The sequence below is a fragment of the Paraburkholderia sp. D1E genome (genome assembly GCF_052682275.1).
On the sequence record NZ_JBQYMB010000001.1, the window covers coordinates 1,373,568 to 1,488,910 of the forward strand.

The 115,343-nt window shown below is 61.8% G+C and carries 96 protein-coding genes and 2 pseudogenes (2 of these 98 cut by a window edge); 61 read left to right on the forward strand and 37 right to left on the reverse strand.

All coding sequences use genetic code 11. The features are described from left to right. Positions 1 to 346 carry the 3' end of an SDR family oxidoreductase gene (locus ACUN0E_RS06450; RefSeq protein ID WP_408389665.1) on the forward strand. The gene continues 398 nt to the left of window position 1, outside the view, so only the last 346 of its 744 coding nucleotides appear in the window; its start codon lies beyond the left edge, outside the window; the stop codon is at positions 344 to 346. Positions 347 to 408: 62 nt separating this feature from the next. Further along, entirely contained in the window at positions 409 to 1,257 is an 849-nt protein-coding gene (locus ACUN0E_RS06455) for an ureidoglycolate lyase (RefSeq protein WP_408336769.1), read from the forward strand. Between the two features lie 159 nt (positions 1,258 to 1,416). Here ACUN0E_RS06455 and ACUN0E_RS06460 read toward each other — a convergent pair whose 3' ends face one another. Next, positions 1,417 to 1,851, reverse strand: coding sequence for a PaaI family thioesterase (locus ACUN0E_RS06460; protein WP_408208335.1), 435 nt, complete (start codon positions 1,849 to 1,851; stop codon positions 1,417 to 1,419). Between the two features lie 270 nt (positions 1,852 to 2,121). Between ACUN0E_RS06460 and ACUN0E_RS06465 the strand changes: the two genes are divergently transcribed. After that, a complete protein-coding gene (locus tag ACUN0E_RS06465) occupies positions 2,122 to 3,744 on the forward strand; it encodes a methyl-accepting chemotaxis protein (RefSeq protein ID WP_445566018.1) in 1,623 nt (540 codons plus the stop codon). 112 nt (positions 3,745 to 3,856) lie between these two features. Here the strand turns inward: ACUN0E_RS06465 and ACUN0E_RS06470 are convergent, their stop codons facing one another. Further along, entirely contained in the window at positions 3,857 to 4,060 is a 204-nt protein-coding gene (locus ACUN0E_RS06470) for a cold-shock protein (protein WP_007178724.1), read from the reverse strand. Between the two features lie 218 nt (positions 4,061 to 4,278). Here ACUN0E_RS06470 and ACUN0E_RS06475 point away from each other — a divergent pair, with 218 nt between their 5' ends. Then, entirely contained in the window at positions 4,279 to 4,554 is a 276-nt protein-coding gene (locus ACUN0E_RS06475) for a hypothetical protein (RefSeq protein WP_408239033.1), read from the forward strand. Between the two features lie 54 nt (positions 4,555 to 4,608). Here the strand turns inward: ACUN0E_RS06475 and ACUN0E_RS06480 are convergent, their stop codons facing one another. Then, positions 4,609 to 5,718, reverse strand: coding sequence for an AGE family epimerase/isomerase (locus ACUN0E_RS06480; protein ID WP_445566019.1), 1,110 nt, complete (start codon positions 5,716 to 5,718; stop codon positions 4,609 to 4,611). 267 nt (positions 5,719 to 5,985) lie between these two features. On the opposite strand from ACUN0E_RS06480, the gene ACUN0E_RS06485 reads away from it, so the two are divergent. From ACUN0E_RS06485 to ACUN0E_RS06520, 8 genes are all read left to right on the forward strand, one after another. After that, on the forward strand, positions 5,986 to 6,672 hold the full coding sequence (locus ACUN0E_RS06485) for an MgtC/SapB family protein (RefSeq protein WP_408239039.1): 687 nt from the start codon (positions 5,986 to 5,988) through the stop codon (positions 6,670 to 6,672). 132 nt (positions 6,673 to 6,804) lie between these two features. After that, positions 6,805 to 8,190, forward strand: coding sequence for a hypothetical protein (locus ACUN0E_RS06490; protein WP_445566020.1), 1,386 nt, complete (start codon positions 6,805 to 6,807; stop codon positions 8,188 to 8,190). A gap of 238 nt (positions 8,191 to 8,428) precedes the next feature. Beyond that, entirely contained in the window at positions 8,429 to 8,737 is a 309-nt protein-coding gene (locus ACUN0E_RS06495) for a hypothetical protein (RefSeq protein WP_408239044.1), read from the forward strand. A gap of 192 nt (positions 8,738 to 8,929) precedes the next feature. Further along, entirely contained in the window at positions 8,930 to 9,088 is a 159-nt protein-coding gene (locus ACUN0E_RS06500) for a hypothetical protein (protein ID WP_166618131.1), read from the forward strand. A gap of 437 nt (positions 9,089 to 9,525) precedes the next feature. After that, the gene (locus ACUN0E_RS06505; protein WP_408239047.1) at positions 9,526 to 9,828 is read left to right on the forward strand and encodes a hypothetical protein; all 303 of its coding nucleotides are present in this window, start codon (positions 9,526 to 9,528) and stop codon (positions 9,826 to 9,828) included. A 107-nt stretch (positions 9,829 to 9,935) separates the two neighbouring features. Continuing rightward, positions 9,936 to 10,889 carry a 3-hydroxyacyl-CoA dehydrogenase family protein gene (locus ACUN0E_RS06510; RefSeq protein WP_445566021.1) on the forward strand — a complete coding sequence of 318 codons (954 nt, stop codon included), beginning with the start codon at positions 9,936 to 9,938 and terminating at the stop codon, positions 10,887 to 10,889. A 149-nt stretch (positions 10,890 to 11,038) separates the two neighbouring features. Then, positions 11,039 to 11,650 (forward strand): flavin reductase family protein, encoded by a 612-nt coding sequence (locus tag ACUN0E_RS06515; RefSeq protein WP_408239053.1) that lies wholly within the window; start codon positions 11,039 to 11,041, stop codon positions 11,648 to 11,650. A 121-nt stretch (positions 11,651 to 11,771) separates the two neighbouring features. After that, on the forward strand, positions 11,772 to 12,206 hold the full coding sequence (locus ACUN0E_RS06520; RefSeq protein ID WP_408239056.1) for a cupin domain-containing protein: 435 nt from the start codon (positions 11,772 to 11,774) through the stop codon (positions 12,204 to 12,206). Between the two features lie 93 nt (positions 12,207 to 12,299). Here ACUN0E_RS06520 and ACUN0E_RS06525 read toward each other — a convergent pair whose 3' ends face one another. Beyond that, a complete protein-coding gene (locus tag ACUN0E_RS06525) occupies positions 12,300 to 13,778 on the reverse strand; it encodes a polyhydroxyalkanoate depolymerase (protein WP_445566022.1) in 1,479 nt (492 codons plus the stop codon). 219 nt (positions 13,779 to 13,997) lie between these two features. Between ACUN0E_RS06525 and ACUN0E_RS06530 the strand changes: the two genes are divergently transcribed. Further along, positions 13,998 to 14,651: a glutathione S-transferase family protein gene (locus ACUN0E_RS06530; RefSeq protein WP_408239061.1), complete on the forward strand. Its 654-nt coding sequence runs from the start codon at positions 13,998 to 14,000 to the stop codon at positions 14,649 to 14,651. Between the two features lie 52 nt (positions 14,652 to 14,703). Here the strand turns inward: ACUN0E_RS06530 and ACUN0E_RS06535 are convergent, their stop codons facing one another. The 3 genes from ACUN0E_RS06535 to ACUN0E_RS06545 form a co-directional block, all read right to left on the reverse strand. Continuing rightward, on the reverse strand, positions 14,704 to 16,677 hold the full coding sequence (locus tag ACUN0E_RS06535) for a methyl-accepting chemotaxis protein (protein ID WP_445566023.1): 1,974 nt from the start codon (positions 16,675 to 16,677) through the stop codon (positions 14,704 to 14,706). Positions 16,678 to 16,843: 166 nt separating this feature from the next. Next, entirely contained in the window at positions 16,844 to 19,495 is a 2,652-nt protein-coding gene (locus ACUN0E_RS06540) for a heavy metal translocating P-type ATPase (RefSeq protein ID WP_445566024.1), read from the reverse strand. A 231-nt stretch (positions 19,496 to 19,726) separates the two neighbouring features. Continuing rightward, complete coding sequence (locus tag ACUN0E_RS06545) at positions 19,727 to 20,398, reverse strand: FMN-binding negative transcriptional regulator (RefSeq protein ID WP_408389653.1); 672 nt, start codon at positions 20,396 to 20,398, stop codon at positions 19,727 to 19,729. Between the two features lie 295 nt (positions 20,399 to 20,693). Between ACUN0E_RS06545 and ACUN0E_RS06550 the strand changes: the two genes are divergently transcribed. Further along, positions 20,694 to 22,115: a DUF1254 domain-containing protein gene (locus tag ACUN0E_RS06550; protein ID WP_445566025.1), complete on the forward strand. Its 1,422-nt coding sequence runs from the start codon at positions 20,694 to 20,696 to the stop codon at positions 22,113 to 22,115. Between the two features lie 253 nt (positions 22,116 to 22,368). Next, entirely contained in the window at positions 22,369 to 26,184 is a 3,816-nt protein-coding gene (locus ACUN0E_RS06555; RefSeq protein WP_445566026.1) for a DUF748 domain-containing protein, read from the forward strand. Between the two features lie 99 nt (positions 26,185 to 26,283). On the opposite strand, the gene pdxR is transcribed toward ACUN0E_RS06555, so the two are convergent. After that, a complete protein-coding gene (pdxR, locus tag ACUN0E_RS06560; RefSeq protein ID WP_445566027.1) occupies positions 26,284 to 27,837 on the reverse strand; it encodes a MocR-like pyridoxine biosynthesis transcription factor PdxR in 1,554 nt (517 codons plus the stop codon). A gap of 129 nt (positions 27,838 to 27,966) precedes the next feature. Between pdxR and ACUN0E_RS06565 the strand changes: the two genes are divergently transcribed. From ACUN0E_RS06565 to ACUN0E_RS06600, 8 genes are all read left to right on the forward strand, one after another. Further along, positions 27,967 to 29,064, forward strand: a complete 1,098-nt coding sequence (locus ACUN0E_RS06565; RefSeq protein ID WP_408239080.1) for an ABC transporter ATP-binding protein — start codon at positions 27,967 to 27,969, stop codon at positions 29,062 to 29,064. A 122-nt stretch (positions 29,065 to 29,186) separates the two neighbouring features. Then, positions 29,187 to 30,236 carry an ABC transporter substrate-binding protein gene (locus ACUN0E_RS06570; protein ID WP_408239083.1) on the forward strand — a complete coding sequence of 350 codons (1,050 nt, stop codon included), beginning with the start codon at positions 29,187 to 29,189 and terminating at the stop codon, positions 30,234 to 30,236. Between the two features lie 219 nt (positions 30,237 to 30,455). Continuing rightward, positions 30,456 to 31,724, forward strand: coding sequence for an ABC transporter permease (locus tag ACUN0E_RS06575; protein ID WP_408389789.1), 1,269 nt, complete (start codon positions 30,456 to 30,458; stop codon positions 31,722 to 31,724). A gap of 24 nt (positions 31,725 to 31,748) precedes the next feature. After that, positions 31,749 to 32,588, forward strand: coding sequence for an ABC transporter permease (locus tag ACUN0E_RS06580; protein ID WP_445566028.1), 840 nt, complete (start codon positions 31,749 to 31,751; stop codon positions 32,586 to 32,588). A gap of 147 nt (positions 32,589 to 32,735) precedes the next feature. Continuing rightward, a complete protein-coding gene (locus ACUN0E_RS06585) occupies positions 32,736 to 33,797 on the forward strand; it encodes an OmpA family protein (RefSeq protein ID WP_445566029.1) in 1,062 nt (353 codons plus the stop codon). Positions 33,798 to 34,105: 308 nt separating this feature from the next. Continuing rightward, a complete protein-coding gene (locus ACUN0E_RS06590; RefSeq protein ID WP_445566030.1) occupies positions 34,106 to 34,741 on the forward strand; it encodes a response regulator in 636 nt (211 codons plus the stop codon). A gap of 159 nt (positions 34,742 to 34,900) precedes the next feature. Further along, a complete protein-coding gene (locus tag ACUN0E_RS06595) occupies positions 34,901 to 36,469 on the forward strand; it encodes a sensor histidine kinase (RefSeq protein ID WP_445566031.1) in 1,569 nt (522 codons plus the stop codon). Further along, a complete protein-coding gene (locus ACUN0E_RS06600; RefSeq protein ID WP_445566032.1) occupies positions 36,466 to 37,626 on the forward strand; it encodes a hypothetical protein in 1,161 nt (386 codons plus the stop codon). The genes ACUN0E_RS06595 and ACUN0E_RS06600 overlap by 4 nt, the downstream gene beginning before the upstream one ends. Before the next feature lie 131 nt (positions 37,627 to 37,757). On the opposite strand, the gene acnA is transcribed toward ACUN0E_RS06600, so the two are convergent. The 6 genes from acnA to ACUN0E_RS06630 all read right to left on the reverse strand — a co-directional run bounded on the left by acnA (position 37,758) and on the right by ACUN0E_RS06630 (position 46,064). Beyond that, positions 37,758 to 40,475, reverse strand: a complete 2,718-nt coding sequence (gene acnA / locus ACUN0E_RS06605; RefSeq protein ID WP_445566033.1) for an aconitate hydratase AcnA — start codon at positions 40,473 to 40,475, stop codon at positions 37,758 to 37,760. A 45-nt stretch (positions 40,476 to 40,520) separates the two neighbouring features. Further along, on the reverse strand, positions 40,521 to 41,972 hold the full coding sequence (locus ACUN0E_RS06610; RefSeq protein WP_445566034.1) for a bifunctional 2-methylcitrate dehydratase/aconitate hydratase: 1,452 nt from the start codon (positions 41,970 to 41,972) through the stop codon (positions 40,521 to 40,523). 25 nt (positions 41,973 to 41,997) lie between these two features. After that, positions 41,998 to 42,504, reverse strand: coding sequence for a hypothetical protein (locus ACUN0E_RS06615; protein WP_408239107.1), 507 nt, complete (start codon positions 42,502 to 42,504; stop codon positions 41,998 to 42,000). A 105-nt stretch (positions 42,505 to 42,609) separates the two neighbouring features. Further along, complete coding sequence (prpC, locus tag ACUN0E_RS06620) at positions 42,610 to 43,797, reverse strand: bifunctional 2-methylcitrate synthase/citrate synthase (RefSeq protein ID WP_445566035.1); 1,188 nt, start codon at positions 43,795 to 43,797, stop codon at positions 42,610 to 42,612. Between the two features lie 160 nt (positions 43,798 to 43,957). Then, entirely contained in the window at positions 43,958 to 44,974 is a 1,017-nt protein-coding gene (locus tag ACUN0E_RS06625; RefSeq protein ID WP_445566036.1) for an HpcH/HpaI aldolase/citrate lyase family protein, read from the reverse strand. A 106-nt stretch (positions 44,975 to 45,080) separates the two neighbouring features. Continuing rightward, a complete protein-coding gene (locus tag ACUN0E_RS06630) occupies positions 45,081 to 46,064 on the reverse strand; it encodes a malate dehydrogenase (RefSeq protein WP_074289036.1) in 984 nt (327 codons plus the stop codon). 507 nt (positions 46,065 to 46,571) lie between these two features. On the opposite strand from ACUN0E_RS06630, the gene ACUN0E_RS06635 reads away from it, so the two are divergent. From ACUN0E_RS06635 to gltA, 7 genes are all read left to right on the forward strand, one after another. Beyond that, the gene (locus ACUN0E_RS06635; RefSeq protein WP_408231156.1) at positions 46,572 to 47,372 is read left to right on the forward strand and encodes a GntR family transcriptional regulator; all 801 of its coding nucleotides are present in this window, start codon (positions 46,572 to 46,574) and stop codon (positions 47,370 to 47,372) included. A 157-nt stretch (positions 47,373 to 47,529) separates the two neighbouring features. Beyond that, positions 47,530 to 47,946 carry a succinate dehydrogenase, cytochrome b556 subunit gene (gene sdhC, locus ACUN0E_RS06640; protein WP_408231153.1) on the forward strand — a complete coding sequence of 139 codons (417 nt, stop codon included), beginning with the start codon at positions 47,530 to 47,532 and terminating at the stop codon, positions 47,944 to 47,946. A 4-nt stretch (positions 47,947 to 47,950) separates the two neighbouring features. Continuing rightward, a complete protein-coding gene (gene sdhD, locus ACUN0E_RS06645) occupies positions 47,951 to 48,319 on the forward strand; it encodes a succinate dehydrogenase, hydrophobic membrane anchor protein (RefSeq protein ID WP_063498406.1) in 369 nt (122 codons plus the stop codon). A 4-nt stretch (positions 48,320 to 48,323) separates the two neighbouring features. Beyond that, positions 48,324 to 50,099, forward strand: a complete 1,776-nt coding sequence (sdhA, locus tag ACUN0E_RS06650) for a succinate dehydrogenase flavoprotein subunit (protein WP_408231149.1) — start codon at positions 48,324 to 48,326, stop codon at positions 50,097 to 50,099. 24 nt (positions 50,100 to 50,123) lie between these two features. Beyond that, positions 50,124 to 50,828, forward strand: a complete 705-nt coding sequence (locus ACUN0E_RS06655; protein ID WP_144137785.1) for a succinate dehydrogenase iron-sulfur subunit — start codon at positions 50,124 to 50,126, stop codon at positions 50,826 to 50,828. 85 nt (positions 50,829 to 50,913) lie between these two features. Further along, positions 50,914 to 51,189, forward strand: a complete 276-nt coding sequence (locus ACUN0E_RS06660) for an FAD assembly factor SdhE (protein ID WP_408340100.1) — start codon at positions 50,914 to 50,916, stop codon at positions 51,187 to 51,189. Between the two features lie 83 nt (positions 51,190 to 51,272). Next, on the forward strand, positions 51,273 to 52,574 hold the full coding sequence (gltA, locus tag ACUN0E_RS06665; RefSeq protein ID WP_325045389.1) for a citrate synthase: 1,302 nt from the start codon (positions 51,273 to 51,275) through the stop codon (positions 52,572 to 52,574). Positions 52,575 to 52,670: 96 nt separating this feature from the next. Here gltA and ACUN0E_RS06670 read toward each other — a convergent pair whose 3' ends face one another. Further along, positions 52,671 to 53,747, reverse strand: coding sequence for a helix-turn-helix domain-containing protein (locus ACUN0E_RS06670; RefSeq protein ID WP_445566037.1), 1,077 nt, complete (start codon positions 53,745 to 53,747; stop codon positions 52,671 to 52,673). A 146-nt stretch (positions 53,748 to 53,893) separates the two neighbouring features. Between ACUN0E_RS06670 and ACUN0E_RS06675 the strand changes: the two genes are divergently transcribed. The 5 genes from ACUN0E_RS06675 (at position 53,894) to leuB (ending at position 58,855) form a co-directional block, all read left to right on the forward strand. Continuing rightward, on the forward strand, positions 53,894 to 55,144 hold the full coding sequence (locus ACUN0E_RS06675) for a DUF1479 domain-containing protein (RefSeq protein ID WP_445566038.1): 1,251 nt from the start codon (positions 53,894 to 53,896) through the stop codon (positions 55,142 to 55,144). A gap of 250 nt (positions 55,145 to 55,394) precedes the next feature. Then, positions 55,395 to 56,804, forward strand: a complete 1,410-nt coding sequence (gene leuC / locus ACUN0E_RS06680; RefSeq protein ID WP_445566039.1) for a 3-isopropylmalate dehydratase large subunit — start codon at positions 55,395 to 55,397, stop codon at positions 56,802 to 56,804. Between the two features lie 6 nt (positions 56,805 to 56,810). Next, positions 56,811 to 56,969 (forward strand): entericidin A/B family lipoprotein, encoded by a 159-nt coding sequence (locus ACUN0E_RS06685; protein WP_028196115.1) that lies wholly within the window; start codon positions 56,811 to 56,813, stop codon positions 56,967 to 56,969. 86 nt (positions 56,970 to 57,055) lie between these two features. Continuing rightward, the gene (gene leuD, locus ACUN0E_RS06690) at positions 57,056 to 57,709 is read left to right on the forward strand and encodes a 3-isopropylmalate dehydratase small subunit (RefSeq protein WP_445566040.1); all 654 of its coding nucleotides are present in this window, start codon (positions 57,056 to 57,058) and stop codon (positions 57,707 to 57,709) included. Between the two features lie 78 nt (positions 57,710 to 57,787). Continuing rightward, a complete protein-coding gene (gene leuB, locus ACUN0E_RS06695; protein WP_445566041.1) occupies positions 57,788 to 58,855 on the forward strand; it encodes a 3-isopropylmalate dehydrogenase in 1,068 nt (355 codons plus the stop codon). A 21-nt stretch (positions 58,856 to 58,876) separates the two neighbouring features. Here leuB and ACUN0E_RS06700 read toward each other — a convergent pair whose 3' ends face one another. Continuing rightward, positions 58,877 to 59,161, reverse strand: coding sequence for a hypothetical protein (locus ACUN0E_RS06700; RefSeq protein WP_445566042.1), 285 nt, complete (start codon positions 59,159 to 59,161; stop codon positions 58,877 to 58,879). 63 nt (positions 59,162 to 59,224) lie between these two features. On the opposite strand from ACUN0E_RS06700, the gene asd reads away from it, so the two are divergent. From asd to ACUN0E_RS06765, 13 genes are all read left to right on the forward strand, one after another. Beyond that, entirely contained in the window at positions 59,225 to 60,346 is a 1,122-nt protein-coding gene (asd, locus tag ACUN0E_RS06705) for an aspartate-semialdehyde dehydrogenase (protein ID WP_445566043.1), read from the forward strand. A gap of 139 nt (positions 60,347 to 60,485) precedes the next feature. Continuing rightward, positions 60,486 to 63,035 carry a FimV/HubP family polar landmark protein gene (locus ACUN0E_RS06710; protein ID WP_445566044.1) on the forward strand — a complete coding sequence of 850 codons (2,550 nt, stop codon included), beginning with the start codon at positions 60,486 to 60,488 and terminating at the stop codon, positions 63,033 to 63,035. Further along, positions 63,032 to 63,844 carry a tRNA pseudouridine(38-40) synthase TruA gene (truA, locus tag ACUN0E_RS06715; RefSeq protein ID WP_408231121.1) on the forward strand — a complete coding sequence of 271 codons (813 nt, stop codon included), beginning with the start codon at positions 63,032 to 63,034 and terminating at the stop codon, positions 63,842 to 63,844. Before ACUN0E_RS06710 ends, truA begins: the two co-directional genes overlap by 4 nt. Further along, entirely contained in the window at positions 63,841 to 64,554 is a 714-nt protein-coding gene (locus ACUN0E_RS06720) for a phosphoribosylanthranilate isomerase (protein ID WP_445566045.1), read from the forward strand. Before truA ends, ACUN0E_RS06720 begins: the two co-directional genes overlap by 4 nt. 59 nt (positions 64,555 to 64,613) lie before the next feature. Beyond that, positions 64,614 to 65,807 carry a tryptophan synthase subunit beta gene (gene trpB, locus ACUN0E_RS06725; protein WP_445566046.1) on the forward strand — a complete coding sequence of 398 codons (1,194 nt, stop codon included), beginning with the start codon at positions 64,614 to 64,616 and terminating at the stop codon, positions 65,805 to 65,807. An 11-nt stretch (positions 65,808 to 65,818) separates the two neighbouring features. Continuing rightward, on the forward strand, positions 65,819 to 66,736 hold the full coding sequence (locus ACUN0E_RS06730) for a DNA-methyltransferase (protein WP_445566047.1): 918 nt from the start codon (positions 65,819 to 65,821) through the stop codon (positions 66,734 to 66,736). 32 nt (positions 66,737 to 66,768) lie between these two features. Continuing rightward, positions 66,769 to 67,581, forward strand: coding sequence for a tryptophan synthase subunit alpha (gene trpA / locus ACUN0E_RS06735; RefSeq protein WP_408340114.1), 813 nt, complete (start codon positions 66,769 to 66,771; stop codon positions 67,579 to 67,581). Between the two features lie 80 nt (positions 67,582 to 67,661). Then, on the forward strand, positions 67,662 to 68,534 hold the full coding sequence (accD, locus tag ACUN0E_RS06740; RefSeq protein WP_211611824.1) for an acetyl-CoA carboxylase, carboxyltransferase subunit beta: 873 nt from the start codon (positions 67,662 to 67,664) through the stop codon (positions 68,532 to 68,534). 162 nt (positions 68,535 to 68,696) lie between these two features. Beyond that, entirely contained in the window at positions 68,697 to 70,007 is a 1,311-nt protein-coding gene (folC, locus tag ACUN0E_RS06745; RefSeq protein ID WP_445570390.1) for a bifunctional tetrahydrofolate synthase/dihydrofolate synthase, read from the forward strand. 29 nt (positions 70,008 to 70,036) lie between these two features. After that, positions 70,037 to 70,951 (forward strand): SPOR domain-containing protein, encoded by a 915-nt coding sequence (locus tag ACUN0E_RS06750; protein ID WP_445566048.1) that lies wholly within the window; start codon positions 70,037 to 70,039, stop codon positions 70,949 to 70,951. A gap of 7 nt (positions 70,952 to 70,958) precedes the next feature. Then, on the forward strand, positions 70,959 to 71,453 hold the full coding sequence (locus tag ACUN0E_RS06755; protein ID WP_408340118.1) for a CvpA family protein: 495 nt from the start codon (positions 70,959 to 70,961) through the stop codon (positions 71,451 to 71,453). 136 nt (positions 71,454 to 71,589) lie between these two features. After that, the gene (gene purF, locus ACUN0E_RS06760; RefSeq protein ID WP_408231096.1) at positions 71,590 to 73,137 is read left to right on the forward strand and encodes an amidophosphoribosyltransferase; all 1,548 of its coding nucleotides are present in this window, start codon (positions 71,590 to 71,592) and stop codon (positions 73,135 to 73,137) included. Between the two features lie 305 nt (positions 73,138 to 73,442). Continuing rightward, positions 73,443 to 74,633, forward strand: a complete 1,191-nt coding sequence (locus ACUN0E_RS06765; RefSeq protein WP_408391974.1) for an O-succinylhomoserine sulfhydrylase — start codon at positions 73,443 to 73,445, stop codon at positions 74,631 to 74,633. Between the two features lie 73 nt (positions 74,634 to 74,706). Here ACUN0E_RS06765 and ACUN0E_RS06770 read toward each other — a convergent pair whose 3' ends face one another. Then, complete coding sequence (locus ACUN0E_RS06770) at positions 74,707 to 75,480, reverse strand: helix-turn-helix domain-containing protein (protein ID WP_445566049.1); 774 nt, start codon at positions 75,478 to 75,480, stop codon at positions 74,707 to 74,709. 31 nt (positions 75,481 to 75,511) lie between these two features. Continuing rightward, positions 75,512 to 75,853, reverse strand: coding sequence for an FKBP-type peptidyl-prolyl cis-trans isomerase (locus ACUN0E_RS06775; protein ID WP_408208184.1), 342 nt, complete (start codon positions 75,851 to 75,853; stop codon positions 75,512 to 75,514). Positions 75,854 to 76,041: 188 nt separating this feature from the next. Between ACUN0E_RS06775 and ACUN0E_RS06780 the strand changes: the two genes are divergently transcribed. From ACUN0E_RS06780 to ACUN0E_RS06790, 3 genes are all read left to right on the forward strand, one after another. After that, positions 76,042 to 76,848 carry a sensor histidine kinase gene (locus tag ACUN0E_RS06780; RefSeq protein ID WP_445566050.1) on the forward strand — a complete coding sequence of 269 codons (807 nt, stop codon included), beginning with the start codon at positions 76,042 to 76,044 and terminating at the stop codon, positions 76,846 to 76,848. A 91-nt stretch (positions 76,849 to 76,939) separates the two neighbouring features. Continuing rightward, on the forward strand, positions 76,940 to 78,283 hold the full coding sequence (locus ACUN0E_RS06785; RefSeq protein ID WP_445566051.1) for a hemolysin family protein: 1,344 nt from the start codon (positions 76,940 to 76,942) through the stop codon (positions 78,281 to 78,283). Between the two features lie 80 nt (positions 78,284 to 78,363). Then, complete coding sequence (locus tag ACUN0E_RS06790) at positions 78,364 to 79,086, forward strand: sulfite exporter TauE/SafE family protein (RefSeq protein WP_408231083.1); 723 nt, start codon at positions 78,364 to 78,366, stop codon at positions 79,084 to 79,086. 27 nt (positions 79,087 to 79,113) lie between these two features. Here ACUN0E_RS06790 and ACUN0E_RS06795 read toward each other — a convergent pair whose 3' ends face one another. Beyond that, positions 79,114 to 79,248: a hypothetical protein gene (locus ACUN0E_RS06795; protein ID WP_408231080.1), complete on the reverse strand. Its 135-nt coding sequence runs from the start codon at positions 79,246 to 79,248 to the stop codon at positions 79,114 to 79,116. A gap of 55 nt (positions 79,249 to 79,303) precedes the next feature. Beyond that, a complete protein-coding gene (locus ACUN0E_RS06800) occupies positions 79,304 to 80,038 on the reverse strand; it encodes a TetR/AcrR family transcriptional regulator (RefSeq protein ID WP_408231077.1) in 735 nt (244 codons plus the stop codon). 57 nt (positions 80,039 to 80,095) lie between these two features. On the opposite strand from ACUN0E_RS06800, the gene ACUN0E_RS06805 reads away from it, so the two are divergent. Then, complete coding sequence (locus ACUN0E_RS06805) at positions 80,096 to 80,545, forward strand: nuclear transport factor 2 family protein (RefSeq protein WP_445566052.1); 450 nt, start codon at positions 80,096 to 80,098, stop codon at positions 80,543 to 80,545. Positions 80,546 to 80,627: 82 nt separating this feature from the next. On the opposite strand, the gene treY is transcribed toward ACUN0E_RS06805, so the two are convergent. From treY to ACUN0E_RS06845, 8 genes are all read right to left on the reverse strand, one after another. Beyond that, positions 80,628 to 83,489 (reverse strand): malto-oligosyltrehalose synthase, encoded by a 2,862-nt coding sequence (gene treY, locus ACUN0E_RS06810; RefSeq protein WP_445566053.1) that lies wholly within the window; start codon positions 83,487 to 83,489, stop codon positions 80,628 to 80,630. Beyond that, positions 83,486 to 85,690: a 4-alpha-glucanotransferase gene (malQ, locus tag ACUN0E_RS06815; protein WP_445566054.1), complete on the reverse strand. Its 2,205-nt coding sequence runs from the start codon at positions 85,688 to 85,690 to the stop codon at positions 83,486 to 83,488. Before malQ ends, treY begins: the two co-directional genes overlap by 4 nt. Next, positions 85,687 to 87,606 (reverse strand): malto-oligosyltrehalose trehalohydrolase, encoded by a 1,920-nt coding sequence (gene treZ, locus ACUN0E_RS06820; protein WP_445566055.1) that lies wholly within the window; start codon positions 87,604 to 87,606, stop codon positions 85,687 to 85,689. The genes malQ and treZ overlap by 4 nt, the downstream gene beginning before the upstream one ends. Positions 87,607 to 87,636: 30 nt before the next feature. Beyond that, the gene (gene glgX, locus ACUN0E_RS06825) at positions 87,637 to 89,856 is read right to left on the reverse strand and encodes a glycogen debranching protein GlgX (protein WP_408231066.1); all 2,220 of its coding nucleotides are present in this window, start codon (positions 89,854 to 89,856) and stop codon (positions 87,637 to 87,639) included. Positions 89,857 to 89,954: 98 nt separating this feature from the next. Then, positions 89,955 to 92,165 (reverse strand): 1,4-alpha-glucan branching protein GlgB, encoded by a 2,211-nt coding sequence (glgB, locus tag ACUN0E_RS06830; protein ID WP_408231063.1) that lies wholly within the window; start codon positions 92,163 to 92,165, stop codon positions 89,955 to 89,957. Beyond that, the gene (treS, locus tag ACUN0E_RS06835; protein WP_408231060.1) at positions 92,158 to 95,622 is read right to left on the reverse strand and encodes a maltose alpha-D-glucosyltransferase; all 3,465 of its coding nucleotides are present in this window, start codon (positions 95,620 to 95,622) and stop codon (positions 92,158 to 92,160) included. The genes glgB and treS overlap by 8 nt, the downstream gene beginning before the upstream one ends. Beyond that, positions 95,619 to 99,071 carry a maltotransferase domain-containing protein gene (locus tag ACUN0E_RS06840; RefSeq protein WP_445566056.1) on the reverse strand — a complete coding sequence of 1,151 codons (3,453 nt, stop codon included), beginning with the start codon at positions 99,069 to 99,071 and terminating at the stop codon, positions 95,619 to 95,621. The genes treS and ACUN0E_RS06840 overlap by 4 nt, the downstream gene beginning before the upstream one ends. A 467-nt stretch (positions 99,072 to 99,538) precedes the next feature. Further along, a complete protein-coding gene (locus tag ACUN0E_RS06845) occupies positions 99,539 to 100,201 on the reverse strand; it encodes a DUF1345 domain-containing protein (RefSeq protein ID WP_445566057.1) in 663 nt (220 codons plus the stop codon). Between the two features lie 367 nt (positions 100,202 to 100,568). On the opposite strand from ACUN0E_RS06845, the gene ACUN0E_RS06850 reads away from it, so the two are divergent. The 4 genes from ACUN0E_RS06850 (at position 100,569) to ACUN0E_RS06865 (ending at position 105,258) form a co-directional block, all read left to right on the forward strand. Further along, complete coding sequence (locus ACUN0E_RS06850; protein WP_445566058.1) at positions 100,569 to 101,210, forward strand: sugar dehydrogenase complex small subunit; 642 nt, start codon at positions 100,569 to 100,571, stop codon at positions 101,208 to 101,210. Between the two features lie 112 nt (positions 101,211 to 101,322). Beyond that, complete coding sequence (locus ACUN0E_RS06855; protein ID WP_445566059.1) at positions 101,323 to 102,924, forward strand: GMC family oxidoreductase; 1,602 nt, start codon at positions 101,323 to 101,325, stop codon at positions 102,922 to 102,924. 20 nt (positions 102,925 to 102,944) lie between these two features. Beyond that, complete coding sequence (locus ACUN0E_RS06860; protein ID WP_445566060.1) at positions 102,945 to 104,372, forward strand: c-type cytochrome; 1,428 nt, start codon at positions 102,945 to 102,947, stop codon at positions 104,370 to 104,372. A gap of 148 nt (positions 104,373 to 104,520) precedes the next feature. Next, positions 104,521 to 105,258, forward strand: a complete 738-nt coding sequence (locus ACUN0E_RS06865; RefSeq protein WP_408231042.1) for a metallophosphoesterase — start codon at positions 104,521 to 104,523, stop codon at positions 105,256 to 105,258. Between the two features lie 152 nt (positions 105,259 to 105,410). On the opposite strand, the gene ACUN0E_RS06870 is transcribed toward ACUN0E_RS06865, so the two are convergent. Together ACUN0E_RS06870 and ACUN0E_RS06875 are read right to left on the reverse strand one after the other, a co-directional pair. Next, positions 105,411 to 106,112: an RES family NAD+ phosphorylase gene (locus ACUN0E_RS06870; RefSeq protein WP_408231039.1), complete on the reverse strand. Its 702-nt coding sequence runs from the start codon at positions 106,110 to 106,112 to the stop codon at positions 105,411 to 105,413. After that, positions 106,109 to 106,546 (reverse strand): MbcA/ParS/Xre antitoxin family protein, encoded by a 438-nt coding sequence (locus ACUN0E_RS06875; protein WP_408231036.1) that lies wholly within the window; start codon positions 106,544 to 106,546, stop codon positions 106,109 to 106,111. The genes ACUN0E_RS06870 and ACUN0E_RS06875 overlap by 4 nt, the downstream gene beginning before the upstream one ends. A gap of 112 nt (positions 106,547 to 106,658) precedes the next feature. Between ACUN0E_RS06875 and ACUN0E_RS06880 the strand changes: the two genes are divergently transcribed. Next, positions 106,659 to 107,264, forward strand: a complete 606-nt coding sequence (locus ACUN0E_RS06880) for a hypothetical protein (protein ID WP_445566061.1) — start codon at positions 106,659 to 106,661, stop codon at positions 107,262 to 107,264. 99 nt (positions 107,265 to 107,363) lie between these two features. Here the strand turns inward: ACUN0E_RS06880 and ACUN0E_RS06885 are convergent, their stop codons facing one another. Continuing rightward, on the reverse strand, positions 107,364 to 108,215 hold the full coding sequence (locus ACUN0E_RS06885; protein ID WP_445566062.1) for a LysR family transcriptional regulator: 852 nt from the start codon (positions 108,213 to 108,215) through the stop codon (positions 107,364 to 107,366). A 100-nt stretch (positions 108,216 to 108,315) separates the two neighbouring features. Between ACUN0E_RS06885 and ACUN0E_RS06890 the strand changes: the two genes are divergently transcribed. Together ACUN0E_RS06890 and ACUN0E_RS06895 are read left to right on the forward strand one after the other, a co-directional pair. Further along, complete coding sequence (locus tag ACUN0E_RS06890) at positions 108,316 to 108,699, forward strand: tautomerase family protein (protein ID WP_408231027.1); 384 nt, start codon at positions 108,316 to 108,318, stop codon at positions 108,697 to 108,699. A gap of 93 nt (positions 108,700 to 108,792) precedes the next feature. Next, the gene (locus tag ACUN0E_RS06895) at positions 108,793 to 109,629 is read left to right on the forward strand and encodes a TOBE domain-containing protein (RefSeq protein ID WP_445566063.1); all 837 of its coding nucleotides are present in this window, start codon (positions 108,793 to 108,795) and stop codon (positions 109,627 to 109,629) included. 116 nt (positions 109,630 to 109,745) lie between these two features. Here ACUN0E_RS06895 and ACUN0E_RS06900 read toward each other — a convergent pair whose 3' ends face one another. The 4 genes and pseudogenes from ACUN0E_RS06900 to ACUN0E_RS06915 form a co-directional block, all read right to left on the reverse strand. Next, on the reverse strand, positions 109,746 to 110,447 hold the full coding sequence (locus ACUN0E_RS06900) for a sulfate/molybdate ABC transporter ATP-binding protein (RefSeq protein ID WP_445566064.1): 702 nt from the start codon (positions 110,445 to 110,447) through the stop codon (positions 109,746 to 109,748). Position 110,448: 1 nt separating this feature from the next. Then, positions 110,449 to 111,123 carry a molybdate ABC transporter permease subunit gene (gene modB, locus ACUN0E_RS06905; protein ID WP_445566065.1) on the reverse strand — a complete coding sequence of 225 codons (675 nt, stop codon included), beginning with the start codon at positions 111,121 to 111,123 and terminating at the stop codon, positions 110,449 to 110,451. Between the two features lie 18 nt (positions 111,124 to 111,141). Continuing rightward, positions 111,142 to 111,913, reverse strand: a pseudogene (modA, locus tag ACUN0E_RS06910) (molybdate ABC transporter substrate-binding protein). Positions 111,914 to 112,078: 165 nt separating this feature from the next. Beyond that, on the reverse strand, positions 112,079 to 112,780 hold the full coding sequence (locus ACUN0E_RS06915) for a phosphatase PAP2 family protein (RefSeq protein WP_445566066.1): 702 nt from the start codon (positions 112,778 to 112,780) through the stop codon (positions 112,079 to 112,081). Between the two features lie 357 nt (positions 112,781 to 113,137). Between ACUN0E_RS06915 and ACUN0E_RS06920 the strand changes: the two genes are divergently transcribed. Both ACUN0E_RS06920 and ACUN0E_RS06925 read left to right on the forward strand, forming a co-directional pair. Continuing rightward, complete coding sequence (locus tag ACUN0E_RS06920) at positions 113,138 to 114,331, forward strand: extracellular catalytic domain type 1 short-chain-length polyhydroxyalkanoate depolymerase (protein ID WP_408231009.1); 1,194 nt, start codon at positions 113,138 to 113,140, stop codon at positions 114,329 to 114,331. 107 nt (positions 114,332 to 114,438) lie between these two features. Continuing rightward, positions 114,439 to 114,615 carry a DUF3563 family protein gene (locus ACUN0E_RS06925; protein WP_120306126.1) on the forward strand — a complete coding sequence of 59 codons (177 nt, stop codon included), beginning with the start codon at positions 114,439 to 114,441 and terminating at the stop codon, positions 114,613 to 114,615. A 121-nt stretch (positions 114,616 to 114,736) separates the two neighbouring features. Here ACUN0E_RS06925 and ACUN0E_RS06930 read toward each other — a convergent pair. Together ACUN0E_RS06930 and ACUN0E_RS06935 are read right to left on the reverse strand one after the other, a co-directional pair. Then, positions 114,737 to 114,826, reverse strand: a pseudogene (locus ACUN0E_RS06930) (tryptophan-rich sensory protein); the annotation flags it as partial. Between the two features lie 84 nt (positions 114,827 to 114,910). Continuing rightward, on the reverse strand, positions 114,911 to 115,343 hold the 3' end of the coding sequence (locus ACUN0E_RS06935; RefSeq protein ID WP_445566067.1) for a cryptochrome/photolyase family protein. Its footprint extends 1,067 nt past the window's final position; 433 of the gene's 1,500 nt are visible here — the last part of the coding sequence; its start codon lies beyond the right edge, outside the window; the stop codon is at positions 114,911 to 114,913.

Genomic DNA, 115,343 nt, shown 5'->3' on the forward strand with positions numbered 1-115,343 from the left:
GAGCGTAAAGGGCGTGCCCAACCGCTTTGCATATAGCGCGTCGAAAGCCGCGGTGATCGGATTGACGAAGTCCGTTGCTGCAGACTTCATCACGCGTGGTGTACGCTGTAACGCGATTTGCCCGGGCACGGTGGCTTCGCCGTCGCTCGAACAGCGGATCGTAGAGCAGGCCAAGGCGCAAGGCGCGACGCTCGACGCCGTGCAAGCGGCTTTTGTCGCACGTCAGCCGATGGGCCGCATCGGCAAGCCGGAAGAGATCGCCGCGTTGGCGCTGTATCTCGCGTCTGACGAATCGTCGTTCACCACCGGTCATGCGCATGTGATCGACGGCGGCTGGTCAAACTGACGCGCACAGATCAACGCTGAAACACGAACCGAATATCACTGAACGTAAAGGGAAGTGCAACGATGAAACTGCTTCGTTATGGGCCGAAAGGCCAGGAAAAGCCAGGCCTGCTCGACGCGCAAGGGAAGATTCGCGATCTGTCGAAGGTCGTTGGCGATATCGACGGCGCCGCGCTGAGCGACGAAAGTCTCGCCAAACTGCGCGCGCTCGATCCGGCTTCGCTGCCGTTGGTCGAAGGCAATCCGCGCATGGGCCCATGCGTCGGCAAGATCGGCAAGTTCATTTGCATCGGGCTCAACTATGCAGATCACGCGGCTGAATCGAATCTGCCGGTGCCGTCGGAACCGGTGATTTTCAACAAGTGGACGAGCGCGATCTGCGGCCCGAACGACGACGTCGAAATCCCGCGTGGATCGAAGAAGTGCGACTGGGAAGTCGAACTCGGTGTGGTGATCGGCAAGCCGGCGAAATATATCGACGAAGCCAATGCTCTCGACTACGTCGCCGGTTACTGCGTGATCAACGACGTGTCGGAACGCGAATGGCAGATCGAACGCGGCGGTACGTGGGACAAGGGCAAGGGCTTCGATACGTTCGGCCCGATCGGCCCCTGGGTCGTGACGCGCGATGAAGTTGCCGATCCGCAGAACCTGGGCCTGTGGCTCGAAGTGGATGGCCACCGCTACCAGAACGGCAGCACAAAGACGATGGTGTTCGGCGTTGCGAAGCTGGTGTCGTATGTGTCGCAGTGCATGAGCCTGCAGCCAGGTGATGTGATTTCAACCGGCACGCCGCCGGGCGTCGGCATGGGTGTGAAGCCGAATCCAGTGTTCCTGAAGCCGGGCCAGACGATACGTCTCGGCATTGAAGGTTTAGGAGAGCAGAAGCAGACGACTTACGCGGCGGAGTGATTCGCTTGCTGCTGAGTTGAAATGCGTTGCTGATAAAAGGGTCGTTCCCGCATCGAGCAGGAACGGCCTTTTTTATGGATCCGCGCGCGAACATCCCGTCGCGTTCACGCGTGTTGAGTTGACACGGCCTCGCAGGCAGCGCGACCGATCGATCGACGTTCACCCCGCCGGTTCGTGCTCGCCGTTCTCGCTGATGCGATTGATCGTGCCTTGTGCAACAGCGACGAGCTTCTCGCGGCCACCGTCCATCACATACACGTTGCACTGGCAGGTTGCCTGAAGCCGGCCCGCGTAGACAACCTTCGCCCGCGCGATCAGCGTGCCGTTCACCACCGGCCGCAGATAGTTGATCTTGTACTCCCCGGTCACGACCTTCGGGCCCAGCGACAGCGCGCCGGCGAACGTCAGCGCATTGTCCGCGAGATAGCTGATGACGCCGCCATGCACGAAGCCATGTTGTTGCCGCAGCTCGTCGCGGATCGGCAGGCATAGTGTCAATTCGTCAGTGCCTGTGTGCATCAGCTCGGCGCCTAGCAGCATGCTGAACGGCTGGGCATGCAGTGCGCCGCGCGCCCGGTCGAGGAGGTCGGTCATCGTGAGTCCTTCGGGCGTGGCCCGCAGTGGCATCTGCACCGGCGTGCGTTGTGCAGTCCCTACCCACTCTAGGAAGCGCCGGCGCACGGCGTCAAGGTGAATCGGAAATATCTGCTCGGCATTGTTGTGCGAAATGACTTGAATTGCGGAGTTGGCCGATGAAAAGGGGATGTAAGACGATTTTTGACGACATTGATCTCAAGCAAAGTTCGGCCTTGCCGTTAACCCTGACGTAGATCTCCCGTCATTCTTTGTTTTCAGGTGTTCACGATGTTCAGCAAGATCAAGGTCGCATCCGGCCTGTTGTGTGTTCTGGCCGCGTTCTGCGTTTTCCAGCTTGTCACGGTGGGTTTGGGGTTCTGGTCACTCACGCGCACTCACGACGACGTGGGTGATCTGTCGAGCATCGCCTTGAAGCAGGTGGACGCGGTCAATGAAACGACCCAGCGCCTGATGGATGCGCGCATCAACCTGTCACGCGCCGGTACGCGCATGGTGCGCGGCGGCGCCGAGCCGACCGACATCGTGCAGCACGCTCGCGAACAGCTGACAGCCGCGGATCAATCGTTCAGCGCCTTCATGAGCGTGCAGAAGACCAGCGACGAAAACAGTGCGCGCGCCGCCGCACTCGCCGAGCGCTATAAAAAGCTGCACGACGCGCTCTCGGAACTGGCGCAGTTTCTCGATTCGAACAATATTCAGGCCTTTCTCGACCAGCCGACCCAGTCGTTCCAGGACGCCTACCTGGCCGAGTCGCACAAGTTCGTGCAATTCGGCGACGCCGCGAGCCGTGCGTCGCTCGATTCGATCGATGCCCGTATGGCCATGTTCCGCGGCGTCAGTATTGCGATCCTGCTGGTATTGGTGGTGGGCACCGTTGGGGTGTACGCCGCCCTACGCCGGGGCGTGGTGGCGCCGCTGGAAGAAGCCGGCCGTCACTTCGATCGCATTGCGCAGGGGCGCCTCGACCAGCCGATCGCCGCGCGCGGCACGAATGAAATCGGCCGCCTGTTCTCGGGCCTGGCGAAGATGCAGGCCAGTGTGGCGCGCACCGTGCAAACCGTGCGCGAATCCGCCGACTCGATTCACCTCGGTGCCAATGAAATCGCCACCGGCAACGCCGATCTGTCGGCTCGCACCGAAAACCAGGCGGCATCGCTTGAAGAAACCGCATCGAGCATGGAGGAATTGACCGCCACGGTGCGCCAGAACGCCGATCACGCCCGCGAAGCCAATGCACTCGCGGAGTCCGCCCTTGAGGCGACTTCGCGCGGCAGCGAAGTGGTCAACGAGGTGGTCGACAAGATGCGTGGCATCGCGCAAAGCTCGGACAAGATCGCCGAGATCATCTCGGTGATCGACGGCATCGCGTTCCAGACCAATATCCTCGCGCTGAACGCGGCCGTCGAAGCGGCGCGTGCGGGCGAACAGGGCCGCGGTTTCGCCGTGGTGGCGGGCGAGGTCCGCGGGCTTGCTCAGCGCAGCGCGCAGTCGGCGAAGGAAATCAAGACGTTGATCAGCGAGTCGGTTGCCGAGATTCAGGGCGGCTCGACGCTGGTCGAGCATGCCGGCGAGGCGATGAGAAACGTTTCCGCATCGATCTCGCGGGTCACCCAGATGATGGCGGAAATCAGCGCGTCGTCGCTCGAGCAGAGCACGGGTATCGAGCAGGTCAATCAGGCGGTGGTGCAGATGGACGAGATGACGCAGCAGAACGCGGCGCTCGTCGAAGAAGCAGCCGCAGCGGCAGCCTCACTGCATCAGCAGACGCAGCAATTGAAGGAGGCCGTCTCGGTCTTCGAAATTTCGGAAACTGTGTTGCGGACGCAACAAATGGACGAGATGCGCGGGCAAGCAGCGGGGTTTGCGCTGTCGGGGATGCGGGCAATTTAGGCCGCGCACGCGCCCCAAAAGAGGGCATCTGCAAAAGAAAATGGCCCGCCGAAGCGGGCCATTTTGCATCAGACGCAAGCGCCTAAGCGTGCCTCAAAGTACCTGAAGGTACTTAGGCCGGCTGGATGTTCGCAGCTTGCTTGCCCTTCGGGCCTTGCTTGACTTCGAACGTCACTTTCTGGTTTTCCTGCAGGGACTTGAAGCCGCTGCCTTGAACTTCCGAAAAGTGTGCAAACAGGTCTTCGCCGCCGTCGTCCGGGGTGATGAAGCCAAAGCCCTTTGCATCGTTAAACCACTTCACAGTACCTGTTGCCATTTTTAATCCAGTAAATGTTGTGTGTTGCATTCGCGACCGCTATTTCTCAACACGAGATCGAGCGCGAAGTACGAGTTGTATCACGTCTTTATGATGGACGCCAATCAACAAGTATTCGGGTATTCCCCTGATTGGGCCCTTTTGGGGCTTGGAAGCATTTTGCAGGGGTGTCCCAGCCGGTAGGGTAAACTGGTTGTATTACTCTTCCAGGAAAAACATTGACACATTATTTGCAAGAAGAACTCACCTCGTTCTGGAGTCGTTTGACCCCTTATCTCGCGATATTGGAGTCGAAATCACCTCAAGAAGGCGCTCCGGATCCGGTTGGCCGTATCACGGTCGATACCGAAGACCACCAGGCTTTTGCCCTTCACACGACCGACAAAAAGCCGCACGGCGACACATCGGATACCCCCACCGGACAAAGCGCGACCTACACGCGATTTAAGACTGCCGACGCCGATTGGGGACCTTGGCAACGCGAAGAATATTGATTGACCGGTCAGTCGGCTTTTAACGCCGATGCCCGGCAAGACGGCGGCCGGCGCTTAGCCCGGCAACGCGTCATAGGCGGTTGCGAGATGATAGGGTGTGGTCGACGGCATGTCGGCACGCGCCACTTCACCGGCCGCCGTTTTGCATTCGAACCAGCCTTGTGGACGCAGAAAGCGTTGCTGGAAAAGCTCGATTTGCCGCGGCAGCGCGGCAAGCACAGCCGGGTCGTCATGGCTCGCCAGTGCGCGCAGATATTCCGTCTGAGCCCATATCCGCTGGGTGGCGTCCTTGATTCCTCCGGTTTCGTCGAGCGAGGCGCACACGCCGCCCGTTTGCGGATCGACACCATATTGCTGCGCGAAGCTGAACGCGCGCGTCAGCGATTCGTCGAGACCCGTGGCTTCGAACAACGCGCCTGCCTGTTTGACCAGCCAGAACCATTCGAACTGGTGTCCCGGTTCCAGACGGTTGTCGTCCGCGCCAATCGGCAATTCAGCGATGCAGCCGGTCGGCGCATGCACGAAGTGATGCGCGACGGCGCCGGCAAGGCGGCGCAGTGCGGCGTCGAAGGCATTGTCGCGCGTGGCGTCGCGGGCGGCCAGCCAGGCTTCCGTCAGGTGCATCAGGGGATTCTGGATCGGCGTGCCGGTCACGCCGGCGAAGTCCGCGGTGAGCGCGGCGTTGAACAGATCGTCACTAGCCGCGAAGTGCGACTGAATCAGCGCCGACGTGCGATGCACGACTTCCAGCGCGTCGCGGTTGCCGGAACGGCCGCCGTATTCCGCACAAGCGAATACCACGAACGCATGCGTGTACAGGTCTTTGGTGGTGTCGAGCGGCGCGCCCTGTGCATCGACGCTATAGAACCATCCGCCGTGGCGCGTGTCCTGAAAGGTGTGCATCAGCGAATCGAACAGCACCTGGGCGTGCGCCGCATCGCCTGCTTGCGAGAACACGAACAATTGTCGCGCGCACGCCATGGCCCGGTAGCGCTCCGCAGGCAACGGCTCGGGACCCTCGGCACTGACCGCTTCGTACGGCAGCTTTAGCGCGGTGTTGAAACCCGGCCCGCGCCACAGCGGCAGCACCACGCGAGTGAAATGATCGCGCAGTGTGGTGGCGAGCGCGATCGTCGAAGCGGGGGAAGGGGTCATGCTCTGCATAGTTCGGTTGGTCAAACGGGTCATTCGAAGCGACGGCGGAATTTTTGGCTCTCGCGGCGGCGCGGTTGTTGGCGTTCGTGCTGTGCTGGTGATCGTGGATACTGATTACTGATTGGCCTGCAATGAGATGGCCCGGAAGCAGCATGACGACTGTCCCAGCAATCCGCGCGACGGCGTGCGGCCAAGCATAAAGCAAACGGCTGCCGTTGGCACTCCACTACAGGTGCGGGACACGCTTCAAATAATTTCAGATAAGGAGGAAAAACAATGTTGGGGAACCTCGAACTCATTTCCCGTCTGGTGCTGGCCGCTGCGCTCGGCAGCGTCATCGGCTTCGAGCGCGAACGGCTTTCGTGGGCCGCGGGCTTACGCACGCACATGCTGGTTTGTGTCGGTTCCACGCTCATCATGATCGTATCGGCCTATGGTTTTGCTGAAGTACTGACAGGCGATCACGTTGTGCTCGACCCGTCGCGGATGGCCGCACAGGTGGTCTCCGGCATCGGCTTTCTCGGCGCGGGCTCGATTCTGCTGCGCGGCGAAATCGTCCGCGGGCTGACGACGGCGGCGAGTCTCTGGTCGGTCGCGGCCATCGGGCTGGCGGTTGGCGGTGGGCTGTACACGGCATCGATCGCTGCGACGATCATCATTCTGATTATCCTCGCCGGGATCAAGCCGCTCGAGCGCCGTTTCATCACTGTGAAGCAACGGCGTCAGCTGACAATGATCGTCGAGCGCGGCACCATGACGTTCCATTCGCTGCACGACGAACTCGGCGCTGCGAGCCCGCGCGTCAAGCAATTCGTGATGCAGCAGAGCGACGACGCGCCGGAGTGCGATGAAGTGGTGATCACGTTGCACCGCGTGTCGAATACCGAATATGAGGCGATCTGCGCACGCTTGCGTCAGTTGCATGGCGTCAAGCAGTTCCGGCAGGACGAGACGTCGTCTTAAAAACGGAAAAACGTCGGCGAATGGCTTCGGCAGGGGCGGGCGGCCATGCGACAATGCGGTCTCGAAAAATTCCAATGGCATTGACGAGCGGTGCTCGGCGCCCGCTTTCCGGCGACGACCGCTTTTTTCTCTATGGCAGATTCCGCAGCATCCACGCAGTCCAGGCCTCAGCGCGCCGCTTCGAAGAAGCGGCGTCAGGCCACCGTCTCGACCGAAACTGAAAACAAGCTGGCGCGCGCCGCGCGCTCGGCACAACGTCTCGCGCAACTGAGCGATGCCTCACGCGACGACAGCACGCTCGACCTGTTCCCCGACGATCCCACCCGCGCCACGCTGGAAGCGATGAATATCGACGTCCGGCAAGGCACGCTGCATGGCTTTGAATTACCCGATGTCGTGCTGGCAGCGGTTGGCGCGATTGACGCCGACGGCGCGACGCTAGACACGAAGGCGGCGCGGCGCATGCCTCGCGCCGGGAAATCCGACGAGCCGGCGCCGATGAATGCGCAATTGAGCGGCCTGGAGCCGGACGTTACGACTGCGACGGGATCGCTTGTTGGCGAGCTGGCTTTCGGGGATGTGACGGCGGCAGCAGAGGCGCCGGCCGAAGAGAAGCCGGCGGCATCGGCACGTGACGCGGCCACAGCCCTCACGCCGGCGATGGCGGCGGCTACCGTGGCGCGCAGCGTGACCGCGCTGCGCCAGGCGGCTGAGCCGGGCGTCACGACGACCGATACAGCGGCTGCATCAACCTCGGGTGCTGCCACGCCCCCTACACCACCGCAGCGCTTTGCGGCGACCTTTGCCAAGGCGGCGACGGCTTCGCGAGAAGCGGCTGGCGTTGAAGCCGAGAATGCGGGAGCGGAGCGCGCTTTCTCTTTGCTTCCGCCTGAATCCGAGCCTATGTCCGAGCAGGAGTCCGAGTCCGGTACGGCGGGCGCTGCGCCGAAGCCGGCCGTCAAGGCGTCGGACAACGCATCTGCATCTGCGCCCGGATTCGCATCCGGGCACGCAAACGTCGCATTCGCTGCACCCTCATTCCGGGAAGCCCAACGCGCCGAAGCTGCCGCGGCAGCGCTGCGTGCCGCGCCTGAACTTGACCGTGCCCGCGCGACGGCCTTCGCCGACACCGTCGACGCCCTGTATGCTGTGATCGCCGATCAACGCCTCGCCGCGACCGACCATTCACGCCGCATGAAATGGATGCTGTCGATCGTGGTAGGCGCGTTGCTGGTGACGGTCGCGATCGGCATCACACAGACTGTGCTTCTGATGCGCCTGACGCGTGAAACCACCGCCCAGCAGCACCGCATCGAACAGTTGATGCAGAACCAGCAGGCCGCCATGGCCAGCTTGCTCGACACCCACATGGCGATGGCCAATGTTGCGGCGGCTACCGCTGCTTCTGACGCAGCGGCAACCGCGGTGCCCCCACCAGCCGCAGCCACGCCCGCTCATAGCAAGCGCGGTGCGCGAGTACAGCACGCGCACAAGCCGAAAGCAGCCAACTCGCATTGATCTTCAGCGATCACCGCGCCGGCGTTAGCTGGCCGCGGCGGCTCGCTGCGCCGGCGCAACCAGCACCGCGCGTACTTCCGTTTCCCCTAGCCACGCTTCCATTTCCGCTTCACAGGATAGGTGCCGTAAGGCATCGTCCGCCGCGGATCCGTCGCAAGCCAAACCTTGCGTTTTACACTCTCGTTGCTGTTGCGAAGCCGGACCGGATACGCCAGCGCATCTTCTGACGGGGGCCACCATGCCGACTAGCGAGCACAAATATTCGATCGAGGAGCTGCTAGCCGCGCTTCTGCGCGATCAGGGCATACACGAAGGGCACTGGGCGTTGAACGTGGAGTTTTCAGCGACGGGCGCCTCCGTCAAGCCGCAAGACAATCCCAACCGGACGCTGCCGGGCCTGATCGTGTCCGTCAACAACGCGACGCTGGTGCGCGCGGAGAGCACCGCGGCAGGCGCCATTGATGCCGCCGCGGTCAATCCGGGCAAAAGTACAACGAGCGCAAAACCCACGCGCAGCAGGAAGCCGCAATCAACCACGCTCCAGTAGACGGAAGCTTCTGGCCCTGAAATATGAAAAACAGGGACGTTGTCATGGTGCGACGCATCATGAATAAAAACCCCGTGGCAATACACCACACCCGAGAAATTGCTGCGTTGCACTAGCTTTTGCCTAGGGAAAACCCTATAATCATTCTTAAGGGAAAACCCTAGCTAATGCAGTAACCAACCGGGAGTCGCCATGAGCTTCATTTTTGCATTGTTCCAAAAGGTCAGCGACCTCTTTGCGTCGCCCCATCTGCCGCTGGATTCGGACTACTCGTACGCAGCGCGTAGCCGCGAAGCAGAGCGCATGCGCAAAGCGCAATCCACGTTGTTCGGCATCAAGCTGAGCGACTAAAAAAGCAAAGTCGTATGGCCTGAGCGCGGACCACCGCGCATAGGCGCGCACCTCGAGTGCGCGAGCATCATTGAAAGCCACAGCCCGCGAAACGCGTGCCGTGGCTTTTGTTTTTTTGTGCGGCTGTCGCCCACTTCCAGTCTTTCCAAATATTTCCTGGTCGAAATGAATGTAACGGCGCCTGACAAGGCGCTGCCCGACCATCCGGTTGATCCACCGCGCATGCGCTGCAGACGGGCGGCGAACGCGAAAAAGGCCACCCTTCATCCGTCCCTTTCTATGAAATGTGCGCTTACAAGTGCTCACTTCTTCATGCGGTTTGCCCCGCTAAAGTTGGTCTCAAGCGTACGGCGTCTGGTCCGAACCCGAAATCATGGTTCGATGTCGACTGAACACGGGCGCTGGCTTGATACAAAAACTTTGTATGGGAGGTCACTATGAAAACTTTTAACAAAACATCGCGTTCGATTATTGCAACCTTGCTGGCGGGCGGCGCGTTGCTCGCGGCCGGCAGCGCTTTCGCCCAGGAACGGGTGATCGTTGAGAACGGTCCGGGGCCGGTGGTTTACGGTCAGCCGCACATGATGCCGGTGGGCGTGTCGATCAACATCGGCTGGCATGGCGATCGTTACTATGACGGCCATCGCTACTGGGCTCATGACGACTGGATGCACCGTCATCCGCACGACTACGATCCGCATCACCACGACGATCGTCGCCCGCCGCCCCCGCGTTATTAATGCGCATGACGGCGCCGCTTGACGCGGCGTGAAGTCCCCAAAGCCGGTCCTTCTTCACGGAAGACCGGCTTTGTCACGTTCGGCCTTGGAAAGCGGCGCGCTGCGCTATGCTTGAACGCTTTCATCGACGGCAGCAGGAGAGCAGCGTGAGCAAGGCAGTCATAGGCGTAGTGGGCACGGGGTTGATGGGCGTCGGCATTGCGACGCAAAGCGCATTGCACGGGCACCGGACGATCGTTCACGACGTCGACCTGGCGCGCCTCGCGAGCGTTGCGCCGAAGGCGGAAGCGGTGCTCGACGAACTGATCGACGCTGGACGCATCGACCCGGCTGCCAAACAGGCGGCGCTCTCGCGCATCGAGACGTATGCACAGCTCGACGTCATGGCGTCGGCGCAATTCGTGATCGAGGCGATTCCCGAGGTGCTCGAACTGAAGCATCGCCTGTATGCGTCGCTGGCCAGTTTGATGGCTGACGATGCAATTCTCGCGAGCAACACCAGTGGTTTTCCGCCCGATCAACTGGTTGCGCCGTTGCGCGCGAAGGAGCGTTTCCTGATCGCGCATTTCTGGAATCCGCCGCACATGATCCCGCTCGTCGAAGTTGTGCCGGGTACCGCGACCGCGCCAGAGGTCACTGAGCAAACCGCTGCTTTGATGAGCGCGATCGGCATGGAGCCGGTCGTGCTGGCGAAGGCGATTCCGGGTTTTGTCGGCAACCGGCTGCAGTTCGCGGTGCTGCGTGAGGCATTGAACATTGTGCGTTCAGGCGCTGCGACGCCTGATGTGGTCGATCGGGTCATGAAGGCCTCGCTCGGGCGCCGATGGGGGATTGTCGGTCCGATCGAGGGCGCGGACATGGGTGGCCTGGACACCTTTCTCGACATCTCCACGCATCTGATGCCGGAACTCGCCAAGGACGAAGACGTGCTCGATCTGCTGCGTGCGCAGGTGAACGCGGGGCGCGTCGGCGTGCGTAGCGGCGCTGGATTCTATGAATGGGACGACGCCCATTTGGCGCGAATCAAGGAAGGCCGCAAGCGGGTGATCAGTCGCGGTTAAACCATCGGTTGTGGGGCGGCCGGGCACCTTCCCTGAGTGTCGCCGCCGCTGGATCTCGTCGATCAGATCGGCTCGTGCCGCCCTCAGCAGCTCCCAGCACTCTGCGGTATAAATACCCTCCACCTCACCCGCGAACGCGAGCACAACCCATGTCCCATTACTTCTACGACCCTGCCGCCGGTCATGGCCTCCCGCACGACCCGTTCAAGGCCATCGTCGCCCCGCGTTTGATCGGCTGGATTTCCTCTCGCGATAGCGAAGGCACGCTGAATCTCGCGCCGTATAGCTTCTTCGGCGCGTTCGCCAGCTTCCCGCCGATCGTCGGTTTCTGCAGTGAAGGCCGTAAAGACAGCATCGCCAACATCGAAGCGACCGGCGAGTTCGTCTGGAATCTCGCCAGCAAGCCGCTCGCCAAACACATGAACCGTTCGTCAGCGCCGGTTCCACCGCACGTCGACGAATTCGAACTTGCCGGTCTCACGCCGGCACCCGGCCGCAACGTCGCCGTGCCGCACGTCGCCGAATCGCCGGCCGCGCTCGAATGCAAGTTGCTGCAAGTGGTGCGTTTGCATACCCTCGACGGCAAGCCGATGGACAACTACCTGTCGCTCGGGCAAGTGGTCGGCGTTCACATCAACGAGGCCTATCTGAAAGACGGCCTGTTCGATACGCATGCTGCGCAACCGATCATGCGCGCCGGCTATCGTGCCGACTACGCGGAAATCGGCGAGATGTTCCAGATGTTCCGGCCCACCGCATAACAGTCCTCATTAGCCGAAGTGGTTGAAGCAAGCCGCTCCGCAAACTGGCCCGCTTGATGCTTGCAACCGACGCTCCAACGCGTCGTTTTCAACTGCCGGCTCACTCAAGAGGAGCGCGATCATGTCCACCGAATTCGCCACGCAATTCAGCCATGTCCGTCCGCAGGACACGTCCTACGTAGATCAGGGCCTACGCGACTTTTTTCTTTACCGGGATTTAGGCATCGCGCAGGCAACCGGCGGCAAGGTGCTCGCGCAACTCGTCAAGGCGAATCACGCACCAGAGCAAGGCACCGGTTGGCACCGTCATGAGGCCGATTTCCACATTGTGATCATGTTGAAGGGCTGGGCGCGCTTCATGTACGGCGACAAGGAGACGCTCGTCGCCGCCGGAGATTGCGTGCATCAGGCGCCGGGCATCGTCCACTATCTGTTCGACTACTCTGAAGATATGGAGTACATCGAAATCGTGTCGCCGGCGGACTTCAAGTCGATTGAAGTCGATGGCCCGTGCGAAGTACCGGCGGTACAGCCGTGGAAGAGTGTCGCAGCTTGATCGCGACTTGAGGAGAGGAGAGCCGCGGCGGCATATCGCGGCCGCTCGAGGCCTTCTGAAGGAATAACCGCGCCGTCTCCGTTTGCAACGCCCTCACCCGGAGCACCACTTCACGGCGTCGCGGGTGGCCTCCGTCGCGTTGACCGTGAGGCCTGTTGTGGCTTGACGGCGGAGCCGGGAGCTCGCACCAGGCCCGTTCGGCGCGGCAGTCATCGTGGCCGCTGGCTCCACCGCTACATCGACCATCGCCGCTGCAGCCGGCGCTGCCGCCATCACCTCAGAAGCCGCAGCCACCGACACCGGTTGAATCGTACGTGCCCGTGAACTCACCAGCACCGCGCGCGGCTCGTTGTCGTAAATCACGGCCCGCACACGTGGATAAATCTGCCGCTCCCACCGATGCCCATTGAACACGCCATAGTGCCCCACGCCGGTCTGCACATGGTGCGTCTTCAGATACGGCCGCAATTTGTCGCACATGTCCTGCGCGGCGAGCGTCTGCCCAACCGCGCAGATATCGTCCTTTTCGCCTTCAACAGTGAGCAACGCGGTACGCCGAATCTTCGAAGGGTCCACAAGCTGCCCCTCCACCTCGAGCTCATGCAGCGGCAGCGCATGCCGCTGAAAAACCGTGTCGACGGTCTCCAGATAGAAATCGGCCGTCAGGTCCATCGTCGCGAAGTATTCTTCGTAGAAGGTATGGATCGTGTCGGCCTTCGCCGGATCGCCTTTGGCACGCTCGTAATGCATGGTCTCGAACGAGTCGAGATGGCGGCCGAGATTCATCGACATGAATGCGGTGAGTTGCACAAAGCCCGGATACACACGCCGGTGCGCGCCTGCAAAACCAAACGGCACCGCGCTGATCAGGTTCTGCTCGAACCACGCGAGCGGCTTGCTTTTGGCCAGTTCGTTGACGCGCGTCGGGTTGATGCGCGTGTCGAGCGGGCCCGCCATCAGCGTCATGCTGGCGGGTTGCGCGGGGTTGTCGTCGGCGGCCATGAGCGCGACCGCGGCCAACGCGGCGACAGTCGGCTGACACACCGCCAGCAGGTGCGTACCCGGTCCGATCGTCTCGGTGAAGTCGATCACGTGCCTTACATATTCGTTGAAGCCGAAACGGCCCTGGCTCAGCGGCACGTCGCGCGGATTGTGCCAATCGGTGATATAGACGTCGTGCTCGGCCAGCATCGTGCGAACGGTGCCGCGCAGCAGCGTCGCGAAGTGGCCGGACATCGGCGCGATCACGAGCACGCGCGGCTGCGGATGGGAAAGCGTGGCGTCCTTACGGAAATGCAACAGCGAGCAGAACGGCGTGTGCGCCGCCACTTCCTCGACGATCTTCACCGCTTTGCCTTCGGTCACCACGCTATCGATGCCGAACGGCGGCCTGACAGGCGTGAGTCCGGCGAGCGTCAAAAGCTCGCAGGCCGCGCGTATCGAACGACCATGCGACGTGTCACCAAACCCGGGCCAGGCGTCGAGCGAATGATTCACCAGCGCAGCGCCGTGCCGCATCGGCAGCATCATGTCGGCGAAAGCCTGGTATGTGGGATATGCGAACAGGTTCATAACCTTCGCACGAGTGCAGGAAAGGAAGGAGCCCGAATAGAGGCAAGTCATGTGCCAATCAAGCAGTCGCACTGGCGCAGCCGTCCCTCTACGTTGGCATAGCATTTGCGCGGGTCATGGGAGCGGGCTGAAATTGCCGCGCTTTGGTGCGTCCGCGCACGGCAACGTGCATGCGCATCGTCAGGCGTCGGCTGAACGCCTCATCTGGAGGAGAAACGTATGGCGAATACCACGCTCACCATCAGCAGCAAGAATTATTCGTCGTGGTCGCTGCGCGGCTGGCTGTTGACCAGGTTCAGCGGCCTGCCTTTCGAAGAGATCGTGATGCCGATCGACGATCCGGCCGCACGCGCCGAATTGCTGCTGCTCTCGCCGTCGATTCTGGTGCCGTGTCTCTTTCACGACGGTATCAAGATCTGGGACACCCTGGCGATTGCCGAATATCTGAACGAGCTGAAACCGGACGCGATGTTATTGCCCAGGGACATCCGCGCACGAGCGCATTGCCGCTCGATTTGCGGTGAAATGCACTCGGGTTTTGGTTCGCTACGCTCGGCGTTGCCGATGAACCTGAAAGCGCATTTTCCGGGCTTCAAGGTGTGGGCGCGGGCGCAATCGGATATCGACCGCATCGTGACAATCTGGAGCGATTGCCTGAAGCAGTACGGCGGGCCGTTTCTATTCGGCGAGCGCAGCGCGGCGGATGCGATGTACGCGCCGGTCGTGACACGTTTCGTCACCTACGACGTGAAGCTCGATCCGGAGATCGTCGAATACGGGCAGCGCATCATGGCGCTGCCCGAAATGCAGGAGTGGATCGCGGACGCGCAGCAGGAAGTGGAGGAAATCGACGAACTGGATGTGGAGTTTTGACGATGGCGGCGCGGCAACTAGCGCCGCGCCCTCGCCAGGCTAAAGCAACGCCTTAATCCCGCCCGGCTTCCAGCTTGAACACACTAACCACCTGCGCAAGCCGCGCGGCCTGAGCGCGCAACTCAGCCGCCGCGAGTTCCGCCTCGCCGACGAGCGTCGCATTCTGCTGGGTCGCCTCACCGATCTGCGTGACAGCAAGGTTGACCTGTTCGATGCCGCCCGATTGCTCGCGCGACGCGACGCTGATTTCCGCCATGATTGCGCGCACCTGGCCCACCTGATGAACGATGCCCTGCATCGTCGAGCTCGCTTCCTCGGCGATCCGGAAGCCGCTTTGAACGGTCGCGGAGGAGGCGGCGATCAGGCCTTCGATCTCCTTCACCGAAGCTGCGCTGCGTTGTGCGAGCGCGCGCACTTCCGACGCGACCACTGCAAAGCCCTTGCCGTGCTCGCCGGCGCGCGCTGCTTCCACGGCCGCGTTCAACGCGAGGATATTGGTCTGGAACGCGATGCCTTCGATCACGCTGGTGATCTCGGCGATCTTTTGCGACGAGCGGCTGATCTCGCCCATGGTCGAGACCACGCGTTCGACGGCACGGCCGCCTTCGAGCGCGGCATCGGCAGCATGGGTGACAAGGGTGTTGGCTTGTGCGGCATGATCGGCGTTCTGCTGCACGGTCGACGTGATCTGTTCCATGCTGGCCGCCGTTTCTTCCAGGCTGCTCGCCTGCGTGGCAATACGCGCCGCGATATTGCCGCTGCCGGTGGCGATCTTTTCGGTGCCATCCGACATATCCGTCGACGCATTGCGCACTTGCGAGACGATACGCGCGAGGCCTTCGCCGATGCCGTCGATCGACTGCATCAGGCGGCCGATTTCGTCGGCACGTGTATTCGCCCCTTTGGCCACGCGCACGCTCAGATCGCCCGAGGCGAAGCGCTCGGAGGCCTTCGCGGCTTCATCGAGCGGACGGCTCACGAGACGGCGCACGGCGATCAGGAACACGATCGCGAATGCGCCGACTAGCGCGAAACCGATCAGCAGGAATTGATCACGCGTGGAGATGACGTCCGCCATCACCTCGTCGCGCGGCGCAACGCCGCCCACTAGCCATTGCCATTCCGGCACAGTGACGAACGACACGAATTTGTCGCGCGCGTTGCGCTCGCCGAGCGTCGCGTCGGCGGAGCTGAATTCGAGCTGGCCTTCGTTCATATCGAGCATCTGCTGATAGGGCGCGTTCGCGTTGTCCGTGTTCTGGCCGGCTGCGGCCGGATGCACGATCAGCTTGCCGCGATCCGCACCCTTCGAGGCGTTGACCACGAAGTAGTAGCCGCTGTCGCCGATTTTCAGTTTGCTGATGCCGTCTTCGACCGACTGGATCTCCTTGTCCACGTTCACGCCAACGAACAGTGCGCCGATCACGCGACCGCTTGCATCGGTAATCGGCCGATATTGGGTAATCAAACGTTTGCCAAAGAGCGCGGCAAGTCCCGTATAGGATTGGTTCGCCATGATCAGTGCGTACGCGGGTCCCTTGCGGTCGAGCAGTGTGCCGATCGCGCGTGAGCCGTCCTGTTTCTTCAGAGAAGTCGTCACGCGGACGAAGTCGTCGCCGCTGCGTGCGAACACGGTGGCTACCGCGCCGCTGCGCTCGAGAAACTGATCGGGAATCGAGAAGTCCATATTCAGGACTTTGTCGCCGGCCTTGATGGTTGGGGTGGCGACGCCGTTGATGTCGACTTTCTGGGTGTCGTCGAGCGTATAGCCGGTGGGCAGGAAGCTCGCGAACAGCGACATCGAGCGATCGACTTCGGACGACAGCGCCTTGTCGAACAGCGTGATCATGGCGGCGATCGAGCGATCCTTATCGGCGATACGTTCGAGTACCTGATCGCTGACCTGCTTGCCTGCGGTGCGCGTGAGAGCCCACGTAAAGGCCGCGAAAATCAACGCTACCAGCACGCACGACAGTACGGCAAGCCGGGCGCCAACACTGGCGCGGCGCAAAGAGAGAAATTCCATGGGCATTCGGAGTAAAGGGAGACATGTGACGTGTAAACCATGCGAACGCATGGTTTACACCTATGTCAGGATTACGGCCGATTTGCCCAATTCTTTAGTGCATTCGAAAGCGATTCGTAATATATGGGCATATATAGCCCGTCTGCGCCATCGATGCGTGAACGCATCATCGTCCCGACGCGCCGCGCCAGGTGCGCAGCAGCAGCGCATTGGTGACGACGCTTACGCTCGAAAACGCCATTGCCGCGCCGGCCAGCATCGGGTTCAGCAAGCCGAGAGCGGCTAGCGGAATGCCGATCAGGTTGTAGACGAAGGCCCAGAACAGGTTCTGCTGGATCTTGCGCCAGGTCCTGCGCGAAATGTCGATGGCGTCGGCCACCAGCGCCGGGTCGCCGCGCATCAGCGTGATGCCGGCCGCCTGCATTGCGACGTCGGTGCCGGTCGCCATTGCAATGCCGATGTCGGCGGCAGCGAGCGCGGGGGCGTCGTTGATGCCGTCGCCTACCATCGCGACGATACCGGCGCTGCGGATCTTCAGGTCGCGGATCACGCGGGCTTTGTCGTCAGGCAGGACTTCGGCGTGGACTTCGGCGATGCCGAGGGCCTGGGCGACGCTCGCCGCGCTGCCGGCGTTGTCGCCCGTGACGAGCACGCTTTTGATGCCCATCTGGGTGAGCCGTTCGATGGCCGCACGAGCAGTCGGCTTGACGGTGTCGCCGAAGGCGATCAATGCGAGCGCGGTGGGCGCCAGCGGCGCGCGCTGCATTAGCCAGGAGACGGTGTTGCCTGTGGCTTCGAGTTGTTTTGCGCGTTCGGCAAGTTGCGGCGGTAACGGGATGCCGAGTTCGTTGAGCCAGCGCGTGCTACCGAGCGCCAGGGTGCGGCCATCGATGTCGGCTTCCACACCGCGGCCGGGCACCGCGCGGGCGTCGCTTGCCGTGCGCAATGCAACCGGCAGCTCCGCCGCGCCTTTCGCTACCGCCGCGGATGCTGAAGCGCCCGGCGCGTTATCGCCCAGTGCCTCAACGCCGCCATTCGCCAGCGAGACCTCAACCGCATTGTCGTCTTGTAGATTGCCGGCCTGTGCTGCTTCATACGCCTTCACCACTGCCCGCGCCAGCGGATGATCGCTTTGCCGCTGCACGGCTGCGGCGAGCGCCAGCGCCTCGTCGCGTTCAATGCCGCCGATTGCCTCGAACGCCGTCACCGACGGTTGCCCGAGCGTCAGCGTGCCGGTTTTATCGAATGCGATGATATTCACCCGATGCGCGGTTTCCAACGCCTCGGCGTCCTTGATCAGCACGCCATGCCGCGCAGCAACGCCAGTGCCGGCCATGATGGCCGCGGGCGTTGCCAGTCCGAGGGCGCAGGGGCAGGCGATCACCAGCACGGCAACGGCATTCAGAATTGCGGTTTCGCCGCCCGCACCGGCAATCAGCCAACCCACCAGCGTGAGCGCCGCAATCGCCAGAATCGCCGGCACGAAGATCTCGCTGACACGGTCGACCAGTCGTTGGATCGGCGCCTTCTCGGCCTGCGCGCTTTCCACGAGGCGGATGATGCGTGCGAGAGTCGTTTCCGCGCCGATCGCGGTGGTTGTCACCGCAATCGCGCCTTCGCCGTTGATCGAGCCGGCGGTGACCCGGTCGGTTGCCTGCTTCGGTACCGGCAGGCTTTCGCCGGTAATCAGCGATTCGTCGATATGGGTACGGCCTTCGAGCACGGCGCCGTCGACTGGCACGCGTTCACCGGGACGCACGACCACCACCGTCCCGACCCGCACCTGCGCGAGCGGTACTTCGCGTTCGTCCGCGCCGACGCGGATTCGCGCGCGGTCGGGGCGCAGCGCGTTGAGCGCGCGGATCGCATCCGTGGTCTGGCGCTTGGCGCGCGCTTCGAGCCACTTGCCGAAGCGCACCAGCGTAATCACCACCGCCGACGCTTCGAAATACAGATGCGTCATGTCGCCCGGATGAGTGGCCAGTTCGTAGACGCTGATCCCATAAGCCGCCGACGTGCCGAGCGCCACCAGCAAGTCCATGTTCCCGGCACCGGCCCGCACGGCACGGTAGGCCGCCCGATAGAAGCGCGCGCCGAACACGAACTGCACGATCGAGGCGAGGGCGAATTGCAGCCAGGGGGACAGCATCGCGTGCAAGCCGAACCATTCGCCGACCATCGGCAGGACGAGCGGCAGCGTCAGCACGGCGGAGGCGAGCACGGCCGTCAGTTCGCGGCGCGTCTGATTGCGCTTGCTTGCTGTGGCGGTAAGGGCAGGAGTGTCGACGGCGGACGCCGATGTATCCGGCGGCGCCATCAGCGTCGCCTCGTAGCCCGCTTTCTTGACCGCTGCGATTAACGCGTCGGTTTCGGCATCTGCGCTCGCGGCCGCGTCGCTTAGGTTAACGGTTGCCGTTTCGGTCGCCAGATTCACCGAGACGCCCGCGACGCCGGGTACCTTCGCGAGCGCCTTCTCCACGCGCATCGCACATGAGGCGCAGGTCATTCCGCCTATCGCGAGTTCCGTGGCGTGCGAAGCTTGCGCCGGCTTGACGTCCGGACGCGCCGACGGCGTGGCGTCGTAGCCGGCTTTGCGCACGGCGCTGGCGAGCGTTTCGGGGTCGACGGCAGCGTCGCTGTCGATGCTGGCTTTTTCAGTGGCGAGATTCACCGACGCGCGCGTGACGCCCGGCACTTTGGCCAGCGCCTTCTCGACGCGCATCGCGCATGAGGCGCAGGTCATCCCGCCGATATCGAGTTCGGTGGTTCTGGAGGGCGTAGCGTCCGTGGGACGCAGCGGCGTGGCAAGTTCGGTCATGGCAGGTCTGGCTCGTAGCAGCATTGGGCCGCATCATGAACCGAGTATTGACCTTCCCATGATGGGAAGGTCAAGAACGTTTTTGAGGCGCACTGAAACGTTGCCGAACGGGCCACCAGAGCGCGTTGCCGCAAGCGTCCGGGATGTCTATCAGCCGATCGAGCCTATGGCGGCAGGCTGCGAAGCCAAAGAGCTTGCGGCTGCGTTGCGCACGGCTAATGAGCCGGAAGCTCAGAACGCCGGTGGCGCGTCCAGCATCGCCTGGCCAACGGCCTTCTGCTCGTCGCTGGTACGTGCCAGCAGGGCTTCGGCCGCGCCGCGCCGGTCGGTGGCCTCCTTGTTCTGGCCGAGCTTCCATTTGCCGACCAGTCGCGTGACCTCGATCTCGAGGCCGACGATCGCCCCCAGCATCTGCGCAATATAGTCGGCTGGCGCATCGCCCATCTTCCACGGCACCGGCTCGCCCGCTTCCATTTTTCGGGTGAGCCGCGCGACCAAACCGCGCAGGAAAGACTCGTCGTCGCGCACGACGATCCGGCCATGCGCGTGCACGACCATATAGTTGTAAGTCGGCACCTGACGATGCGTCTCGTGCTTGCTCGGGTACCAGGTCGGCGAGATGTAGGCGGCCGGCCCCTGAAAAATAACGAGGGCTTCCGGGTTCGCGGCGACTTCCTGCCAGACCGGATTGGCCCGGGCGACGTGGGCGCGGAGGATGCCGTGGGTGCGGGCGGGCTGTGCGTCGCCCCCTTCGGGGGCTAGCTGCGCGTCGAATTCGAAAGGCAAATGATTCGCGTCGAGCCCATTCGGCCCATGGGTAATCAGCGCGCCGAACGACTGCTCAGCAATCAGGCGGTGGAGAACCTCTGGACGGTTCTCTTCAAAATGGGCGGGCATATACATAAAACGCTCCGGATACAAAAGGGCGGTGAGTGGTCGAAAAGGGCGGCCAGCAGGGCAAGAACCGGCGCGGGCGTGACAAAAATCGCCAACCGTACTGTAAATGATGTCCACGCGTTTGTTACGAAGCGCTATTCCTGCCTTTGCGCTTGCCTGGTGAACAAGGATACGATACAACCCGATGTTGTCGGCATCGCGAGCCGCGGACTGGCTGCGTTCGGCTTTGGGAGGCCACGCAAGCAGGTTCCGCCGCTCACCGACGTTTCCCTTAGGACCGCACGTTCTGCCACCTGAACGAATGATAAAAAATCGCCAAGAACTGTTTTCGCTTCACTGGACCTGCGCATCGCTCGCAGGCCTCGCATTTCTGGCTGGTTGTGCGTCGACGCCGTCCACGACGCAAAAAACCACTGGCTGGATCAAGGACGAAGTCGCCGATTCGTATGTTTTCGGCTATCCGTTGGTGCTGATGGGCGTCGCGCGCGATGCGGCGGTCGGTACCGATCCGGGCCAGGCGCCGGTCAATACGCTGCGCCACGCTCAGGCCTTGCCGCCTATCGGCGCCGCCAATCCGCTGCAGCCGAGTCTCGACACCCTCGACTCTACCGGCTGGCTGGACGTCGGCAGCGAGCCGGTGATCGTGTCGCTGCCCGACTCGCACGGACGTTACGTCGACGCTCGCGTGCTCGACATGTGGACCAACGTGGTGTGGTCGACCAGTTCACAGTTCGCCACCCGCGCCGCTGGCGTCAAGGCGCAAACGATTGCCTTCGTCGGCCCGGGCTGGCAGGGCGATCTGCCCAAGGGCGTGAAGCGCGTCGACGTGCCGACCCGCAACGCATGGGTGAGCGTGCGCATCCAGTCGAACGGCACTCGCGACCTGACGGCGGTGCGCAAGCTGCAGCGCGCCATCCGCGTCGCGCCGCTGAGCGTCTATGCCGGTGACACGCGTTCGGTGTCGATTACGCCGCCGCGCAGCAATGCTGCCGATTCCGCCGCTGCGGCCGCTGCCGGTACGCCGGCCGCGCAAGTCGCCGCGCTTGACGCGAACGGTTTCTTCAGCCGACTCGCGCAGGCCTTGCCGGACAACCCGCCGACACCAGCCGATCCGCATGCACTGAAAATCCTTTCGGATTTCGGCGTGACGCCTGGCAATCCGGTGACGCTGCCGAGTGCACCTGAGGCAGTTGCCGCAGGTCTCGCCGACGGTCACGAGCGCGTTGTCACGCCGCCGTCCAATCTGCTGAGCGGCAACGGCTGGAGCTGGTTCGGCGACGGCGTGGGCAACTACGGCCCCGACTACGCAATGCGCGCTTACGCTGCGGCGACCCAACCGGGCATTGGCACGAAGGACGACGAAGTGCGCGCGGTCGTCACTCAGGACAGCGACGGTCATGCGCTCAACGGCGCAAACCGCTACGTGATTCATTTCGCACCGAACCAGTTGCCGCCGGTACGCGGCTTCTGGACGATTACCGCCTACACGAAGGATGGCGCGTTAGGGGAAAGCGCGCCGGCACGTCTGGCGGTCGGCGATCGCAACGGCGCGCGCCGCAATCGCGACGGCTCGCTCGACGTAACGGTGTCGTCGACGCGCAGCAAGAGCGGCAACTGGCTGCCGGCGCCGCGTGCCGATCTGCAACTGATGCTGCGCCTGTACGCGCCGAAGCCGCAAGCTACCGACGGCAGCTGGCAGCCGCCGGCAGTTGTGCGTCAATGAAGTTCGCGAATGAAGTGCGACTGTGAAGCCGCATCAGTGAAATGCGTCACTGCTGTGACAGCGATGCATGAGTGACGCATAAATCAGCCCATGTCCGCCGCTTCGTGTCGGCGGACATGCGGCGTTGTAACGCGCAACAATGTGTAAGGCACGGCTTACATTTCTATCCCGCGTAAGATTCACCACTTATACTGCCGCTTGCGGGATTTTCGTTTTCGCGGCGGGCTTGCCGCCGCATTACCCAAGACCGAGCATGGCAAGCATCAATAAAGCATCACTCGCATCTTCCATGCAGACCGTGCGCGACGTCGCGCAGTCACGCCGTACCCGGCGTGTCATCACGGGTCTGCTGATCTTCCTCGTATTGTTCGGTCTGCTGGGCTTTTTCGCGGCGCCGCCGTTGATTCGCCACATTGCCGAGCAGCAACTCAGCAAACAACTCGACCGGCCCGCCACGATCGGCCGCATTGCGCTCAATCCATACACGCTCAAACTCGAAGCCGATCGCGTGCATATCGGCGAGCGTGGCGGCGCGGGCGATTTCGTCGATATTTCGCGGCTCATTGTGCAGCCGTCGTGGAGCTCGCTGTTTCGTGCGGCGCCGATCATCGACGAAGTGCAACTCGATTCGCCGCGTTTCCATATCGTTCGCTATGATGCGCAGCGCTTCAATTTCACCGACCTGATCGAGAAGTTCTCGAAGCAGCCGGCCAAGCCCGATAGCAAGCCGACGCTCTTTTCGGTGTCGAACATTCGCCTCGAGAACGGCCAGATCACGTTCGACGACAAGCTACTCGGTGTTACGCACGTGATCGATCAATGGAAGCTCGGCATTCCGTTCATCGCTACGCTGCCTTCGAAAACCGATATCTTCGTCGAGCCGTTGCTGCGTGCGCGCATTGACGGCAGTCCGCTCGCTATCGACGGCAAAAGCAAGCCGTTTGCAGCGTCGCGCGAATCGGAAGTATCGCTGCGCTTTGACGGGCTCGACGTGCCGCGTCTCATGTCTTATGTGCCGACCAAGCTGCCCGTGATTGTGCAGAGCGGCAAGCTGTCTACCGATCTCAAGCTCAACTTCGTAGTCTCCAACGACGCGCCCTCGCTGCGTGTGGCGGGCACCGTCGATTTGAATGACGTGGACGTGCGCGATCAGAGCAAGGCACCGTTCTTCGCTGCGCGCACCGTGCATGTGGCTGCCGCGACGCTCGAGCCGTTGAAGAGCCTGTATCACTTCGACGATATCCGTATCGACGCGCCAAACGCCAATCTTGCGCGCGACAAAGAAGGTGTGTTGAGTGTCGAGCGGATGTTCGCGCCTGCGCCTGCTGCCGGAGCTTCTGCTCCGGCACCGGCGTCCACGTCCGCTTCTACCCCGGCATCCGCGGGGGGCGCATCTGCGTCTGCGACGGCCAATAACGCTGCAAGCGCACCCGTCGCTGCATCGGGTGCAACCGCCACGGACAAAACCGCACCGCCTCTGGACCTGTCGGTCAAACGCTTCGTGCTCAACGACGGCACCGTGAATGTTCACGACGAAGCGGCCTCGCGGCCGGTCGATCTCGGCCTGCAAAAACTGGCCGTCACGTTGACCGATTTCTCGACGCTCGCTACCGCCCCCGCGCACTACACGCTCAATACCGGTTTCAAGGACGCCGCCGGCTCGCTCGGCGTGGCCGGTGCGTTCGGTCTTGTCGCGAAGACCGCTAGCGCCAGGCTCGATCTGAAGTCGCTGCCATTGCCGCCGCTGCAGCCCTACCTCGACGCGGCAACCGCGGCGCAAGTCATTGACGGAGCGCTGTCGGCTAACGCGAACGTCGGTGCGAACTGGTCAAAGTCGCCTGCGGCTGTGATGGTCACCGACACGCAACTCGATCTGCAATCGCTCAAACTCGCGACGCGCGGCAGCAAGGCGCCCGTCGTCTCGCTCGCGCAGGGACAGGTGACGATCAAGCAGGTGGACGTTGCGGGACGCACGGCAGACATCACCGGCGTCGACACGACCGGCCTGGTGGTCAACGTGCAGCGTCTGAAAGACGGCAGCATCGACCTTGCCGCGCTCGCCGGTCCGCATCAGGCCGAACAGCAGCGCACGGCGATCCACGCAGTCAAGAAGGCCGAGCAGCAAGGACCCGCGTGGCACTACAAGCTCGGTGAGCTCAACCTGAAAGACGCCACCGCCAATTTCACCGACAACACCACGCCGCGTCCGGTGAAGTTGAGCGTGACGCCGCTGCAACTGAAGGTGCAGCAGATCAGCGACGACCTGAGCCGTCCGCTGCCGATCGATCTGCAAGCGACGCTCAACCAGAAGGGCACCCTCGGCATAAAAGGCGATGTCACGGCGACACCGCTCAAGGTGGCAGTCAAGGTGAACGCGAATCGCCTGGATGCAGCGGCGTTCGAACCGTACTTCGGCAGCAAACTGAATGCGCTGATCGCGAGCGCGTTGCTCAACGCGAACGGCGATCTCGCGCTGAGTCAGGCGAAGGCGCTGAAAGCGACGTACCGTGGTGACGTGGCGCTAGTCGACGTACGGATGCTCGACAAGGCGACGTCTGACCCGTTTGCGGGTTGGGGCTCACTCGCGCTGTCCAACCTGAAGGCCGACTACGACGAACGCGGCACAGTGGTCGACGCGGGCCGCGTCACGTTCACGAAGTTCTATGGGCGTGTGCTGCTCGACGCGCAAGGCAAGCTGAATCTCAGCGACGTGGTCGCGCATGAAAGCGGCGCCGCGCAATCGCTGACACGCGACAAGAGCGGCGCCGAACCGGTGCCGTTGACGCCGCAAGCCGCATCGGCGCCCGAGGTGGCATCCGCGCCGGTGCCGGCGTCGGCCACGCCGGCGACCGTGACAGCCGCTACGCCGCCGCAAAGCCCCGTCAAACTGCACTTCGGTCAACTGGTGCTGCAACAGGGCCGCGTGACGTACACCGACAACTTCATCAAGCCGAACTTCACAGCGAATCTCGTCGCCATTCAAGGCACGGTCGGCGCGTTCGGCACGCAATCGACCACGGCGGCGCCGGTGGATATCGCCGCGAAGCTGGCGGCCAATGGCCCGCTGTCGATTCGCGGTACGATCAATCCGCTGATCGCGAAGCCGGCGCTCGATCTGACCGCCAGCGCGCACGATATCGAGCTCACCAACCTCACGCCGTATTCGGCGAAATACGCCGGCTATCCGATCACCAAAGGCAAGCTGAACGTCGATCTGCACTACAAGCTCGATAACGATCAGTTGAACGCGAACAACCATATTTTCATCGATCAGCTCACGTTCGGCGATCATGTCGAGAACAATACGGCGACCAAGCTGCCGGTGCGTCTCGCGATCTCGCTGCTGAAAAATTCGCGCGGTGAAATCGACGTGAATCTGCCGGTGTCGGGTTCGTTGTCGAACCCTGAATTCAGTATCGGCGGGCTGATTTGGCATGCAGTGCTCAATCTGCTGCAGAAGGCCGTGACCGCGCCGTTCTCATTGATCGCCAATGCGTTCGGTGGCGGTGGCGAGGAATTGGGCTATGTCGAATTCGATCCGGGTTCGGCGAAGCTTTCGGATGCCGCCGACAAGAAACTTGACACGATCGTGAAGGCGCTGGCCGACAAGACCTCAATTCGTATCGATCTGATTGGCCGCGTCGATCCGGCGGTCGACGGACCGGGCCTGCGCGAGCAATATGTTGATCGCCAGGTCAAGCAGCAGAAGATCAAGGACGTGGTGGGCAACGGCGAGAGCGTCGATCTCTCGACCGTCACCGTGGATCCGAAGGAATACGACAAGTACTTGACCAAGGCCTACAAGGCGGCCGACTTCAAGAAGCCGCGCAATTTTGTCGGCTTGACCAAGAGCTTGCCGGACGACGAGATGAAAAGCGCGATGGCCACCAACGCTCCGATCAATGACGCTAGCTTGCGTGATCTTGCACAGCAACGGGCGCAAGCTGTGCAGCAGTATTTCGAGGGCAAGATCGACAGCAGCCGCGTGTTTATCGTCGCGCCGAAGCTGAACGCAGATGGCATCAAGGACAAGGGTGCGACGACGCGGGTGGACTTTGGCTTGAAGTGATGCGTTGCAATGCGGGCCGGTTCGTCATCGTCGTCTCGCTTTCGTGATGCGATGTGACGTATGCGTTGTGGACGCATTTCGCAGTGCGGCCGCGTGCAGTTAAGCGGCGCGCGTAGGTTTTTTCTTCAATGCCGTCTCCTCGATCACACGCGCGAGCGTGTCGAATGCCGGACCGATCTTCTCGTTCGCCACGCAGGCGTATCCCAGCAATAGTCCGCGGCGTGCGGGCGTCTCGCTGCTGTAATAGGCGGCGAGCGGCCGCACAATCACGCCGGCATCGTAAGCCGCAGCCGTGACCGCCCGATCGTTGGCATGATCGGGCAGGCCGAGCACCAGATGCAGACCGGCTTCGTCGCCCATGACCGGGAGTTCGTTGCCGAAGCGCGCAGTGATCGCGTCGATCAGAATCTGGCGGCGCTCACCGTAGAGCGCTCGCATACGGCGAACATGCGACGTGAGATGGCCGTCCATGATGAAATCGGTCATCACGGCCTGCTGCATTAACTGTCCCTCGCGATACAGCTCGGCCACGCCCGTGCGGAACGTATCGACCAGATGCTCCGGCGCGATCATGTAGCCGATCCGCAAACCTGGGAACAGCATCTTCCCCAGGCTACCCACGTAGATCACCTGACCGGCGTCGTCGAGGCCTTGCAACGACGCCAGGGGACGGCTGCCGTAGCGGAACTCGCTGTCGTAGTCGTCCTCGATGATCCAGACATTATGCTGGCGCGCATATTCGAGCAGCGTGCGGCGGCGCGCAAGACTCATCACCATGCCGAGCGGATATTGATGCGAGGGCGTGACTAGCGCGAGACGCGGCGGTTGTTGCAAATCCTGTTCGCGTGGGTTGAGGCCTTCGGCATCAACCGGCACGGGTACCAACGTGATCCCCGACGATTGCAGCACGCTGCGCGCGCCCCAATAGCACGGCTCTTCCACCCATGCGCGATCGCCGACGTCGGTCAATAAACGCACCGCCAGATCGATCGACTGATGAATGCCCGTCGTGATGATGATCTGATCGGGCGTGCAATTCACCGAGCGCGCGACCCGCAGGTAGTCGGACAACGCGCGCCTTAACGGCCGATAGCCGCCGCCAGGCGCATAGGTCAGCAGATCGGGATTAGCTTCCTTCCACAATCTTGCCTGCAAGCGGCTCCATGTACGCGCGGGAAATTCGGCGACGTCAGGCACGCCCGGCATAAACGCGCCCCATTGTTTTGCTGATACGCCGGCCTGATCGATCAACCTTCGTCCGCGTATGGAGAGGTCGCCGAGATCGCGCTTTGGCGGCTTCAAGGCCTCGGCGGCTTGACTGGCGCCGTCCGCGTCGATGCTTGCCACTGCCGGTTGCTTGCGCGCATTCATTGCCGCCGTGTCCGGCCGCGTGTCGGCGACATAGGTGCCGCTGCCCGTGGTCGAGATCACATAGCCTTCGGCGGTCAACTGATCGTAGACGTGCAGCACCGTGTTGCGCGCGATGCCGAGGTCTTCGGCGAGCGTGCGCGAACTGGGCAGCTTGGTGCCTGGCGGCAACTGGCCGGTCAGGATGGCCTGCTGCATCAGCCGCAACGTCTGCCTGTAGACCGGTTCGGGGGCCGCGCGGTCGAGCCGCGCGGCGAGCCAATCCGACAAGATCACAGTGTCCAAGTGGTTCTATCCGGAATAATGAAATGGTTCCATATTGTAGAACCGTAAGGGACTATAGTGAGCCACGCAATTAATGCAATCCCGCTGTTTTGCAGGGGGAGCCAGCCGGACCGCAGAGGAGACCTGGGCATGAAAACCGATGACGTGATCGTCAGCTTTCGAGGTGTACGCAAGACGTACGACGGCGAAACGCTGGTCGTCAAGCAACTCGATCTGGATATCTATCAGGGCGAATTTCTGACACTGCTCGGACCTTCGGGATCAGGGAAAACCACGTGTCTGATGATGCTGGCGGGTTTTGAATTTCCCACCGGCGGCGAGATCTGGCTCGATGGCACGCTGCTCAATACCGTGCCGCCGCACAAGCGCAACATCGGCATGGTCTTTCAGAACTACGCACTGTTTCCGCATTTGACGGTTGAGCAGAACGTCGCGTATCCGCTCACCGTGCGCAAACTCTCTGCCGAGGAACGCGCGCATCGCACCCATAACGCACTGAAGATGGTGCGCATGGAGAGCTTCGCGAAGCGTTATCCGGCGCAGCTTTCCGGTGGCCAGCAGCAACGCATTGCGCTCGCGCGGGCGCTGGTGTTCGAACCGAAGCTCGTGCTGATGGACGAGCCGCTCGGCGCACTCGACAAGCAGTTGCGCGAACACATGCAGTACGAACTTAAATCATTGCACGAGAAGCTCGGCGTGACGTTTGTGTACGTCACGCATGATCAGGGTGAAGCGCTGACCATGTCCGACCGTGTCGCCGTGTTCGATAAAGGCATCGTGCAGCAACTCGATACCGTGGATCGTCTTTATGAATCGCCGTGCAACGAGTTCGTCGCGAACTTCATCGGCGACAGCAACAAGCTGCGCGGGACGATCGCGAACGTCGACGGTGAGTACTGCGAGTTTCATCTGATCGACGGCACACGACTCACAGGACGCAATATCGGCGGCGCGCGGGCGGGTACGCCGGCGGTCGCCTGTATTCGGCCCGAGCGCATGAAGCTTGCCAACGGTGTGTCACGGCCAGGCGCCAATGCATTAAGCGGCGAAGCGCGCGGGCTGATCTATTTCGGCGACCACGTGCGCATGCGCTGCGGCCTGCCGGAACAGGACGAGTGTTTCGTCAAGGTGCCGCTCGGCACCGATGTACTCGCCACCTTTGCGCCTGGCGCGCCGATCGCGCTGGAGTTCGCACCCGAACATCTGCGGGTGTTTGCTGGGGCGTGAGGTCGTGTGAGGCGTGAGTCGTAGGTCGTTCGACGCAGGAAAAAAGCAGTTCACGTAAGCAGCACATAACAAGTCGCACTGTACTTAGCTTGAAGCACACCACCAAAGGAGAGCAACACACCATGAGCAAGATCGGGAAATCGCGCTGCGCCATCGCTGTCGGTGCTGTGGCGCTCGCGTTGGGCGCGGCGCAGGTCAATGCAGCGGAACTGACGGTCGTTAATTTTGGCGGCGCGAATGGCGACGCGCAGAAAGTCGCATTCAACCAGCCTTTCGAATCGCAAACCAGCAATAAGGTGACTGCCGTCGAATACAACGGTGAGCAAGCCAAAATAAAGGCGATGGTCGAAGCGAAGCATGTGAATTGGGACGTGGTGGAAGTCGAATCGGGCGACATTGGCCGCGGCTGTGACGAAGGACTATTCGAGAAGCTCGACTGGTCGAAAATCGGCAAGAAGTCGGATCTGATTCCCGAAGCACCGCAAACCTGCGGCGTGGGCTTTTTCGTGTGGTCGACGGCACTTGCCTATAACGCCGACAAACTCAAAACCGCGCCGACTGGCTGGGCCGATTTCTGGGACGTGAAAAAATTCCCGGGCAAGCGCGCCATGCGCAAGGGCGCGCGCTACAACCTCGAATTCGCGCTGATGGCCGATGGCGTCCCGCCGAAGGACGTCTACAAGGTGCTCGCCACCAAGGAAGGTCAGGACCGCGCATTCAAGAAACTCGACGAACTGAAGCCGAATATCCAGTGGTGGGAAGCGGGTGCGCAGCCGCCGCAATTCCTCGTCGCGGGTGACGTGGTGATGTCTACTGCGTACAACGGCCGTATCGATGCCGCGCAGAGGGAAGGCAAGAACCTCAAGGTCGTGTGGAACGGCAGCATTTACGACCTCGATTATTGGGCGATTCCGAAGGGCACGCCGAACAAGGCGTTGGCCGAGAAGTACATCGCCTATTCGCTTTCGTCGAAACCGCAGCAGGACTACGCACATAACATCGCGTACGGCCCGGTGAACGTGGCGGCGATCAAGGCGCTCGATCCGAAGACGCTTGCTAATCTGCCGAATTCGCCGGCCAATGGTAAGAATGCGGTGCTGCAGAATCTCACGTTTTGGACCGACCATGGCGATGAGTTGGAGCAACGTTTTTCGTCGTGGGCTTCGAAGTAATTAGCCGGGTGTGAGAAGGCGCGGCTTTCCTGTTAGTAAAGCCGCGCTTTAGCGATGAAATGAAACGCCAGCGCACGGGTTCGCGACGTGTGCGAACAGCTGGGTGCATGGGACCGGAGTAAGCGCTAAAGCGCTAACTCCGGATCGACCGCGTTGCATGGGACCGGAGTAAGCGCTGAAGCGCTAACTCCGGATCGACAGGGGATGGGTGTGAATACGATGTCGATCGCCGCTGATTCGACGCCTGAGTCGAGTGTTAAGCTCAAGCGGGAACTGAAGGCCGCGGAAGCGAAGAAGCGCGCAATGGCGCTGTTGCTGATTGCGCCGCTCGCGATTTTTTTGCTGCTGATTTTCGTCGTGCCGATTGGCGCGCTATTGACGCGCGCCGCGCAGAATCCGGAGGTGGTCAATGCGCTGCCGCATACGCTGAGTGCGTTGAGCGGCTGGGATCGCAAGACGCCGCCCCCCGACGCCGCGTATGCTGCGTTGGCTGTCGATCTGACCGCGGTTGCAGATAGCGACGGTATGGGTGCATTGGCGCGTCGGTTGAATGTGGAGATTCCCGGCTATCGCTCGCTGGTCGCGAAGTCGGCGCGCGCCATGCCGTTCGTCGACGACAACAGCAAGCCGCTGACGCTGACCCCCGCACAAATGCATGCCAAGTTCGTCGAGCTCGACGAGCGCTGGAACGATATCGCTTATTGGCAAGCGATTGCCAAGAACTCCGGCGCCTATTCACCGTTCTATCTGCTAGCATCTTTAGACCATAAGCAGGACGCTTTCGGTCACATCAGGGAGACCGATCCCGACCAACAGATTTATCTGCACGTGTTTAGCCGCACGTTCGTGATCGGCGCCGCCGTGACGTTCTTTGCTCTGCTGCTCGGCTACCCGCTCGCTTACTGGATCTCGACGCTGTCCGATCGTCGCGCGAATCTGGTGATGATTCTGGTGCTGATTCCGTTCTGGACTTCGATCCTCGTGCGCGTCGCCGCGTGGATCGTGATTCTGCAAAGCGAGGGGTTGGTGAATAAAGCGTTGATCGCCAGTGGTTTGTTGCACGATCCGTTGTCGCTGCTGTTTAACCGCACCGGCGTGTATATCTCGATGACGCACATTCTGCTGCCGTTCATGATTCTGCCGCTCTACAGCGTAATGAAATCGATCCCGCCGACTTATCAACGCGCGGCCATTTCGCTCGGCAGTCATCCGTTCGCTGCGTTCTGGCGCGTATATGTGCCGCAGACGTATCCGGGCATCGGTGCCGGCGCACTGCTGGTGTTCATTCTGGCAATCGGCTACTACATCACGCCGGCGCTGCTCGGTGGACCGAACGATCAAATGGTCAGCTATTACGTCGCGTACTTCACGAACGTGACGATCAATTGGGGCATGGCGTGTGCACTCGGCGGTTTGCTGCTCGCCGCGACGCTCGTGCTGTATGTCATCTACGGACGCTTTACGCGTTCGTCGCTGAGCCTCGGCTGATCGCCTGAACGGAGCTTACTCGCGATGAAACTTGCCAAGCCCTTGTTTGCGCCGCATACGTCTTTGGTTGAGCGTGTGTGGTATTTCGCGCTGCGTGCGCTTGCAGTGCTGACGCTGCTGTATCTGATTCTGCCGGTGCTGGCGATCGTGCCGTTGTCATTTTCGTCGAGCACGTTTCTGGTCTATCCGATTCCAGGCTGGTCGCTGCGCTGGTATCAGAACCTGATTATGTCCGACGAATGGCGCATGGCGGCGAAGAACAGCTTTATCGTGGCGCCTTCTGCCACGGTCGTCGCAACCGTACTCGGCACACTGGCTGCAATCGGCCTGACCAAAGCGAACTTCCGCGGCAAAGCGCTGCTGATGGCGATCCTGATTTCGCCGATGATCGTGCCGGTGGTGGTGGTCGGCGTCGGCATGTATCTGTTCTTTGCGCCACTTGGACTGGCCAATACTTATATCGGGCTGATTCTCGCGCATGCGTCGCTAGGTGTGCCGTTTGTCGTGACGACGGTGGCGGCGACGCTGCAAGGCTTCAACTACAACCTGGTGCGTGCCAGTTTGTCGCTGGGCGCAAATCCGGTGAAGACGTTTTTCCGCATCACGTTGCCGGTGATTGCACCGGGCGTGATTTCGGGCGCCCTGTTCGCGTTCGCAACATCGTTCGATGAAGTGGTGGTGACGCTGTTCCTGGCAGGAGCGGATCAGACCACGCTGCCGCGGCAGATGTTCACCGGGATTCGCGAGAACATCAGCCCGACAATTGCCGCGCTTGCGACGATTCTGATTGTGTTTTCCACGTGCCTGTTGCTGGCGCTGGAGTGGTTGCGGGGGCGGAATGCGGCTCGGGCAGTCCGCAATTAAGTCTGAGCCATATGACATCTGTTATGCGGCGTGAATCCTTGCGCCGCAACTTTCCCACATGTTTCTAAGAATCTTCCCATTCCCCACCTCTCTGCGTCTCTTCATACTGAGCCCTCTTAAATAAGATGCGCTCGACGCAGAAAATCAATGAAATTTCAGCTAACGATGCTAGTGTGTGCGCTGGCCTTGTCAGGCTGCGCGGACCACGCCGCGCGTGATCGACTCGGTATTGAAGATGCCACCGTGTTGAAAACTGGCGTCGTTGCCTCGCAGGACGAAGCTGCAGGTGCGGCTAACGGACAATGGGTCAGCACCTACGCTCCGATTGTCAGCAGCCGCATGGCGCTGGCATCGTTGCAGCAGCGGCTCAATCAAGTGCCGGGCGAAAAGAACGGCTATTTTCAGGCAAAGGCGCAGTGCTGGATCGATGCCGGCCTGCAGGCGCGGCAGGGTAACGATCACTGGGGTTTCGTTGAGGAAGCGATCGGTCAGGCTGCAACGATTACGATCGGTCTCGAAAATGGCACGCCGTTATCTGCAGCTAACCCGGCTCTGCGTACGGTGTCGACCGTGCGTCCTGATCTCTGGAAGATCGTCAATACCATCAAGAGCGATCCCGCCATTGCCGAATGTCCTGAGGCGCAACGGCCTCTCGCCTGTGCCGAAGTCGAACTGATGCATGCCGGGCATGACGCATGGATGCGAAGTTTCTCCACGGCTGAAAAGCGTTTGCCGGAAATCCTGGGCAACTTGAGGGTGTCGGCGGAAACGGCGTTGCAATGCAAGCAGACGAAGCAGGCGCCGGCACCGGTAGCCGTGGCGCAGGTGCCTAAAAAAATAACGCTACGAGCCGATTCCCTGTTCCGCTTCGACGGCGGGAATGAGGCCGCGATCCTGCCGTCCGGCAAGCAACGTCTCGATGACGTGGTGACTGGTCTGAAGAAGGTTCCCGCAATACGCGAACTTAAGATTGTCGGCTACGCCGACCGCCTCGGTAGCGACGCCCACAACCAGAGTCTGTCTGTGCAGCGCGCGCAAACGGTAAAGCAGTATCTGCGCACTCACGGCGTGACATTGCCGATAATTGCGCAGGGTCAAGGCAGTGCGAATCAGGTGGTCAACTGTGAGCAAACGAAGCGCGATGAACTGGTGCAGTGTCTTGCGCCGAATCGCCGCGTCGAGATTGAGTTTGTGGCCGCTGCTTCATAGCGTGCCCATGTGTCAAGAATGACCGTAAGTATTGATGGATGCCAACGTCGTGCAGCCGATCAATATTTCGACTCGCACGCGTGGCATCCCCGGCTCGCTACGAGCTCCATATTCTTAATTCCCAGCAATCCCCTGCAATAGGGCGGGGGCGCTGTCGCGCGCGAATCGGGTGGAAAATACTTGCTGACACCTGCTTTCTTGTATGGAGGGCGGATCATGGGTTCTGCATCGATCGACAGAATATTTTGGGGCTTACCGATGGTAAGCATCAGCGTGGCAAGGGGATGATTTCATAAGGAATACAATATATGTCTACTATTCTCGTTGTCGACGACCATCCCGCGTTTCGGTTGGTCATCAAGATGCAGCTCATGCAATTGCTCGGCATTGAAGAGGTGATCGAAGCTGACAACGGACAAATCGCTGTCGAAATGGCCCGACAATACACGCCGAAACTTGCAATCCTCGATCTGGATATTCCTCGCATAAGCGGGCTCGACGTGATTCCGCGTCTCAAGCTCGCCCATCCTGCGATGCGCGTGCTAGTGCTGTCCGGGCAGGACCCGGCTACCTTCGCGCCGCGGGCGATGCGTTCGGGCGTGCACGGTTTCGTCGCCAAGTCGCAGGAGATGAAGGAAATCATGCGCGGCGTTGAGGCAGTGCTGGCCGGCTATACGGTATTTCCTGTGACGGCCAGCGGTACCGGTATCGCGCCGTGCGCTAACGCGGTAAATGAAGAAGACAGACTCAAGCTGTTGTCCGATAAGGAACTCGTGATTCTGCAGATGCTCTCGAAAGGCATGTCGAACAAGGCAATCGGCGACGCGCTTTTTATGAGCGACAAAACAGTGAGTACGTACAAGAGCCGCATCCAGGAAAAGCTTGGTTTGTCTTCTTTGGCAGCGCTGATCGAGTTTGCTTCGTTGCATCGGCTGATCGACTGAGTTTTGCGGGCTATGAATAAAATGGGCATGCCTGGTTCTTTAGCGGGCGCGCACCGTCGTGCGTCGCGTGTTTCTCACTCTTTCTCTCGCAAAGCGGGGCTCACTTCGATCCGTTTCGCGACGGTGTTGGGCTGTCTGTTTGCATTTGCACTGCTATGCATGCTCTCGATACGTGCCAATGCGGCGTCGTTAGTCGACAGTACGCCGCGCGCGCTGCAAGTGGACGATTCGCCTGCGGCTGCTGCGCTGGCCGCACGCGATGCAGCGGGACAACTCGGGCAGCCCGTCCGTGATCCTGATTCGCGCGACAATACCGCCGCCAGTGCGTCCCTCAAGCTTGCTTCAACTGATAGCCACAAATCCGCGGGCCAACTGGTAACGGCCGCGCAGGATGGCGCGATCGAGCAGCAAACGTGGTTAGTGGCCCTCGCGGCTCCGGCAGTCGTTGCGCTGGCTGGCGCGTGCCTGTCTCGTGCTGCGCTGAGGCGCGCTGCGGAGAAACTGCACCAGGCGGAAGACACATGGACACGCCGGTGCGACGCGGCCGAAGCTCGTGAGCAGGCCGCGCGCGTAGCGGCATCCACTCAGGTGAGTGCCGCTGCGAGGCAGGAGCGGCTCTGGCTGCTCGGCGCGATGCGCCTTTACGCGGAAGCTCCGTTGACCGCAGTAGCGGGTCTGCTTGAATCGTTCGAAACGGCGGCCATGCCGTCGGCTCAACGCGTGCAGATGGTCGTGATTCAATCCGCAGTGCGCACGTGGACCCAAACGCTTAACGACCTGCTGGACGTTTCGCCGCTGGAGTCGCGTGCCTTTGTTCTCGACGAGAGCGCGACGAATCTGCGCGAGCTCATCGGCGGCATTGCTGCGCTGTTGTCTCCGTCTGCGGTTCAGCGTGGCTTGCACTTGAGCTCGAGCGTTGATCAAACGGTCGCGGAGCGGATTCTCGTCGACAGCGGTCGACTCGGTCAGATGTTCTTCCATCTGCTCAATCGCACGATTCAACTCAATACGAACGGTGAGATTGCACTCGTCGTGCGAGCGGAGCCGCTGAACGCTGGCTCGCAGCAAATTTTTATGAACGTGACGCACGCCGGTGAAGAACCCTCCGAGGTCGCTCAGCTGCAACTTTTTGGGCCGAACCCTGACGAATCGCTCCTGGGCGAGCGATTCGGCGATGCTGACGCTTGCTTGCCGCTCTGCCAGATACTCGCGAAGCGTATGCAAGGTGAGCTTTCCGTTGCAAGCGACTCACATTCCGTCACGCGCGCGAGCTTTAATGCGCCGTTCACCGTGGAGCAATGGGAGCCGCTCGCAGAACCTGCTCGCAATGCACAGGCACTTCTGCCAGGCATTGCCGCGCAGCAGGAAGCTTCCGCAAGTGCCCAATCTGAACCTTTCGAACGCCGCTATCTCGACGCGCTGTCTGACGAGGGTATCGATCTCCACACGTTTCTCGGCGGCTGGCGGCGTTCGATGGACGCCGATCTGGAACGCATGAGCGGGTTAACTCATCTCGGCGACATCGCCGGGTTGCGCTCGTTGCTGCACAGACTTAGCGGAGCCGTAGGTCTTGTCGGCGCGCAAAGTTTGATGGAAGCGCTGCGACGCGCCAGCCTGGCCCAACCCGGACCTGAACCGGGCGTCATCGAGGCGCTTGCGAAGCGCGCCCACGCGTTGATGAATCAACTCGACAAGGCGATCGACCTACCTCGGAGCAACCTGCAATGACTCGACCGCTAGCCTTGATCGAAGGCGATCTGACGATTCCGTTGCCGCGACCGTTTGACGGCTTGCCGCCGCCGTTCGGTTCGCGCCATCGTGTGCTGCGCCAGGCGGTGCAGCACGCCGTTAGCGGAATTGCCAAGCGGCCACAAGCCAGCATGTTTCCGCCAGGCGTGAAGCACGTGCTGTTCTACAAGGCGCCGCCGCAACGCGTAGACACCCGCAGCTTCGACGCCGCCGTGGCGGAAGCAAATCGCTATCTGCAAATGGACACGGCTCGTCCTCGTTCGGCGCGCTCCGATCATCTACTGGCTGGAGCTATCTTCGCTGGCTGTACCATCGCGCTGACATGGCTGCTGGTCACGTGCTCGATGAAGGACGCGGAGAAGGCGAAGAAGCCGTCTGTCACGCCGGTGGTTGCAGCCTGGCAAGCAGAGATTGCGGGCGGGAAGGCGGCGGCCCCAACCGTCGCCGCAGCAGCGAGCGCGGCGCCGGCGACGTCGGTGAACGCCGACGCGCCAGCGAAGGCTCAGTCCGCACACGTAGCGGCGGCAGAGTCTGCTGGCGCGCCCACGCAAGTCGCCCAAACCGTGCCGTTGCCGCCAACTGCACCCAAGCAAGACGCGCAGGCTAAACCGGTGTCTCCTGTTGTATCGGCGCGGGCTACGCAAGTGGTGTCTGTATCGCCTGTTGTGCCAGCGCAGGCTATGCAAGTCGTGTCCGCATCGCCTGCCGTCCCGAAGCAGGACACTCAGGCCGCATCTCCGCCGTACGTTGCGACGAAGCAAGTTGCGCGAGCGTCTTCCATCGTGCCGAAGCAGACCGTGCAGATCACGTCCCGCAACGACAGCACCGCAACCCCTACGGAAAAGACCGTGAAGCGGGTCAAGGTGGCGCGTCTGTCCGAAGCCCACGTCAACGAACGCATGGCCTTGAGTCGTGCCACCAGGCCGGCCTCGACTCCCGCAGCGTCGAAGCAGCCCGAGTGGACCGCTGGCGTAACACATAACGACGTTTCGACAGACGACGCGTCGTGGATGAACTGGGCTGCCCAGCAACATCGTCCGGCCCCGACCATGCGTGCGAGCGTGCCGTCCGACACCAACTGGAATGCCCGCATGACCCAACGCAGGATCACCGACAACCCGGACGCATTCAAGTAACAACAGGAGCGAGCGGGGCAAATAAAAAAAGCCCGGCCAAAGCCGGGCTTCTAAAATCGGCTGCGTCCTCCACAGGACGCAGCCCCTGCAAAACAGCGCTGACGCAGTTACAGCACGCGTAAGCGAATACCTTAAGCAGCCAGCAGCGAACGCAGCACGAACGGCAGAATCCCGCCGTGCTTGTAGTAGTCCACTTCGATCGGCGTATCGATACGCAGCAGCACCTGCACGCGCTTCTCCTTACCGTCCTTGCCGTGAATCACCAGTGTCACTTCCTGTTGCGGCTTGAAGTCGTTGCCCAGGCCTTCAACATCGAACGTTTCTTCGCCGGTAATACCGAGCGATTGCACGCTGTCCGAGCCCTTGAACTGCAGCGGCAACACGCCCATGCCGACCAGGTTCGAACGGTGAATCCGCTCGAAGCTGCGTGCGACCACAGCCTTCACGCCCAGCAGTTGCGTACCCTTCGCAGCCCAGTCACGCGACGAGCCCGTGCCGTACTCTTCACCGGCAAACACCACGGTCGGCGTGCCCGCGTCGATGTACTTCATTGCTGCGTCATAGATCGACTCTTGTTCGCCACTCGGCTGGTGAATCGTCAAACCGCCTTCAACGCGCGAGCCGTCTGCTTTCACCGGGATCATCAGATTCTTGATCCGGACGTTCGCGAACGTGCCGCGCATCATCACGTCGTGGTTGCCGCGGCGCGAGCCGTAGCTGTTGAAGTCAGCCTTCTGCACGCCGTTTGCCTTCAGCCACTTGCCTGCCGGCGAGTCTTCCTTGATCGAACCAGCCGGGCTGATGTGGTCGGTCGTGACCGAGTCACCGAAGATGCCCAGTGCGCGTGCGCCCTTGACCGGAGCGATGCTGTCGGCCGGCGTCATCGAGAAGTCCTTGCCGAAGAACGGCGGCTCAGCGATGTAGGTCGACTTCGGCCAGTCGTAGACTTGACCTTCTTCGCCTTCGATCTTGCTCCACAGGTCGCCCTTCTTGGTCAGCGCCGAGTAGTTCTTGCGGAACGCATCTGCGTCCAGCGCAAACTTGAGCAGTGCGTCGACTTCTTCGCTGGTCGGCCAGATGTCGCCCAGGTAGATGTCCTTGCCGCCCTTGCCCTTGCCGACCGGTTCGGTCATCAGGTCGCGCGTGATGTTGCCGGCGATCGCGTAAGCGACAACCAGCGGCGGCGAGGCCAGGAAGTTCGCCCGGATGTTCGGGTGAATCCGCGCTTCGAAGTTACGGTTGCCCGACAGAACCGCTGCCGCGACGATGTCGTTCTTCGTGATCGCTTCGTTCAGTTCCGGTGTCAGATCGCCCGCGTTACCGATACAGGTCGTGCAACCGTAAGCGGCCAGCGTGAAACCGAGCTTGTCGAGGTACTTCATCAAGTCGGTCTTCGTCAGGTATTCCGTGACGATGCGCGATCCCGGAGCCAGCGAGGTCTTGATGTGCGGAGCGACCGTCAGGCCGGCTTCCACAGCCTTCTTCGCCAGCAAGCCAGCAGCCAACAAGACGCTCGGGTTCGACGTGTTCGTGCACGACGTGATGGCGGCGATCAGGATGTCGCCGTTCTTCACGTCGACGCCGTTGCTCGTCGTGTATTGCGCGTCGAGGTCTTCCGACTTCTTCGCGAAGCCGTTTTCTGCCACCGGCTTCGAGAACAGGTCGCTGAAGGTCGACTTCACATGACCGATTTCGATACGGTCTTGCGGGCGCTTCGGACCCGCCAGCGACGGCGTCACCGTGCCGAGATCCAGCGTGACGACCTTGGTGTAGTCGATCTGGCCAGCCTTCGGAATACCGAACAGACCCTGCGCCTTGAAGTAGTTTTCGAAGGCGGAGATTTCTGCGTCGGTGCGGCCCGTGCCCTTGAAGTAGTCGATGGTTTTTTCGTCGACCGGGAAGAAGCCCATGGTTGCGCCGTATTCCGGCGCCATGTTGCCGATGGTTGCGCGGTCCGGCAGGGACAGCGACTTCGTGCCTTCGCCAAAGAACTCGACGAACTTGCCGACAACCTTTTCCTTGCGCAGCAGTTCGGTAACGGTCAGGACCAGGTCGGTCGCCGTCAGGCCTTCGCGCAACTTGCCCTTCAGTTCGACGCCCACCACGTCCGGCGTCAGGAAGTACACCGGCTGGCCGAGCATGCCGGCTTCAGCTTCAATACCGCCCACGCCCCAGCCCACCACGCCGATGCCGTTGATCATCGTGGTGTGGCTGTCAGTGCCGACCAGCGAATCCGGGTAGTAGACCGTGTCTGCGCCTTCGGCCTTCTTGTGCACGCCGCGTGCGAGGTATTCCAGGTTCACCTGGTGAACGATACCGACGCCCGGCGGCACGACCTTGAACGTGTCGAATGCCTGCATGCCCCACTTCATGAACTGATAGCGCTCGTTGTTGCGCTGGAATTCCAGTTTCATGTTCAGGTCGAGCGCGTTCTTTTCGCGGAAGTGATCGATCTGCACCGAGTGATCGACCACCAGATCGACCGGGACCAGCGGTTCGATCGACTTCGGATCCTTGCCCATGTGTTTCGCGACACCGCGCATTGCAGCGATGTCGGCGAGCAGCGGCACGCCGGTAAAATCTTGCAGCACGACGCGCGACACGACGAACGGGATTTCGTCGACGCGTGCTGCGGTCGGCTTCCAGTTCGCGAGTTGCGTGATGTGTTCGTCGGCGATCTTCTTGCCGTCGTAGTTACGCAGCACCGATTCCAGCACGATACGGATCGATACCGGCAGGCGGTCGATCTTGATGTTCAGTGCCTTGCCGAGTTGCGGCAGGGAGTAGAACTTGCCTTTGCCGGAACCGCTGTCGAATTCCTTGAGCGTTTTGTGGAGGTTGTGGGCCATGGTGTTTTCCTTGGTTTGATCGCGGAACTACAGTACTTAACTTAACTAGATGACGTACAGATCGACGTATTCATTGACCGGCATGGCTTCGAGCCTTGCCTGATCGAGCGACACGTCGAGAATCGCCAGTTGTTGCCTGACCGGAAAGCGGCGCGCGAGATTGGTCTTGAACTTCTCGACCAGCAACGGAATCCCGTCTTCGCGACGACGCTTGTGACCGATCGGGTATTCGACTACAACTTCGTCGAATTTCGACCCGTCGTTGAATTCGACCGTCAGTGCATTGGCGATCGAACGCTTCTCCGGATCGTGGTAATCCTTCGTGAACTGCGCGTCTTCGACACATTCCATCTTTGCGCGCAGCACATCGAGTCGCGCGTCCTGCGCGATCGAATCTTCATAGTCCGCAGCCGTCAGGCGGCCGTGGATCAGCGGCACGGCGATCATGTACTGAATGCAATGATCGCGGTCGGCCGGATTGTTCAGGGGGCCTTTCTTGTCGATAATGCGGATCGCGGCTTCGTGGGTGCGGATCGTGATCTTTTTGATGTCTTCTACGCGCTTGCGTTGAGTTGCGAGCTGCGCGTGCAGCTTCATGGCCGCTTCCACCGCTGTTTGCGCGTGGAATTCTGCCGGAAACGAAATTTTGAAGAGCACGTTTTCCATCACGTACGAACCGTACGGACGCTGAAACTTGAACGCGTTGCCCTTGAACAGGACATCGTAAAAGCCCCAGGTTTTAGCCGTCAGCACCGACGGATAACCCATTTCGCCGGTCTTCGCAATCAGCGCGAGACGCACGGCGCGCGATGTCGCATCGCCTGCGGCCCACGACTTGCGTGAGCCGGTATTCGGCGCATGGCGGTAGGTGCGCAACGCATGCCCATCGACAAATGCTTGCGATACCGCGTTGATCAACTCGTCGCGCGTCAAACCGATCATCTGGCCGACCACTGCGGTCGACGCCAGCTTCACCAGCAGAACATGATCGAGCCCGACCTTGTTGAACGAGTTCTCGAGCGCGATACAACCTTGAATTTCGTGCGCCTTGATCATGCCGATCAACACGTCTTTCATCGTCAGCGGCTTCTTGCCCGCTGCGATGGCACTGCGCGAGAGCCAGTCGGCTGTCGCCAGAATCCCGCCGAGGTTATCCGACGGATGGCCCCATTCCGCTGCCAGCCAGGTATCGTTGAAGTCCAGCCAGCGGATCATCGCGCCGATGTTGAAGGCGGCCTGAACCGGATCCAGCTGGAAGGAAGTTCCCGGCACCTTCGCGCCGTTGGGGACGATCGTGCCGGGCACGATCGGTCCCATCAGCTTGGTGCACGCCGGGTAGGTGAGCGCCTCGAGTCCGCAGCCGAGTGTATCGATCAGGCAGTTACGCGCGGTGTCCAGCGCGAGCGTGCTGTCGATCGGGAAATCCAGCACGTAATCGACAATATCGACCAGGACTGGGTCCGGGTCGGGTCGCACGTTGGAAATCGGAGCGGACATCGGGGAGCTTTCCTGATGTAACGGATTAGTTGGTCTTGTTGATCGCGTTCGATTGCGTCGGAGCCGGCGCGCCCTGGATCATGGCTGCCGTCTTGCATTCGTCGGCCAGACGCGAGCTGTCCTTATCCGAGAACAACATCGCCTTCGTCGGGATCACGACGAGATCCATACCCGATGCGGCGTCGTGGAAACGGTCTGCGCCCGTGGTGGTCGCTTCGCGCGGCAAATTGTAGTTTTTGTTCGCCCAGTGAACCGTGACGATCTGGTCACGCTTCATGTCGCCCTTCAGGTCGAATGCCAGACCTTCGTTGCACGACCACTTTTCGGAGCCGTCCAGAATCGGATCGACCTTCGCTTCCTTGGACGGATTGGCCTTGCGCTTGATCAGGCGCTTCGGTTGCGGGCGCTTCGCCACAGCCTTGGCAGCCGGCTTCGTGGCGGTGGTCGCCGTTTGTGCGGCGGCGTCAGTCGCGACGGTCAGCATCGTCGTGGACAGTGCGCCAATCACGGCGGCGATCATCAGCTTTTTCATGGTGGAGAACCTTTCTATCTAATTTCAGTTAAACAGTGCGCGGGCTACCGGTCCTGGCAACCGCGAGGGTTGAACTGCACGCGCTTTGAAAGCGCACAGCGACCGCTATTTTCTCCTATTTAGCGGCACGTACTTCAAATTCTCGGGACCGGTGTAATTCGCGCTCGGACGAATGATCTTGTTGTCGATCCGCTGCTCGATAATGTGCGCGCTCCAGCCTGCCGTGCGGGCGATCACGAACAGCGGCGTGAACATCGCCGTCGGCACGCCCATCATGTGATACGACACCGCGCTGAACCAGTCGAGATTTGGAAACATCTTTTTCGCATCTGCCATCACTGTTTCAAGACGCTCGGCGATGCTGAACAGCTTGGTGTTGCCCGCTTCCTTCGACAACTTCTTCGCGATGTCCTTGATGACCTTGTTGCGCGGGTCGGAAATCGTGTACACCGGGTGACCGAAACCGATCACCACTTCCTTGTTTTCAACGCGCTTACGGATATCGGCTTCGGCTTCGTCAGGCGTTTGGTAGCGCGACTGGATCTCGAACGCGACTTCGTTCGCGCCACCGTGCTTCGGGCCGCGCAGCGCGCCGATTGCCCCGGTGATGGCCGAGTAGATATCCGATCCCGTACCGGCGATCACCCGGCCGGTGAAGGTCGACGCATTGAATTCATGCTCGGCATACAGGTTCAGCGACACATGCATCGCGTCGACCCATGCCTTCGACGGCTCCACGCCGTGCAGCAGATGCAGGAAGTGGCCGCCGATCGAATCGTCGTCGGTTTCGACCTCGATGCGCTTGCCGTTGTGCGAGTAGTGGTACCAGTACAGCAGCATCGAACCGAGCGCGGCCATCAGCTTGTCGGCGATGTCGCGTGCGCCCGGCAGGTTGTGATCGTCTTTCTCCGGCAGCACGGTGCCGAGCACCGAGACGCCTGTGCGCATCACATCCATCGGGTGCGCGGCGGCCGGAATCCATTCCAGCGCGGCCTTGACGTTCGCGGGCAGGCCGCGCAACGCCTTGAGCTTGATCTTGTAGGCGGTCAGTTCGGCCTGCGTCGGCAGCTTTTCGTGGACCAGCAGATACGCGATCTCTTCAAATTCGCATGCGCCGGCGATGTCGAGAATGTCGTAGCCGCGGTAATGCAGATCGTTGCCGGTCTTGCCGACCGTGCACAGCGCGGTGTTGCCCGCCGTCACGCCCGACAGGGCGACGGATTTCTTCGGTTTGAAGCCGCTTTTAGGTTCGTTCTCGCCTTGTGCACCGGCGGTTTGCGTCGTCTCGCTCATCTCCCGCAATCTCCTTTGTGCCTGCTCGCTGCTTCAGGTTGAACGGTGCATTTGACGCCTGCTCCCTGCAGCACCAGGCGATGCTGGGACTTGCTTGCACGGGCCCATATGAGAGCGCCGTTCAGCGCTGCTATGCGGGCTGCTGCGTTGCTCATCGTGCTCATGATGCGACTTGCCCGTTAGCGCCCACTTTCGTGAAGAGCGGCGCAGCGTCTTGCGGGACGGTGCGGCCAGTGGATTGCGCGCGACGCAGCACCGACCAGTAGTAGCGATAGCTCGCACGGTCGTGCAGCGTGTCGTGATAGCGCGTAGGTCCCCATTGAGCGGACTGCGCAGCCAGCAGAATTTCGGTTGCGGTGACGATTTCCTCGTCACGCGGTGCAAACGCGGCGACGATCGCCTCGATCTGCGCCGGATGGATACTCCACATCCGCGTGTAGCCGAACTCATTGCGGGCGCGGGCCGCGTCGCTCGCAACCACGCTCATGTCGCGCACTTCGGTGCTGACGTTATGCGACGGCACCTTGCCGTGCGCGTGACAGGCGGCCGAGATCTCGAGCTTCGCGCGCCGCACCAGCGGGTGATCGAATTGACCGGGCGAGCGCATGGCGGTATCGGGGATCGCGCCGTCGTGCGCGGAGACGAAGTCCATCAGGCCGAAGCTCAGCGCCTCGACGCCGGGCAGCGCGGCCAGATCGAACACGCGCGTCAACGCGCCATGTGTTTCGACCAGTAGTTGCACGGGCACCGGCTGTGCAATGCCGAGTTCACGCCGCGTCGCCTCGATGAACGCGACCATTTCGGCGGCATCAGGAACGTTGCGGATCTTCGGCAGGGTGATGTAAGCGGGCGCTCGCTTTGCAGCGCGCAGAATGAGACGGACGTCGTCACGCCAGTGCGGGTGGTCGAAGTCGTGGATCCGCACGCCGACGCGGCCAAATTGGTCATGCTCGCCACCCAGCAGCGACGCGACCAGCTCCGCGTGTTCGGCTTCGCGGCCGACTTGCGCACCGTCTTCACAATCGAGCGTGATGTCGAACACCGGGCCGAGTTGCTGCTGCAATGCCAGTGATTTCAGCATCAGCTTCTCGCTGCCGGCGTAATGATCGCAGGCAGGCAGCACAGCGGGCGGCACTTCGCCATCAAACAGCACTTCGGCGGGTGTGAGGGCGCGCATCTTCGGCGTCAGGGGCGTGGGTGGTCGTTAGGAAATCTGATTCACAAAAAAAACCGGAACCCGCCGCGATAAAGCTACGGAGTTCCGGTTTGTCTGCATCGGGCGCTTAGCCGAGCAGGTGTTGAACGCCTTCGCGCTCTTCGAGCAGCTCGTTCAGCGTGCCGTCCATCTTTTCGCGCGAGAACGCGTCGATAGCCAGGCCTTCAACGCGCTTGTACTCGCCGTTTTCGCAGGTAACCGGCACACCGTAGATGATGTCTTCCGGAATGCCATACGAACCATCCGACGGAATACCCATTGTGACCCACTTGCCGTTCGTGCCGAGTACCCAGTCACGCACGTGGTCGATCGCGGCGTTAGCAGCCGACGCTGCCGACGAGAGGCCGCGCGCTTCGATAATCGCTGCGCCACGCTTGCCGACGGTCGGGATGAACGTGTTGCGGTTCCATTCTTCGTCGTTGATCAGCTTGGTCAGGTCCTGACCTTCTGCCGTTGCGACGCGGAAGTCCGGGTACATGGTCGGCGAGTGGTTGCCCCACACAGCCAGCTTTTCGATCGAAGCGACCGGCTTGCCCGACTTGGCGGCCAGTTGCGACAGCGCGCGGTTGTGGTCCAGACGCAGCATGGCGGTGAAATTCTTCTTCGGCAGATCCGGCGCCGACTTCATCGCGATGTAAGCATTCGTGTTGGCCGGGTTGCCGACCACCAGCACCTTCACGTCGCGGCTGGCGACTTCGTTCAGCGCTTTGCCCTGAACCGTGAAGATTTCGGCGTTTGCCGACAGCAGGTCTTTACGCTCCATGCCTTTCGAACGCGGACGTGCGCCGACCAGCAGGGCCACGTCTGCATCCTTGAATGCGACCTTCGGGTCGTCAGTGATCACGACGCCCGACAGCAGCGGGAATGCGCAATCATCCAGTTCCATCACGACGCCTTTGACGGCGCCTTGCGCTTGCGGCAGGTCGAGCAGTTGCAGGATAACCGGCTGATCCTTGCCGAGCAGGTCGCCATTGGCGATGCGGAACAGCAGGGAGTAAGCAATTTGACCTGCGGCGCCGGTGACGGCAACGCGCTTTGCGGGCTTAGCCATTGAGAAATCTCCAGGACGATGCGTTAGACGCTAGGGAAAACGCCATTCTATATGCGCGTTCAGCGAAGCGTTGTGAAACACGGCGGAATTCACTGTTCGCGTACGGCCTCGTAATTTGCCGAGGCTGTGCGGCGCGCTGCGGCAAGACCGCCATGCCGGAACCTGTGCTGCTGAGGAGCGGGAAGCGAGGCATGTTGGCGCCGGGTAGCCGCTGCACGGTGCGGGCTCCTGCAAACAGCGCGTTTCGGCAAGCGTCTGACCAACGAATGGCGGCGAATCGAAACCTGGACTGCATGGGAACAGCATGGTGCAGAGTGGCTGCCGGTGCACTGCGGCGCTGCATTGCATAGTGCAAAACAGTCGCCGAAAAACCCGCAAACCCTTGCTCGACACGGAGTGTAGGAGTCGTCAGACACAAAGTCAACATTATCTTATGTCTTATATAAGACATATCTGTTGCGGGGAAAACCCTAGACGCGGCCCGGCCCTTTATGATGAAATGCGCGGATGACTTCGAACCCGGCGAACATCACGAATCCGAACGGCCATGGGGCTACGGGCGAGGGTGTATCCGCTGCCACGCCTGCTACGTCGCCCACTTTCAGCCCCTTGTATCAGCAGATCAAGGGCTTGATTACGCAGAGCCTCGAAAGCGGCGAATGGAAACCTGGCGAGATCATTCCTAGTGAAGTCGAATTGGCGGCCAGATTCAAGGTCAGTCAGGGAACAGTGCGCAAAGCGATCGACGAGCTTGCTGCCGACAACCTGCTGGTGCGCCGCCAGGGCAAGGGTACTTTTGTTGCAACGCACAATGAAGATCGTGCCCAGTTTCGCTTCCTCAGATTACTGGCCGATGACGGCGCGGAACACCCGCACGTCAGCCGCCTGCTTGAATGCCGGCGCTTGCGCGCTTCGGCGGATATCGCCCGGCAACTCGATCTGAAACCCGCCGATCCGGTGGTGCTGATCAAGCGCTTGTTGCAGTTCGACGGCGAAGTCACCGTACTCGACGAAATCTGGTTGCCCGGCGCCGTGTTTCGCGGGCTCACGCTCGAGCGGCTGTCGGAGTATAAAGGTCCCCTTTACGCGATGTTCGAGACGGAATTCGGCACACGCATGATCCGCGCAACGGAGAAGATCCGGGCGGTCGCGGCTGATCCTTCGGTTGCTGATCTGCTTCATGTGCCGGCGGGTTTTCCGCTGCTTTCGGTCGAGCGCGTGTCCTATACATATGGTGACCGGCCGGTTGAGGTGCGCCGTGGTTGGTATGTCACAACCGGGTATTACTATCAGAACGATCTGAGCTGAATCGGGACGAAAAAAGGCGCCGCGTCCCACACGCGCGCCTGTTTGAAGGTGCCTTTATTGCGCACGCTGTAACGGACCTGTAGTGGTTTTCGCTGCAGCGCGATATAAAAAGGCGCTAAAATTGCGGATTAGTGTGACTACATAGTAGGGGTCTAGCATGGCTGAAGCCGTAAAAAAACCGAGGCCGGAATTCCGGAACATCGGTATCGGGCAGATTTTGACGGCATACCGTCTCCCGCTAGCGGGGCGAGTGTCGATCTTGCACCGCGTAAGCGGGTTGCTGCTTTTTGTTTTTCTTCCGTTCCTGCTGTACCTCTTCGATCAGAGCCTGACTTCCGAACTCAGTTTTGAAGTCTTCAAGGGTTTCCTCTCCAACATCGTCGTCAAGCTCATCACGCTCGTTCTCGCGTGGGCCTTCCTGTTCCACTTCTGTGCTGGCGTGCGTCACCTGTTCATGGACACAAGCCACGGCCTCACGACTAAAGAGAAGGGCAAGCAAACCTCCATCGTGGTGCTGGTCGTTTCGTCGCTTCTGACGATTGCTTTTGCGCTCAAACTCTTCGGAGCATTCTAAAAAAATGGCAGCTAATAACCGAATCGGTCCGAAGCGTCTCGTTGTCGGCGCACATTACGGTCTGCGCGACTGGCTCGCCCAGCGCATTACCGCCTGCATCATGGCGGTCTACACGGTGATCCTGCTCGCGTGGTTTTTCGGCGCGCGCGATTTCTCGTATGACGGTTGGGCGTCGATCTTTGCAACGCAATGGATGAAGCTCGCCACGTTTGTCACGCTGCTGTCGCTGTTCTATCACGCGTGGGTTGGTATCCGCGACATCTGGATGGACTATGTGAAGCCCGTTGGCATGCGCCTGTTTCTTCAAGCGCTGACGATCGTCTGGCTGCTCGCATGTGCGGGCTACGCCGCGCAGATTCTCTGGAGAGTGTAAAAGAATGGCTGCAATCAAGAATTCTCTGCCGCGTCGCAAATTTGACGTGGTTATCGTCGGCGCAGGCGGCTCGGGAATGCGCGCTTCGCTGCAACTCGCGCGCGCCGGTCTGTCGGTTTGCGTGCTGTCCAAGGTGTTCCCGACGCGTTCGCACACGGTCGCTGCCCAGGGCGGCATCGGCGCATCGCTCGGCAACATGAGCGAAGACAATTGGCACTATCACTTCTACGACACGATCAAGGGCTCCGACTGGCTCGGCGACCAGGACGCGATCGAGTTCATGTGCCGCGAAGCACCGAACGCCGTCTACGAACTCGAACACATGGGCATGCCGTTCGACCGTAACGCCGACGGCACGATCTATCAGCGCCCGTTTGGCGGCCACACCGCCAACTACGGCGAAAAACCGGTGCAACGCGCCTGCGCGGCCGCTGACCGTACCGGTCACGCATTGCTGCACACGCTGTACCAGCAAAACGTTGAAGCGAAGACGCAGTTCTTCGTCGAATGGATGGCGCTGGATCTGATCCGCGACGCCGACGGCGACGTGCTCGGCGTGACCGCGCTGGAAATGGAAACCGGCGACGTTTATATCCTCGAAGGCAAGACCACGCTGTTCGCTACGGGCGGCGCAGGCCGGATCTTCGCAGCATCCACGAACGCCTTCATCAATACGGGTGACGGCCTCGGCATGGCGGCGCGTTCGGGCATCGCACTGCAAGACATGGAATTCTGGCAATTCCACCCCACCGGCGTGGCCGGCGCGGGCGTGCTGATTACCGAAGGCGTGCGCGGTGAAGGCGGTATTCTGCGTAACTCGAACGGCGAGCGTTTCATGGAACGCTACGCGCCGACGCTGAAGGATCTGGCGCCGCGAGACTTCGTTTCGCGTTCGATGGACCAGGAAATCAAGGAAGGCCGCGGCGTGGGTCCGAACAAGGACCACGTGCTGCTCGACCTGTCGCACATCGGCGCCGAGACAATCCTGAAGCGTCTGCCGTCGATCCGCGAAATCGCCATGAAGTTCGCGAACGTCGATTGCATTAAAGAACCGATTCCGGTTGTGCCGACCATCCACTATCAAATGGGTGGTATCCCGACGAACATCAACGGCCAGGTCGTTGGCACGTCGAAGGGTCACGAAGAAGTCGTCAACGGTTTCTACGCAGTGGGCGAATGCTCGTGCGTGTCGGTGCACGGCGCAAACCGTCTCGGCACGAACTCGCTGCTCGACCTGGTGGTGTTCGGCCGTGCGGCCGGTAACCACATCGTCAAGCACGTGCGGGACATCAAGGAGCACAAGCCGCTGCCCGCCGACGCTGCCGATTTCTCACTGTCGCGTCTGAACAAGCTGGACAAATCCACGTCGGGCGAATACTCGCAAACCGTTGCGGGCGAGATCCGTTCCACGATGCAGGCGCATGCCGGTGTGTTCCGCACGTCGAAGCTGCTGGCCGAAGGCGTGGAGCGAATTCGCGAAGTGGCTGACCGTGTCGACAACATCTACCTGAAAGACAAGTCGAAGGTGTTCAACACGGCACGTGTTGAAGCGTTGGAAGTGGAGAACCTGATCGAAGTGGCACGCGCCACGATGGTTTCCGCCGAAGCACGCAAGGAAAGCCGCGGCGCGCATGCGCAAAACGACTTCGAACATCGCGACGACGAAAACTGGCTGCGCCATACGCTGTGGTTCAGCGAAGGCGATCGCCTCGACTACAAGCCGGTTCACATGCAACCGCTGACCGTCGAATCGGTACCGCCGAAAGCGCGAACCTTCTAAGGCACAAGTCAAAGGAATTCAGAAATGGCTAAGCGTACATTTGAAATTTACCGCTACGATCCGGATAAGGATGCAGCGCCGCGCATGCAAACGTACGAGATCGACATCGACTCGCACGAACGCATGCTGCTCGACGCGCTGCTCAAGCTGAAAGCGGTCGACGAAACCTTGTCGTTCCGCCGTTCGTGCCGCGAAGGCGTGTGCGGTTCGGACGCGATGAACATCAACGGCAAGAACGGTCTGGCCTGCTTGCAGAACATGAACGACCTGCCGCAAAAGATCGTGCTGCGTCCGCTGCCGGGCCTGCCCGTCGTGCGTGACCTGATCTGCGACTTCACGCAGTTCTTCAACCAGTATCATTCGATCAAGCCGTACCTGATCAACGATACGCCGCCGCCGGAAAAGGAACGTCTGCAGTCGCCGGAAGAACGCGACGAGCTCGACGGCCTGTACGAATGTATTCTGTGCGCCAGCTGCTCGACCTCGTGCCCGAGCTTCTGGTGGAATCCGGACAAATTCGTTGGCCCGGCTGGCCTGTTGCAAGCCTATCGTTTCATCGCGGACAGCCGTGATGAAGCGACGGGTGAACGCCTCGACAACCTGGAAGATCCGTACCGTCTGTTCCGTTGCCATACGATCATGAATTGCGTCGACGTTTGCCCGAAGGGCTTGAACCCGACCAAGGCGATTGGCAAGATCAAGGAATTGATGGTTCGCCGCGCTGTTTGATATGAACAACCCCCACGCTCCCTATCGTTCGCTGCCCCCCAAGGGGGCGGTCAGTACGCTTGGGGGCGGCCCGGCGCGTACTGACATGAACAACGAAACATCGCATCAGTCTGACCCTCTCCGCCGCGCGCGCCTTCGCTGGCGTGCGCGGCGGGGCTTGCTGGAAAACGATCTGATCTTTGAACGTTTTTTCAGCCGATATGAGCATGACCTCAGCGATGCCGATGTAGGCGCTCTTACGCGTCTGCTCGAGCTGAGCGATAACGACCTGATGGACTTGCTGCTGGTCCGCAAGGAACCGGAAGGCGACCTTGCCGACCCGGATGTGATCCGGGTGCTGGAGCTGCTGCGCAACGCTTGAGCGTCTTGAGCGCCGCTTGTCCGTTGTTCCCAGGCGTGCAAATTATCGAAACCCTGTTTCCATACTTCGATTGAGGATGTGCTATGACCCCGTCAGATGTTAAAGCCACGCTATCGTTCAGCGACAATTCGCCGAGCGTTGAAATGCCGATTTACAAGGGCACTCTCGGCCCGGACGTGATCGACATTCGCAAGCTGTACGGCCAGACCGGCAAGTTCACGTACGATCCGGGCTTCATGTCGACGGCGGCGTGCAATTCGGCAATCACCTACATTGACGGCGACAAGGGCGAGCTGCTGTACCGCGGCTACCCGATCGACAATCTCGCGGAAAACGCCGATTTCCTCGAAACCTGCTACCTGCTGCTGAAGGGCGAACTGCCGAACGCAGCGCAGGAGAAGGAATTCGTCGACACCGTCACGAAGCACACGATGGTGCACGAGCAGATGCACTTCTTCTTCCGTGGCTTCCGTCGCGACGCGCACCCGATGGCGATTCTGGTTGCGGCAGTTGGCGCATTGTCGGCGTTCTATCATGACTCGCTCGACATCAATAACCCGCGTCACCGCGACGTATCGGCTATTCGCATGATCGCGAAGCTGCCGACGCTGGTCGCGATGGCATACAAGTACAGCATCGGCCAGCCGTTTGCGTACCCGAAGAACGACCTGTCATATAGCGCGAACTTCATGCACATGATGTTCTCGAACCCGTGCGAAGAGTACAAGGTCAACGACGTGCTGGTGCGCGCTCTCGACCGTATTCTGATCCTGCACGCTGATCACGAACAGAATGCGTCGACGTCGACGGTTCGCCTGGCGGGTTCGTCGGGCGCCAATCCGTTCGCATGTATCGCAGCGGGTATCGCTTGCCTTTGGGGCCCGGCGCACGGTGGTGCGAACGAAGCCGCACTGAACATGCTGGAAGAAATCGGCTCGGTCGACAACATTCCTGAGTTCATCAAGCAGGTGAAGGACAAGAACTCGGGCGTGAAGCTGATGGGCTTCGGTCACCGCGTCTACAAGAACTACGATCCGCGTGCGAAGCTGATGCGCGAGACCTGCCACGAAGTGCTGGAAGAGCTGGGCCTGCACGACGACCCGCTGTTCAAGCTGGCCATGGCACTGGAAAAGATTGCGCTGGAAGACGAATACTTCGTGTCGCGCAAGCTGTACCCGAACGTCGACTTCTACTCGGGTATCGTTCAGCGCGCGCTGGGCATTCCGACGTCGATGTTCACGTGTATCTTCGCGATGGCGCGTACCGTGGGCTGGATTGCACAGTGGAACGAAATGATCGCCGATCCGGAACAGAAGATTGGCCGTCCGCGTCAGCTGTTCATCGGCGATACGCAACGTGAAGCGAAGCCGATTGCGCAACGTTGATCGGGTTGAGCCTGCGTAGTTTGTAGTGGTTCGTTTGCTGCGAATCAACGCAAAATCCAACGCAGGATCTGGCTGATGAAAAACGCCCCAACGGGTTCACCGTTGGGGCGTTTTGTTTGGGGGCGTACGTGCCTGACGTCGCCGGATTCGTTCGAGCGAAGGTGGCCGTATTTCGAGGTTGGCTGGCGTGGTGGCGACGTCCTTCGGTGCCTGCCCGTGCGTTTCGAAAAAACGCCGATACGCGCTCGGCGTCAAGCCGCGCGCCGACAGGAACTGTCGATTGAAATTGGCGAGATTTGGAAAGCCGGCTTTCGTCGCGATCAGCGCGATCGGCCAGCCTGTATCGGTCAACTGCCGTGTCGCATAGCCGATGCGTAGCCGGTTCAGATAGCGTCCGACGCTTTCACCCACATGTCGCACGAAGTAACGGTGCAGCGAGCGCTCCGAGAGGTTGGCCACCTCGCATAGCTCAGCCACGCGCAGCGGTTCGTGGAAACGCCGATCAAGCAGATTGAGTACGCGATTCAGCCGCTCCGCTTCCGATGCACTGCCGCCCGGCGTGACAGCGGGTGCGAAGGCGGCCGTCTGCGCGCCTTGCGCCTGTGGCATCGCTCGCATCGTCTGCGAGTCGCGAGCGCGTCCTTGTCGCGCGCCCAACCCGTGTGCAGCCGGCGACGCCAGTGGCTCGGATTCCGCCTCAGAGAGACATGCGAGCACCTCCAACACCGCGCCAAGCCGCACCCGCGGCGACGTATCCAGCAGAGCATCAATCTGTCCACGCATCAACGCTACGGCTTCTGGCGCAAACCGCAGCCCCGGCGCACCGCGCCTCAACAATGTCCGCAACGAAGCAAACTCCGGGCAGCAATCGGCCATCCGCCGTGCCCAATCGCCACTGAACCACACCACGATCGCCACCTGTGGCTTGCGTGCGTCGATCGGCTCCGTCGACGCCCACGTGTGCGGCATATCCGGTGGCACCAGCACGAGATCGTCGCCGCTGTAATCGGCGATATGGTCACCGACGAAGCGCCGGCCGCGGCTATTCATCGTCAGCGTGAGTTCATATTCAGGGTGGTGATGCCATTCGAACGGGATCTGCGCGAGTTGCCGATGGTAGACGCGGATCGAGCAGCCGTCGGGGATGGTGACGCGTTCGTATTGGGGTTTCACGCTACGCAACCTGGCCGCGGGAAGGAAAAGCGGCGAATGTCAGAATTGTATCGATAATTGGCTGAAAAGGATGTGTGGTGAACGCCAAAGCTCCCTAATCTGGACGCACTGCAGCCCCACACAAAACCGATACAAGGAGACAAACCATGCCGCTCGTGATCGACAATCTTCCGGAGGCGATCCGCACCACGAAGCGCGCGCTGCGCGCCGCGTTGCCGAACTATGCGCAGGTATTCAGTGAAGTCGAAGGCGCGATCCGGCAGCAGGTCGACGCCATCCGCCGAGACCGCGAAGACGGGCGCGAAGCCATTCCCGTGTTCGACTACTCGGAGATCATTTCCGGCGACATCGGCCCAGCTACGATCGCCCGGATCAAGACGCGCGGCGCATGCGTGGTGCGAGGGGTTTTCCCCCGCCAGCAAGCCAGCGACTGGAACGATGAAATCGCGCAATACGTCGAGCGCAATAGCCTGGACGATAAGCTCGCGCACCGCGCAGAGGACAAATATTTCGGCAATCTTTCATCGAGCAAGCCGCAGATCTACGGGGTGTACTGGTCGAAACCTCAAACGGCGGCGCGGCAGTCCGAGCAGTTGACGAACACGCGCGTGTTCCTCAACCGTTTGTGGACGTCGGAGAGCGAAGGGAAGCAGCACTTCGATCCAGCGCGCGTGCCCGTCTACGCGGATCGTATCCGCCGCCGGCCGCCCGGCTCGGAATCGCTGGGTTTGTCGCCGCACGTCGACGGCGGCTCGGTGGAGCGCTGGCTCGATCCGAATTTCCAGCAGGTGTACCGGCACGTGCTGTCGGGCAACTGGCGCGCGTACGATCCGTTCGATGCGGCCTTCCGTCCGGATGTGCAGGAGATCCCGTCGCCCGCCGTATGTTCGATGTTCCGCACCTTCCAGGGCTGGACTGCGCTGACGCCGCAAGGACCGGGAGACGGAACGCTGCAATTGATCCCAATCGCCAACGCCATGGCCTACGTGATTCTGCGCGCCTTGCAGGACGACGTTCCCGACGACGAACTCTGCGGCGCACAGCCGGCGCGTGCGCTGTCGATCAAACCTGAATGGCACAGCCTGCTGCTCGACGCAGTCACCCCGATCCCGCACATGCAAGCGGGCGACGCCGTGTTCTGGCACAGCGACGTCGTGCACTCCGTGGAAGATGCGCATAAAGGCAGTGGCTACAGCAACGTGATGTACATCTCGTCCGCGCCGTGGTGCGCGAAAAACGAGGCGTATCTGAAGCGCCAACTGCCGAGCTTCCTGCGAGGCGAGAGTCCGCCGGATTTTCCTGCCGATCACTTCGAAACGGATTTTATTGGCCGCGCACAAGAAAGCAATTTGACGCCGCAAGGGCGCACGCAGTTGGGGTTCGATCTCGAACGCTGAGCCTGGGTGTGCATGGCCGTGCATGCCGTCACATGAAGCGCCACGCCGCGCTAACCCCTGAGCACGCGTGGCGTTGCATCGCGCACGCCACGCAATCCGTTGCCGGGTAACGCTCATACAGGTATCGTCACTACCACCCAACTCCCTGTTTTTTATCGGTTTTTTCCATGATTGAGGGGCCCAAAGCGGGGTTCTGCGTGGCATAATCGACCGACACGGTCAGCCCGCAGTCACTACTACTCCGCATACCATGGCACAGACTCTCTACGATAAATTGTGGGACACACACGTGGTCCACACGGAAGAAGACGGCACGACGATTCTCTATATCGACCGTCACCTGCTGCACGAAGTCACCAGCCCTCAGGCGTTTGAAGGCCTGAAGCTGGCTGAGCGTCCGGTGTGGCGTATCAGCGCGAATCTGGCGGTGTCGGACCACAACGTCCCCACCACGGATCGCAGTCACGGCATCGCCGATCCGATCTCCAAGCTGCAAGTCGATACGCTCGACACGAACTGCGACGCCTACGGCATCACGCAGTTCAAGATGAACGATCTGCGCCAGGGCATCGTGCACATCATCGGGCCGGAACAGGGCGCTACGCTGCCGGGCATGACGATCGTCTGCGGCGACTCGCACACCTCCACGCACGGCGCGTTCGGCGCGCTGGCGCACGGCATTGGCACGTCGGAAGTCGAGCACGTGCTGGCTACGCAAACGCTCTTGCAGAAGAAGAGCAAGAACATGCTGGTGAAGGTTGAGGGCCCGTTGCCGCGCGGCTGTACCGCGAAAGACATCGTGCTCGCGATCATCGGCAAGATCGGCACGGCAGGCGGCACGGGCTATGCGATCGAGTTCGGTGGTTCGACGATTCGCGCGCTGTCCATGGAAGGCCGTATGACGGTCTGCAACATGGCGATCGAAGCAGGCGCGCGTGCCGGTATGGTCGCCGTGGACGATACCACCATCGAATACCTGAAGGGCCGTCCGTTCTCGCCGGCAGGAGTCGAGTGGGATCATGCGGTCGAGTACTGGAAGCAGTTCAAGTCGGACGAAGGCGCGCAATTCGATCGCGTGGTCGAGTTGAACGCCGCGGAAATCGTGCCGCAAGTCACGTGGGGCACCTCGCCGGAAATGGTCACCGCCGTGGACGGCCGCGTGCCGGATCCGGAACGCGAAAAAGACCCGGTCAAGCGTGACGCAATGGAGCGGGCGTTGAAATACATGGCGCTCGAACCGAATGCGCCGATCGAATCCATCAAGCCGGATAAAATCTTCATTGGGTCGTGCACCAACGCGCGCATTGAAGACATTCGCGCTGCGGCATACGTTGTGAAGAAGCTCGGCCGCCGCGTCGCGCCGAACATCCGTCTGGCCATGGTGGTGCCGGGTTCGGGGCTGGTGAAGGCGCAAGCGGAACGCGAAGGCCTCGACAAGGTCTTTACTGATGCCGGTTTCGAATGGCGTGAGCCCGGTTGCTCGATGTGTCTCGCGATGAACGCTGATCGGCTGGACCCGGGCGAGCGTTGCGCCTCCACGTCGAATCGTAATTTTGAAGGTCGTCAGGGCGCCGGTGGCCGTACCCACCTCGTGAGCCCCGCGATGGCTGCCGCTGCGGCTATCGAAGGGCATTTCGTCGATATTCGCAAGCTTGGATAAACACGCATGATGAAGAACATGAATCGCACCACTCTATTGCGCCGCTTCGCACTCGGAACCCTGGCTGGGCTGTTGCTGGGTTTGGCCGGCTGCAACACGGTGCACGGATTCGGCGAGGACATGTCGCACCTCGGCAATTCGATCAGCAATCACGCTGACAAATAAGCGATTTTTGATTTTTGCCGGCAATGTAGCGAGCGGCTTTCCGGCCGCTACGCGCATCGCCCGGTCTTGAAACAGGCGCAAGCGTCATGGATAAATTCATCGTACACACCGGCGTCGTGGCGCCGCTCGATCGCGAAAACGTCGACACGGACGCGATCATTCCGAAGCAATTCCTGAAGTCGATCAAACGCACGGGCTTCGGTCCGAACGCGTTCGACGAATGGCGTTACCTCGACCACGGCGAGCCGGGTCAAGATAATTCGAAGCGTCCGCTGAATCCGGATTTCGTGCTGAATCAGCCGCGTTATCAGGGCGCGTCGGTGCTGCTGGCGCGCAAGAACTTCGGTTGCGGCAGCTCGCGTGCGCACGCGCCGTGGGCGCTGGAGCAATACGGTTTCCGCGCGATCATTGCGCCGAGCTTCGCCGATATTTTCTACAACAACTGCTTCAAGAACGGCGTGCTGCCGATCGTGCTGACCGAACAGCAGGTCGATCACCTGTTCAACGAAACCTATGCGTTCAACGGCTTCAAGCTGACCGTCGATCTGGACGCGCAAGTCGTGCGTACGACTGACGGCGACGCCGCGTATCCGTTCGAAGTCGCGGGCTTCCGCAAGTATTGCCTGCTGAACGGCTTCGACGACATCGGCCTCACGCTGCGTCACGCGGACAAGATTCGCCAGTTTGAAGCCGAGCGGATCGCGAAGCAGCCTTGGCTGGCTCATCGCATCGTCGGATAAGGGCTTACAAGCCTGAGAGCCCGATGGCTCGCTGATTCACGCTCAAAAGTCTCGAAGAAAATCATCAAGGAAACTCGCATGAAGATCGCAGTCTTGCCGGGCGACGGCATCGGTCCCGAAATCGTCAAGGAGGCCGTGAAGGTCCTGAACGTGCTTGGCGAAAAGTTTGAACTCGAAGAAGCGCCGGTTGGCGGCGCAGGCTACGAAGCGAAGGGTCATCCGCTGCCCGATTCGACGCTGGCACTGGCGAAAGAAGCCGATGCGATCCTGTTCGGCGCCGTCGGCGACTGGAAGTACGACTCGCTCGAACGCGCGCTGCGCCCGGAGCAGGCGATTCTCGGTCTGCGCAAGCACTTGCATCTGTTCGCGAACTTCCGTCCGGCGATCTGCTATCCGCAACTGACGGGCGCTTCGTCGTTGAAGGAAGAAATCGTTTCGGGTCTCGACATCCTGATCGTGCGCGAACTGAACGGCGACATCTACTTCGGCGCGCCGCGCGGCGTGCGTTCTTCGCCGGATGGGCTGTTCGAAGGCGCGAAAGAAGGCTTCGACACGATGCGTTATTCGGAACCCGAAGTGCGGCGCATCGCGCACGTCGCGTTTCAGGCAGCGCAAAAGCGTCAGAAGAAATTGACGAGCGTGGACAAGGCCAATGTGCTCGAAACGTCGCAGTTCTGGCGCGACGTGATGATCGACGTGTCGAAGGAATATGCGGACGTCGAGTTGTCGCATATGTATGTCGACAACGCGGCGATGCAGTTGGTGAAGGCGCCGAAGGCGTTTGACGTGGTCGTGACCGGCAATATGTTCGGTGACATTCTCTCCGACGAAGCCGCCATGCTGACGGGTTCGATCGGCATGCTGCCGTCGGCCTCGCTCGACAAGAACAATAAGGGCTTGTACGAGCCGTCGCACGGTTCGGCACCGGATATCGCCGGCAAGGGTGTGGCGAATCCGTTGGCAACGATCCTGTCGGCCGCGATGATGCTGCGCTATTCGCTGAACAAGGCGGAACAGGCGGATCGTATCGAAAACGCGGTAAAGAAGGTGCTGGAACAAGGCTTCCGCACGGGCGACATCCTGACGCCGGGTTGCAAGCAGGTCGGCACCGTAGTGATGGGTGACGCGGTCGTCGCCGCGCTGTAAGGCGCATTGAAGCAAGCGGAGTTAGGTCGCTAAACAGTCTTCAAAGCGGCCTTTAAAACGCGAATTGGCCTCGAAACAGGCCGATTCGCGCGTAATGCGGGCGATAGCGGCGGCTGATGACGTCGCCGGATTCCGGTTTTCGTGTATATTGTAGCGATGGCGCACATAGCTCAAATCTCCTCGATTTCGAAACTCCACGGCAAAACGGCCCGTGTGGTTGAGCTCGCCATTACCATCAAAGCGCTCATTAAAACGATTACCCCGAAAACGATCACGAAACGCTGATCGTCCGTCGTGCCCGCTCATCTTCCCCGCGCGGTCACTGCGGGCAAAGATGCGGGGAAGTTTCCATTCGAAGGGTATGAAGTCATGAACGTAGGTCTCGTAGGTTGGCGCGGTATGGTCGGCAGCGTCCTGATGCAACGCATGCAGCAGGAAGGCGATTTCGACTTGATCGAACCGGTGTTTTTCAGCACCAGCAACGCGGGCGGCAACGCGCCGTCGTTCGCCAAAAACGAGACCAAGCTCAAAGATGCGACAAGCATCGAAGACCTGAAGAAGTGCGAAGCGATCATCTCGTGCCAGGGCGGCGATTACACGAATGAAGTGTTCCCGAAGCTGCGCGCAGCGGGCTGGAATGGCTACTGGATCGACGCGGCTTCGTCTCTTCGCATGAAAGATGACGCGGTCATCATTCTCGATCCGGTCAACCTCGACGTGATCAAGAACGCGCTGGTCAAGGGCCAGAAGAATTTCATCGGCGGCAACTGCACGGTCAGCCTGATGTTGATGGCGCTGGGCGGCCTGTTCCGCGAAAACCTCGTCGACTGGATCACGGCCATGACGTATCAGGCCGCTTCGGGCGCGGGCGCGCAGAACATGCGTGAACTGCTGCAGCAAATGGGCACGCTGTACGGTGCGGCCAAGGAAGACCTGGCTGATCCGTCGTCGGCGATTCTCGACATCGACCGCCGCGTGCTGAGCGCAATGAACAGCGACCGTATGCCGACCGACAATTTTGGCGTGCCGCTCGCCGGCTCACTGATTCCGTGGATCGACAAGGACCTCGGCAACGGCATGTCGAAGGAAGAGTGGAAGGGCGGCGCGGAAACCAACAAGATTCTCGGCAAGCCGGCCATGGGCACGCCGGGCTCGATCCCCGTAGATGGTCTGTGCGTGCGGATCGGCGCGATGCGCTGCCACTCGCAGGCGCTGACCATCAAGCTGAACAAGGACGTGCCGCTGGACGAAGTGAACAGCATCCTCGCGTCGGGCAACGACTGGGTCAAGGTGGTGCCGAACGAACGCGAAGCGTCCATGCGCGAACTGTCCCCGGCAGTGGTGACGGGCACGTTGACCGTGCCGGTCGGCCGTGTGCGCAAGCTGGCGATGGGCGGCGAATATCTGTCGGCTTTCACGGTTGGCGATCAGTTGCTGTGGGGCGCGGCAGAACCGCTGCGTCGCATGCTTCGCATTGTGCTCGACAAGTAAAGTAAACTACGCGCTTACGACGCGTAGAAAATTCAAAAAGCGTCGCGCTTGCGCGGCGCTTTTTTCATTGTGTGCTCCGATTATCTTGTCTCTTTCCAACCGCAAAAAAGGGCTGCGCGCTGACGCGCCAGGAGTCCCGATGAACCTTCGACTCTCTTCCCTTCGGGCTATGTTTATGCATCAAGGTACGGGCCGGCTGACGGCAGCGGCCGCTTTGGCGCTCGCGCTGGCTGGCGCCGGCGTTGGTAGCGCAGTGGCAGCGCCTGGCGACGCCGCAAGCGCGCCGGAGGGCGCCTCCGTTTCCTACGCCGCCGGGAGTCAATATACGGTGCGGCCCGGGCAGTCGTTGAACGACGTGGCGATTGCGGTCACGCAATCGCACGACCGGGGAACGCTCGCACGCGCTTCGCGCGTGCTGTTCGACGCGAATCCGAATGCCTTCATGAGCCATGACCCGAGCCGGATGCGCATAGGCGCGCTGTTGACGATCCCAGCACTGGATGCGTCCGGCGCTCTGGCGGCTTCCGCGCCGGTTGCGGGATCTGCATCCGCCGCATCGTCGGCTGCGACGGCTACGGCTGCTTCCGCGCCGAACGCGGCGGTGGTCGGCGCTGCAGTTGGCGTCGCGAGCGGCGTGGCGCAGGTCAATGTCGCCGCTGCGAGCGCGGCAAGCGCCGCAGCTCGCGCTGTAGCGCCGGCCACGCCTGCGGTGTCGGGGGCGGCCAGCTCGACGGCTGAAGCAAGCCCGGCGACGCCGGGTAGCACGACAACGGCTGGTGCGGTCTCGACGGCGCCCGTAGCGGGCTCACAGGCTGCAGGCGCGTTGCCGGTGAGCGGTGCACATGTCTGGTCGGGCGCGATCCAGCCTTCGGCCAGCGAGCCTGCGGAAGGTGCGTCGGCGCCTGCCACAGCATCTGTTCCAGCGACGGCCACTGAACAGCCGGCATCGCAACCGCGTGCGCAGGTATCCAGCTTGCAGCAATTGCTTGCGCTGAAAAACCGCGTGCTGATGGAGTTGCAGAAACATGGCATCGGCGGTGCGCCGGTCGCAACAGTTACTCCTTCGACGCGCGGTGCGCAGCCTGCTGCTGGCGTTTCGTCTGCGGCGGCCGTTTCCGGTCATGGCGGCGCTGCGATTTCCACGTCGAACGACGTTGGCATCTCGCAGACGAATTTGAGCGTGGCAGCAGCGATCGGCGCGGCGTTGGTCGTGCTGCTGGCGGCTTTGCGCCTGCGTCGGCGTAAGCGTCCCGATGTTGCTGCGGCTGGAGGCTCGCTGGCGGAGGACGCAGCGGCAGCTTCCGCGCGGGCGGTTGGGCCGCAGCAGGATGTCGTTCCGATGCCCGAACAGGTGCCGGCGAGCGAAGCATCGGACATGAGTGGCGAAGCGGCAGCGAGGCAGGCGGCCGCGCTGGTGGCGGCTGACCGCGAGACCGAGGGGCGTGAAGCGGCGGCGCGGCAAATGGCGGAGCGCGTGGCAGCAGAGCGTGAAGCGGAAATTCACGAGGCGGCTGCGCGGGAAGCGGCTGCGCGTGAGGCAGCAGAGAACGCAGAAACCGAACGCGCGGGGGCAGACCAAGCTGCAGCAGCGGAACGTGCGGCCGCAGAACAAGCCGCAACAGAACAAGCCGCAGCAGAGCACGAAGCCGCAGCTCACCAATCGTACACAGCCTTACCCGTACAAGACCCCAGCGCGTCCCAGCACACGTGGCAGGAAAGTCACCCAGCGCCCGCATCCATCGAACCTGAGCAGCCGAGCCCGGACCTCGTTCCGGCCGCCCAAAGCGATTTCACGTCCGAACCGCTTCCCGCAGCCCATCACGAAAATCTCGACGGAGCGACCACGGCTGCGAGCCTTGCAGCCGCCGCGGAACTCGGAGCTGAAGCTTTGCCGCTGACGTCGCTTGAACCGGTCAGCGAGACCTTCCAGCAAGAGGTGCCTGCGCACCGTCTGCAATGGGAGGACGAACCGGCATCGAGCGCGCCGGCCGCGCCGTTGGCAGAGCCGATGAATGAGCCGCTTGCCGAGTCGCGGAATCATCTCGATATCCCGCCACCGGTCATTGATTTCGCGCAACATCAGGTTGAGCCGCAACCGCAATCACACCAGCAAGTCGAAACCGCGACGCCCGATGGCGCACCGAATATCGAACCGGCAACCGTCGCGCAAAATCAGCCCGCTCCGTCCGTCCCGACCGGGTTCCCACGCGACGCCGTCGATGCATTCGGCAGTCTGGACATGTCATTGCCGCCGCGCGTCGAATCGACCGACGCAGCGGTGAGCACGCCCGGATCGCAGGCGGCACAGCCGGTTGCATCCCCGGAAACCGTTGCGCAGCAAGCTGTGGCACCGCACGATCCGGACGACACTCCGCACATCGCCGATGAAATCGCCGCCGGCACCGCAGGCCATGCTGCCGTTGCAGGCCTGGGCGCGGCCGGTTTCGGTGCGCTTAAGCTCGATTTCGACCTCGAATTGCCGCCGAGCCCGGCTCAGCCCTTGCCCGCCTTCACGCAGGCCGATCTCATCCGCATCGCCCGCAACAAGCTCGATCTGGCCGCCGAATATATCGACCTCGGCGATCTGTCCGGCGCGCGCACGCTCATTAACGAAGTGATCGAAGCGAACGATCCGGCCACGCGCGCCGACGCCCGCGCGCTGCTCTCGACGCTCGCGCCATTGTCGTGAAGCGTATTGCGCTAGGCATCCAGTACGACGGCTCGGCATTCTGCGGCTGGCAGTCGCAGTTACACCGCAAGACCGTGCAGGACGAGCTTGAACGGGCGTTGCGCGAGTTCGCGCAAACGCCCGTTCAAACCGTTGTGGCTGGGCGGACGGATACGGGCGTGCACGGCCTTGGCCAGGTCGTGCACTTCGACACTGAACTCGACCGCACGGACTTTTCGTGGATCCGCGGCACCAACGCCTTCCTGCCGAAGACGATCGCCGTGCAGTGGGCCAAGCCGATGCCCGACGCGTTCCACGCGCGCTTTTCAGCGTTCGAACGGACCTATTACTACGTCCTGTACGTCCATCCGTTCCGCTCGCCGATGCAGGCTACGCGAGCCGGCTGGATACACACGCCGCTCGACGTCGACGCCATGCGGACCGCCGCCGCCCACCTGATCGGCGAGCACGATTTTTCGGCGTTCCGTTCATCGCAATGTCAGGCGAAAACACCGGTCAAGCATCTGTATCAGATCGACTTACGGCAACAGGGCGACTTCGTTCATTTCCGTTTTCGGGCGAACGCCTTCCTGCACCATATGGTGCGCAACCTGATGGGCTGTCTCGTCGATATCGGACGGGGACGCCATCCCGCCGAGTGGATGGCCGAGGTTCTCGCCAGCCGCGATCGCGACTGTGCCGCGCCGACCTTCATGCCTGACGGCCTGTACCTGGCGCAGGTGGGCTATCCTGAGCAATTCGCCGTGCCCGCGCCACAGACCGGCAGCGTGCCGTGGAGTACCGTATGGACCGAGCAAGCGCAAACATGAAATCGACCGAAAACCTGGCAGCCGAATCTAACGCCGGCGCGCAACAGCACGCCGCGCCGCATCGCACGCGTATCAAGCTGTGCGGCCTGTCGAAGCCCGAAGACGTGACCCAGGCGATCGACCTCGGCGCCGACGCGATCGGCCTCGTGTTCTATCCGCCGAGCTCGCGCTCGGTAAGCGTTGCGCAGGCCGTCGAGTTGGTGCACGACATCCCGCCGTTTGTGTCGGTAGTCGGCTTGTTCGTGAACGCTACGCCGGACTGGATTCGCGAAGTCGTCAGTAACGTCGGGCTCACGCTGCTGCAATTTCATGGCGACGAAAGCCCGGAGCAGTGCGAAACCCTTGCCGGGGTTGCGGGTTTGCCTTGGTTGCGCGCGTTGCGAGTCGCGGCGGATACTCAGCCGGCAGATTTGGTAAAATCAGCGCTTAACTATTCAGCTGCCAGCGGCCTTCTGTTCGACACCCATGTCGAAGGCTATGGCGGCGGCGGGAAGGTTTTCGATTGGTCACTTATTCCAGCAGAGCTCGCGCGTCGGGCCGTTTTGAGTGGTGGGTTGAACGCGCAAAACGTCAGTGATGCGATCCATCGCGTGCGCCCGTACGCGGTCGATGTCTCGAGCGGCATCGAAGTGCCGGGCGCCAGGGGCGTGAAAGATCACGCCCGGATGGCGGCGTTCGTACGCGCAGTGCGCGCGGCAGACGCTGAATGATTCAGGCGGCGCGGTTTTTCATACGAAACCCGTGCGCCACACTGAGAAGAGTGATCACCATGTATAACTTGCCTGACGAAAGAGGCCATTTCGGCCAATATGGCGGCGTGTTCGTCGCTGAAACGCTGGTTCACGCACTCGACGAGCTGCGTGCCGCGTACGAGAAATATCAGAAAGACCCGGAATTCGTCGCCGAATACGAGCGCGAACTGAAGTATTTCGTGGGTCGTCCGTCCCCGATTTATCACGCACAACGCTGGAGCGAAATGCTCGGCGGCGCGCAGGTTTTCCTCAAGCGTGAAGATCTGAATCACACCGGTGCTCACAAGATCAATAACGTGATCGGCCAGGCGCTGCTCGCGAAGCGCATGGGCAAGCCGCGCGTGATCGCGGAAACCGGCGCGGGCCAGCACGGTGTGGCAACCGCGACCATTGCGGCGCGCTTCGGCATGGAATGCGTGGTCTACATGGGCGAGGAAGACGTGCGCCGCCAGGCCGCCAACGTGTACCGGATGAAGCTGCTCGGCGCGACCGTCGTGCCCGTGTCGTCCGGCTCGCGCACGTTGAAAGACGCGCTCAATGAAGCGATGCGCGACTGGGTCACCAACGTCGAAAACACGTTCTACATCATCGGCACGGTGGCGGGACCGCATCCGTATCCGATGATGGTGCGCGACTTCCAGCGCGTGATCGGCGACGAGTGCAAGGTGCAGATGCCTGAGCTGGTCGGTCGCCAGCCGGACGCCGTGATTGCGTGCGTTGGCGGTGGTTCGAATGCAATGGGTATCTTTTACCCGTACATTGACGACACTTCGGTGCAGTTGATTGGCGTCGAGCCAGCCGGCGATGGGCTCGAAACCGGCCGGCACGCCGCCTCGCTGATCGCCGGCACGCCGGGTGTGCTGCACGGTAACCGCACGTATCTCCTGCAAGACGAGAATGGTCAGATCATCGAGACGCATTCGATCTCGGCCGGCTTGGACTATCCGGGCGTCGGCCCTGAGCACGCGTGGCTGAAAGACAGCAAGCGCGCGCAATATGTCAGCATCACCGACGAAGAAGCGCTCAAGGGCTTCCACGATTGCTGTCGTATCGAAGGCATTATTCCGGCACTGGAATCCAGCCATGCGCTGGCTTATGCCGCGAAGCTCGCGCCGACGTTGCCGAAGGACAAGGTCCTTCTGGTCAATCTGTCGGGCCGCGGCGACAAGGACATGCATACGGTCGCCGAGCGATCGGGCATTCAGTTCTGAGCGCCGCGACGATGCGCGACGAGTTCGACGAGCCGCAACCGGCGCTTGAAACTACCCCGGCCGCCGAGGTAGTGGCGGTCGAGGCACCTGCACTGCTTTTACCGCAGGTGCCCGCCGGTATCCGGCTGTTGAACCGCGATTTTCTGACCGATGTGGCGAACATCCCCGACGGGTCGATCGACCTGATCCTTTGCGATCCGCCTTATGGGCTCGGCAAGGATTATGGCAACGACTCCGACATGCGCTCCGGCGAGGATTTCCTCGCCTGGACGCGTGGCTGGCTCGAGCTGGCTATTCCGAAGCTCAAGCCGTCGGGCTCGCTGTATATCTTCTGCACGTGGCAGTACGCACCGGAAATCTTCAGCTTCCTGAAGACAAAACTCACGATGATCAACGAAATCATCTGGGACCGGCGCGTGCCGAGCATGGGCGGAACGGTGCGCCGTTTTACCTCGGTGCACGACAACATCGGCTTTTTCGCGGTGTCGAAAGATTATTTTTTCGATCTCGATCCCGTTCGCATCCCGTACGATGCCGTCACGAAGAAGGCGCGTTCGCGTAAATTGTTCGAAGGTAGCAAGTGGCTGGAGCTTGGCTATAATCCGAAGGACGTCTGGTCGGTATCGCGACTGCATCGGCAACATGCCGAACGCGTTGACCATCCGACCCAGAAGCCTCTGGAAATCGTCGAGCGGATGGTGCTGGCAAGTTGTCCGAAGGGCGGGCGCGTGCTCGACCCGTTCATGGGCAGTGGCACCACCGCAGTCGCTTGCGCTCGACAGCAGCGCGAATTCGTCGGCTATGAGATCAATGAAAGTTACTGCGCAATAGCGCGCGAACGCGTTAGCGCGGCCGCGTCGACGCCCGCTGCCGCTCGCAAAACCCGCAAGATTGCGGGCAAGGCTGAGCAGCAAACCGAGGCGGAATAAGCGCGTAGTAGCCCAAAATCCGAGAATATTCCATGTCCCGTATCAAGAACACATTTGCCGCGTTGTCCGCCCAGGGTAAGAAAGGCCTGATTCCGTTCATGACGGCCGGCGATCCGGATCCGGCGCGCACGGTCGAATTCATGCACGCGCTCGCCGCCGGCGGCGCCGACGTGATTGAACTAGGTGTGCCTTTTTCCGACCCGATGGCCGATGGCCCGGTGATCCAGCAATCGTCCGAACGCGCTTTGGCGCATGGTGTGTCGCTGCGCCACGTGCTGGCCGACGTGAAGCGCTTCCGCGAAACCGACGACAAGACGCCGGTGGTGCTGATGGGCTACGCCAATCCGATCGAACGCATGGGTACCGAAGCGTTTGCCAAGGCGGCGAAGGAAGCAGGGGTAGATGGTGTGCTGGTTGTCGATTATCCGCCCGAAGAATGCGCTAACTTCGCTGAACAGATGCGATCTTCGGGCATCGATCCGATTTTTTTGCTTGCGCCCACTTCCACGGATGAACGCATCGCAGAAGTCGGCAAAATCGCCAGCGGCTACGTCTATTATGTGTCGTTGAAAGGCGTGACCGGTGCGGCAAATCTGGACGTTTCCAGCATCGCGAGTAAAATCCCGGCCATCAAGTCGCGCGTACCCCTGCCGGTGGGCGTCGGTTTCGGCATCCGTGACGCGCAAACGGCGCGTTCGGTGGCGGAGGTTTCCGATGCCGTCGTGATCGGCAGCCGTATCGTGCAATTGCTCGAACAAGCGGCGCCCGAAGCCGCCGCCGAGACGCTCACGCGCTTCATCGCTGAAGTGCGCGAGGCGCTGGATAGCGTCGCGACTGCCCGATAACAGTTAATTTTGTCGTCTGTAGTGTGAGCGGCGGGTTCGTCCCGCCGTTTGCGCAACCGTTGACCCCAGAAGGATTCAATATGAGCTGGCTCGATAAGCTGCTGCCGCCGAAAATCAAACAAACCGACCCGAAGAGCCGCAAGGGGATTCCGGAAGGCTTGTGGATCAAGTGCCCGTCGTGCGAAGCCGTGCTTTACCGCAATGACGTCGAGGCCAATCTGCACGTTTGCCCGAAGTGCGACCATCACATGCGCATCGGCGCGCGTGAGCGGCTCGACGGCCTGCTCGATCCGGAAGGCCGCTACGAAATCGGCCAGGAAATCGTCCCGGTCGACGCGCTCAAGTTCAAAGACAGCCGCAAGTACCCGGATCGCCTGAAAGAGGCAATGGACGACACCGACGAAACCGACGCGATGGTCGTCATGGGCGGCGCCATCCACACGCTGCCGGTGGTGGTCGCGTGCTTCGAGTTCTCGTTCATGGGCGGCTCGATGGGCTCGGTGGTCGGCGAGCGTTTCGCGCGCGGCGCGCAGAATGCGCTCGAACAGAAAGTGCCGTTTATCTGCTTCACCGCTTCGGGCGGCGCGCGGATGCAGGAAAGCCTGTTGTCGCTGATGCAGATGGCGAAGACCACGGCCATGCTGACCAAGCTCGCCGAAGCCAAGCTGCCGTTCATTTCCGTGCTGACCGATCCGACCATGGGCGGCGTGTCGGCAAGTTTCGCGTTCCTGGGCGACGTGGTGATCGCCGAGCCGAAGGCGCTGATCGGCTTTGCCGGCCCGCGTGTGATCGAGCAAACCGTGCGCGAAAAGCTGCCGGAAGGCTTCCAGCGCGCCGAGTTCCTGCTGACGAAGGGCGCGGTCGACATGATCGTCGATCGTCGCAAGCTGCGTGAAGAGATCGCACAATTGATGGCGCTGTTGAGCCATCAGCCGGCGGACGCAGTCGCTTAAGTCACAACGCGGTCCGATTCAGCGCCGTGCCTGTTCAGACACGGCCGCGGTCAGAAAAGCAGTCAAAAAATAGCGCGCCGCGAGAGTCATCAAGCGGCGCGCTGTCATTTCCGGGATAATCACGATCTCGCAACGCAGCACAGCATGGCTCAGATTCACTCGATGACCACATTCCCCACCCTCGACGCGTGGCTCACGCACCTTGAATCCGCGCATCCGGTCGGCATCGACATGGGATTGGGACGTATCACGCAGGTACGTGACGCGATGCAGTTGTCGTTCGCGTGCCCGATCATTACGGTCGGCGGCACGAACGGCAAGGGCTCGACCTGCGCGATTCTCGAATCGATTTTGCTGCGCGCGGGCTTCACGGTCGGCTGCCACACGTCGCCGCATCTGCTGTCGTTCAATGAGCGGGCCCGAGTGAACGGCGAAATGGCCAGCGACGCGGATCTTCTGCCGCACTTCGAAGCTGTCGAAGCCGCGCGCTTGAGTCTCGCCGAACCGGTCACGTTGACCTACTTCGAATTTACGACGCTGGCGATCATGAGCCTGTTCGCCTCGCGCGAGTTCGACGCGGTGATCTTCGAAGTCGGCCTGGGCGGCCGCCTCGACGCGGTCAACATTCTCGACGCGGACTGCGCGATCATCACGAGTATCGATATCGATCACACCGATTACCTCGGCGACACGCGCGAGAAAATCGCCTTCGAAAAAGCCGGCATTTTCCGCCCGGGTAAGCCGGCGATCTGCGCCGATCCAGTGCCGCCGCAAACATTGATCGACCACGCCGAAAAAATCGGCGCCGAACTGTGGCTATTTGGCCGTGATTTCCGCTATGAAGGGCAGGCAGGCAGCGAGCGCCAGCAATGGAGCTACGTGGGCCCGACGATGCGCCGTTCCTCGCTCGCCTATCCGGCATTGCGCGGCGCGAATCAGTTGATCAACACGTCGGCAGCCCTAGCGGGACTCGAAGCGCTACGCGACCGTCTACCCGTATCGGCGCAGGACATCCGGCTTGGCCTCGCCAACGTCGAACTGCCGGGGCGCTTTCAGGTGCTGCCCGGCAAGCCGGCCGTCGTGCTCGACGTCGGCCACAATCCGCACGCCGCGGCAGTGTTGACGCAAAACCTCGGCAATATGGGCTTTTTCCCGTACACCTACGCCGTGTTCGGCGCGATGCGCGACAAGGACATTGCAGGCGTTTTGTCCCATCTGAAAGGCGAAATCGACCACTGGTGCGTGACCGATCTGCCGACCCCGCGTGCGGCTTCGGCGGAAGAACTCGAAGCGGTCTTGCGCGAGCAGGGCGTAAGCGAGGGCAACGACAGCAGCGTGACGCGCTACGCAACACCGGCAGAGGCTTTCCAAGACGCGCTAAAACGAGCGTCAGAGAATGATAGAATCGTGGTTTTCGGCAGTTTCTATACGGTTGCAGGCGTAATGGCCTACCGTAAATCGCAGCAACACTGAACGGGCGCCAGGCTCGAACCAAGCGATTCATGGGAATTTTCTCGTTCGGCAAGAAAGACGACGCGCCCACCCGGCGCGGCGCAAACACCAGTTCCACTCGGGCCGCCCGTGGCGAACGCGTGGAGCGGCGAACCCGCCGCACGGAGCGCACCGTGGATGCCGATGCGATGCTGCTCGACCCTACGTTGCCTGAAAAGCAGCGTGCGCGGCGCAGGCTCGTCGGCGCGATCGCGCTGGTTGTCGCAGCGGTGGTGATCCTGCCTATGGTGCTGGATTCGCATCCAAAGCCCGTCACGGACGACATCTCGATCGACATTCCAAGCCGCCCCGCGCCGAAGGTCGCTAAGACCGACGAAGACACGCAGGCTGGCGTAGCACCGGATAACCCAGCGCCTGACGCGGCACTTGCCGCTTCCGGCCTTGCGCCGACAACGGCAGCCACGCAAGGCCAGTCCGGCGCGGCCAAACAGCAGGGCGCAGCGCCCGCAGCCAGGCCAGCTTTGAAGCCGCAAGCGCCGGCCATTGCCGCCAATACGGCGCCTGCAGCGCCCGCCAAACCGGCCAAGCCGGCCAAGCCGGCCAAACCGACCAATGCGCCCGCCACGCAAAGCGCGGCGAACGTTCCAGCTCCGAGCGAAGACAGCGCGAATACCGCCGCCGCAGGCGCGGACGCCAATTCCGGTACGCCGGCATCGCCGCCGGGCAGCCGTTTTGCCGTCCAGCTAGGCGCGTTTGCGAACGACGCCAACGCGCGTAATTGGGCCGCCAAGTTGAAAGCGGCCGGTGTGCCTGCATATACAGAACATCGGAAACAGGCTGACGGCTCGACGCTTACCCTACTGCGCGCCGGTCCGTTCGCTGACCGGGCAGCGGCTAGCGCCGCGATTGCGAAGGTTCGTGAGACCGGCTTGACGTCGGGCGCGAACAGCGGCGCCGCACAGTAAGCGAGCGATGTTCACTGCCTTCGACTACGCTGTAATGGCGGTGATCGGTTTGTCGGCCTTGCGCGGCACATGGCGCGGCTTTTTGTCCGAGGTATTCGGGCTGATCGGCTGGATCGCGGCGTTTTTCATTGCTTGCCGCTTCGTCGGTTATGTCGTGCCATTTATCCCTGCCACGTGGCCGGGCGGCGCGCTGACCCAGTGGCTTCTGGCGTTCGCGCTGCTGGTGATAGGCGTGGTGCTGGTAGCAAGCGTACTGAACGCGTTGCTGAGCCGCATTGTGCAGGCAACCGGCTTGAGCGGCGTGGACCGCTCGCTCGGTTTGATGTTCGGCCTCGTGCGCGGGGTCATTCTGGTGCTGATTCTGGTCGCCCTTGCAGGCTTGACCGAACTGCCCCAACAGGAATTCTGGCGCAACGCCTTGCTTCGACCCTATGCGGTTGAGGGCGTGCACGTAATGAAACCGCTGCTTCCCGAGACGCTCGCTGCCTACGTCCGCGTGTGACGATCAGGTGAACGGTTAGAGGGGTGCAGCAGGACTCCGGCGCAATCCGGTTGCCTCTATGCACCGTCGCGTACCGTCGCGCAGCATCTTTGGCACCGGCCGCCGTTACGAATTTCGTACCTTTGAAGGACATGCCATGTGCGGCATCGTAGGCGTAGTTTCCCATTCTCCGGTCAATCAGGTGATCTATGACAGCCTGCTGCTTCTGCAGCATCGCGGTCAGGACGCCGCCGGCATCGCGACAGCGAACGGCAGCAACTTCCACATGCACAAGGCCAACGGCATGGTGCGCGACGTGTTCCGCACGCGCAACATGCGCAGCCTGCCCGGCACGACCGGTATCGGCCAGGTCCGTTACCCGACCGCTGGTTCTGCATCGAGCGAAGAAGAGGCCCAGCCGTTCTACGTGAACGCGCCGTTCGGCATCATCCTCGCGCATAACGGCAATCTGACCAATTGGCAGCAACTGAAAGATGAGATGTTCCGCATCGATCGCCGCCACATCAATACCAATTCCGACACCGAAGTGATGCTCAACGTGCTCGCGCACGAGTTGCAGCTGTCCAGTTCGAGCCTGCAACTCGATCCGGCCGCGCTGTTCAAGGCGGTGTCGGGCGTGCATCGCCGGGTGCGGGGTTCGTACGCGATCGTGTCGCTGATTGCTGGCTACGGTTTGCTCGGCTTTCGCGACCCGTTCGGCATTCGCCCGCTGTGCCTCGGCAAGCAGGAAACGCCGGAAGGCGTCGAGTGGATCCTGGCATCGGAATCCGTCGCGATCGAAGGTATCGGTTTCGAATTTGTGCGTGACATTGCGCCGGGCGAAGCGATTTTCATCGACCTCGAGGGCAATTTGCACTCGCAGCAATGCGCGACGAATCCGAGCCTGAACCCGTGCATTTTCGAACTCGTATATCTCGCGCGTCCGGACTCGGTGCTCGACGGCGTGCCGGTCTACAACGTGCGTCTGCGCATGGGCGATTACCTCGCCGAGAAGATCAGGCGCGAATTGCCCGATGTCCCAATCGACGTCGTGATGCCGATTCCCGACTCGTCCCGTCCGGCCGCGATGCAGGTCGCGAAGAAGCTGGGCGTTGAGTATCGCGAAGGCTTCTTCAAGAATCGTTACGTAGGCCGCACCTTTATCATGCCGGGCCAGGCGATGCGCAAGAAGTCCGTGCGCCAGAAGCTGAACGCAATGGGCATCGAGTTCAAGGGCAAGAACGTGCTGATCGTCGACGATTCGATCGTGCGCGGCACCACCTCGCACGAAATCGTGCAGATGGCACGCGATGCCGGCGCGAACAAGGTGATCTTCGCTTCGGCGGCGCCGCCGGTGAAGTACCCGAACGTCTACGGTATCGATATGCCCACGCGCGGTGAACTCGTCGCACATGGCCGCACGGACGACGAAGTCGCGCGCATGATCGGCGCGGACTATCTCGTTTATCAGGACGTTGACGCCCTGAAGCAGGCGGTGCGCGATATCAACCCGGCGCTGAAGGAATTCGAAGCTTCGTGCTTCGACGGCAACTACGTGACCGGCGATATCACCACGGAATACCTCGACCGCATCGAAACCGCGCGTCTCGCACCGTCCTCGCAATCGGACCGCGACGCCGCGAGCGACGCGGCCGAGGGCGGCCCGGCACGTTCGCAACTGCATCTGCAATTGTCGGTTGGTTGAAGCAATCCCGCGTGCGGTGTGCCAAGTCATTGGCCCGCTGCACGCCATGCCGCGAGCGTGTTAGCATAATGGCTTGCGTCGATTTGATCTCAGCTTGCGGACGCGGGGCAACCCAAAACAGCTAAAGCGAATGGTGGAAAAGCCGCAGTCATCCGCCTCCGCTCCAGCTTTCCCCCGCACATGAAGCCCGCTTATGCCGACGCAAAAGCGGGCTTTTTTGTTGCTGCCGTTTGGCGTGATGCGCTCCTTTCATGTGAGCCGTAGACGCTGAATCCAGCCATGGAACATTGGAAACCAGAACGAATATGGACGACTCCCTGAACTTCGATACGCTGGCAGTCCGCTCGGGCACAGTGCGCAGCGACTTCAACGAACATTCGGAAGCGATTTTCCTGACGTCGAGCTTCGTCTTCGCGAGTGCCGCGGACGCCGCCGAAAAATTCAAGAATTCCGAAGACAACTACACTTATTCGCGCTTCACGAACCCGACCGTCTCGATGTTCCAGGACCGTCTGGCGGCGCTCGAAGGCGGCGAAGCATGCATGGCCACGGCTTCGGGGATGGCCGCGATCATGTCGGTGGTGATGTCGGTGCTGCAGGCCGGCGACCATCTGGTCAGCTCGCAAGCGCTGTTCGGCTCGACGCTCGGCATGTTCTCGCAGATCTTCAGCAAGTTCGGCATTACGACCACTTTTGTCGATCCGACCGATCTGGACGCGTGGAAAAACGCCGTGCGCCCGGAGACGAAGATGTTCTTCCTCGAAACGCCGTCGAACCCGCTGACCGAAGTCGCCGATATCGAAGCGATCAGCAAGATCGCGAAGGCGGCCAACGCGGTGTTCGTAGTCGATAACTGCTTCTGTAGCCCGGCTTTGCAGCAGCCGTTGAAGCTCGGTGCGGACGTGGTGATGCATTCGGCCACCAAGTTCCTCGACGGTCAAGGGCGTGTGCTTGGCGGCGCACTGGTCGGCTCGAAGAAATTCATCATGGAAAAGGTGTTCCCGTTCGTGCGCAGTGCTGGGCCGACCTTGTCCGCGTTCAACGCCTGGGTGCTGCTCAAGGGCATGGAAACGTTGTCGCTGCGCGTTGAAAAGCAGTCGGCGAATGCGCTCGAAATCGCACGCTGGCTGGAAACGCATCCGGCCGTGAACCGCGTGTTCTACCCGGGACTCGAATCACATCCGCAGCACGCGCTGGCGATGCGTCAGCAGAAGGCGGGCGGCGCGATCCTCTCGTTCGAGTTGAAGGGCGACACGCCCGAGCAGATGCGCGCGAATGCCTGGCGCGTGATCGACAGCACGAAGATCTGCTCGATCACCGGCAACCTCGGCGATACGCGTACCACCATCACGCATCCGGCTACGACCACACACGGTCGCGTGACGCCTGAGGCGCGAGCGGCGGCAGGTATTAGCGAAGGCTTGATCCGTCTCGCAGTGGGTCTGGAAAACGCCGGCGATATCCGCGGCGATCTGGAGCGCGGGTTGGCGGGTTAATAACGCATGGCAGATGCAGCTGGAAGAAGGAAACGCGGGCTGCCTTCTCAGGTGGCTCGCGGATTGCACAAACTCAATGGCGCAACGCGCGCCATTGACCGGGCGCTAGCCCGAAACGCCGCGTGAAAGCGTGCGTGTAGGCGCTCTGATCTCCAAAGCCGATTTCCAACGCGATATCGCTGAGCGACAGGCGTGGATCGGACAGCAAGCCAAGCGACGTATCGAGCCGCAGTCGCTGCAAATAGCGATGAGGTGTTTCGCCGAAGGCGTCGATAAAAAGCTGATGAAAGCGCCGCATGCCGAAGCCGCAGTGTGCGGCAAGGTCGGCGATACGCAGTGGTTCCGACAGATGCGCGCGCAGCCAGCGGTCGATGCGCGCGAAATCAAGACCGGGCGCTTGTGTCCCGGTCATTGTGCCGGCATCGGCCACCAACGCAGCACCCAATCGTGCGGCTGCATCCCATTGAAAACGCCGGGTATCCAGATCGTCGCCTTGCGCGCCACCGGTGGCGAGCGCCGCAATTCGATGCACGAGTTGCGTGAGCGAGGGATCCACCGTCACTGCCCGCGCGTGGTCGAATAGACGTTCCGGCACGGCCAGCGAGGCGGCCGGCAGATCCAGCACCAATTGCCGGTTCTCGCCAATGCCCGCGTAGTCGTGCCGCGCCCCGGCCGGGATGAGCCAGGCGGAGCGGGCGTCGATCTGATGCGCGACGCCGTCTACCGCCATCACCATCGCGCCGTCGAGTCCGAGCACGACCTGGTGAAAGTCGTGCACGTCCGACGCTTCGACCGCGCCGTAACGGCGCAGCGAAACGCCAGGTGCGGTGACGGCGGCGTGACCCATTGGCGAAGCCCGATTACAAAACAGCGAAAACTTAGACGTCGAGCAGTTCGACTTCGAACACGAGCGTTGCATTCGGCGGAATCACGCCGCCTGCGCCACGCACGCCGTAGCCGAGTTGCGGCGGAATCGTCAGCTTGCGCGTGCCGCCGACCTTCATGCCTTGCACGCCTTCGTCCCAGCCCTTGATGACCATGCCGCCGCCCAGCACGAACGCGAACGGGTCGTTGCGGTCCTTGCTCGAGTCGAACTTCTGGCCGTCGGTCAGCCAGCCCGTGTAGTGCACGCTGACGGTCTTGCCGGCAACCGCTTCGGCGCCGTTGCCTTCAACGATGTCTTCGTATTTCAGGCCGGATTCGGTAGTCACAGTCGACATGTGTTGCTCCTTAGGTCAAATTGTAAAAACCGACATTGTAGGCGTGTTGGCGTCGTGTCGCCCAGGATTGCCGCGTGGCATGCGGTTTGCGTCCATGTTGGCTGTCCGGCCAGGCTGGTTGCGCCGGGCGGCATGCCTATAATGGGGTTTCTTTTAACATTTCATGCACCGCCTGAGAGGGCTCGATCGTGACAACGTCATCCACCGGGACCACTGGCGCAAAGCCGGTTCTTTCCGGCATCGCCGTATCCGAACGCACCGCACACCTGCGCGCGGAAACCGCGCTGTTCATGCGCGACCATGTGCTGTCGCTGGTGTCGCACGACCTGCGTGGTCCGCTGAACGCCATCCATAGCTGGGCTTACGTGCTCGAGCGCAAGCTCGATGCGAACGACCCCAATTCGCAGCGGGCCGTCACCGGAATTCGCAACGGCGTGGACCAGCAGGTGAAGTTGCTGGAAACGATCGTCGACGCCGTGCGTGCAGAAACCAAATCGCTGGCGCTCGCCTATGCGCCGTTTCCGCTGCACCCGCTGCTCGATGAAACCGTTGAAGAAGTCCGCTCCGGACTGGCTCGCGCGCGTGGCGTCGAGCTCACGCTCGAGTCGCAACTTGCTACCGAGCAGCTCAACGGCGATCGTGAGCGTCTGGCCGCCGCGCTGTGGGTGATGCTCACGTTTGCCGTCGAAGCGAGCGCGGAGGGCGCCGCAGTCACGCTGGCAACACGCGCGGACGCCACCAGGTGGTACGCCACCGTCACCTTCAATCAGAGCGCCGCTGCATTGGAGGATCATTTGGTGCCTCATTTGCTCGAAGCCTTTGCCCGCAAACAGGCGCGTGAACCGCGCGAAGCCAAACGGATCGCGTGGGTATTCGCGCTGTGCAAGCGCGTTGCGGAAGCGCACGGCGGCAGTTTCGAGCAAAGCGACGCGGCTGAAAGCGAAACGGCTACGCTCGCGTTGCATGTGCCGCTGAGTGCCACGACAGCAACGTGAGCGGTGGCTGTCGCGCGTTCCTGTACGCGATTAACTTTCACCAGGCTTTCACCCTCTATACTGACAACTTTTGTTGCCGGAGCCCTTCGCTTTGATCCAGGTTGTCGCCCTTATTGGTGCATTGTTTCTCGTTGCCCTCAACGGTTTTTTTGTCGCCGCCGAATTCGGTCTGGTGAAGCTGCGGCAGACGCGCGTGCAGAGCCTCGCGGCCCGGCATGGCATGCGTGGGCGTCTACTGGCTAAGGTGCACGGACGGCTCGACGCATATCTGTCCGCCTGTCAGCTCGGTATTACGCTGGCGTCGCTGGGGCTTGGCTGGATCGGTGAGCCGGCGTTCGCGGAACTGCTCACGCCGGTCTTCAGCCTGCTTGGCGTGGAATCGGAGAAGTTGATTCACGGCATCTCGCTGTTCTTCGCGTTCTCGTGTATTTCGTTCCTGCACATCGTGGTGGGCGAGCTGGCGCCAAAGTCGCTGGCGATTCGCGAGGCGGAGAAGGTTTCGCTGTGGGCCGCCACGCCGCTGTACGGTTTCTACTGGGCGATGTATCCGGCGATCTGGGTGCTCAACTCGAGCGCCAACGCGGTATTGAAGCTCGCAGGCCTCGACGCGGACCATGGTCACGATTCGCATTACTCGACCGACGAACTCAAGCTGATCTTGCGTGGCCGCCGCGCCAACGTCGCGACTGAGCTCGGTTCGCCGGACGGCGCATACAGCCAGGACGAATGGAACACGATTGCGCATTCGCTGGATTTTTCGCGCATGACCGTCTCCGATCTGATGCGGCCGTCCTATGAAATGGTTGGCCTGCGGCGCGATTTGCCGTTGCGCGAAAATATGCAGGTGGTGGCGCGTCACCGCTTCAGCCGCTATCCCTTGTTCGAAGATGCGTCGGGTGAGCGCGTGGCCGGCATGATCCACTTGAAGGACTTGTTGCTGGCGCGGCACGCGGGCAGCACGCTCGAGGACCTCTCCAAATATGCGCGGCCCGTGCAGTATGTGAAGCCGGACATGCCCGCGCTCGAACTGTTTCGCCGCTTTCGCAAGGGTGCGCCGCACTTCGCGCTGGTTGGCCACAAGAACTCGAAGCCGATCGGTTTCCTGACGCTGGACAATCTGCTCGGCGCGCTGGTTGGGCAGATTCACGACGAATTCCGCCAGGGCGACGCCGACTGGACGCGTATGGACGACGGCACGTTGATGGGCAAGGGCAGTTTGCCGGTGGTGTCGCTGGAACGCGCGTTGGGAATCGACATCGACGAGGGCAAGGCAGAATCGGTCGGTGGCCTCGTGATCCAGGCGCTCAACGATCTGCCTACCGAAGGGCAGCGTGTTGAATTCGATCGCTTCGACGTGGTGGTCAAGAAGATGAAGGGGCCGCGGATCGTGCTCGTACGCGTTTATCCGAAGACCTTCGACGATGAAGGCGGTTGAAGGGCTTCCGTGCTGAGCCCGTCCCAAGTCTATTGAAACATTGCTCGAGTAAAATTGCCGTCCATACCACCGGGGGCGACATGGGATATTTGCTGGTGCTGTGCGTCGGTTTGCTTGCTGGCACGTTGAGCGGTGTGATCGGCACGGGCTCGTCAATGATGCTGATGCCCGTTCTCGTGATGCTGTTCGGACCGCAGCAGGCGGTGCCGATCATGGCGATCGCCGCAATCATGGGCAACTTCGGAAAGATCATTGCGTGGTGGCGCGAGATCGACTGGCGGGCTTGCGGCGCTTATTGCGTGACTGCGGTTCCGGGCGCCGCGCTGGGTGTGCGGACGCTTCTTGCGTTGCCGCCGCATGCGGTCGAACTCGCGTTGGGGCTGTTTTTTGTCGCGATGGTGCCGACCCGGCGCTGGCTGGCGCGGCGAGCGATCAAGTTTTCTTTGTGGCAGCTTTCGCTGATCGGCGGCGTGGTGGGTTTTCTCACCGGCATCGTCGTTTCTACCGGGCCGATCACAGTGCCCGTGTTTATGTCGTATGGCCTTGTTAAAGGCGCCTTTCTCGCGACCGAAGCGGCTGGCTCACTGGCTGTCTACGGCACCAAAGTCGCGGTTTTCAATCATTTCGGCGCATTGCCATTGCATGTGGTGATCGACGGTTTGATCACGGGCTCGGCACTCATGATCGGCTCCTTTTCCGCGCGGCTGATTGTGGTTCGGATGAGCCCTGCGGTTTTCAAGCTTGTCGTTGACGGGTTGATGTTGTCTTCGGGCGTTTCGTTGCTGTGGGCAGCAGGGCGATAGGGGTTTTTTTGCGAGAGGCATGAAACGTCACTCGACCGACGCCTCAAACACCCGCCCGGCGATCACCCGCAAGAGTCGGCCACGCAAAGCGAGCGCCTCTGCCCGTGGCGCGAGCGGCGCGGCCATTTGCACTTCGATCGATGTCAGCTGATTGCGCGGCACGCCCGGTTCGGATACTCGGCCAGTCGATCTGCATCGGCGCTCCAGTCGGGTCTGATTATTTGCGGGTGGATGTTACCCGGCTTTTATCTGGCGTCAGCGCTCCGACCATGCGCTCAACGAGCTTCAACGCTTCGGCTTTCAATGCGGCGGGATCGTCTGCGCCATCGAGCAATTGCGCCGCTTCGCACACCATGCTGCCGATCATGCGCGCGGCGAGGTATGCCTTTGCTTTTTCATTGCCAGTGGCCTGGTTCGTCAGCGCGCCGATAAGCAGACCGTAAACGTGCGCTTCTTCGATCTCTCGGCACCGCGCCGGGCCGAGCACGGCGGGCGCGGTTTCAATGACGAGTTGCCGATAGGCGGGTTCGGTGCAGACCTCCAGAAATTCGCGAATGCCCGCGCTCATCCGCCTGGCTTTCGGAGCGGCCTCGGCTGCGGATTGGACTTGGGATGCGGCCCTCGCCTGCAGAGATTCGATCAAGGCATCGAACAGTTCAGCTTTGTCGGCGAAGTGGTGATAGAAGGCGCCACGCGTCACGCGTGCGCTGCGCGCGATGGCTTCTATCCCGACCTGCTGGTAGCCCTGCGAGGTGAATAGCTCGCCCGCAGCGGTGATGAGCGCCTGACGGGTCGCGTCCGCGTATTCCTCGCGACGGGATTTGGGGGTTGGACCTGCTGTCGGCATCGGGTTCGTTTTTTTAGCCCTTGATTTTTCACATTCTGATTGTAGTATACATACACGGTGTATGTGAAAATCATATTGTATGTTTTGATTGCCATGGGCTTCCATACGGATGAGTAGGCAAACAGCACCGTAGGTAAGCAACCCATTCAGGAGCAAACCCACATGACGTCAGCAGAAAAATACCTCCCGCCTACAGCGGAACAGTTAGCCAATGCCAGGACAGCCGTGCAACGCTTCGCCGCAGAGTGGCAAAACCCTGTCGCCGATAACCTGGAGCCTCTCATGCATGAGGACACTCGAAACCTCATCCCGCCCATGACAGAACCGGCCGACAGGAAAGGCGTGATCGAACACTTCCGTCAGGTCCTGACCCAACTCCCTGACTTGAAAGTAGACGTCCTTCAATGGGCGCCCACTGGCGACGCCGTCATGATCGAATGGCAGGCATCAGCCACCGTGGCCGGACAGGCGCTCAATTGGCAGGGCGTCGACCGCTTCAACCTGCGCGGTGACCGCATGTACAAAGGGCAGGTGTATTGGGACACACGGCGGGTGGCGGAACAGATGGCCGAAGCGGTCAAACGCGCGCAGCAAGGCGGCTCAGAGGGGTGATCCATCGCCTTGGATGAGCCAATAAAAAGGCGGTTAAAGCACGTGTGCTTTAACCGCCTACGACCTTCTAAAAAATCGCAGATCAACTGCGTGGCACGCCGTCCTCCACCAACACTGCAATCGGCATCGCGCCCAACGCATCGCGGAGATATAAAAAGCCGCTTTCATCAACCTTAGGCGCCGCCGGACTCAGCCAGTCGAATAGCGCGCGGTCAGTGAGATCGGCAGGCACCGCAATCGCCGTATCGCCCCATCTGGCCGGATCGATCATCGGTAAATCGCCATTCTCACCGAGCAGTCCGGCAGCGAGCCGGCTGGCGACCACGACAGCCCACGCATTCCCATGCCGCCGTGCAAACGCGATCACATTCGACGCATACGCACCGTGCACCTCAAGCGGCAGATACGTACTCTGACTCAGCAACTCCGGTAAATGCGCGCGCAACGCCAGCACACGTTGCACCACCGCGAGCTTCACGCGCCCATCGCGCCAGTTCGGCAAAAACTCCGACGGCGGTGTTTGAGCCAGCCACGACTCACGTTTGGCAAAATCGACGGGCCGGCGATTGTCTGGATCGACCAGACTGAAGTCCCACAATTCCGTGCCCTGGTAAAGATCGGGAATCCCAGGCGACGCCAGCCGCAACACCGTCTGTTGCAAACTATTGAGCGCACCAGCGCGCCCGATCCGCGCCACGAATGCGGACAACTCGTGCAGGAAGCCATCGCGCCGCTGCGGCGCGAGGATATCGAACAGGAAATCGCGGCAGGCGGCTTCATATGCTTCGTCGGGTGCAAGCCAGTTGGTCTGCAGCTTCGCTTCCCGCAGCGCCTTCAACTGCCATTGCGCGACACGCTCGGCCAGTTCCTTGACACCCGCTTCGTCGTCCGGCTTTAAATCCGGAGGCCAGCAGCCTACCAGGGTTTGATACAGCATCGCCTCGGCGGCGGGACCCGGTGCCCAGTCGTAGCTGGTGTCCTTGCTCACGCTGTTGATCGGCGTGCCATCGAGCGCACGCCGGTGCGGCGCGTTCAATGTCGACCACGCGCGCAACCTGGCGCTCCATTCATCCGCGATTTCGCTCAACACCGCAAGCCGCGCGCGCACGTCTTCGCCACGCTTGTGGTCATGCGTCGCCGTGGCCAGCATTGCGTGAGGAAAGCGCAGCGACCGTTCCAGATTTGCGGCATGAAACTGCTCGACCGACAAAGCAAACTCGCCCGGATCCGAGCCGACTTCGTTGCGCGACAGCAAACGTCCATAGCGATAGCACGCCGTATCTTCAACCGCCTTCGCGGCGACCGGCGCCGTCAATTGCGAAAACAGCGTCTGCGCGGTGCGCCGCGAGGAACCGGCATGGCTCGGTGGCGCACCATTCGAACCCTGTTGCTGCGGTGGCGCATTGCCCCGTGCATTCGGCACCTCTTCGGCGCTGCCGCCTAGCCAGGCGTTCACGCGATCGAGTACCACGTAGTCCGTGCGCGAAAGCGTCTCTTTTGCACCTGCCAACGCCTGCTCGAAATACACGTTATCGGCGGCGCCGCGCAGCCCGTTCTGTGGATAGATCCGATACACCGGAAAATGCACGACCAGTTCGGTCAGCACGCGCCGCAGCGCGGTGAAAGTGAAATCACGCGTCGTCAGCGAATCGCGGGCAATGCGATGCAACGCACGCGCCGCGCGGTCCAGTTCGGCCGAGAGATTCTCCGCGAGAATTTTGCGTCGCGCGGCCAATGCTTCGTCGGCGAAGCGCGGGCTGCGGCCGGTGAGGTCGGCCCACGTTTGCGCAAGTGGCTCGGCGCCGGCCGGATCGTGCAGCAGCGCACCCACGTCGTTCATGAAATCGTAGCCGGTCGTGCCGTCCACGGGCCAATCGTCGCGCAACGGCTCGTCACGGCCGAGAATTTTTTCGACGACCACATATGGCGCCGTGTCGCGCAATTCGGTGAGGCGCTGCCGCAGACGCTGACAGTACTCACGTGGTTCGGCCAGACCGTCCACGTGGTCGATCCGCAAACCGTCCACCACGCCTTCCTGATACAGACGGAAAACCAGTGCATGCACGGCCTCGAACACTTCGGGCCGTTCCACCCGCATGCCGGCCAGCGTCGAGATGTCGAAGAAACGCCGCCAGTTCACTTCGTCCGAAGCGGTGCGCCACCACGCGAGGCGGAAGTGCTGCCGCTCGATCAGCCGATGCAAACGGTCGCGCGTGACCGGGTCTTCGGGCGAATAGGTTTCCAGCACCAACTCGATCGCCGAGCCGCCGTTTTGCGCGACGAACTCGCGCAGTATCTCGCGCCCTTCGGCGGCGCGCGGTTGATCGGCCGGCTGTGTCGTCAGGCCCTGGAAACGTTCGGCCAGTGCGCTGAGATCGGCGCGCTCGGCGCTTTGCAGAATCGATGCGTAGTCGGTCGGGCACACCGGAAACATGTGCGGCCCGTAGCCGATGTAAAAGCGCCCACTGCCGGCCGCAAAATGCAGCGCAATCCGGCCTGCCGCCAGTTCGTCGCCATACGGCGCGCCGAGTGTCGGCGTGAGCACCTTGCCGCGCAAGGCCGGGTCCGGCGAGTGCCAGTCGACATCGAAATGGCGTGCATACGTGCTGTGCCGGCCCCATTCGAGGATATCGAGCCACCACGCGTTGCTCGAACCGCCGACACCCATATGGTTCGGCACCACGTCGATGATCAGCCCCATGCTGTGCGCGCGCAGTTTATCGACGAGGCGTTTCAGGCCCGCCTCGCCGCCGCATTCGGCGTTGACGTGGGTGTAGTCGACGGTATCGTAGCCGTGCATCGAGCCAGGCTCGGCGGTGGTGATGGGCGACGCGTACACGTGGCTGATGCCGAGCGCGGCGAAGTATTCGACATGCTTCGCGGCATCGTCGAAGGTAAAGCCTCGATGGAATTGGAGGCGAAGCGTGGAGCGCAGGACGGTCATGGCGTATCAGGCTCCGAAGAAGCGTTAGCCGGAGAAGCAGGAACGGTCGCGCCGCGGCGCGCGCGGTCGACGGCCAGCAGGCGGTCGCTGAAGGTGTCGTCCCTGAACAGTTCGTCGATCGGCAAGGCGACACGGCGGCGCCAGTTCGGATGCTCGTCGATCGAGCCGGGCAGATTCGGCTGCTCGATTAATGCGAGCAGATCTTCAAGCGGGAAGGTGACGAGCGGCCCAGGTGTTGCGGCGACGAAGGCGAGCGCTTCATCCACCGGCGCCTCGTCGGGCGGTGGCGCGGCCACGTCCGGTGCCGCGACGCCGGCTTGCTGGAACGCGTGCCATAACAGAGCGCGATCGGCGGCGCGTTCTTCCTGCGCGACTTCCTCCGCGTCGCGGCCATCGGCGCGCGCCATCGTCTGGCCGATCCTGTTGCGCCACGTGATGTCGCTGCCGCGCCACCAACCCGCCACGGTCGGCAGATCGTGGGTGGTCGTGGTGCCGACAGCATTGCGGTCCCACGCATGCGGTGGCCTGAAGCCCTTGCCGCCTTCCGCCCCTTCAAACCACAGTACGCGAATGCCGGCAATGCCGTGCTCGTCGAGCCGCTCGCGAAAGCCTGGCGGCACGGTGCCGAGATCTTCGCCAATCACGACCGCGCGGTGCCGCCACGATTCGAGCGCGATCAGCCGCAGCAGATCTTCGAGCGGATAGCGCAAATAGGCGCCATTACGCGCGCTCTCACCTTCGGGCACGAGCCACAGGCGCCGTAAGCCGAGAATGTGATCGATGCGGATGCCGCCCGCATGCGCGAACGCCGCGCGCAGCATGTCGATGAATGCGGAGAAGCCCTGCGTGCGCATCGCGCGTGGCGAGAAGGTGGTAAGACCCCAGGCCTGTCCGGCCTGGTTGAACAGATCGGGCGGCGCGCCCACTGAAACGCCTTGCAGCATGTCGTCGCGGTACGACCATGCATGGCTGCCGGCGCTATCGCATCCAACGGCCAGGTCGGCGATCAGGCCGACGGCCATCCCTGCATCGCTCGCTGCATGCTGTGCGTGCGACAAACCTTTGGCGGCGAGCCATTGCAGAAACAGATGAAAATCGACTTCATGCCGATGCGCTTCGGCAAAGGCCTCAACTTCCGGGCTGCGGGGATCGCGCAAAGCCTCGGGCCAGTTGCGCCAGTGGCCGTTGCCGCCCTCTTGCGCCAACTGCACTGCTTGCAATGCTTCGAAACGCGCGTGATCTTCGAGCGCGCGGCCGGCACGTTCGCAGAAGCCATGAAATTCGAGCGCGTGCGGCGTGTCGTGCGCGCGTTCCTGCGTGCAGAAGTTCTCGTAGAGCGCGCGTAGAACTTTCAGCTTCAGCACGACCGCGTTCGGCCAGTCGATGAGTGACAGGTCTTCGAGTTTCGACCACACATTGGTGGCCTGCGTGACCTCGAGCGCGGCGCGTGCGGCGTCTGCACCAAACACCGCAGCGGGGTCGATATGCGTAACGTTCAGCCACAAGCGCGACGACGGCGAATACGGACTGAAGCGATTCGGCTCGGCGCTAAACATCGCATGTGTCGGACTGACAGCGAGCGCATGCGCGCCGCGCTTCGCGCTTTCAATGGCCATTTGTGCGAGGGCCGTATAGTCGCCGATGCCGCCATCGCCCGTGCGGCGCAAGCCGTATAACTGCGCGGCAATTCCCCACAGCGGCGGGGTTTGCGCTTTGGCGCCGTCGTGCAGCGTACGCCACGCATCCACGACGGTATAGCAGCGTGACGGGGCAACGGCCAATGTCACGCGCTGCTCGTTGATGACCAGCGTGTGGTAGCCGGGCTCGTCGATCGGCGCGAGCAACGCTTCTTCGCCTTTGGGCGCCGTGAAGCGGCCGTCGATAATCGAACCGCTTTCGAGCTCAATCCGGTAATGACTGCCGGATTTGATCGCTGCGGCAGGCAGCGCGATGCCGCGTTCGATCTCCGCTGTCATCAGTGGCGGGAGTTTGCGGCCGGACAGTTCCGCTTCGAGTGCAGCGGCGCTGTGACGGATTTGCGTGGCATTACCGCATGGCAAACCCATCCGTTCGAGTAACACGGCGAGCGTGTTCTCCGGCACATGCTGTGTCGTATGGTGCGCATCCCGCCACTCGACTTCAAAGCCGGCGCGAGTGGCAACGGTAAGGATCGTATCGTTTGAACGGCGGGTAGCACTCACGCGTGGCGCTCCTGTTGGCCCGCGATGCGAGCATCGTGGCCGATGGCATAGTCGCTGACGTCGCCGGTCACCCATGCGGCAAACGCGTACGACGGCAAAATCCTGGCGTCGATCTGCTCGCGCACGCGTGGCGGCGTTTCGAAAATCATCTTGCCGGCAGGCAGATCCGGGAACGCCACGCTCTCCTTCGAGAGATTCAACGCGATCGACAAGGTTTCGCCGTCGCCGAGTTTCCAGCGGGCGATCAGTGCAGTGGCGTCGCCGCCGTTTTCGGCGCTCAGCACGGTCGAGCCGAGCGCTTTGGCATGTTTCAGGCGCGGCGTGATCAGCTTCGCCCGCACGGCGAGCGCGGATTTGTAAAAGTGCATCCAGTCGAGCCGGTCTTTCGCGTTGTCGTCCGTAGCGGAGCCTTGAACAGGCTCAGGCGGTGACGATGCCGCAAAGGTCTTCACGTCGTTCGGATCGGGGATTTGCGCGCGCCGCTTTTCGTCGCTGAACGACGAAAAGCGTGCGAACTCGCGGCGCCGTCCTTCGCGCACGGCGTCGGCGAGATCGCCGCTGTAGGCGGTGAAAAACAGAAACGGCTGCGTTGAGCCGTATTCCTCGTCCATGAACAGCATGGGGATTTGCGGCGACAACAGCAGTACACCAGTGGCGGCGCGCAAGGCATCGTCCGACGTCAGCTTGCGCAGGCGCTCGCCGAATGCGCGATTGCCGATCTGATCGTGATTCTGCAAGAACATCACAAACGAGGTAGGCGGCAGATGCCGGCTCGATTCGCCACGCGGCGCGCCGTCGTGAATCGGCGATGGGTCGCCCTGATACGCGAAACCTTCCGACAGCACACGGGCAAGACGACGGATCGGCTGATCTTCGTACGCGTGGTAATAGCCTTCCGTTTCGCCCGTCAGCAGAACGTGCAGCGTGTTGTGCGCGTCGTCGTTCCACTGCGCGTCGAAATGCGTGTCCAGCAGGCTCGCACTGTTGTGCTCGTTTTCCAGCACCAGATGCACATGCCGCCCGTGCTGCACTTTCGCGCGGATATGGTCGGACAATTCACGCAGCCACACATGATTGTCGATGGCGTGCACCGCGTCGAAACGCAGGCCGTCGATGCGATACTCGTTGATCCAGTAGACGGCGTTGTCGATAAAAAAGTCGCTCACTTCACTGCGGTTGAAATCGATCGCGGGGCCCCAAGGCGTATGCGTGCCTTCGCGGAAAAACGAGCGAGCGTATTCGTGCAGGTAATTGCCGTCCGGGCCGAAATGATTGTAGACCACGTCGAGAAACACCATCAGCCCGAGACCGTGCGCGGCGTCGATCAGCGCTTTCAGTTCTTCGGGGCGGCCGTATGTGGAATCGGGTGCATACGGCAGCACGCCGTCGTAGCCCCAATTGCGCTTGCCGGGAAAGTCGTTCAGCGGCATCAATTCGATGGCCGTCACGCCGAGCGCGGCAAGCGCGGGCAAACGTTTCTGCACACCCGCATAGCCGCCCATCGCGCCGACGTGCAACTCGTACAGCACCGTCTCTTCCCACGGGCGGCCATGCCAGTTCGTATGTTCCCAGTGGTACGCGCGCGGGTCGATCACTTCGCTCGGGCCGTGCACGTCTTGTGGCTGGAAGCGCGACGCAGGATCGGGCACCGCATGCTCGCCGTCGAGCCGGAAGCGGTACAGCGTGCCCGCGCCGCTGTCGGCGGTCGTTTCGAACCAGCCGTTGCCGGCGGCAGTCATGTCGTGCACGCCTGGGGCCGGCCCGTTTTCGATTTCCACCTGTACCGTCTTGCACGAAGGCGCCCAGAAACGGAAACGGGTGCGCGGCTTCGCGCCCGTAGCGCCCAGCAACTGCGCGCTGAACGGCAGGCAATGTGCGTGATGATGCGCGTGAGGGTCAATCGGACTTTCGGACATGATTCATCACCATTCGATTTTGCTTCTCGCCTACGTGGTCGGCGACGTATCGCCGCTCGGCGGATGCGCACCCGGATCGGGGGGCAGAGCAGTCAGCAGCCGCGGCCCGTGTTGCGCGCCGGCTTTCCATCCCGCCTGCCAATCCGCTTCGCCCACGGGTTGCGCCGCCAGCATCACGAGGCTATGTGCGGCCACCTCGACCTCTGAAGCCGCCAACCGGTGCGGCGCGCTTTCCGGCTCAGCAGTGTCCAGCAGCACATGCCATTCCAGGTGCGGCGCGGGTGGTGCAAAACGCAGCGTTTCGTCTGCTGCGTTGAGCATCATCAACAATACTTCCGTTTCGCCGTTCAAGCCTGGACCTGCGCGACGCAACGTGAACGCGCGGCCTTCAGGGTCCTGCCAGGCCTCGATGGTGAGGGGGTCGCCGTGTTCATCGAACCAGCCGACATCGAACAAGCCCGGCAGCACTTCGCGGTCGCCGAAAAGGAAGCGTGTTTCACGCAGCAGCGGATGCTGTTTGCGCAGCGCGATCACGCGTGCAACGAACGCGGTCATCTGACGGCCGTCGAATGATTCCGCATGCTCCCAGTCGAGCCATGATAATTCGTTATCCTGGCAGTACGCATTGTTGTTGCCGTTCTGGGTGCGCAGCGATTCGTCGCCTGCCAGCACCATGGGCGTGCCGAGCGCCATCAGCAGCGTAGCGATCAGCGAGCGGGCCACGCGTTTGCGGGTTTCGAGAATGACCGGATCGTCGGTCGGGCCCTCTACGCCCCAATTGCGACTGCAGTTTTCATTGTGGCCGTCGTTGTTGTCTTCGCGATTGGCCTCGTTATGCTTGTGCTCGTATGCGGGGACATCGGCGAGTGTAAAACCGTCATGCGACGTAACAAAGTTGACCGATGCCCACGGTTTCCTGAAGCGCCGGTTGAACAGATCGGCGGAGCCGGTCAGCCGCGCGGCAAGATCGGGGCGCAGGCCCGCGTCGCCGCGCCAGAAGCGGCGCACCGTGTCGCGGAAACGGTCGTTCCATTCGGCGAAGCCCGGCGGATGATTGCCGAGCTGGTAACCGCCAGGACCGATATCCCATGGCTCGGAAATCAGCTTGCGTTGCGACAGGATCGGGTCCTGGCGCAATGCGTCGAAGAAACCGGAGCCGGGATCGAAACCATGCTGCTCGCGACCGAGCGTCACGCCAAGATCGAAACGGAAGCCGTCGATATTGAACTTCGTCGACCAGTAGCGCAGCGAATCCATCACCATCTGTAGTACGCGCGGATGCGGCAGGTTCAGGGTATTGCCGCAGCCGGTATCGTTGATATGGTGGCGTTCGTCGCCGGGAATCAGGCGATAGTAGCTTGCGTTGTCTAGGCCGCGCCATGAGACGGTCGGCCCCATCTCGTTGCCTTCGCAGGTGTGGTTGTAGACCACGTCGAGAATCACTTCGATGCCGGCCGCATGTAACTGACGCACGGCGATGCGCATTTCATCGAGCCGGTGCGTGCTCAGATATGACGGTTCCGGCGCAAAAAACGCTGCGGTGTTGTAACCCCAGTAGTTACGCAGGCCGCGCGCCACCAGAAAGCGGTCGTTCAGAAGCGCATGCACGGGCAGCAATTCGACGGCGGTCACACCGAGCTTCAGTAAGTGCTCGATGAATTCCGGCGAGGCCAGCGCGGCGAACGTGCCACGTTCGTGCTGGCGCAAATCGGGGCGCAACATCGATACGCCGCGCACATGCGCCTCATAGATGATGGTTTCGCCCCAAGGCACATTCGGACGCTTGTCGTGCGACCAGTCGAAGGCTTCGTCGATCACGACGCACTTCGGCATGGCCGGCGCCGAGTCGCGGCGGTCGATGGACAGGTCGGCGCGATTCGAATGCACGCGATAGCCGAACAGCGCGTCGGACCAGCGAAACTGCCCGACCAGTTTGCGGGCATACGGATCGAGCAGCAGCTTGTGCGGATTGAAGCGATGCCCATGCTGCGGCTGATACGGCCCATGTGCGCGAAAGCCGTACGCGGTGCCGGGGTGCGCATTGGGCAAATAGCCGTGCCAGATTTCGTCGGTGCATTCGGGCAGCGTGAAGCGTCTGATTTCTTTGCGACCGGTGGGATCGAACAGGCAAAGTTCGATTTTCTGCGCATTCGCCGAGAACACCGCAAAGTTGACGCCCAGGCCATCCCAACTGGCACCGAGCGGATAGGGCGAGCCGGGCAGAAGCCGGTCGGGCATTGCATGCGACATGATTCCCCTTCCTTGTTCTGTTTTATGAACGCTATCGTGGGACTTCATGCAACGAGCGCGTGGCCTTCTGGCCGCGCGCTCGCCTTACTGCACATCCATCAATCCGCGCGCAAAACGATCGTCGCCAAAGGCGGCAGCGTCAGCGCAGCGGAATGCGGCCAGCCATGGCTCGAGATGTTGTCGGTATGGATAAGGCCGCCGTTACCCATGTTCGAGCCGCCGTACACGCCAGCATCGGTATTCAGCACTTCTACCCAGCGACCGTCGCGCGGCATACCGATCCGGTAGCCGACCCGCGGCACCGGCGTCATATTGCACACGACGACGAGTTCGCGGCCCTCGCCATCGGTGCGGCGCCAGGCGTACACGCTGTTGCCGTTGTCGTCGCCGACCAGCCATTGGAAGCCGCCCGGCTCGCTGTCGAGCCGATACAGCGCAGGTTCCTCGTTGTACAGATCGTTCAGATCGCGCACGAGCTTCTGCACGCCGTGATGGTTGGGATCGTCGAGCAGATGCCAATGCGGCGAGGTGTCGTGATCGAATTCCGCCATCTGGCCGAATTCGCCGCCCATGAACAGCAGCTTCTTGCCCGGATGCGTCCACATGAAGCCGAAGTACGCGCGCAGGTTGGCGAACTTCTGCCATCTGTCGCCGGGCATCTTGCCGAGCAGCGAGCCTTTGCCGTGCACCACTTCGTCGTGCGAGAGCGGCAGCACGAAGCGCTCGGAATACGCGTACACCATGCCGAACGTCATCATGTGATGATGGTATTGGCGGTAGACCGGATCCTCTTCCATGTAGTGCAGCGTGTCGTGCATCCACCCCATATTCCACTTGAACTGGAAGCCGAGGCCGCCGTCTTCGAGGCGTGCGGTCACACCCGGCCACGCGGTCGATTCTTCGGCGATCGTGATCGCGCCCGGCACGCCTGGCACATAGCCGACTTCGTGATTCAGCCGCTTCAGAAACGCGATCGATTCGAGATTTTCGCGCCCGCCGTAGATGTTTGGCACCCACTCGTCGGCAGCCCGCGAATAGTCGCGATACAGCATTGACGCGACTGCATCCACGCGCAGGCCGTCCACGTGATAGCGCTTCAACCACGCGAGGCCGGATGCCACCAGGAACGCGCTCACCTCGTTGCGGCCGAGGTTGTAGATCATCGTGTTCCAGTCCTGGTGATAGCCTTCGCGCGGATCGGCGTGCTCGTAGAGCGGCGTGCCGTCGAAGTCGATCAGGCCATGCGCGTCGTTCGGAAAGTGCGCCGGCACCCAGTCGAGAATCACGCCGAGGCCGGCCGCGTGTGCCTTGTCGACGAACAGGGCGAACTGCTCGGGTTTGCCGAAGCGCGCGGACGGCGCGAACTGTCCGAGCGGCTGATAGCCCCACGAACCGCCGAACGGATGCTCGGCAATCGGCATGAACTCCACGTGCGTAAAGCCCATGCTTTTCACGTAAGGAATCAGCCGCTCGGCAAGTTCTTCCCAGGTGAGGCCGCGCTGACCTTCCTCGGCGACGCGCAGCCACGATTCGGCATGCACTTCGTAGATCGAGATCGGCGAGCGCGGGGTTTGCCTGGCGGCGCGCGACTGAATCCAGTCCTGATCGGTCCACACAAACTGCTCGATCTCATCGACGTGCGCGACCACGGATGCGGTGCCCGGCGGCTTTTCCGTTTGCATGGCGCACGGATCGGCCTTGAGCGGCAGCGGATGGCCGTCACGAGCGAGCAATTCGTACTTGTAGCGCGTGCCTGGACCGACACGTGGTACGAACAATTCCCACACACCCGCCTGATGGCGCAGCCGCATCGGATGACGGCGGCCATCCCACGAATTGAAGTCGCCGACCACCGAAACGCGCCGCGCATTCGGCGCCCATACGGCAAAGCGCACGCCCGGTACGCCGTCCACTTCCATCGGGCGTGAGCCGAGGCATTCGAGTACCGCGTACGGGTCACCTCCGGCGAGGCGCCCCAACGGTTCGTCGCCGAGAACGGGGCCGAACGAATACGTGTCCTCGATTTCCTGCACGGTGCCGTGCCAGTCGATGCGTAAGCGATAGGGCGCCGCCGACGTGACGCGACCGGCAAACAATCCCGGTCTTAGCTGTTCGAGTTCGCCGAGCGTCGAGCCATTCGCGCGGGAAATGACGGTGACATGCGAGGCGTTTGGCAATAGCGCGCGCACAACCGGACCCGCGTCCGTTTGATGCAGACCGAGCTGGGAAAAAGGATCTGGGTGACGCGCTTCAACGAGCGCGTCGATATCGAGCGGTTGGAGGCCTGCGGCCGGGTCATGCTCACTCATAGTCGCCCTCGGCCGGATTAGGCGGTGCGGCGGCGCCTGGCGCCTGGGTTGATGAATCGTGGCTGGACGGTGTGCCGGTGTCACCCAGCAAACGGCTGGTGAGCGCGGCGAGGCCGCGCACCGGCAAACTGAGCCACGTTGGACGGTTGGCCGCTTCGTAACGGATTTCGTACGCCGCTTTCTCGATCAGGAACAGATCGAGCAGGGCCTGTTCTGCCTCGGGGGCAACCAGCGGCGTCGGTGAGTCAGTAACCGCAGCGCGGTACTCGGTCAGGAACGTTTCGGTGGCGTGTGCGCGGAAACGGTCGAACAATGCGCGCTTGCGATCGGCGGTTTGCTGCGGTGCGCTTTCCATCGTGGACTGCGCCGCCGCGCTCGCATACGACAACGAGCGCATCAACCCGGCCACGTCGCGCAACGGACTCGACTTCTGACGGCGTTCTTCGAGCGTACGCGCGGGCTCGCCTTCGAAGTCGATCAGATACGCGTCGCCCTGCGCGACCAGTACCTGGCCCAGATGGAAGTCGCCGTGAATGCGCGTACGCAGGGCGGCCGCATCTCCCGACACCAGCTTGCTGACGGCGTCGACCAGCGCGGCGCGGCGGTCGATCAGGCTTTGCGCCAATGCCTTGGTGTCAGGATCACTCATCTGCTCGATACGCGGCGCAAGCAGATCGAGCGCACTGGCGAGCATGGACTGCGTGCCGTCGACCCACGCCTTCACCTGTTCGGCGCTGGCGGGTTCTGGCGCGAACGCAGGGTCGTCGGAGGGCGACGCGAGCGCCACGTGCAATTCACCCAGCCGCTTGCCGATGATGCCGGCCAACTCACTGTAGCCTTCCACGAGAATCGCTTCGTTGTCGCGATCAGGCGACGGCGCTTCCGAATCGACGGCGATGGCGAGTTCGTCCACCGAGCGGCGCAGATAGTCGAGGGACCAGTTCCAGGCGTCACCCTGATTGTCGATATAGCCTTGCAAGATAGCGAGTGTATGTGGCACGCCTTCGGGATCGACGCGTACCACTTCACCATACAGCGGAGCGGTGTTCGCGTAGCCGAGCTGGGTCAAATAGCGGCTGATTTCCGCTTCCGGATGAATGCCGCTCACCAGACGCCGCACCAGCTTCAGCACCGCGGCATCGGCGATGATCAGCGAGCTGTTGCTTTGCTCGGCCGCCAGCCAGCGGATCTCGGGCCGCTCGCCGAGATCATCGAGTTCGGCGAAACGTTCGGTTGGAATGAACTTGATCTCGCTCTTCTGCACGGTGGGCACGACAGCGCGCTCGCGCAGTTTGCGCAGCACGCCATGGGCGAAGATCGGCAGTGCGAACGCGTCCGTCAGATGACCGACGTTGCGGCCGCGGCGCACGCGCGCGAGTGCCAGTTGCATGAACAGCGGCGTGGTGGTTTCGCCGCCCCACGTGATCGCGATCGGCACGACGTAGCGTTCGGTATGGTCGCCCACGTCGGCTTCGATTTCAGTGAACGCGAAGCCGCCATTGGGGATCGTGGTCAACGCGGCGAGGCGCACCGCATGCATTTTCTGATCCTTCGAGGCAAACCAGCGGCGCCGGCTCAGCCATGACGGCAGCACTTCGGATTCGAGCAGGCGCACGTTCTCCGGTGTCGGGCCGACCTGGCCTTCGCGGATCACGATCGTGACGAATTCCGGCAGCGGCTCCGAATGAGCCTGTGCCCATGTCGGACGCTGGCCACCAGAGCAGAGCATGAACCACAGGAAGCCGTACGGCGGGAAAGTCAGCAGATAGGTCAACTGGCCGATCGCCGGGAACACAGAATCCGCGGTCATTTCGATCGGCACCGAGCCGTTGAATTCCGATAGATCGAGTTCGACCGCTTGCGGTGCGCGCGACAGATTCGCCACGCACAGGATCGGCGGCTCGTCCGGCATTTCACGCAGATACGCGAGAATCTTGCGGTTTTCCGGCTTCAGGAAACGGATGGTACCGCGTCCGAAGGTTTGTTTCGCGCGACGCGTGGAGAGCATGCGCCGGGTCCAGTTCAGCAGCGAATGGGGATCGCGGCTTTGCGCTTCGACGTTGACGGCGTCGAACCCGTACAACGAACCCATCACCGGCGGCAGCACCAGTTGTTCAGGATCGGCACGCGAGAATCCGCCGTTGCGATCCGACGACCACTGCATTGGCGTGCGAACGCCGTCGCGGTCGCCGAGGTGGATGTTGTCGCCCATGCCGAGCTCGTCGCCGTAGTAGATCACGGGCGTGCCGGGCATCGACAGCAGCAGCGAATTGATCAGTTCGATGCGGCGGCGGTCACGCTCCATCAGCGGCGCGAGGCGGCGGCGAATGCCGAGATTCAGCCGCGCGCGGCGATCGCTTGCGTAGGTGTTCCACAGGTAATCGCGCTCGGAATCCGTGACCATTTCGAGCGTTAGCTCATCGTGATTGCGCAGGAAAATCGCCCACTGGTTGGTTTCGGCGAGGTCCGGCGTTTGCCGCATGATGTCGGTGATCGGGAAGCGATCTTCGCTCGCAATCGACATATAGATGCGCGGCATCAGCGGGAAGTGGAACGCCATGTGGCATTCGTCTTCGTCGCCGAAATATTCCTTTACGTCTTCCGGCCACTGGTTTGCTTCGGCGAGCAGCATGCGGTTCGGATACTCGGCGTCGATCGTTGCTCGGATCTTCTTCAGCACCGCGTGTGTTTCCGGCAAGTTCTCGTTGTTGGTGCCTTCGCGTTCGACCAGATACGGCACCGCGTCGAGACGCAGCCCGTCGATACCCATATCGAGCCAGAATCGCATCACCTGCAGCACTTCCTTCAACACGGCCGGATTGTCGAAGTTCAGATCGGGCTGGTGCGAATAGAAACGGTGCCAGTAGTAAGCGCCCGCAACCGGATCATGCGTCCAGTTCGACGGCTCCGAATCGATAAAGATGATCCGCGTTTCCGTGTACTTCTGATCGGTGTCGGACCAAACATAGTAGTTGCGATGGTTCGACCCCGGCTTTGCGCGGCGAGCGCGCTGAAACCACGGATGCTGATCCGATGTGTGATTGATCACCAGTTCGGTAATCACGCGGATGCCGCGTGCGTGCGCTTCCTGAATGAAGCGCCTCACGTCGGAAAGCTGGCCGTAGTCGGGGTGCACGTTGCGGTAATCGGCGATGTCGTAGCCGTCGTCGCGACGCGGCGACGGATAGAACGGCAGCAGCCAGATCGCATTCACACCGAGCTCGGCGATGTAATCGAGCTTCGCGATCAAGCCGGGGAAATCACCCACGCCGTCGTTATTCGCGTCGAAGAACGACTTGATATGCACCTGATAAATGATCGCGTCTTTGTACCAGAGCGGATCGTCGCTCAAGGCTGCGGGCTTGCCGCGGCGATGCGAGCGCGCTTTGACAGCGCTGCCGGTGGCCGCGCTCGTATTGGCCTGCGACGTGCTTTGGGCTGGATCGTCACGCTTCATGTCGCACCTTCCGTAGGGGTTGGGTTGCCAGCGTCGTCTGCGTGATAGTCGCTGTCAGCATCATCCGGGTGGTCAGCGGGTAAACCGCCGAGCGGCGCAATGCGCCAGATCGAAAACGGCTGTCCCGAACTGAGCCGGATGTGCTGCCAGCGGCCGTGCCATTCGAAACGCGCACCGGTCATCTGATCGGTCACTTCCAGCGCGCCATGGTCATGCAAGTTCCATTGCTTGAAAGTGTCCCACGACAATTCGATATCCGCGCCCTGTTCGTTGAACGGGTCGAGATTGATCGCCACCAGGATGACGTTGTCGCGCGCTTCGGTGGCTTTTTCGAAGAACAGGATGTTGTCGTTGTGCGCGGTGAGGAACGTGAGGCCAAACTGCGTTTGCAGGGCCGGGTTCGCGCGGCGAATCCGGTTCAACGCACTGATCTCGCCGACGATGTTGCCGGGCCGGTTCCAGTCCCACGCGCGCAGTTGATACTTTTCTGAGTCGAGATATTCCTCGCTATTCGGCAGCGCAGCGGCCTCGCACAATTCGAAACCGCTATACACGCCCCATAAACCGGCCAGCGTGGAGGCCAACGCGGCCCGAATCAGAAAGCCCGAACGCCCCGACGACTGTAAATGCCGCGGGTTGATGTCCGGCGTATTGACAAAGAAATTCGGCCGGTAGAAATCACGTGCGCTGGTTTGCGTGAGTTCGGTCATGTATTCGATGAAATCGCGCTTCGACTCGCGCCACGTGAAATACGTGTACGACTGCGAGAAGCCGATCTTGCCGAGGCGGTTCATCATGCGTGGCCGGGTGAAGGCTTCGGCGAGGAAGATCGTGTCGGGATAGCGCGAGCGCACATCGTCGATCACCCATTCCCAGAACGGCAGCGGCTTGGTGTGCGGATTGTCCACACGGAAAATGTGCACGCCGGCTTCGATCCAGAACAGGAATACGTCGCGCAGCGCCAGCCACAAATCAGGCTTGGCGTCGTGCGCATAGAAGTCGGGATTGACGATGTCCTGATACTTCTTCGGTGGATTTTCCGCGTAACGCAGCGTGCCGTCCGGGCGCCAGGCGAACCATGTCGGATGTTCCTTCAGCCACGGGTGATCCGGCGAGCACTGGATCGCGAAGTCGAGCGCGATTTCGAGGCCGTGCGCGTGGGCGGCGGCCAGCATCTGCTTGAAGTCGTCGAGCGTGCCGAGTTCGGGATGCACGGCGGTGTGGCCGCCTTCGGCGCCGCCGATCGCGTACGGGCTGCCGACATCCCCCGGTTGCGCATTCAGTGTGTTATTGCGGCCTTTACGGTTCGCGATGCCGATCGGGTGGATCGGCGGGAAGTACAGCACGTCGAAACCCATGTCGCGGATGCGCGGCAGTTTCGTGACGACGTCAGCGAAAGTGCCGTGACGCGATTCGTCGTCGCTCATCGAACGCGGGAAGATTTCGTACCAGCTTGCAAAGCCTGCTGCGGTGCGTTCGGCGTCGATCTTGTAGATGATCGGATCGCGGCTCAGGAACGGGCGGTGGCGCGCGGCGGTCATCGCCTTCGCGGTGGCCGGCGCCAGCAGCAGCGCGAGCTTGGCCTCCGGATCCGCCTTGGTAAAGACCTTGACGATATGTTCGAGCGGCTCGGTTATCACACCCTCCGCGTCTTCTACGGTTTCCACTTCGGCGAGCACCAGGGCGAACAGATGCGCGGCTTCGTCGAGTTCGAGTTCGACGGTTTGACCCGCCTTCAGCTTCTTCTGGATATGCTCGACCAGCGACGCGAAGTCGTCGCGCCATGCGATGACCGTGAATTCGTGGCGGCCGAGGCGCTCCAGCGGAATGCGCGCTTTCCAGATATCGAGGCCGGCCGGCTGTGCCGGGCTCATCGGCACCTCGTGCCAGGCGGTTTCGTCAGCGGCGCGCCAGACCACGGCGGCGGCGATCTTGTCGTGACCTTCCGCGAAGATCGCGGCGGTGATTTCGGCACGCTCGCCTACCGTGCGCTTGGCGGGAAAGCGGCCGTTATCGACTGAGGGCGTCACGCTCTCGATCGCCACGCGCGGCGCGCTGATCGCGTCGAACACGGTCTTGCGGCCGCTGCGCTTGCTGTTCGCCTTGTCGATCGGCGGCGCGAGACGGATCGGTTTATCGGCGACCCCACGGAACAAACGGACTGCGCCGGGTGCGAGCGTGAACGGCGTCAAGCCGGCGGGCGTGGCATGCCCGGGCGCGTCGAGCGGGACGAAGCGCGTGAAGTTGCCGGGTACGCCCGTGAGGAAGCGGGCGGGATCGACGCGCACAGGCGCGCCGAGCTCAGAATTGATGGCGATCAGGATGGCTTCGCCGGCGTCGCGCAGATCGGGTGTGTCGGCGCGCAGCAACACGGCTGCGGGTGCGCCGGGCCCGCTTAGCGGGCGCAATTCGCCGTTGGCGTGCAGCGTCTTTGTATTGCGCACCACCTCGTTCGCATGGCGGATCCGTTCCGAGAGATCGAATGACTTCGACTGGCAGGCTAGGGCGAACTGCGTAGCGTCGCCGCGTGTCTGCGACATCGGCTCGGTGATGCCGTATTCGAAGCCCATCGGCATCATCCAGCCAGTGCCGGTCGAGGCCGACGCGAACAGCGCGCGCCGGTAGGCCCGCTCGACGATGGCGGCGTCGTGCGCGTCGCCGAGATCGGCGGCGAGACGGGTGCCGTAAGGCGCTTCGGGAAAGGCGATAGGTGCGGCGATACGAGCGAGCGCGGCATGCTCTTCGACCATCCAGCTAGCGCGGAAGTCCCACCAGCGCACCGACGAGAACACGCTGTCGAAGCCCGCGCCGCTGAGACCGAGCAGATCGCCCCGGGCGAGCCCTGGCGTCGCGGCGAGGAATCGCACCTCAGGATGCCTGGCGCGAACCGCGTCACCGAGTTGCCGCCAAACGGCGGCCGGCACGCGATGCGGCGAATCGAACCGGAAGCCGCCGACCCCCGTGTCGGCCAGCGCCAGCAGTTGTTGCGTCCACCAGTCGACTAGCGCGGCGCTGCTATTGGCGTCGTTGAAGTTCGCATACGCGACGTTGTCCTCGCGATGCACATGGCGCGGATCGAGCCTGGCTTCGTCAGACTCGAATGAATGGAACCAGCCGGTATGTTCGGCGTACAGCGCGCCATCGGCGGCCATCCTGTCGATCACCAGATCGACCAGCAAGGTCAGGCCGTTCTGGCGAGCAGCGTGCGCGAGCGTGCGGATCGCCTCCGTGGCCGGTTGCGGAGTCTCGAACACCGGATGCAGTCGGCCGTGGTTGCCGACTAGCTGTCCGTGACCCGACCGGCCCGGCTCGAAGATGCCGCCGATCAGCGCGTGATCGAAGCCCAGTCCGGCTGCGTGAGCGAACTGCGCAGGCCATGCATCGAGCGGCCCGACGAGAAGTGAATGAAAAAAGTAGATCCGTGGCGCGTACCCGTTTGGAGATTCCATCGGTCCTTTCCAGATTCGTCCTGCTGCGGTGTGGATGCAATTGACATGCGATCACAGCGCTCATTGGGCTTCCAGAGCCGGATACCGCGCGATGCGTGAAGCGAGGGCGCGTACTGGTCAATGTAGTGCAAAGATCGTCACGCCGCTGGCCAGTAGCGGGTGCTTTGACGCCAGGTGTCGATTGCACGGGGTCGGCCAGAACTATTCGCAAGACGCAGCAAACGTTGTGCCAGTGCGTTCTGGATCGAAACGAAGGGGTGGGGAAGCGCGCCCCAGGGGTGGTGCGACGGATGGCCAGAAGGGGCGAGGGGCGTGGTGGTGGACGGCCCGCGTGTAAAACGTGCGGTGGTCGCCCGGGTTTTACACGGCGTGTTGCGAGGCGCGTGCCGGGGTCGCAAAAAGGCGAAGCGGCGACCGGCGAGGCAAGTGTTGTGAGGGGAAAAAAACTTTTATTGAAGGACAGCGGGTCAGGAGCCGACCAGGCCCGCTGCGATGTTTACGCACAAGCCGAGCACGGCGACGTTGAAGTAGAACGACAGAATCGATTGCGCGAGCGCCGCCCGGCGAATCGTGCGGGAGCGCAGCACCACGTCCGAGGTTTGCGAGGCCACGGCAATCGTGAACGAGAAATACATGAAGTCCCAGTAGTTCGGATCGAGCTTGCGGTCGGGAAACAGCAGCGCGGTCTCCGTTGTATCGGGATCGTAGTAAAGGCGTGCGTAATGCATGGTGAAAATGGTTGGGATCAGGAACCATGCACCGAACATCGTCAAGCCGGTCAACAGGTAGTGCCAGGCAGTCGAACTGCCGGCCGTGCCCTTCGCCGAGGCCAGTTCAAGCACGATCGCGGCAATGCTGGCGATCGTCGCGACACAAATCACCAGCAGTACGATGCCCGCATTTTCATCGTCGCGCCGCGCGAATTCCTGGACACGGCTTTCGTCGGCAGCGGCCATATGCACCCAGATCAGCACGAGGTAGCTCCATACGGCTGCGTCCCAACCGGCCAGCACGCGCACCATTGGACGCGTGTGCTCAGGTACAGTCAGCGCGGCCACGAGGCCGATGGCGAGGCCGATCAGCATGCGGGGTCGATTGCGAAGAACCTGCGGATAATATTTTGTGAGCATGGGATCGGGAGTGGAGGGCTGTCTGTGTCGCGGATTCTACTCGCGCTTCGGGCACCATTTGTCGAATGGGTGAATCACAGGCTATAGTCTTTCGCAACGGCCTTGCGCGTCGCTTTCAGTTGAAAGGCGATTGGCAGGCGGCACGTTTTTCGCCATGCGCGCCGCGCAGTGAAGCTGTTCCACAAGGCTGTCATCAGCACACCATAATGCGGCTCGCGTCGGCATCGCGCGGTCGCACAAGATCGCTTAAGCGGCGCTAGACCAGGTTTTGGGGTAGAGAAATCGACGCAACGCGTGAACGGCATCACGCCACGGCCGCGTTGCCCGTTGAGAATGACTCACGATCGACTCACCATCTGGAGCCCCCATGACAGATGTTCCTGAGAAAAAAGATGCGCACCACGACGTGACGCATTCGACCGGGTTTTCGCCGCCAACTTTGTCTTCGCAGCTTGCCTCGCTGAGGTCTTCGCAGTCACCTTCGTTTTCGTTCTCAGCCTCGCGTAGGGCATGGGTGCTGGGCGCATACGCCACTGCGGTCGCGCTCGCGTTTGCCGGCACCGGCCGCTCGCTCTCGTGGATCGCCCCGGCGTTCGCGAATACGCCCACAGGTGGCGGACTCGATGCCTTCCTTGCGCTCTCGCAGCGTCTCACCGGCCACACCGGCTTCGACGCCGTACTCGGCAAACGTGTCTATGACGCGCTCGCCAAATCCGACAGCCAGTTCTCCCAGAACGTCGCCGCGCTCAACACATGGCTGCAAGGCCATGGCGGCGTGCCGTCCGATACCGTCACGCAGGCATTGCAGGCCGACCAGCCGGCGCTCGCGAAATCTGTGAGCGCGATCATGCGGGCGTGGTATCTCGGTCTCGTGGGTGACATGCCGCATGTAGACGTGGTCGCTTATGAAAAAGCGCTGATGTTCGAGCCGGTCAAGGACGTGCTGACGATTCCATCCTATTGCCGCGACGTGCCGTTCTACTGGACGCAGAAGCCGGCAGCCGCCTGAGCGACGTGCCTCTCGCGCGTGCCCTGTCGCCGTATCGTCTGATTGAGTCGTTCGACGAAACGCCGGTACGCGAAACCAGCAAGCAACGACAAGCCAGCATAAGAGGGCAACAATGGCAAACTCAAATTCCGCCGACATCGTCGTGGTCGGGTCGGGCGTGGCAGGTGGGCTGGTCGCGCATCAGATGGCGCTGGCCGGCGCGTCGGTGATTCTGCTCGAAGCCGGGCCGCGCATTCCGCGCTGGCAGATCGTCGAGAACTTCCGCAATTCACCGGCCAAGTCCGACTTCGCGACGCCCTATCCGTCCACACCTTATGCGCCGCATCCCGAGTACGCACCCGCTAACAATTACCTGATCCAGAAGGGCGACTATCCGTACAACTCACAGTATGTGAGGCTGGTCGGCGGCACGACGTGGCACTGGGCCGCCGCCGCGTGGCGGCTGTTGCCGTCGGACTTCCAGTTGCACAAGCTGTATGGCGTGGGACGTGATTGGCCTTATCCGTATGAAACGCTGGAACCCTGGTATTCAGCGGCTGAAGTGCAGTTGGGCGTTTCCGGTCCGGACAACACGGTCGATCTCGGTTCGCCGCGCTCCAGGCCGTACCCGATGAGCGCGTTGCCGCTGTCGTACATGGATCAGCGCTTTAGCGACGTGCTCAACGCACAAGGCTTCAAGGTGGTGCCCGAGCCAGTGGCGCGAAACAGCCGTCCGTACGATGCGCGGCCCACCTGCTGCGGCAACAACAACTGCATGCCGATCTGCCCGATCGCTGCGATGTATAACGGCGTGGTGCACGCGGAGAAGGCCGAGCAGGCCGGCGCAAAGCTGATTCCTGAGGCGGTCGTGTACCGCGTCGAAGCGGACAACAAAGGGCTCATCACGGCAGTCCACTACAAGGATCCGAACGGCAACAGCACACGCGTGACCGGCAAGCTGTTCGTGCTCGCCGCGAACGGCATCGAAACGCCGAAGCTGATGCTGATGTCGACCTCCGACAAATTCCCGCACGGCGTTGGCAACAGCTCCGACCAGGTGGGCCGTAACCTGATGGACCATCCGGGCACGGGCGTCACCTTTCTCGCCAATGAACCGCTGTGGCCCGGACGCGGGCCGATGGAGATGACCTCGATCGTCAACTTCCGCGACGGCGCGTTCCGCTCCGATTACGCGGCGAAAAAGCTGCATCTGTCGAATGGTGTGCCGACCATGGGCGTGGCCGCCGACCTGCTAAAAAAAGGCCTCACCGGCGCCGAGCTCGACCGGCAGATCCGCGACCGCGCGTCGCGCACGCTGAACATCAACAGCTTTCACGAGCATCTCGCGGAGCCGCAGAACCGTGTGGTGCCCTCGGCGGATCACAAGGATGCGCTCGGCATTCCGCAGCCCGAGATCTACTACTCGATCAACGACTATGTGAAGAAGAGCGCGGTGAACACGCATGAACTGTATGCGCAGATCGCCTCGCTGTTCGGTGGCGCCGAGGTCTCGTTCGACGATACTTTCGCGCCGAACAATCACATCATGGGTACCACGATCATGGGCAGCGATCCGGGGGATTCGGTCGTCGACGCGGACTGCCGCACGCACGATCACTCGAATCTGTTTATCGCCAGCAGCGGTGTGATGCCGACCGCTGCCTCCGTGAATTGCACGCTGACGATCGCGGCCTTGTCGCTGAAACTGGCTGACAAGCTCAAGCGTGAAATCTGAGCCCTGAACGGAGAGTCGCAATGACGAAGAACCCCTCTCGCGTGCAGCCGGCCGATGCGCTGGTCCAGAGCACGCGTCGCCGCCGTTTCCGGGTGGCGACGCTGGCTGCCGTTTTTTCGCTGTTTGCGCTATATGTCGCCTGGCACGAGGCGCATGGGCCTGGCGCGCGCCACAACGACGAGTTGCCGATCACGCAGGCCCGCGCGGATGACGCCTCGCAACCGGCCGTCGCGGTGGCCACGCCGGCGGTGGTTGCCGGCAGCGATCTCGTGAAGCGCGGTGAATACCTCGCTCGTGCCGGCGACTGTGTCGCCTGTCACACAGCGGACAAAGCACGCCCGTTCGCAGGCGGCCTGCCGATCAACACGCCGTTCGGCACGATCGTGACGCCGAACATCACACCTGACCCGGACACTGGCATCGGCCAATGGAGCGACGCCGATTTTCTGCGCGCGATGCATGAAGGCATCGGCAAGAGCGGCGAGCGGCTCTATCCGGCTTTCCCGTACGCGGAATACACCAAAGTCACCGATCAGGACGTGCTGGCGATTCGCGCGTATCTGAACACGCTCACGCCGATCCACTACGCGCCGCCGAGCAATAGCCTGAAATTTCCGTTCAACCAGCGCTGGCTGATGGTGTTCTGGAATCTGTTCAATTTCGATGAAGGCCGTTTCGTCCCCGACCCGAAACAAAGTGCCGAATGGAATCGCGGCGCGTATCTGGTCCAAGGTCTCGCGCATTGCGAGGAGTGTCATACGCCGCGCAATTTCACACAGGGCCTGAAGACGAGTTCACGCTTCTCTGGCGCGGTACAGGCCGGCTGGCACGCGTACAACATCACGCCGGACAAGAACAGCGGCGTGGGCAACTGGAGCGATGACCAACTGGTGGCGTATCTGTCGACCGGCGCGGCGCCGGGCCGCGCCAATGCGGCGGGCCCAATGGCCGAGGTCGTAGCCGACAGCACGCAATATCTGACGCACGAGGACGTCGGGTCGATCGTCACATATCTGCGCTCGGTGCCGCCGATCAACGGCGGCGAATCGCGTCCGCGCGACCAGTGGGGCAAACCGGCCGTCGACGATGTCACCGCGCTGCGCGGCACCACGATCAACGCGGTGAATGGTGCACAATTGTTCATCGCCAATTGTGCGACGTGCCATAACTGGACGGGTCAGGGCGTGGGTGCAAGCGCGCCTGGGGCGTATCCGTCGCTGATACACAACTCGGCGGTCGGTGCGAGCGACGCCAATAATCTGGCAATGGTGATCCTGCACGGCGTCAGTCGTACGACGAAACAGGCTGACGTGTTGATGCCCGCGTTCGGCACCCAGCTCACCGACGATCAGGTGGCCGCCATCACCAACTATGTGACCAAACAGTTCGGTAATCCTCAGTCCACCGTGACGGTGGATCAGGTCGCCAAGCTGCGCACGCAGCAATAGTGACTGCGCGGACGGCCCGTTTTTCGGCAAATCCTGCCGGAGACGCGCCGTTTTCGCGTCGTTTCTACGCCATTCGAGCGACACGGGACGGCAGGAAAAGATAGGCAGCGCGCATACGCACTTGTGGATGCCGAACTATCATGAGCGAATGGCTTCCGTACTCGTCAACTCTGTCCAGCATCATTCGGCCAATAGGAGCGGCCGCGACTTTGTCGTCGGCGATTTGCATGGCTGTGTCGATGCATTGCGCTATCTGCTGCGCGAGATCGCGTTCGATCCTGCGCGCGACCGGCTCTTCTCGGTCGGCGATCTGGTGGACCGCGGCGAACATTCCGAACAGGCTTTAACCCTGCTCGACAAGCCGTGGTTTCACGCGGTGCTGGGTAATCACGAAGACACCTTGTGCGCCGTCGCCGATGGGCGCTTGCGACGCCAGTGGTGGTACGGAATCGGCGGGATATGGGCGGCGAATTTGTCTGATGAACGCTTGCAACACCACGCCGGACATCTGCGGACGCTGCCGCTCGTGCGTGTGGTCGGCAGCGGCAAGGAGCGCTTTAATATTCTGCATGCCGAATTCTTCGGGACTGACGCCGAACTCGATGCTGGCAATTTTTCTGCTGAAACGCGTCAACAATTGTTGTGGGGACGCGATCTGGCTTTGGGCAATGGCGATCCGCTGCGGCAGCACGGCCTTTCACTGACCTATTGCGGTCATACGCCGATGCGCGAAATCCAGCAGATCGGCTCGCAGATTTTCATCGACACCGGCGCGTTTGGGCCCGGCGGCAAGCTGACGATCGTGGAGCCTCAGGCGCTGCGGCGCTGGTCGATCTCGGTTGAGGCGGCGCGGGAGAGCGGGGCGGCGGCGTTGGCGCTGCCTTGATGGTTTCGACTGCCGGATTCCTTCGGCTGTCGCCATTGCCATGGCCAATTCAACTCGACAATCGTTGTAGACGCTCAGACGCTCAGACGCTCAGACGCTCAGACGCTCAGACGCTCAGACGCCTGCTCTGCGTTCTATGCCCTCGCGATTTCCTAGCCGACCTGGTTGAGCTCGAACACCATATCGATGCTTGTCCCATTCCAGTTGTATTCCAGATACGCCGCGTGATGGCAGTCGCGTAACAGCGTGGTTTTGAACGCCGCGAGGCACTCGCCTTCGTCATCCCGCACCGATGGATACACGATGCCGGGCGCACCGGCCTTGTGCACGGCACGGCCGAGCGATTGCCCCGCGACATAGTCGTCGGGCGACAACACCGCGAGATCGAGCGATACGTCGGCGCGGATATCGACCACGTTGCCTTGTGCCACGACCGTGTAGAGCCGCATCTGTTGCCGCATGGGCGGTTCGGCGGTCGCCTCCAGAAATTTCCCCGTGTGATAACGCGTCTCCGCGATCGCAGTGGCACGAGAGCGGGCGCAATAGAACACGCCATACGTGCCGTCGGAGAAGCGGCTGCCGAGCGGATTCAGGTGCGTCAACGCGGCCATGATCGGCCCAAAGCCCTGACCAAAGCGGCGCTCTTCGCGCGGCACGAGATCAAGTTCGCCGACTTCGGTGCGCAGGCGGTCATTGGTCATCGCTTCGAGCGCGTACAGGGCGTCGAAATCTTCCGGCGATGCAACCCGGTCGAACAGATTGACGGCCGGAAAACGCGTCGGAATCACGCGATACGCGGGCGACCAGTCGAGCGGCGCGCTGCGCCAGCGGTGCTGCCAATGCGGTTCTGTCACGCCCAGCCGCCTCGCATCGCGTCGAGATACTGGCGTACCGCCACGAGGTCGCTGATATTGCCGGCCAGCATGCGGTCCAGTGCGCGGCGGCCGCCGAACGGCGGTGCGCTGTTGGGGCGCTTGATCCAGGTGTCGGCGGCGTTGGGCTGTGGCAGGAGGATCTGCAGCGCCTTATAGATGCCGAGCAGCAGCGACAGGCGTTCCAGCGTGTCGCGCCCCAGACGGGCTGTTGCCGGTGCGGATTTCCATTTGAAATAGGTGGAGCGGCCCGGGGAGCCGAGCAACACGATCTGCTCTTCGGCGCTCAAGTTCCAGTCTCGCGCAATGTTGAAGAACGCGCGCAGACCCGCCGCCGACATCTCCGTAAGCGTGGGTTCCGGAATCGGTCGACGGATCGGCGGTTCGGGCTGGGTGGCGCGGGCAGCGTGAGCCATGACTGGATAAGTCCTTGTATGTACTTATTGTTGATATTAGTCTAAAAATGGATTTTTGCAAGAGAATATAATCCCGGCTCGTTATAAAGCCGAAGATGAGGAGAAGCAGGAGATGTGGATTCGAGCAGTAGCAGCGACAGTTGCAGTGTGGTGTGTGTCCGGTGCGGCAATAGCCGCTGGTTATACGGAAGTGTGGAATCCGCCCGAGTCGGCTGGGCATACGGCGAAGCACGCCAGGAAAACGACGGGTGCCGCCAAGGTCAAGTCTGCCGCTGGCGCAAAGGCCGGTTCGAAGCACGCGGCGAACAGTCAACATGGTGCGCAGCGGGTTGCGTCGGCGTCGAAGCGCGGCGTCAAGCCGGCAGCGCATGACAGCGTGAAGAAGGTCACGGCTAAAAACGTTGCCCACCGGGGCGTGGTCACGGGTACGGGCAAGCCTAAGTCGAAGGCTGCCGTGGTGGTGCAGGGTAAAAAGCCGCACGCACAGGTTGCGCAGGCGAAATCGGGTCAAGGCAGGATCATGCGCGCCAACCTGGTTCAAGGCCATGCAGCGCATGCCCACGTGGTCAAGGTAGCGGCGAAAACCAGCGCGGCCAAGCCTGCTGTAGCCCATACGAACGCGCCTGCCAGAGAGGCAAACGTGACGGCGAGTCCCGCGGGCCCAACCGCAAATCCTGCTACCGCCAGCAGCGGCTCGTTGCCGCCGATCCTCCACTGAGATCCGGTTCAGGCGGTGCGTTCGCGTTTTGCCCTGGCGCTCGACGGACCCGGGGCAGCGCGGCCGAGCACGCGTCAATGCGATGAATCGTCGAACGCCTCAGGCGCTTGCCAGCCCGTTCGTTACCAACCGCAACGTTTCCATTGATCGCTTATCCCTCACCCGTGAATGCAAGGTCACGCGTGATTCCGGCAGCGGCGGCAAACCCAGCCGCGCGCCGATATCGACCAACCCTCGTGGTGCTACTCTGCGCCCCAGCGGCGACACCGCCAGGCCGGCTGCAACCGCGGCCCCGACCGCCGCCACACCTCCGCCAACAAACACTTCCTGCCATGCAACCCCCGCTTCATTCAGCGTTTTCAGCGCGACGTCTCGCACATTGCACGGCGGACTCAGCAGCGCGAGCGCCAACGGCTCGCCGACGCGCGGCAGCCATTCCGGTGCAGCCTGCCAGCCAAGCGGCTCGCTGAACAGCACCTGCGCGTCGTCACGCGGTGGCTCGTCGGCGCCATAGCGAACGATCACAGCGTCGAGGCGCCGTTCGTCGAAATGCGCGAGCAGTGCTGCGGACATGCCCAAATGCAATTCGACCACCAGACCCGGATCGTGCGCGTTGAGCCGCGCAAGCAACTGCGGCAAATTCGCTCCCGCGACATGTTCGCTCAACCCCAGCGTGAGCCGCCGACGCTCCACTGACAGCGAACCCAGCGCCCGCTCATGTGCGCCCAGCAGATCGCGGGCCGCGCCAAGGAACGCGTTGCCGTCCGCGGAAAGGCGCACGACGCGCGGCGTACGCTCCACTAACTGCTTGCCCAGATGCGCCTCCAGTCGCTTGAGCTTCAGACTGACGGCGGATTGCGTGGTGTCGAGCGCGTCGGCGGCCCGCGTGAAGCTGTGCAGATCGGCAACCAGCACGAAGGCACGTACGGCATCGAGATCGAGGACTTTCATTTCGGATGAATATAGATGAAATAGTCAATGATGTCTGTTCATTATGACCGAGTGTGCCTAAGCTGTGTTTACCCCATCACTGCAACCAAGGAGTTTCACCATGCCGCTCACACGAATCGCATTGCGCGCCGGCAAGCCGGCGGAATACCGGAAGGCGCTGACGGACAGCATTCAGCGTTCGCTGGTCGACACGTTCAATGTGCCGAAAGACGATATCTTCATGCTCATCACCGAGCATGAGGCCGGCAATTTTGTTTACGACAGGCAGTATCTGAACATCGAGCGAAGCGACGATTTCGTGGTGATTCAGATCACGGTGAGCAACACGCGTACGCTCGAGCAAAAGAAAGCGCTGTACAAGCGCATGGCGGATGAACTGGCGGAGTCGCCGGGGCTGCGGCGAGAGGATGTGTTCATCAATCTCGTCGAGGTGCTGAAGGAGAACTGGTCGTTTGGAAATGGGATCGCACAGTACGCGGTTTGAGTGACCGACCTATGCGCTGGGCGGCGGGTAAAGACAGTTGCATCGCTATAATGGTTCGCTGTCCTTTTCTGACCCACCGAGCCCCCTGCCGCCATGACATCCGACCGCACCGATCCGTCCCACGAAGCCCTTGAAATTGGCGGCTCCGTCTGGTTTCAGGCGGGCGCGCAAACGCTTGGCGGCGCGTCGCGGATCGCGCTGCTCGCGGCGATCGGCGAGACCGGTTCGATCACCAGCGCGGCGAAAGCCGTCGGCATGAGCTACAAAGGCGCGTGGGATGCTGTCGATACGATGAACAACCTTGCCGGCGAGCCGCTCGTCGTGCGCCTGACCGGCGGCAAAGGCGGGGGCGGCACGACGCTCACACCGCGCGCGGTGAAGCTGATCGATACGTTTCGGGCGGTCGAGCGCGAGCATCGGCGGTTTCTCGAACGCGCGGGCGCAGCGATCGAAGGCTTTGCGACGGATTGGGATCTGATCGGCCGCATCGGCATGAAAACGAGCGCGCGTAATCAGCTTTATGGAACGGTGTCGGCGATCACGCGTGGAACAGTCAACGACGAAGTGTCGCTGGCGCTGCCCGGCGGCCATACGATCGTCGCGGTGCTCACGCATGAAAGTACCGAGACGCTGGGGCTTGCGAAGGGGGAGGCGGCGTTTGCGTTGATCAAGGCGTCGTGGGTGGTGCTGGTCGTGGAGAATGAAAACGGTACGCCGTTGAAACTGTCCGCGCGCAATCAGTTGCGCGGCACCGTGCAGAGCGTGAAGCGCGGGGCAGTCAGCGCGGAGGTGTCGTTGGTGCTGGACGGCGGCGCGGTGATTACCGCGGTCGTCACGAATGAAAGTGTCGATACGCTCGGCCTTGTGGAAGGCAGGACCGCTGTCGCGGTATTCAAGGCGTCGAGCGTGATTCTCGGTGTGAAGAACTAAATGCGCTGACGTTCCCCGGGCTCGGACGGCGTGGGGGCCGCCAGGGTTTTGAGGCTCCAGGGCACAGAGCACTTGGGGATTTGCAGACCCTCAGGCTCTGACGGCGCGCGCTTGAGTTAAGGCTCGCTGTGCACATAACCCGCAAACGCCTGATTCTCGCGCACACAACCATCGCTGACCTGCACGACCTGATCGCCGAACGCGGCGACATCGTCGGGATCGTGCGTGATCAACACCATCGGAATATCGAGCCGCGTTTGCAGATCCGACAGTTCGCTCCGCATGCGCTGACGCAGTGCGCTATCGAGCGCGGAAAACGGTTCGTCGAGCAACAGCAACCGGGGTTGCGCGACCAGCGCTCGCGCCAGCGCCACGCGCTGTTTCTGCCCACCCGAAAGCTGCACCGGATGATTTCCCGCTACGCTTTTCAATTCGAGCGCATCGAGCCAGTAGTCGACTTGCGGGTGCGAGTTCCACGCGCGCGGATTGAGCCAACCCTGTTGCAACCCGAAGCCGATGTTCTGCCGTACGTTCAGATGCGGAAACAGCGCGTAGTCCTGAAACAGATACGCAATCTTGCGCGCCTGCGGTTTCTGATCGATGCCGCGCGCGCTGTCGAATAGCGCGTTGCCGTGCAGTGTGATCGCGCCTTCGTCGGGGCGCAGCAGGCCGGCTATGGCCTGTAGCGTCAAACTCTTTCCCGCGCCGGACGGCCCGAACAGCACGAGGCGCTGCGTGGTCGCCTTGAATGAGACGTCGAGCGTGAAACGGCGCTCGGCGCTCTCGAAAGTCTTGCGAATGTCGACGGCGAGCGGCATATCAGCGGGACGTCAAAAGCGTGTGCTGCGGCACCAGACGGCCAGCGAGCAACAGGATCACGACACACGTCACCGAAGTCACGAGCACGAGGAAATTGGCGGTGCTGTCGTCGCCGGCTTGCACGGCTGAATAAACCGCAACCGAAAGCGTCTGCGTGCGTCCCGGCAAGTTGCCCGCGATCATCAGCGTCGCACCGAATTCGCCGAGCGCTCGTGCAAACGCCAACAGACCGCCGGCGAGAATGCCGCGCGCGGCGAGCGGCAGCGTCACGCGAAAGAAGATAGCCGTCTCGCTCACACCGAGCGTGCGAGCGGCCCGCTCGAGCTGCGGATCGACGGCTTCGAAAGCGGCGCGCGCCGACTTCAGCACGAGCGGAAACGCCACCACTGTCGACGCGATCACCGCGCCCTGCCAGGTGAACACCAGCTGGATATCGAAGCGGTCGAGCCAGCCGCCGATCACGCCGCGTCGGCCGAGCAGCACGAGCAGGTAGTAGCCGAGCACGGTGGGCGGCATCACGAGTGGCAACATGAGCAGCGAATCGATCACGTCGCGCGCGCCTGAGCGCCAGCGCGACAAACCGAAACCGGCCGCGACGCCGAACACCAGATTGAGCGCGGTGGCCCAGCCCGCCACTTTCAGCGACAACAAGAGCGGAATCCAGGCCCGTTGCATGAGCATGCGATACCTGAGTTAATGCGCGGGCTTGAAGCCGTACTTCGCGAGCACGGTCTGGCCGGCCGGCGAGAGCACGAAGTTCATGAAGGCCCGCGCGTCGGCCGCGTGACGGCTGCCTTCGACTTGCGCGATCGGATAGGTGATCGGCGTTTGCGTCGGCACGTTCATCGCGACCTTGACCTTGTCTGGCATGACCGCGGCGTCGGTGCTGAACACGAAGCCGGCGTCGACTTCGCCACGCGACACGTAGTCCAGGCTCTGGCGTACGTTCGACGCCAGCACGGCCTTCGCGCTGACCGCGTCCCACGCGCCTGCGGCTTGCAGCGCGCCTTGCGCATAGCGGCCGATCGGCACCAGCTGGATCACCGTAAGCCACGCGCTTCACATTCGCCGACGCCAGATCGTTCAGCGAGGCAGGCGCGAAATGGCTGTCAGTCGGTACGATCAGCACCAGCGAATTGGCGGCGAAGTCCATGCGCGTGGCCGGAACGATTACTTTTTCCGCCGCGGCCTTGTCCATCGCTTTCTGATCTGCGGAGGCGAATACGTCGGCTGGCGCGCCTTTGGCGATTTGCTGCATCAACACGTCGGATGCGCCGAAGTTCAGCAGCACTTTGGTGCCGGGATGCTGCTGTTCGAAGGCCTCGCTAACCGCTTTGAAGGCGTTGGTCAGGCTGGCGGCGGCGGAGACCACCAGTTCGTCTGCGCGTGCGTTGCCGCTGACGGCAACGGAGATGGCGCTGGCGATGAACAGCGCATGTTTCACAAGGCGGCGGGACAGAGTCATGAAGGCTTGGATGTCCGGCATGGGCCGGAGCGGCGGGTTAAAACGCTATCGTAATATATGAAAGGTTATAGCGGTACCCATGACGATTATTCAGTTGCGCGCATAAAGCGGAGCGTGAGTCGGCGGACTGGGTTTCGGCTGGACGGGCAATCAGTTGAATGTGCTTCAGACGTCCGACGAAGGCGGTGCGGTCAGCGTGTTGAGCGTCTGCGACAGCGGCGCCGTGGCGGGACGTACGTCCCGCACGGCCTTCCACTTGGCGCGGATGAACGGCCGGTCGTGACCGGACACCTTCAGCGCGATATGCGTGACCCAGCGTTGCGTCGGCACGTGTACGCCGTGCATCAGAATCGCGAGGACCATCAGACTCGCGGTGACGGGCAACGCCGACAACCGGCCCGGCTCAAGATTCCACGCCATGCGCACGAAGACCAGCGCCGCCAGTGCGCCGACCAGGCAGCCGGTGACGGCCTCAGAGGGTGAATGAGCGCTCAGCACGACGCGCGACAAGCCGACCGCGATGCCGGCGGCCAGGCCCAGTAAGACGCCAAGCAGACGAATCGCAGGACGTGCCGGCAGCAGCATCAGGAACAGCGCGACCGGATAGACGGCGGTAGACAGCATGGCGTGACCGCTGACGCCGGTGAAATCCAGTTCGCGCACACCGACGCCCCAGCCGAGGAAGGCCAGCTTGGTCACGGTCACAATGCCGATGGCCGCGCCAAGCAGCAGCAACCAGCCAGCAGCCATGCGCCACGTATAGCCGATCGCTAGCCAAAGTGCGATGGCGATCGCGAGCGGCAGCGTCATGCCGGCGCCGCCGAGGCTGGTGATCGAGTACCACAGATGGACAGGTAAATCGGGCATGGCAAAAGCGCGACCAAGGCCGCGTAGAATCGGATTGGTAATGGGTTAACGCGCGAACGGCATGAAACGCCGACGCGGTCAGGGCGTGTACTGAAATTATTTACCCGCCAGTATAGACGGGTGCTACGGGCCGGATTCGCCACGCGCCAGGCTTTTTGCGAACAGGCGTGGGCTGGCGAACAAGCTTTGCAATGGTTTGACGTTGGTGTTGCTGCAAGGTTCGCACTGCGGAAAATTCGGTGCTCGGCAGTGGTTCGGGCCTCCAGCATCGCATGAGGATTGGTGTTATTGTGCATTGCACAACAAAGCGTCGTTCTATCGAACGGCACCTGTCCCTTTTTGCGAGGTTACCCGCCGATGGCAAAAAGTCTATCGAACATCTGGCTGCGCGGTCTCAAGCGGCTGCTCGCCATTCAAACCGAGCAAGCGCACACAAGCAAGCGCGCCACCACACGGCCGGCACGAGCTGCTACCAGCAAGCCTTCGGCCAAGGTCCGTCCTGTCAAAGCGGCAGCCGCGCTGCGCGCATCCGCGAAACGCGAGGCGCCGCGTGCTGCCCCACGGGAGTCGCGGGTTCGTCCGCGTGCTTCGGCATGGGCAAGCGGTTCGTGGACGCGCTCGTTTCACTCGGCACCGGCCTCGCCCGGGCGGCTCGTCAACCACCTTCAGTATGGTTTGTATATCCCGTCCGGTCATGTGGGCGAGTCGATGCCGCTGGTAGTGATGCTGCATGGCTGCACCCAGTCGATTGACGAATTCGCCGAAGGCACGCGGATGAACGTGCTCGCGGACCGGTTCGGCTTTGCCGTGGTTTATCCGGAACAGTCGAAGCACGTGCACTCGCATCGCTGCTGGCATTGGTACGACGCCAGCGACAGTGCCGGCGGTGCTGAGGCGCGTGCGGTCGTCTCGCTGGTGGATTCGCTGGTTGCCCAGCACGGCTTCGACAGCGAACGTGTGTATGTCGCTGGAATTTCCGCCGGTGCCGGCCTGACGGCGCTTCTGGCTGTCAATTATCCGGAGCATTTTGCCGCGGTCGCGTTGCATTCCGGCCCCGCTTTCGGGGAGGCTCGCTCTGGCATTGCGGCGATGGACGTAATGCGACGCGGCGCGCGACGCGAACCGGCCGAGCTGGTTGACGAACTCGTTAACGTAGCGGAATACCCCGGTATGCCGGCCATCATTCTCCACGGCGACGCCGACCATGTGGTCGCGCCGGTCAATGCGGACCAGTTGGCGGAACAATTTCTCCGCCTGAACCGGATCGCCGACGAGAAAGGCGTGCGCAAATCCGGTGAAGTCAAGGAAGAGCGCAAAGGTGGCGTGGTCATGCGCGACTATCTGCGCGGCGGTCGACGCGTGGTACGGCTATGCCGTGTGCAAGGGCTCGCGCACGCCTGGAGCGGTGGCGACGACGCCGTGCCGTTTCATTCCGCCAAAGGACCAGACGCAAGCGCCATGGTGTGGGAATTCTTCAGGCACCAGCGCCGTGTTGGGGCCGGCAGTACCGCTGAAAGCACTGTCACAGAAGCCTCGGCGGGCGCACGGTGATGTTGGAGCAACACTTCGAAATGAGTGTTGGCGTAAGACTAGGGTTTTCCCTATAATACGGGTTATCCCTTAGGCGTTAGTGCCTAAACTCATTGTCGAGGTTGACCATGTATCTGCTTAGCCGCCTGTTCCTGTTTCTGACCAAATCGCCCGACCAACTCGCGAAAGAACGCGCTGACGCTTTCCTCGCAGAAGCAACCGATCTGTACGATCTGGAATTCCGTATGCGCAAGCTGGATCGCGAGGCGACCACCCGCCAGCCGTCGTGGATGAGCCAGCACTAAGCTGCGCGAGTTTGAAGCATCGGCGCGTAGTGAAGAACGCCGGTGTTTGGGGCGAGGCTCCCACGGTCTCACATGTTGCTGGAAGCGCTTGGACAGCCGGATTCAATTGCCACAGCGCGTCATTCAACACCGCGGCGAACTCCACCCAGGCAACATAGGGCACCCGTAGTCCGCTTGCCCAGCGGTCTCGTCGCCAGTATGCAAATGTCATCGCGACAATGCAGCGACGCCGGCCATCACATCTATCAGTTAGTCTCCTTCAGACGTTCTTGATCGAATCGGTGTGAGCGCACGCTTACTTGCCGAAACGCGCCAGTGTGCGCTGCCGTGCTTCAGCATGGTCGATGATCGGCACCGGATAATCCTTGCCCAATACCACGTCGAATTCCGCGAGCTGTGCCGTGCCCGCGAGCCACGGCGCGTGAATCCATTTGGCCGGTAGTTTTGCAAGCTGGGGCAGGTAGCGCTTGATAAACCGTCCTTCGGCATCGAATTTTTCGGATTGCGTGATCGGGTTGAAAATCCTGAAATACGGTTGCGCGTCACATCCCGTCGATGCCGCCCATTGCCAGCCGCCGTTGTTCGCCGAGAAATCGAAGTCGTTCAATTGTTCAGCGAAGTAGCGCTCGCCGAGCCGCCAGTCGACGCCCAAATCCTTCACCAGAAAACTCGCCGTCACCATCCGCAAGCGGTTGTGCATATAGCCGGTGCGGTTCAGTTGCAGCATC

What these genes read in the sequence shown, in the direction of transcription:
- ACUN0E_RS06455 (WP_408336769.1), top strand. Translation starts at nt 409, where the DNA reads ATGAAACTGCTTCGTTATGGGCCGAAAGGCCAGGAAAAGCCAGGCCTG.
- ACUN0E_RS06460 (WP_408208335.1), bottom strand. Translation starts at nt 1,851, where the DNA reads ATGACCGACCTCCTCGACCGGGCGCGCGGCGCACTGCATGCCCAGCCG.
- ACUN0E_RS06465 (WP_445566018.1), top strand. Translation starts at nt 2,122, where the DNA reads ATGTTCAGCAAGATCAAGGTCGCATCCGGCCTGTTGTGTGTTCTGGCC.
- ACUN0E_RS06470 (WP_007178724.1), bottom strand. Translation starts at nt 4,060, where the DNA reads ATGGCAACAGGTACTGTGAAGTGGTTTAACGATGCAAAGGGCTTTGGC.
- ACUN0E_RS06480 (WP_445566019.1), bottom strand. Translation starts at nt 5,718, where the DNA reads ATGCAGAGCATGACCCCTTCCCCCGCTTCGACGATCGCGCTCGCCACC.
- ACUN0E_RS06485 (WP_408239039.1), top strand. Translation starts at nt 5,986, where the DNA reads ATGTTGGGGAACCTCGAACTCATTTCCCGTCTGGTGCTGGCCGCTGCG.
- ACUN0E_RS06490 (WP_445566020.1), top strand. Translation starts at nt 6,805, where the DNA reads ATGGCAGATTCCGCAGCATCCACGCAGTCCAGGCCTCAGCGCGCCGCT.
- ACUN0E_RS06495 (WP_408239044.1), top strand. Translation starts at nt 8,429, where the DNA reads ATGCCGACTAGCGAGCACAAATATTCGATCGAGGAGCTGCTAGCCGCG.
- ACUN0E_RS06500 (WP_166618131.1), top strand. Translation starts at nt 8,930, where the DNA reads ATGAGCTTCATTTTTGCATTGTTCCAAAAGGTCAGCGACCTCTTTGCG.
- ACUN0E_RS06505 (WP_408239047.1), top strand. Translation starts at nt 9,526, where the DNA reads ATGAAAACTTTTAACAAAACATCGCGTTCGATTATTGCAACCTTGCTG.
- ACUN0E_RS06510 (WP_445566021.1), top strand. Translation starts at nt 9,936, where the DNA reads ATGCTTGAACGCTTTCATCGACGGCAGCAGGAGAGCAGCGTGAGCAAG.
- ACUN0E_RS06515 (WP_408239053.1), top strand. Translation starts at nt 11,039, where the DNA reads ATGTCCCATTACTTCTACGACCCTGCCGCCGGTCATGGCCTCCCGCAC.
- ACUN0E_RS06520 (WP_408239056.1), top strand. Translation starts at nt 11,772, where the DNA reads ATGTCCACCGAATTCGCCACGCAATTCAGCCATGTCCGTCCGCAGGAC.
- ACUN0E_RS06525 (WP_445566022.1), bottom strand. Translation starts at nt 13,778, where the DNA reads ATGAACCTGTTCGCATATCCCACATACCAGGCTTTCGCCGACATGATG.
- ACUN0E_RS06530 (WP_408239061.1), top strand. Translation starts at nt 13,998, where the DNA reads ATGGCGAATACCACGCTCACCATCAGCAGCAAGAATTATTCGTCGTGG.
- ACUN0E_RS06535 (WP_445566023.1), bottom strand. Translation starts at nt 16,677, where the DNA reads ATGGAATTTCTCTCTTTGCGCCGCGCCAGTGTTGGCGCCCGGCTTGCC.
- ACUN0E_RS06540 (WP_445566024.1), bottom strand. Translation starts at nt 19,495, where the DNA reads ATGACCGAACTTGCCACGCCGCTGCGTCCCACGGACGCTACGCCCTCC.
- ACUN0E_RS06545 (WP_408389653.1), bottom strand. Translation starts at nt 20,398, where the DNA reads ATGTATATGCCCGCCCATTTTGAAGAGAACCGTCCAGAGGTTCTCCAC.
- ACUN0E_RS06550 (WP_445566025.1), top strand. Translation starts at nt 20,694, where the DNA reads ATGATAAAAAATCGCCAAGAACTGTTTTCGCTTCACTGGACCTGCGCA.
- ACUN0E_RS06555 (WP_445566026.1), top strand. Translation starts at nt 22,369, where the DNA reads ATGGCAAGCATCAATAAAGCATCACTCGCATCTTCCATGCAGACCGTG.
- ACUN0E_RS06565 (WP_408239080.1), top strand. Translation starts at nt 27,967, where the DNA reads ATGAAAACCGATGACGTGATCGTCAGCTTTCGAGGTGTACGCAAGACG.
- ACUN0E_RS06570 (WP_408239083.1), top strand. Translation starts at nt 29,187, where the DNA reads ATGAGCAAGATCGGGAAATCGCGCTGCGCCATCGCTGTCGGTGCTGTG.
- ACUN0E_RS06575 (WP_408389789.1), top strand. Translation starts at nt 30,456, where the DNA reads ATGTCGATCGCCGCTGATTCGACGCCTGAGTCGAGTGTTAAGCTCAAG.
- ACUN0E_RS06580 (WP_445566028.1), top strand. Translation starts at nt 31,749, where the DNA reads ATGAAACTTGCCAAGCCCTTGTTTGCGCCGCATACGTCTTTGGTTGAG.
- ACUN0E_RS06585 (WP_445566029.1), top strand. Translation starts at nt 32,736, where the DNA reads ATGAAATTTCAGCTAACGATGCTAGTGTGTGCGCTGGCCTTGTCAGGC.
- ACUN0E_RS06590 (WP_445566030.1), top strand. Translation starts at nt 34,106, where the DNA reads ATGTCTACTATTCTCGTTGTCGACGACCATCCCGCGTTTCGGTTGGTC.
- ACUN0E_RS06595 (WP_445566031.1), top strand. Translation starts at nt 34,901, where the DNA reads ATGCTCTCGATACGTGCCAATGCGGCGTCGTTAGTCGACAGTACGCCG.
- ACUN0E_RS06600 (WP_445566032.1), top strand. Translation starts at nt 36,466, where the DNA reads ATGACTCGACCGCTAGCCTTGATCGAAGGCGATCTGACGATTCCGTTG.
- acnA (WP_445566033.1), bottom strand. Translation starts at nt 40,475, where the DNA reads ATGGCCCACAACCTCCACAAAACGCTCAAGGAATTCGACAGCGGTTCC.
- ACUN0E_RS06610 (WP_445566034.1), bottom strand. Translation starts at nt 41,972, where the DNA reads ATGTCCGCTCCGATTTCCAACGTGCGACCCGACCCGGACCCAGTCCTG.
- ACUN0E_RS06615 (WP_408239107.1), bottom strand. Translation starts at nt 42,504, where the DNA reads ATGAAAAAGCTGATGATCGCCGCCGTGATTGGCGCACTGTCCACGACG.
- prpC (WP_445566035.1), bottom strand. Translation starts at nt 43,797, where the DNA reads ATGAGCGAGACGACGCAAACCGCCGGTGCACAAGGCGAGAACGAACCT.
- ACUN0E_RS06625 (WP_445566036.1), bottom strand. Translation starts at nt 44,974, where the DNA reads ATGCGCGCCCTCACACCCGCCGAAGTGCTGTTTGATGGCGAAGTGCCG.
- ACUN0E_RS06630 (WP_074289036.1), bottom strand. Translation starts at nt 46,064, where the DNA reads ATGGCTAAGCCCGCAAAGCGCGTTGCCGTCACCGGCGCCGCAGGTCAA.
- ACUN0E_RS06635 (WP_408231156.1), top strand. Translation starts at nt 46,572, where the DNA reads ATGACTTCGAACCCGGCGAACATCACGAATCCGAACGGCCATGGGGCT.
- sdhC (WP_408231153.1), top strand. Translation starts at nt 47,530, where the DNA reads ATGGCTGAAGCCGTAAAAAAACCGAGGCCGGAATTCCGGAACATCGGT.
- sdhD (WP_063498406.1), top strand. Translation starts at nt 47,951, where the DNA reads ATGGCAGCTAATAACCGAATCGGTCCGAAGCGTCTCGTTGTCGGCGCA.
- sdhA (WP_408231149.1), top strand. Translation starts at nt 48,324, where the DNA reads ATGGCTGCAATCAAGAATTCTCTGCCGCGTCGCAAATTTGACGTGGTT.
- ACUN0E_RS06655 (WP_144137785.1), top strand. Translation starts at nt 50,124, where the DNA reads ATGGCTAAGCGTACATTTGAAATTTACCGCTACGATCCGGATAAGGAT.
- ACUN0E_RS06660 (WP_408340100.1), top strand. Translation starts at nt 50,914, where the DNA reads ATGAACAACGAAACATCGCATCAGTCTGACCCTCTCCGCCGCGCGCGC.
- gltA (WP_325045389.1), top strand. Translation starts at nt 51,273, where the DNA reads ATGACCCCGTCAGATGTTAAAGCCACGCTATCGTTCAGCGACAATTCG.
- ACUN0E_RS06675 (WP_445566038.1), top strand. Translation starts at nt 53,894, where the DNA reads ATGCCGCTCGTGATCGACAATCTTCCGGAGGCGATCCGCACCACGAAG.
- leuC (WP_445566039.1), top strand. Translation starts at nt 55,395, where the DNA reads ATGGCACAGACTCTCTACGATAAATTGTGGGACACACACGTGGTCCAC.
- ACUN0E_RS06685 (WP_028196115.1), top strand. Translation starts at nt 56,811, where the DNA reads ATGATGAAGAACATGAATCGCACCACTCTATTGCGCCGCTTCGCACTC.
- leuD (WP_445566040.1), top strand. Translation starts at nt 57,056, where the DNA reads ATGGATAAATTCATCGTACACACCGGCGTCGTGGCGCCGCTCGATCGC.
- leuB (WP_445566041.1), top strand. Translation starts at nt 57,788, where the DNA reads ATGAAGATCGCAGTCTTGCCGGGCGACGGCATCGGTCCCGAAATCGTC.
- ACUN0E_RS06700 (WP_445566042.1), bottom strand. Translation starts at nt 59,161, where the DNA reads ATGAGCGGGCACGACGGACGATCAGCGTTTCGTGATCGTTTTCGGGGT.
- asd (WP_445566043.1), top strand. Translation starts at nt 59,225, where the DNA reads ATGAACGTAGGTCTCGTAGGTTGGCGCGGTATGGTCGGCAGCGTCCTG.
- ACUN0E_RS06710 (WP_445566044.1), top strand. Translation starts at nt 60,486, where the DNA reads ATGAACCTTCGACTCTCTTCCCTTCGGGCTATGTTTATGCATCAAGGT.
- ACUN0E_RS06720 (WP_445566045.1), top strand. Translation starts at nt 63,841, where the DNA reads ATGAAATCGACCGAAAACCTGGCAGCCGAATCTAACGCCGGCGCGCAA.
- trpB (WP_445566046.1), top strand. Translation starts at nt 64,614, where the DNA reads ATGTATAACTTGCCTGACGAAAGAGGCCATTTCGGCCAATATGGCGGC.
- ACUN0E_RS06730 (WP_445566047.1), top strand. Translation starts at nt 65,819, where the DNA reads ATGCGCGACGAGTTCGACGAGCCGCAACCGGCGCTTGAAACTACCCCG.
- trpA (WP_408340114.1), top strand. Translation starts at nt 66,769, where the DNA reads ATGTCCCGTATCAAGAACACATTTGCCGCGTTGTCCGCCCAGGGTAAG.
- accD (WP_211611824.1), top strand. Translation starts at nt 67,662, where the DNA reads ATGAGCTGGCTCGATAAGCTGCTGCCGCCGAAAATCAAACAAACCGAC.
- folC (WP_445570390.1), top strand. Translation starts at nt 68,697, where the DNA reads ATGACCACATTCCCCACCCTCGACGCGTGGCTCACGCACCTTGAATCC.
- ACUN0E_RS06750 (WP_445566048.1), top strand. Translation starts at nt 70,037, where the DNA reads ATGGGAATTTTCTCGTTCGGCAAGAAAGACGACGCGCCCACCCGGCGC.
- ACUN0E_RS06755 (WP_408340118.1), top strand. Translation starts at nt 70,959, where the DNA reads ATGTTCACTGCCTTCGACTACGCTGTAATGGCGGTGATCGGTTTGTCG.
- purF (WP_408231096.1), top strand. Translation starts at nt 71,590, where the DNA reads ATGTGCGGCATCGTAGGCGTAGTTTCCCATTCTCCGGTCAATCAGGTG.
- ACUN0E_RS06765 (WP_408391974.1), top strand. Translation starts at nt 73,443, where the DNA reads ATGGACGACTCCCTGAACTTCGATACGCTGGCAGTCCGCTCGGGCACA.
- ACUN0E_RS06770 (WP_445566049.1), bottom strand. Translation starts at nt 75,480, where the DNA reads ATGGGTCACGCCGCCGTCACCGCACCTGGCGTTTCGCTGCGCCGTTAC.
- ACUN0E_RS06775 (WP_408208184.1), bottom strand. Translation starts at nt 75,853, where the DNA reads ATGTCGACTGTGACTACCGAATCCGGCCTGAAATACGAAGACATCGTT.
- ACUN0E_RS06790 (WP_408231083.1), top strand. Translation starts at nt 78,364, where the DNA reads ATGGGATATTTGCTGGTGCTGTGCGTCGGTTTGCTTGCTGGCACGTTG.
- ACUN0E_RS06800 (WP_408231077.1), bottom strand. Translation starts at nt 80,038, where the DNA reads ATGGAAGCCCATGGCAATCAAAACATACAATATGATTTTCACATACAC.
- ACUN0E_RS06805 (WP_445566052.1), top strand. Translation starts at nt 80,096, where the DNA reads ATGACGTCAGCAGAAAAATACCTCCCGCCTACAGCGGAACAGTTAGCC.
- treY (WP_445566053.1), bottom strand. Translation starts at nt 83,489, where the DNA reads ATGACCGTCCTGCGCTCCACGCTTCGCCTCCAATTCCATCGAGGCTTT.
- treZ (WP_445566055.1), bottom strand. Translation starts at nt 87,606, where the DNA reads ATGTCCGAAAGTCCGATTGACCCTCACGCGCATCATCACGCACATTGC.
- glgX (WP_408231066.1), bottom strand. Translation starts at nt 89,856, where the DNA reads ATGTCGCATGCAATGCCCGACCGGCTTCTGCCCGGCTCGCCCTATCCG.
- glgB (WP_408231063.1), bottom strand. Translation starts at nt 92,165, where the DNA reads ATGAGTGAGCATGACCCGGCCGCAGGCCTCCAACCGCTCGATATCGAC.
- treS (WP_408231060.1), bottom strand. Translation starts at nt 95,622, where the DNA reads ATGAAGCGTGACGATCCAGCCCAAAGCACGTCGCAGGCCAATACGAGC.
- ACUN0E_RS06840 (WP_445566056.1), bottom strand. Translation starts at nt 99,071, where the DNA reads ATGGAATCTCCAAACGGGTACGCGCCACGGATCTACTTTTTTCATTCA.
- ACUN0E_RS06845 (WP_445566057.1), bottom strand. Translation starts at nt 100,201, where the DNA reads ATGCTCACAAAATATTATCCGCAGGTTCTTCGCAATCGACCCCGCATG.
- ACUN0E_RS06850 (WP_445566058.1), top strand. Translation starts at nt 100,569, where the DNA reads ATGACAGATGTTCCTGAGAAAAAAGATGCGCACCACGACGTGACGCAT.
- ACUN0E_RS06855 (WP_445566059.1), top strand. Translation starts at nt 101,323, where the DNA reads ATGGCAAACTCAAATTCCGCCGACATCGTCGTGGTCGGGTCGGGCGTG.
- ACUN0E_RS06860 (WP_445566060.1), top strand. Translation starts at nt 102,945, where the DNA reads ATGACGAAGAACCCCTCTCGCGTGCAGCCGGCCGATGCGCTGGTCCAG.
- ACUN0E_RS06865 (WP_408231042.1), top strand. Translation starts at nt 104,521, where the DNA reads ATGGCTTCCGTACTCGTCAACTCTGTCCAGCATCATTCGGCCAATAGG.
- ACUN0E_RS06875 (WP_408231036.1), bottom strand. Translation starts at nt 106,546, where the DNA reads ATGGCTCACGCTGCCCGCGCCACCCAGCCCGAACCGCCGATCCGTCGA.
- ACUN0E_RS06880 (WP_445566061.1), top strand. Translation starts at nt 106,659, where the DNA reads ATGTGGATTCGAGCAGTAGCAGCGACAGTTGCAGTGTGGTGTGTGTCC.
- ACUN0E_RS06885 (WP_445566062.1), bottom strand. Translation starts at nt 108,215, where the DNA reads ATGAAAGTCCTCGATCTCGATGCCGTACGTGCCTTCGTGCTGGTTGCC.
- ACUN0E_RS06890 (WP_408231027.1), top strand. Translation starts at nt 108,316, where the DNA reads ATGCCGCTCACACGAATCGCATTGCGCGCCGGCAAGCCGGCGGAATAC.
- ACUN0E_RS06895 (WP_445566063.1), top strand. Translation starts at nt 108,793, where the DNA reads ATGACATCCGACCGCACCGATCCGTCCCACGAAGCCCTTGAAATTGGC.
- ACUN0E_RS06900 (WP_445566064.1), bottom strand. Translation starts at nt 110,447, where the DNA reads ATGCCGCTCGCCGTCGACATTCGCAAGACTTTCGAGAGCGCCGAGCGC.
- modB (WP_445566065.1), bottom strand. Translation starts at nt 111,123, where the DNA reads ATGCAACGGGCCTGGATTCCGCTCTTGTTGTCGCTGAAAGTGGCGGGC.
- ACUN0E_RS06915 (WP_445566066.1), bottom strand. Translation starts at nt 112,780, where the DNA reads ATGCCCGATTTACCTGTCCATCTGTGGTACTCGATCACCAGCCTCGGC.
- ACUN0E_RS06920 (WP_408231009.1), top strand. Translation starts at nt 113,138, where the DNA reads ATGGCAAAAAGTCTATCGAACATCTGGCTGCGCGGTCTCAAGCGGCTG.
- ACUN0E_RS06925 (WP_120306126.1), top strand. Translation starts at nt 114,439, where the DNA reads ATGTATCTGCTTAGCCGCCTGTTCCTGTTTCTGACCAAATCGCCCGAC.